Origin of the sequence: Geothermobacter hydrogeniphilus, assembly GCF_002093115.1 — a bacterium.
Classification (GTDB): Bacteria; Desulfobacterota; Desulfuromonadia; order Desulfuromonadales; family Geothermobacteraceae; genus Geothermobacter_A; species Geothermobacter_A hydrogeniphilus.
On the sequence record NZ_NAAD01000014.1, the window covers coordinates 1 to 115,343 of the forward strand.

Annotated in this window: 106 protein-coding genes and 1 tRNA gene (1 of these 107 running past the window's edge); 65 read left to right on the plus strand and 42 right to left on the minus strand. The window is 60.4% G+C overall.

What is annotated here, in order from left to right:
* Positions 1-59: 59 nt before the first annotated feature.
* From B5V00_RS11285 to B5V00_RS11295, 3 genes are all read right to left on the minus strand, one after another.
* Positions 60-359, minus strand: coding sequence for a type II toxin-antitoxin system RelE/ParE family toxin (locus B5V00_RS11285; RefSeq protein WP_085010906.1), 300 nt, complete (start codon positions 357-359; stop codon positions 60-62).
* A complete protein-coding gene (locus tag B5V00_RS11290; RefSeq protein WP_085010907.1) occupies positions 356-628 on the minus strand; it encodes a YlcI/YnfO family protein in 273 nt (90 codons plus the stop codon). Before B5V00_RS11290 ends, B5V00_RS11285 begins: the two co-directional genes overlap by 4 nt.
* Positions 629-715: 87 nt before the next feature.
* Positions 716-1,063, minus strand: coding sequence for a hypothetical protein (locus B5V00_RS11295; protein ID WP_085010908.1), 348 nt, complete (start codon positions 1,061-1,063; stop codon positions 716-718).
* An 83-nt stretch (positions 1,064-1,146) separates the two neighbouring features.
* Here B5V00_RS11295 and B5V00_RS16970 point away from each other — a divergent pair, with 83 nt between their 5' ends.
* Complete coding sequence (locus tag B5V00_RS16970) at positions 1,147-1,293, plus strand: hypothetical protein (RefSeq protein WP_139800754.1); 147 nt, start codon at positions 1,147-1,149, stop codon at positions 1,291-1,293.
* Between the two features lie 21 nt (positions 1,294-1,314).
* Positions 1,315-1,449 (plus strand): hypothetical protein, encoded by a 135-nt coding sequence (locus tag B5V00_RS17540; RefSeq protein ID WP_281249696.1) that lies wholly within the window; start codon positions 1,315-1,317, stop codon positions 1,447-1,449.
* Positions 1,450-1,498: 49 nt separating this feature from the next.
* Here B5V00_RS17540 and B5V00_RS11300 read toward each other — a convergent pair whose 3' ends face one another.
* Both B5V00_RS11300 and B5V00_RS11305 read right to left on the minus strand, forming a co-directional pair.
* On the minus strand, positions 1,499-1,897 hold the full coding sequence (locus B5V00_RS11300) for a hypothetical protein (RefSeq protein ID WP_085010909.1): 399 nt from the start codon (positions 1,895-1,897) through the stop codon (positions 1,499-1,501).
* A 277-nt stretch (positions 1,898-2,174) separates the two neighbouring features.
* Positions 2,175-2,888: a hypothetical protein gene (locus B5V00_RS11305; RefSeq protein WP_085010910.1), complete on the minus strand. Its 714-nt coding sequence runs from the start codon at positions 2,886-2,888 to the stop codon at positions 2,175-2,177.
* Positions 2,889-3,587: 699 nt separating this feature from the next.
* On the opposite strand from B5V00_RS11305, the gene B5V00_RS11310 reads away from it, so the two are divergent.
* The 5 genes from B5V00_RS11310 (at position 3,588) to B5V00_RS11330 (ending at position 10,981) form a co-directional block, all read left to right on the plus strand.
* Entirely contained in the window at positions 3,588-5,393 is a 1,806-nt protein-coding gene (locus B5V00_RS11310; RefSeq protein ID WP_085010911.1) for a chloride channel protein, read from the plus strand.
* 190 nt (positions 5,394-5,583) lie between these two features.
* On the plus strand, positions 5,584-6,162 hold the full coding sequence (locus tag B5V00_RS11315) for a YceI family protein (RefSeq protein ID WP_085010912.1): 579 nt from the start codon (positions 5,584-5,586) through the stop codon (positions 6,160-6,162).
* A gap of 23 nt (positions 6,163-6,185) precedes the next feature.
* Positions 6,186-7,280 carry a type III polyketide synthase gene (locus B5V00_RS11320; protein ID WP_085010913.1) on the plus strand — a complete coding sequence of 365 codons (1,095 nt, stop codon included), beginning with the start codon at positions 6,186-6,188 and terminating at the stop codon, positions 7,278-7,280.
* Between the two features lie 102 nt (positions 7,281-7,382).
* Positions 7,383-10,247, plus strand: coding sequence for an efflux RND transporter permease subunit (locus tag B5V00_RS11325; RefSeq protein ID WP_085010914.1), 2,865 nt, complete (start codon positions 7,383-7,385; stop codon positions 10,245-10,247).
* Positions 10,244-10,981 (plus strand): ubiquinone/menaquinone biosynthesis methyltransferase, encoded by a 738-nt coding sequence (locus B5V00_RS11330; RefSeq protein ID WP_085010915.1) that lies wholly within the window; start codon positions 10,244-10,246, stop codon positions 10,979-10,981. Before B5V00_RS11325 ends, B5V00_RS11330 begins: the two co-directional genes overlap by 4 nt.
* A gap of 56 nt (positions 10,982-11,037) precedes the next feature.
* Here the strand turns inward: B5V00_RS11330 and B5V00_RS11335 are convergent, their stop codons facing one another.
* Complete coding sequence (locus B5V00_RS11335; protein WP_172399726.1) at positions 11,038-12,069, minus strand: 6-bladed beta-propeller; 1,032 nt, start codon at positions 12,067-12,069, stop codon at positions 11,038-11,040.
* A complete protein-coding gene (locus B5V00_RS11340) occupies positions 12,069-12,806 on the minus strand; it encodes a cytochrome c3 family protein (protein WP_172399727.1) in 738 nt (245 codons plus the stop codon). Before B5V00_RS11340 ends, B5V00_RS11335 begins: the two co-directional genes overlap by 1 nt.
* 257 nt (positions 12,807-13,063) lie before the next feature.
* On the opposite strand from B5V00_RS11340, the gene B5V00_RS11345 reads away from it, so the two are divergent.
* Positions 13,064-13,519, plus strand: a complete 456-nt coding sequence (locus tag B5V00_RS11345) for an NUDIX hydrolase (RefSeq protein ID WP_085010918.1) — start codon at positions 13,064-13,066, stop codon at positions 13,517-13,519.
* A gap of 16 nt (positions 13,520-13,535) precedes the next feature.
* On the opposite strand, the gene B5V00_RS11350 is transcribed toward B5V00_RS11345, so the two are convergent.
* The 7 genes from B5V00_RS11350 to B5V00_RS17205 all read right to left on the minus strand — a co-directional run bounded on the left by B5V00_RS11350 (position 13,536) and on the right by B5V00_RS17205 (position 24,347).
* Positions 13,536-14,870 (minus strand): HD-GYP domain-containing protein, encoded by a 1,335-nt coding sequence (locus B5V00_RS11350; RefSeq protein ID WP_085010919.1) that lies wholly within the window; start codon positions 14,868-14,870, stop codon positions 13,536-13,538.
* An 874-nt stretch (positions 14,871-15,744) separates the two neighbouring features.
* Positions 15,745-18,057: an FAD-dependent oxidoreductase gene (locus B5V00_RS11355; protein WP_085010920.1), complete on the minus strand. Its 2,313-nt coding sequence runs from the start codon at positions 18,055-18,057 to the stop codon at positions 15,745-15,747.
* Between the two features lie 82 nt (positions 18,058-18,139).
* On the minus strand, positions 18,140-19,783 hold the full coding sequence (locus B5V00_RS11360) for a glutamate synthase-related protein (protein WP_085010921.1): 1,644 nt from the start codon (positions 19,781-19,783) through the stop codon (positions 18,140-18,142).
* The gene (locus B5V00_RS11365) at positions 19,771-20,877 is read right to left on the minus strand and encodes a class II glutamine amidotransferase (protein WP_085010922.1); all 1,107 of its coding nucleotides are present in this window, start codon (positions 20,875-20,877) and stop codon (positions 19,771-19,773) included. The genes B5V00_RS11360 and B5V00_RS11365 overlap by 13 nt, the downstream gene beginning before the upstream one ends.
* A 611-nt stretch (positions 20,878-21,488) precedes the next feature.
* Positions 21,489-22,754, minus strand: coding sequence for an ammonium transporter (locus tag B5V00_RS11370; protein WP_139800758.1), 1,266 nt, complete (start codon positions 22,752-22,754; stop codon positions 21,489-21,491).
* A gap of 229 nt (positions 22,755-22,983) precedes the next feature.
* Entirely contained in the window at positions 22,984-24,051 is a 1,068-nt protein-coding gene (locus B5V00_RS11375) for a branched-chain amino acid aminotransferase (protein WP_085010924.1), read from the minus strand.
* 128 nt (positions 24,052-24,179) lie between these two features.
* A complete protein-coding gene (locus tag B5V00_RS17205; protein WP_172399728.1) occupies positions 24,180-24,347 on the minus strand; it encodes a hypothetical protein in 168 nt (55 codons plus the stop codon).
* Positions 24,348-24,556: 209 nt separating this feature from the next.
* On the opposite strand from B5V00_RS17205, the gene B5V00_RS11380 reads away from it, so the two are divergent.
* Positions 24,557-24,862 (plus strand): J domain-containing protein, encoded by a 306-nt coding sequence (locus tag B5V00_RS11380; RefSeq protein ID WP_085010925.1) that lies wholly within the window; start codon positions 24,557-24,559, stop codon positions 24,860-24,862.
* Positions 24,863-24,870: 8 nt separating this feature from the next.
* On the opposite strand, the gene B5V00_RS11385 is transcribed toward B5V00_RS11380, so the two are convergent.
* Positions 24,871-26,361 (minus strand): sigma-54-dependent transcriptional regulator, encoded by a 1,491-nt coding sequence (locus tag B5V00_RS11385; RefSeq protein WP_085010926.1) that lies wholly within the window; start codon positions 26,359-26,361, stop codon positions 24,871-24,873.
* 176 nt (positions 26,362-26,537) lie between these two features.
* Here B5V00_RS11385 and B5V00_RS11390 point away from each other — a divergent pair, with 176 nt between their 5' ends.
* The 3 genes from B5V00_RS11390 (at position 26,538) to B5V00_RS11400 (ending at position 32,748) form a co-directional block, all read left to right on the plus strand.
* The gene (locus B5V00_RS11390; RefSeq protein ID WP_085010927.1) at positions 26,538-28,571 is read left to right on the plus strand and encodes a VIT domain-containing protein; all 2,034 of its coding nucleotides are present in this window, start codon (positions 26,538-26,540) and stop codon (positions 28,569-28,571) included.
* Positions 28,572-28,638: 67 nt separating this feature from the next.
* On the plus strand, positions 28,639-29,316 hold the full coding sequence (gene rrtA, locus B5V00_RS11395; protein ID WP_172399729.1) for a rhombosortase: 678 nt from the start codon (positions 28,639-28,641) through the stop codon (positions 29,314-29,316).
* A gap of 54 nt (positions 29,317-29,370) precedes the next feature.
* Positions 29,371-32,748 carry an acyl-[ACP]--phospholipid O-acyltransferase gene (locus tag B5V00_RS11400; RefSeq protein ID WP_085010929.1) on the plus strand — a complete coding sequence of 1,126 codons (3,378 nt, stop codon included), beginning with the start codon at positions 29,371-29,373 and terminating at the stop codon, positions 32,746-32,748.
* A gap of 14 nt (positions 32,749-32,762) precedes the next feature.
* On the opposite strand, the gene B5V00_RS11405 is transcribed toward B5V00_RS11400, so the two are convergent.
* Positions 32,763-33,401, minus strand: a complete 639-nt coding sequence (locus tag B5V00_RS11405) for a carbonic anhydrase (RefSeq protein WP_085010930.1) — start codon at positions 33,399-33,401, stop codon at positions 32,763-32,765.
* 286 nt (positions 33,402-33,687) lie between these two features.
* Between B5V00_RS11405 and B5V00_RS11410 the strand changes: the two genes are divergently transcribed.
* From B5V00_RS11410 to B5V00_RS11480, 15 genes are all read left to right on the plus strand, one after another.
* Positions 33,688-36,207 (plus strand): TIGR03960 family B12-binding radical SAM protein, encoded by a 2,520-nt coding sequence (locus B5V00_RS11410; RefSeq protein WP_085010931.1) that lies wholly within the window; start codon positions 33,688-33,690, stop codon positions 36,205-36,207.
* 53 nt (positions 36,208-36,260) lie between these two features.
* Positions 36,261-37,772: an Rne/Rng family ribonuclease gene (locus B5V00_RS11415; protein WP_085010932.1), complete on the plus strand. Its 1,512-nt coding sequence runs from the start codon at positions 36,261-36,263 to the stop codon at positions 37,770-37,772.
* Positions 37,773-37,866: 94 nt separating this feature from the next.
* The gene (rplU, locus tag B5V00_RS11420) at positions 37,867-38,175 is read left to right on the plus strand and encodes a 50S ribosomal protein L21 (RefSeq protein ID WP_085010933.1); all 309 of its coding nucleotides are present in this window, start codon (positions 37,867-37,869) and stop codon (positions 38,173-38,175) included.
* An 11-nt stretch (positions 38,176-38,186) separates the two neighbouring features.
* Complete coding sequence (rpmA, locus tag B5V00_RS11425; RefSeq protein WP_085010934.1) at positions 38,187-38,441, plus strand: 50S ribosomal protein L27; 255 nt, start codon at positions 38,187-38,189, stop codon at positions 38,439-38,441.
* Positions 38,442-38,588: 147 nt separating this feature from the next.
* Complete coding sequence (obgE, locus tag B5V00_RS11430; protein ID WP_085011011.1) at positions 38,589-39,617, plus strand: GTPase ObgE; 1,029 nt, start codon at positions 38,589-38,591, stop codon at positions 39,615-39,617.
* A gap of 62 nt (positions 39,618-39,679) precedes the next feature.
* Positions 39,680-40,855, plus strand: a complete 1,176-nt coding sequence (gene proB, locus B5V00_RS11435; RefSeq protein WP_085010935.1) for a glutamate 5-kinase — start codon at positions 39,680-39,682, stop codon at positions 40,853-40,855.
* Positions 40,855-42,111: a glutamate-5-semialdehyde dehydrogenase gene (locus B5V00_RS11440; RefSeq protein ID WP_085010936.1), complete on the plus strand. Its 1,257-nt coding sequence runs from the start codon at positions 40,855-40,857 to the stop codon at positions 42,109-42,111. The genes proB and B5V00_RS11440 overlap by 1 nt, the downstream gene beginning before the upstream one ends.
* 3 nt (positions 42,112-42,114) lie before the next feature.
* A complete protein-coding gene (gene nadD / locus B5V00_RS11445; RefSeq protein ID WP_085010937.1) occupies positions 42,115-42,759 on the plus strand; it encodes a nicotinate-nucleotide adenylyltransferase in 645 nt (214 codons plus the stop codon).
* A gap of 14 nt (positions 42,760-42,773) precedes the next feature.
* Positions 42,774-43,133 carry a ribosome silencing factor gene (rsfS, locus tag B5V00_RS11450; protein ID WP_085010938.1) on the plus strand — a complete coding sequence of 120 codons (360 nt, stop codon included), beginning with the start codon at positions 42,774-42,776 and terminating at the stop codon, positions 43,131-43,133.
* Positions 43,130-43,606, plus strand: coding sequence for a 23S rRNA (pseudouridine(1915)-N(3))-methyltransferase RlmH (gene rlmH, locus B5V00_RS11455; RefSeq protein WP_085010939.1), 477 nt, complete (start codon positions 43,130-43,132; stop codon positions 43,604-43,606). Before rsfS ends, rlmH begins: the two co-directional genes overlap by 4 nt.
* A 17-nt stretch (positions 43,607-43,623) precedes the next feature.
* Positions 43,624-43,977 (plus strand): TraR/DksA family transcriptional regulator, encoded by a 354-nt coding sequence (locus B5V00_RS11460; RefSeq protein WP_085010940.1) that lies wholly within the window; start codon positions 43,624-43,626, stop codon positions 43,975-43,977.
* 126 nt (positions 43,978-44,103) lie between these two features.
* Positions 44,104-45,462: a tetratricopeptide repeat protein gene (locus tag B5V00_RS11465; protein WP_085010941.1), complete on the plus strand. Its 1,359-nt coding sequence runs from the start codon at positions 44,104-44,106 to the stop codon at positions 45,460-45,462.
* Positions 45,463-45,464: 2 nt separating this feature from the next.
* Complete coding sequence (gpmI, locus tag B5V00_RS11470) at positions 45,465-47,015, plus strand: 2,3-bisphosphoglycerate-independent phosphoglycerate mutase (RefSeq protein WP_085010942.1); 1,551 nt, start codon at positions 45,465-45,467, stop codon at positions 47,013-47,015.
* 104 nt (positions 47,016-47,119) lie between these two features.
* Positions 47,120-47,863: a ComFC family protein gene (locus tag B5V00_RS11475; protein ID WP_085010943.1), complete on the plus strand. Its 744-nt coding sequence runs from the start codon at positions 47,120-47,122 to the stop codon at positions 47,861-47,863.
* Positions 47,864-47,873: 10 nt separating this feature from the next.
* Positions 47,874-49,400 (plus strand): PAS domain-containing sensor histidine kinase, encoded by a 1,527-nt coding sequence (locus tag B5V00_RS11480; RefSeq protein WP_085010944.1) that lies wholly within the window; start codon positions 47,874-47,876, stop codon positions 49,398-49,400.
* A gap of 13 nt (positions 49,401-49,413) precedes the next feature.
* Here B5V00_RS11480 and B5V00_RS11485 read toward each other — a convergent pair whose 3' ends face one another.
* The 5 genes from B5V00_RS11485 to B5V00_RS11505 form a co-directional block, all read right to left on the minus strand.
* Positions 49,414-49,875 (minus strand): hydrogenase maturation protease, encoded by a 462-nt coding sequence (locus B5V00_RS11485; RefSeq protein WP_085010945.1) that lies wholly within the window; start codon positions 49,873-49,875, stop codon positions 49,414-49,416.
* Complete coding sequence (locus B5V00_RS11490; RefSeq protein ID WP_085010946.1) at positions 49,862-51,139, minus strand: Ni/Fe hydrogenase subunit alpha; 1,278 nt, start codon at positions 51,137-51,139, stop codon at positions 49,862-49,864. The genes B5V00_RS11485 and B5V00_RS11490 overlap by 14 nt, the downstream gene beginning before the upstream one ends.
* On the minus strand, positions 51,136-51,873 hold the full coding sequence (locus tag B5V00_RS11495; RefSeq protein WP_085010947.1) for an NADH-quinone oxidoreductase subunit B family protein: 738 nt from the start codon (positions 51,871-51,873) through the stop codon (positions 51,136-51,138). Before B5V00_RS11495 ends, B5V00_RS11490 begins: the two co-directional genes overlap by 4 nt.
* Entirely contained in the window at positions 51,870-53,783 is a 1,914-nt protein-coding gene (locus B5V00_RS11500) for a 4Fe-4S dicluster domain-containing protein (protein WP_085010948.1), read from the minus strand. The genes B5V00_RS11495 and B5V00_RS11500 overlap by 4 nt, the downstream gene beginning before the upstream one ends.
* A gap of 788 nt (positions 53,784-54,571) precedes the next feature.
* Complete coding sequence (locus B5V00_RS11505; RefSeq protein WP_085011012.1) at positions 54,572-55,936, minus strand: sigma-54-dependent transcriptional regulator; 1,365 nt, start codon at positions 55,934-55,936, stop codon at positions 54,572-54,574.
* A 282-nt stretch (positions 55,937-56,218) separates the two neighbouring features.
* On the opposite strand from B5V00_RS11505, the gene B5V00_RS11510 reads away from it, so the two are divergent.
* Positions 56,219-56,686, plus strand: coding sequence for a hypothetical protein (locus tag B5V00_RS11510; protein ID WP_085010949.1), 468 nt, complete (start codon positions 56,219-56,221; stop codon positions 56,684-56,686).
* Positions 56,687-56,921: 235 nt separating this feature from the next.
* On the opposite strand, the gene B5V00_RS11515 is transcribed toward B5V00_RS11510, so the two are convergent.
* The 7 genes from B5V00_RS11515 to B5V00_RS11545 all read right to left on the minus strand — a co-directional run bounded on the left by B5V00_RS11515 (position 56,922) and on the right by B5V00_RS11545 (position 62,242).
* Complete coding sequence (locus B5V00_RS11515; protein ID WP_085010950.1) at positions 56,922-57,104, minus strand: hypothetical protein; 183 nt, start codon at positions 57,102-57,104, stop codon at positions 56,922-56,924.
* Positions 57,105-57,180: 76 nt separating this feature from the next.
* Positions 57,181-57,567 (minus strand): c(7)-type cytochrome triheme domain-containing protein, encoded by a 387-nt coding sequence (locus B5V00_RS11520; RefSeq protein WP_085010951.1) that lies wholly within the window; start codon positions 57,565-57,567, stop codon positions 57,181-57,183.
* Positions 57,568-57,600: 33 nt separating this feature from the next.
* The gene (locus B5V00_RS11525; RefSeq protein WP_085010952.1) at positions 57,601-58,350 is read right to left on the minus strand and encodes a 4Fe-4S dicluster domain-containing protein; all 750 of its coding nucleotides are present in this window, start codon (positions 58,348-58,350) and stop codon (positions 57,601-57,603) included.
* A 31-nt stretch (positions 58,351-58,381) separates the two neighbouring features.
* Positions 58,382-59,602, minus strand: a complete 1,221-nt coding sequence (gene nrfD / locus B5V00_RS11530) for an NrfD/PsrC family molybdoenzyme membrane anchor subunit (protein WP_245803956.1) — start codon at positions 59,600-59,602, stop codon at positions 58,382-58,384.
* A 60-nt stretch (positions 59,603-59,662) separates the two neighbouring features.
* Positions 59,663-60,106, minus strand: coding sequence for a NifB/NifX family molybdenum-iron cluster-binding protein (locus tag B5V00_RS11535; protein ID WP_085010953.1), 444 nt, complete (start codon positions 60,104-60,106; stop codon positions 59,663-59,665).
* 31 nt (positions 60,107-60,137) lie between these two features.
* Positions 60,138-60,473 carry a hypothetical protein gene (locus B5V00_RS11540; RefSeq protein ID WP_085010954.1) on the minus strand — a complete coding sequence of 112 codons (336 nt, stop codon included), beginning with the start codon at positions 60,471-60,473 and terminating at the stop codon, positions 60,138-60,140.
* 437 nt (positions 60,474-60,910) lie between these two features.
* Complete coding sequence (locus B5V00_RS11545) at positions 60,911-62,242, minus strand: sigma-54 interaction domain-containing protein (protein ID WP_085010955.1); 1,332 nt, start codon at positions 62,240-62,242, stop codon at positions 60,911-60,913.
* A gap of 307 nt (positions 62,243-62,549) precedes the next feature.
* On the opposite strand from B5V00_RS11545, the gene B5V00_RS11550 reads away from it, so the two are divergent.
* From B5V00_RS11550 to B5V00_RS11590, 9 genes are all read left to right on the plus strand, one after another.
* A complete protein-coding gene (locus tag B5V00_RS11550; RefSeq protein WP_085010956.1) occupies positions 62,550-62,891 on the plus strand; it encodes a hydrogenase maturation nickel metallochaperone HypA/HybF in 342 nt (113 codons plus the stop codon).
* A gap of 2 nt (positions 62,892-62,893) precedes the next feature.
* Positions 62,894-63,616 carry a hydrogenase nickel incorporation protein HypB gene (gene hypB / locus B5V00_RS11555; RefSeq protein ID WP_085010957.1) on the plus strand — a complete coding sequence of 241 codons (723 nt, stop codon included), beginning with the start codon at positions 62,894-62,896 and terminating at the stop codon, positions 63,614-63,616.
* Between the two features lie 72 nt (positions 63,617-63,688).
* The gene (locus B5V00_RS11560) at positions 63,689-63,919 is read left to right on the plus strand and encodes a HypC/HybG/HupF family hydrogenase formation chaperone (protein ID WP_085010958.1); all 231 of its coding nucleotides are present in this window, start codon (positions 63,689-63,691) and stop codon (positions 63,917-63,919) included.
* A complete protein-coding gene (gene hypD, locus B5V00_RS11565; RefSeq protein ID WP_085010959.1) occupies positions 63,916-65,016 on the plus strand; it encodes a hydrogenase formation protein HypD in 1,101 nt (366 codons plus the stop codon). Before B5V00_RS11560 ends, hypD begins: the two co-directional genes overlap by 4 nt.
* Positions 65,017-65,256: 240 nt before the next feature.
* On the plus strand, positions 65,257-66,270 hold the full coding sequence (hypE, locus tag B5V00_RS11570; RefSeq protein WP_085010960.1) for a hydrogenase expression/formation protein HypE: 1,014 nt from the start codon (positions 65,257-65,259) through the stop codon (positions 66,268-66,270).
* Positions 66,271-66,416: 146 nt separating this feature from the next.
* Complete coding sequence (locus tag B5V00_RS11575; protein WP_085010961.1) at positions 66,417-68,954, plus strand: PAS domain S-box protein; 2,538 nt, start codon at positions 66,417-66,419, stop codon at positions 68,952-68,954.
* Complete coding sequence (locus tag B5V00_RS11580) at positions 68,951-69,343, plus strand: response regulator (protein ID WP_085010962.1); 393 nt, start codon at positions 68,951-68,953, stop codon at positions 69,341-69,343. The genes B5V00_RS11575 and B5V00_RS11580 overlap by 4 nt, the downstream gene beginning before the upstream one ends.
* Before the next feature lie 1,022 nt (positions 69,344-70,365).
* Positions 70,366-70,899 (plus strand): hypothetical protein, encoded by a 534-nt coding sequence (locus B5V00_RS11585; protein ID WP_216355480.1) that lies wholly within the window; start codon positions 70,366-70,368, stop codon positions 70,897-70,899.
* 80 nt (positions 70,900-70,979) lie between these two features.
* Entirely contained in the window at positions 70,980-71,966 is a 987-nt protein-coding gene (locus B5V00_RS11590) for a diguanylate cyclase (protein ID WP_085010963.1), read from the plus strand.
* 20 nt (positions 71,967-71,986) lie between these two features.
* Here the strand turns inward: B5V00_RS11590 and B5V00_RS11595 are convergent, their stop codons facing one another.
* A complete protein-coding gene (locus B5V00_RS11595) occupies positions 71,987-73,060 on the minus strand; it encodes a GspE/PulE/PilB domain-containing protein (RefSeq protein WP_085010964.1) in 1,074 nt (357 codons plus the stop codon).
* A 621-nt stretch (positions 73,061-73,681) separates the two neighbouring features.
* On the opposite strand from B5V00_RS11595, the gene B5V00_RS11600 reads away from it, so the two are divergent.
* From B5V00_RS11600 to B5V00_RS11660, 13 genes are all read left to right on the plus strand, one after another.
* The gene (locus B5V00_RS11600; RefSeq protein WP_085011014.1) at positions 73,682-74,527 is read left to right on the plus strand and encodes a class I SAM-dependent methyltransferase; all 846 of its coding nucleotides are present in this window, start codon (positions 73,682-73,684) and stop codon (positions 74,525-74,527) included.
* 164 nt (positions 74,528-74,691) lie between these two features.
* Positions 74,692-75,756, plus strand: coding sequence for a threonine aldolase family protein (locus tag B5V00_RS11605; protein WP_085010965.1), 1,065 nt, complete (start codon positions 74,692-74,694; stop codon positions 75,754-75,756).
* A gap of 13 nt (positions 75,757-75,769) precedes the next feature.
* On the plus strand, positions 75,770-76,606 hold the full coding sequence (locus B5V00_RS11610) for an FAD/NAD(P)-binding protein (RefSeq protein WP_085010966.1): 837 nt from the start codon (positions 75,770-75,772) through the stop codon (positions 76,604-76,606).
* Positions 76,513-78,633 carry a formate dehydrogenase subunit alpha gene (fdhF, locus tag B5V00_RS11615; RefSeq protein WP_425432586.1) on the plus strand — a complete coding sequence of 707 codons (2,121 nt, stop codon included), beginning with the start codon at positions 76,513-76,515 and terminating at the stop codon, positions 78,631-78,633. The genes B5V00_RS11610 and fdhF overlap by 94 nt, the downstream gene beginning before the upstream one ends.
* A complete protein-coding gene (locus B5V00_RS11620; protein ID WP_085010968.1) occupies positions 78,627-79,640 on the plus strand; it encodes a 4Fe-4S dicluster domain-containing protein in 1,014 nt (337 codons plus the stop codon). Before fdhF ends, B5V00_RS11620 begins: the two co-directional genes overlap by 7 nt.
* Positions 79,641-79,829: 189 nt before the next feature.
* The gene (locus tag B5V00_RS11625) at positions 79,830-80,393 is read left to right on the plus strand and encodes an ANTAR domain-containing response regulator (protein ID WP_085010969.1); all 564 of its coding nucleotides are present in this window, start codon (positions 79,830-79,832) and stop codon (positions 80,391-80,393) included.
* Positions 80,394-80,412: 19 nt separating this feature from the next.
* Positions 80,413-82,029 (plus strand): ATP-binding protein, encoded by a 1,617-nt coding sequence (locus tag B5V00_RS11630; RefSeq protein ID WP_085010970.1) that lies wholly within the window; start codon positions 80,413-80,415, stop codon positions 82,027-82,029.
* A 215-nt stretch (positions 82,030-82,244) separates the two neighbouring features.
* Complete coding sequence (locus tag B5V00_RS11635; RefSeq protein ID WP_085010971.1) at positions 82,245-82,583, plus strand: P-II family nitrogen regulator; 339 nt, start codon at positions 82,245-82,247, stop codon at positions 82,581-82,583.
* A gap of 280 nt (positions 82,584-82,863) precedes the next feature.
* Positions 82,864-83,658, plus strand: a complete 795-nt coding sequence (locus B5V00_RS11640; RefSeq protein WP_085010972.1) for an NAD(+)--dinitrogen-reductase ADP-D-ribosyltransferase — start codon at positions 82,864-82,866, stop codon at positions 83,656-83,658.
* Positions 83,651-84,586 carry an ADP-ribosyl-[dinitrogen reductase] hydrolase gene (gene draG, locus B5V00_RS11645; protein ID WP_085010973.1) on the plus strand — a complete coding sequence of 312 codons (936 nt, stop codon included), beginning with the start codon at positions 83,651-83,653 and terminating at the stop codon, positions 84,584-84,586. Before B5V00_RS11640 ends, draG begins: the two co-directional genes overlap by 8 nt.
* Positions 84,587-84,706: 120 nt before the next feature.
* Positions 84,707-84,925 carry a dodecin gene (locus B5V00_RS11650; protein ID WP_085010974.1) on the plus strand — a complete coding sequence of 73 codons (219 nt, stop codon included), beginning with the start codon at positions 84,707-84,709 and terminating at the stop codon, positions 84,923-84,925.
* A 135-nt stretch (positions 84,926-85,060) separates the two neighbouring features.
* Positions 85,061-85,201 carry a GxxExxY protein gene (locus B5V00_RS17595; protein WP_085010975.1) on the plus strand — a complete coding sequence of 47 codons (141 nt, stop codon included), beginning with the start codon at positions 85,061-85,063 and terminating at the stop codon, positions 85,199-85,201.
* 247 nt (positions 85,202-85,448) lie between these two features.
* Positions 85,449-86,429: a hypothetical protein gene (locus B5V00_RS11660; protein WP_139800755.1), complete on the plus strand. Its 981-nt coding sequence runs from the start codon at positions 85,449-85,451 to the stop codon at positions 86,427-86,429.
* Between the two features lie 84 nt (positions 86,430-86,513).
* Here B5V00_RS11660 and B5V00_RS11665 read toward each other — a convergent pair whose 3' ends face one another.
* Positions 86,514-86,885, minus strand: a complete 372-nt coding sequence (locus B5V00_RS11665) for a hypothetical protein (protein WP_085010977.1) — start codon at positions 86,883-86,885, stop codon at positions 86,514-86,516.
* 309 nt (positions 86,886-87,194) lie between these two features.
* On the opposite strand from B5V00_RS11665, the gene B5V00_RS16975 reads away from it, so the two are divergent.
* From B5V00_RS16975 to B5V00_RS11705, 9 genes are all read left to right on the plus strand, one after another.
* A complete protein-coding gene (locus B5V00_RS16975) occupies positions 87,195-87,449 on the plus strand; it encodes a hypothetical protein (protein WP_139800756.1) in 255 nt (84 codons plus the stop codon).
* Between the two features lie 357 nt (positions 87,450-87,806).
* The gene (gene nifH, locus B5V00_RS11670; RefSeq protein ID WP_085011015.1) at positions 87,807-88,670 is read left to right on the plus strand and encodes a nitrogenase iron protein; all 864 of its coding nucleotides are present in this window, start codon (positions 87,807-87,809) and stop codon (positions 88,668-88,670) included.
* 188 nt (positions 88,671-88,858) lie between these two features.
* A complete protein-coding gene (gene nifD, locus B5V00_RS11675; protein WP_085010978.1) occupies positions 88,859-90,301 on the plus strand; it encodes a nitrogenase molybdenum-iron protein alpha chain in 1,443 nt (480 codons plus the stop codon).
* Positions 90,302-90,440: 139 nt separating this feature from the next.
* Positions 90,441-91,907, plus strand: coding sequence for a nitrogenase molybdenum-iron protein subunit beta (gene nifK / locus B5V00_RS11680; RefSeq protein ID WP_085010979.1), 1,467 nt, complete (start codon positions 90,441-90,443; stop codon positions 91,905-91,907).
* Between the two features lie 84 nt (positions 91,908-91,991).
* Complete coding sequence (gene nifX, locus B5V00_RS11685) at positions 91,992-92,372, plus strand: nitrogen fixation protein NifX (RefSeq protein ID WP_085010980.1); 381 nt, start codon at positions 91,992-91,994, stop codon at positions 92,370-92,372.
* A 92-nt stretch (positions 92,373-92,464) separates the two neighbouring features.
* On the plus strand, positions 92,465-92,734 hold the full coding sequence (gene fdxB / locus B5V00_RS11690) for a ferredoxin III, nif-specific (RefSeq protein WP_085010981.1): 270 nt from the start codon (positions 92,465-92,467) through the stop codon (positions 92,732-92,734).
* A gap of 21 nt (positions 92,735-92,755) precedes the next feature.
* A complete protein-coding gene (locus B5V00_RS11695; RefSeq protein WP_085010982.1) occupies positions 92,756-93,112 on the plus strand; it encodes a NifB/NifX family molybdenum-iron cluster-binding protein in 357 nt (118 codons plus the stop codon).
* 169 nt (positions 93,113-93,281) lie between these two features.
* The gene (locus B5V00_RS11700; protein WP_085010983.1) at positions 93,282-94,157 is read left to right on the plus strand and encodes a radical SAM protein; all 876 of its coding nucleotides are present in this window, start codon (positions 93,282-93,284) and stop codon (positions 94,155-94,157) included.
* Between the two features lie 40 nt (positions 94,158-94,197).
* Complete coding sequence (locus B5V00_RS11705) at positions 94,198-94,935, plus strand: sulfite exporter TauE/SafE family protein (protein WP_085010984.1); 738 nt, start codon at positions 94,198-94,200, stop codon at positions 94,933-94,935.
* Between the two features lie 69 nt (positions 94,936-95,004).
* Here B5V00_RS11705 and B5V00_RS11710 read toward each other — a convergent pair whose 3' ends face one another.
* From B5V00_RS11710 to nifE, 3 genes are read right to left on the minus strand one after another with little or no spacing between them, the layout of a single operon-like run.
* On the minus strand, positions 95,005-95,991 hold the full coding sequence (locus B5V00_RS11710; RefSeq protein WP_085010985.1) for a nitrogen fixation protein NifQ: 987 nt from the start codon (positions 95,989-95,991) through the stop codon (positions 95,005-95,007).
* A gap of 45 nt (positions 95,992-96,036) precedes the next feature.
* On the minus strand, positions 96,037-97,326 hold the full coding sequence (gene nifN, locus B5V00_RS11715) for a nitrogenase iron-molybdenum cofactor biosynthesis protein NifN (RefSeq protein WP_085010986.1): 1,290 nt from the start codon (positions 97,324-97,326) through the stop codon (positions 96,037-96,039).
* On the minus strand, positions 97,314-98,666 hold the full coding sequence (gene nifE / locus B5V00_RS11720) for a nitrogenase iron-molybdenum cofactor biosynthesis protein NifE (RefSeq protein ID WP_085010987.1): 1,353 nt from the start codon (positions 98,664-98,666) through the stop codon (positions 97,314-97,316). The genes nifN and nifE overlap by 13 nt, the downstream gene beginning before the upstream one ends.
* A gap of 670 nt (positions 98,667-99,336) precedes the next feature.
* Between nifE and nifV the strand changes: the two genes are divergently transcribed.
* The gene (gene nifV / locus B5V00_RS11725) at positions 99,337-100,482 is read left to right on the plus strand and encodes a homocitrate synthase (protein ID WP_085010988.1); all 1,146 of its coding nucleotides are present in this window, start codon (positions 99,337-99,339) and stop codon (positions 100,480-100,482) included.
* Between the two features lie 210 nt (positions 100,483-100,692).
* Here nifV and B5V00_RS11730 read toward each other — a convergent pair.
* The 5 genes from B5V00_RS11730 to radA form a co-directional block, all read right to left on the minus strand.
* Positions 100,693-100,768, minus strand: a tRNA-Ala gene (locus B5V00_RS11730).
* 92 nt (positions 100,769-100,860) lie between these two features.
* A complete protein-coding gene (dksA, locus tag B5V00_RS11735; protein WP_085010989.1) occupies positions 100,861-101,217 on the minus strand; it encodes an RNA polymerase-binding protein DksA in 357 nt (118 codons plus the stop codon).
* A 71-nt stretch (positions 101,218-101,288) separates the two neighbouring features.
* A complete protein-coding gene (locus tag B5V00_RS11740) occupies positions 101,289-101,810 on the minus strand; it encodes a PH domain-containing protein (protein ID WP_085010990.1) in 522 nt (173 codons plus the stop codon).
* Positions 101,810-102,295: a cyclic pyranopterin monophosphate synthase MoaC gene (moaC, locus tag B5V00_RS11745; protein ID WP_085010991.1), complete on the minus strand. Its 486-nt coding sequence runs from the start codon at positions 102,293-102,295 to the stop codon at positions 101,810-101,812. Before moaC ends, B5V00_RS11740 begins: the two co-directional genes overlap by 1 nt.
* Before the next feature lie 411 nt (positions 102,296-102,706).
* Positions 102,707-104,074: a DNA repair protein RadA gene (gene radA / locus B5V00_RS11750; RefSeq protein ID WP_085010992.1), complete on the minus strand. Its 1,368-nt coding sequence runs from the start codon at positions 104,072-104,074 to the stop codon at positions 102,707-102,709.
* Positions 104,075-104,417: 343 nt separating this feature from the next.
* Here radA and B5V00_RS11755 point away from each other — a divergent pair, with 343 nt between their 5' ends.
* From B5V00_RS11755 to B5V00_RS11765, 3 genes are all read left to right on the plus strand, one after another.
* A complete protein-coding gene (locus B5V00_RS11755) occupies positions 104,418-105,689 on the plus strand; it encodes a nickel-dependent lactate racemase family protein (RefSeq protein WP_245803958.1) in 1,272 nt (423 codons plus the stop codon).
* Positions 105,690-105,907: 218 nt separating this feature from the next.
* Positions 105,908-107,287 (plus strand): FAD-binding oxidoreductase, encoded by a 1,380-nt coding sequence (locus B5V00_RS11760; RefSeq protein ID WP_085010993.1) that lies wholly within the window; start codon positions 105,908-105,910, stop codon positions 107,285-107,287.
* Between the two features lie 197 nt (positions 107,288-107,484).
* Positions 107,485-108,750, plus strand: coding sequence for a (Fe-S)-binding protein (locus tag B5V00_RS11765; protein ID WP_085010994.1), 1,266 nt, complete (start codon positions 107,485-107,487; stop codon positions 108,748-108,750).
* A 388-nt stretch (positions 108,751-109,138) separates the two neighbouring features.
* Here the strand turns inward: B5V00_RS11765 and moaA are convergent, their stop codons facing one another.
* Entirely contained in the window at positions 109,139-110,131 is a 993-nt protein-coding gene (moaA, locus tag B5V00_RS11770) for a GTP 3',8-cyclase MoaA (RefSeq protein ID WP_085010995.1), read from the minus strand.
* A gap of 200 nt (positions 110,132-110,331) precedes the next feature.
* On the opposite strand from moaA, the gene B5V00_RS11775 reads away from it, so the two are divergent.
* Entirely contained in the window at positions 110,332-110,766 is a 435-nt protein-coding gene (locus B5V00_RS11775) for a hypothetical protein (RefSeq protein ID WP_085010996.1), read from the plus strand.
* Positions 110,767-110,780: 14 nt separating this feature from the next.
* Positions 110,781-112,706 (plus strand): S8 family serine peptidase, encoded by a 1,926-nt coding sequence (locus B5V00_RS11780; protein WP_085010997.1) that lies wholly within the window; start codon positions 110,781-110,783, stop codon positions 112,704-112,706.
* A 200-nt stretch (positions 112,707-112,906) separates the two neighbouring features.
* On the opposite strand, the gene B5V00_RS11785 is transcribed toward B5V00_RS11780, so the two are convergent.
* The 3 genes in view from B5V00_RS11785 to B5V00_RS11795 are tightly spaced (each overlapping or abutting the next) and all read right to left on the minus strand, a layout consistent with a single transcriptional unit that may run on beyond the window.
* Positions 112,907-113,755 (minus strand): polysaccharide deacetylase family protein, encoded by an 849-nt coding sequence (locus tag B5V00_RS11785; protein WP_085010998.1) that lies wholly within the window; start codon positions 113,753-113,755, stop codon positions 112,907-112,909.
* On the minus strand, positions 113,755-114,519 hold the full coding sequence (locus tag B5V00_RS11790; protein WP_085010999.1) for a methionyl-tRNA formyltransferase: 765 nt from the start codon (positions 114,517-114,519) through the stop codon (positions 113,755-113,757). The genes B5V00_RS11785 and B5V00_RS11790 overlap by 1 nt, the downstream gene beginning before the upstream one ends.
* Positions 114,491-115,343 carry the 3' portion of a DUF1972 domain-containing protein gene (locus tag B5V00_RS11795; RefSeq protein ID WP_085011017.1) on the minus strand. The gene runs 287 nt beyond the window's last position, so only the last 853 of its 1,140 coding nucleotides appear in the window; the start codon falls outside the window, past its right edge; it ends in the stop codon at positions 114,491-114,493. Before B5V00_RS11795 ends, B5V00_RS11790 begins: the two co-directional genes overlap by 29 nt.

Below are 115,343 nucleotides of genomic sequence, written 5' to 3' on the forward strand. Positions count from 1 at the left end.
ATCATGGCGCCTTGACGCCGATTTAGGTAGTGGGGGGAGACCATTTCATCAACAGCCTCCTAGTGGTAGTCTTCTTCCCGTTGGTGCCGCACAGCTAAAATAGTGACAGTTTCATGGTCCTCGATCTCGAACAGGACAACATACCCCCTGGCTCCAAACGAAATGATCATCTCACGAAGCAGCGGATCTTCGGGGGTCGCCTTCCGACAAGTGAAGGGGAAATCCTGCAGAAACTCAACCCCCTTTTCAATCGCGTCGAGAGCTTTCCGAGCCGCCGGGAGATCCTGCTCAACCAGAAATCCGTAGAGACGAACAATGTCGTCTTTGGCCGCCCTGGTATACCGAACCCGATAGCTCACTTTCGGCCATTCTCTTCCGCACGAGAGAGCATTGAACGCAACTCATCATGAACAGTCTCTGCTGAATAGTATTCCCCGGTTTGCAGAGCCTCATCTTTAGCGGCCAACCCCCGAGCGATAAATTCCTGCTGTTCTATGCGGTGCCGGATACCAGCCCGCAATGATGCTTCCATAAAGCCGGAGAGCGTTTCCCCTTCACGTAAGACATTTTCAGCGGCCTTGCGCAGTTCAGGCTCAACTCTCAAGGATGGGATTGTGGCTGATTTCATGTCACACCTCCTTGCGATGCAATTGCAACTCATTTTAACAAGGAGGCCGACTGGAGGCAATGTGTAAATCGGGCATCCTGCCAGGGTTCATAACTCGATTTTTTCGGTTAGTTCTTTAGATATTTTCCTCATCATTTTTGCTGCTATTGGTTCGAGAATATCACCTGAGAAACTCTGCGGTTTTATGTAACCAGCCTCTTTGAATTTTTCAGTGGTGTAAAGATATTCTAGATATGCCTCTATTCGCTCAGGTTTTGTAGATTTTCTTCTGAGTTGTTTTTTGAAACTTTCTTGGAATCTCTTAATTTCTTTATCAGTCACATATTCATATGTCTCTTCAAGGAAGAGAGCTGCAAATTCATTTTGACTAAGACCAATTTTTTTTAGCCAGGATTTTAGCTCGGATTGTTTTTCAGAAATTTTATTTTTATTCATGTTCTGTCCCCGTTTGTCCCTAATGCCCTTTATAGACTCACCTCAAGCTGGGAGGCGAAGACACCCGAGAAAGGAGAGTTAAAATGGCAAAAGGAAGCAAAACACCGATGACCCCAAAGGCTGCTGCAAGAATCCAAGGAGCCAATGCTAAAGCAAATGGAGGGAAAGTTTCAAAAGGATCTTTCCCTGCAAGGGCTCAAGCCGCGGCAGCAAAAAACGGCAAAAAATAAACCTGAGACTGGGAGGTCATTATGCCAGACACATCAAACATGAGTCAGGAAGAACTGAATGTTTGGTCAGATATTAACAACCCAAATAATGATGCTGATATGGATGATTGGGCTGATGCTCACAATCCAAATAACGATGACTATTTAGGCGATTAGCAAGGGGCCTCCCAGCCCTTGGGGGCAGGCCAAAGGCCTGCCCTCTTTTTCAATTGATGTTGGCAACCGCATGCTGTCTAAACTTTGCCATGAATTTTCTTTGGTTCTCTTTAAAATCAGAATATGAAAAATCATCTTGAGTTTCTTCCAGGGCACTGATGCATGCGTCCCTCTTTTTTTTCATAGCATTCCATTTCATTATGCCGTTGTAGGAATTTATGCATTGATCGATTAGTGCATATTCAATTTTGGCTGGATATCTGTTCTCGTCAGTAAAGTGCACATAAGTACGAGCCCCACCTATGGTTAAGAGGACCAGCATGAAGGCAGGAATTAGTGGTTTGATGAAAGTGTAGCCATCAAGGGGCTTGTCGCAATACTGGCACTTGGTTTCATCATTGATAATAAATTCGTTGTCTTTTTGACATTCCGGGCAAGTAATTTTCATAATTGGTTCTTGAATTATAATGAGGACGTAGAAAAAATTTACCGTCTATTGTGATTGAAAAAAATGGCTTCTCAATTTGCTCTCAGATCGATTTTCTTTGTTCTTCGAATGGTTTTGTAGTCCTAAGTATTCAGCAATTATTCTATCTTCGAGGTTTTTCTACAGTCTCAACGGTTCTTGACAAGCGGCGGCGACAAGAAGGTTCGGCCTACCAGCGCAATTTAGATTTTGCTTTTCGGGAAGCACACAGTCATTTTCCGCCCGTTTGATTTTGTGATTAGCCATTATTTTCTTCAAAAGGGGATTCAATTAAACTTAACAACGCACCACCGATACCAGATGTACGCTGTTGGGTTAGCCCTGTGCCTGACATTGTTGTGTGCATATGATCAGTGTTCACCAGGCCTCTCGTATAAAGATCTTTCCAGATTTGGTCGTAAAAATCTCTGCGACCTTTTAATTCAGGACAAGCCGCTTCGAGAATGCTCGATAAGCCGCCTATGGACATATTTGGCCATGGACGATTGTTTGCTTCAAACCACGCAAGTGGGTTATGGAAAATTTTCAAAATTCGAATATGCCAGTCCGTGAATGTCTCGATGAGATCGAGACAAATTTGCCTGATTGCCTCTTCAGGCGGGTTCGGCAGAGCTGTGTTAAGGATTGCGTTTTTGAGGGCTTGTCTTTTTTCAGTTTGGCTATTTCTTACAGCAATTTGGCTCGCGTGCATGACTGTATCAATGAAGTCAGGGTTGTTCTGAAGTGCTTCAAGTGAAACTTCAAATTGCTCTTCTAGCATTTGAAGTGCCTCCCCAACTTCCTCCATCCAGACAATGCGGCGTTTTTCGAGAGGTGGATTTATCAGAGCAGAAAACAGTTCAGCAGCGGGGCCACCAACATAAGGAACGGCGGACAGGCCTGCCCGAGCAATCGCATGGGCCGCATCACCAACAGTTTTTGACGGTGGGGAATACTTTTTGCCGTCTGTCATGAATTTTCCTTTGAATGGCTAACAGGGGTTAGACAGTGACTGCCTTTTGTATAAGGCCGCCACTGTGTTATTAAATATGGCAGTGGAAAGAGTTTCTTTGGTATTCTATATTTCTCCAAAAACGCAAAAAGCCGCCCCAACTGCGATTGCAGCGGGTGCGGCTTTTTGATTCTGGTGCGGATGCCTTCCGCTCATGGCCCCCTCCATTACCAGCAGATCAATAAAACACCTATCTTTCTAGCATGTTTCGCCGCCATGAACAAGAAACAACTGCCGCCGGCGATCGGGACGGCCCGCATTCTGACCCCGGTGGGAACCTCCGAACCGAGCTGCCGCCGGTGACCGAACCGGGAGAGCGGCACGCCGCTGTCGTTCCTCTAGACATGTTGTCGCAATGGGGCCCAAATCCACCGGCAATTTCGGGATTCGGCTGTCGTTACGGCTGAATCTGCTTCGTTGCCTGCACCGCTTCGGTGCTCAACGCAGCTCGGCTGCGTCTGCGCCCGAATCGGCGCGGCGCCTCGCAGCTCCACCCGTTCCGCCACCCTCGGTCCACAAAACCGCCGGTGGATTTGAGCAGGGCCTTTTCACTTGCTTTTTATGGTGTGAAATGGTTGATTACTCGATGATCCCTGAATCGGTGAACAGATTGCCGGCGAACAGCGCAAACCACTGATTCAGGTAATCTTTTGTATTTCCATGACTATGAACCCCTACCTGCTGCTGAAAAACTTCCTGCAAGAAATGGATGTCCGCTCCATGGGGCGGCCGCTGCTGTTGTCGTCGCTGGTCGGCATCGTCGCCGGACTCGGCGCGCTGTTCTTCTACGCCGGGGTCCACTGGGCCAACGAGCTGTTCCTCAGCGGCTGGGCCGGCTATCATCCGCCGCCGATCTCCACGGATCTCTCCGACGCCTCGCCGATCATCTCGCTGGCGATGGAGTACCGCTGGTTCCTGTTCCTGATTCCGGCCCTCGGCGGGCTGGTCTCCGGCTACCTGGTCTTCAAATACGCTCCGGAGGCCGAGGGGCACGGCACCGACGGCGCCATCGACGCCTTTCACAACAAGGGCGGGCAGATCCGCGGCCGGGTGCCGATCATCAAGTCGATCGCCTCGATCGTCACCATCGGCACCGGCGGCAGCGCCGGCAAGGAGGGTCCGATCGCCCAGATCGGTGCCGGGTTCGGTTCCTTTCTTGCCGCGAAACTGAAACTGGATGCCGCCGACCGCCGCATCCTGCTGCTGGCCGGGATGGCCGGCGGCATCGGCGCCACTTTCCGCGCCCCGCTGGGCGGCGCCCTGTTCGCCGTCGAAGTCCTCTACCAGGACCCGGAATTTGAACATGAAGGTCTGATCCCGAGCATCATCGCCTCGATCGTCGCCTACTCGCTGTTCGGCAGTCTGACCGGCTGGCAGCCGCTGCTGGTCACCCCGCACTTCGTCTTCGAACATCCCCGCGAGCTGGTGCTGTTCTTCGTGCTCGGCATCCTCTGCGCCAGCGTCGGCAAGTTCTACGTCAAGTTTTTCTACGGCGTGCAGAAACTGTTTCACGCCATCCGCATCGACCCGATCTTCAAACCGGCCATCGGCGGCCTGCTGCTCGGCCTGCTGGCCCTGGCGGTACCGCAGGTACTCGGCTCCGGCTACGGCATGGTGCAGGCCGCCCTCTACGGCAAGGTCGCCATCTGGGTGATGCTGGTGGTCGCCTTCGCCAAGATCGTCGCCACCAGCCTAACCATCTCGTCGGGCGGCTCCGGCGGCGTTTTCGCCCCCTCGCTGGTGATCGGCGCGATGCTCGGCGGCGCCTTCGGACTGGCCGCCGAGGCCCTGTTTCCGGCGATGGTTCTGGACCCCCGCGCCTACGTGCTGATCGGCATGGCCGGCTTCTTCGCCGGGGTCTCCAACACTCCCATCGCCACCCTGATCATGGTCTCCGAACTGACCGGCAACTACGCCCTGCTGGCGCCGCTGATGCTGGTCTGCGTGGTGGCGATGATCGCCTTCCGCAAGAACACCATCTACTGCAAACAGGTCGCCAGCCGGATCGACTCCCCCGCCCACCTCGGCGATTTCGTCATCGACGTGCTGGAAGGACTGAAGGTCGCGGACCTGGCGGAATACGGCCGGAAACCCCACCAGGTGGCCGAACACAAGACTCTCTCCGACATCCTCGAAGAGATCGCCGACGCCGAGGGCGCCTACTACCCGATCGTCGACAGCAACGGCAATATGACCGGCATTTTCTCGGTCAACGACATCCGCCGCATCCTCGCCGAGGATCTGCCGCCGACCCTGGTGCTGGCGCGCGACATCGCCAACGCCAACGTCATCACCGCCCGCCCCGACGAGACCCTCACCGACGTGCTGCGCAAGCTGACCAGCCGTGGGCTGGAAGAGATCCCGGTGATGAACATCAGCGACCCGCGCAAGGTACACTTCATGCTCTCCCGCCGCGCCGTACTGGCCCGCTACGCCAGCGAACTGGAAAAACGCAAGGGCCGGTAGAATCCTCCCGGTCATTCCCCGAAGAAAAAGATGGTAAAATGAGAGGCGTCAGCGCCGCCCGACTGACAACAGCGGGAAAAAACCGGCAATTGTCACCCCGCTGACAGCCGGTGTATTTTTTTGATGCAAAATCGGACCCGAGGAGTATAATTCTGACCATTGTTGTCAACTTTCGTCGGAGATTCATCCCATGCGCGTCCTGATCATCCTGGCGACACTGCTTCTGCTGAGTGTCCCGGCCATCGCCACGCCCCTGTCGGGGAAATGTGAAATCCTCTTTTTCGGTTCTTCAACCCTGCACGACTTTGAGGGCAAAGGCAGCTGCGCCCCCTTCACCCTCGAAATAGAGCCGGACGGCAACCTCGACGACACCGGCATCGCCGTTCCGGTCGCCTCCATGGACACCGACAACGACAGTCGCGACGAAAATATGCGCGAGATGTTCGAAGCGGACAAATATCCGCGCATCATCGGCCACCTGCAATCGACGGCTGTCAAAGACCTGCGCACCCAGCTGCACCATGCTTTCGACAACGGCGGCACCTTCCCGCTGTCGCTGCGCATCCGTGACACCGAACAGCAGCTGAACGCCAGGGTGCTGCAACTGGTCGATACCCCCAAGGCCTTCAGCGTCGATTTTGAATTCCCGCTGTCGCTGGACAGCTATCACCTGGATCCCCCGTCGATCCTGTTCATCTCCGTTGACGACGAGATCAGGGTTCAGGTCAAACTGCATCTCGCCCCCCTGCCGACCCGCTGGCAGCCCTGACCCGAAAACAAGGAAAAACCTTCATGCTCCCCTCGATCCACGCCATTGCAACCGCCACTCCTGATATCGCCTACGACCAGAAAGAGGTCGGCAGCTGGATGCAGGAACTGGCCGGCGACAACCAGCAGCGCCGCATTCTCAAGGCCCTCTACCGTTCCAGCGGCATTGCCACCCGCCACAGCGTAATTCCCGGTTTCGGCCGGGATTTCTTTATCCAGGGCAGCAACGGACAACTGGCGGAACCCGGCACCGGCGCCCGCAATGACATCTACACCCGCGAAGCCCGGAAGCTCGGTCTCAAAGCCGGGCATGCTCTGCTGGAAAAAGCGGCAGGGTTTACACCGACTGAAATCACCCACGTGGTGACCGCCTCCTGCACCGGCTTCTTCAATCCCGGCCTGGATTATTACCTGGTCCGGGAACTCGGATTGCCCACTTCGACAGAACGCTACCATCTCGGCTTCATGGGCTGTTACGCCGCTTTCCCGGCGCTGCGCATGGCGGACCAGTTCTGCCGGGCGAATCCGGAGGCGGTGGTGCTGGTCCTCTGCCTGGAACTCTGCTCGCTGCATATCCAGCTCGGCGGCCGCGAAGATCAGCTGCTGGCCAACGCGCTGTTCGCCGACGGCGCGGCGGCCGCCCTGGTCAGCGCCCGGCCGCCGCGCACCGGGCAGACGGTCCTCGAACTGGAACGCTTCCAGTCGGCACTGGTGCCATCCGGTGAAACGGACATGGCCTGGACCGTCGGCGACAAGGGCTTCGACATCGCCCTGTCGAGCTACGTACCGAAGATCCTCGGCGCCAACATCGGCGGCGTGGTCGACGAACTGCTGGACGCGGGCGGCAGCCGCCGCGACCGGATCGGCGACTGGGCGGTCCACCCGGGAGGAAAATCGATCATCGACCAGGTCGGCAAGGCCCTGCAGTTGCGTCCGGAGCAGTTGGAAGCCCCCCGCGCGGTGTTGCGCGACTTCGGCAACATGAGCAGCGCCACGATCCTCTTCGTACTGCAGCGGCTGCTGGCCGAAAGCCACAGCGCCGAAGAGCAGATCTGCGCCATGGCCTTCGGCCCCGGGCTGACGGTAGAACTGGGGCTGTTGCGGCGGCGCCGGGGCTAGGCGGATGAAAACCATCCACCTGACGCGGCCCTGCCCGCCCCCCGCCTCCACTATGGCGACCTTTCCCGGAGCTTTGACCACCCCGGGCGTCCGGACCGGGACATGAACAGCGGCAGACTGGTCCGCTGCTACTACCTGCTGCTCGGCCGGGCGCGCCTGCCGCTGCTGGCGTTACTGGTGCTGCTGACGGGGCTGCTGGCACTGCCGGCCTCACGGGTCGGCATCGAGCAGGACAACGCGTCGATGGTGGCGGCGGAACCCGTGCAGCAAGCCGGCTATCGCCATTTCAAAGAGCTCTTCGGTCGGGATGACCTGCTGCTGCTCGGCCTGCAGAGCGACGACCTGCTCAGTCCGACCGGCCTGGCACGCCTCGACCGTCTGACCCGCGACATCGAACAGCTGCCCGGTATCGAACGGGTTTTCAGTCTCAGCAATGCCAGGACGGCCATCCCCGGCCCCTTCGGCGCCCAACCGGCGACACTGCTTCCCGATCTCGCGGCGGAGGATTTCAGCACCCGACTGGATGAACGGCTGCGGCAGAACCGGGAACTGGGCAGCCGTCTCCTGTCCCCTGACCGCACCACGGCCGCGATCCTGGCGGTGCCGAAGCAGACGGACGGCAACAGACTGCAGGATCTGGTCAGCGCCCTGCGGCGCATCGGAGATGAACTGCCGCCCGGCAACCGGCTTTACCTGACCGGAATACCGGTACAGAAAGCGGACGTCGCCCGCGCCATCCAACGCGACCAGCGGGTGATGATTCCGCTCTCGGTCCTGGTCCTGGGGCTGTTGTTGCTGCTGCTCTTCCGGCGGCCGCTCGGCGTACTGCTGCCGCTGGCGGTGATGGGCATCAGCCTGACCTGGACCATCGGCCTCTACAGCCTCGCCGGGCTGCAGCTCAATACCGTAACCGCCCTGCTGCCCCCGGTGATCATGGTGCTGGCAGTGGCGACCTGCATCCACCTGCTGCACGGCTGGCTGGAACTGGCCGGAGAACGGGGCGAGGTCCGCACCCTGCTCGCCCACCGCATGGCCACTCTCTTCACCCCCTGCCTGCTGACCGCCCTGACCACGGCCATCGGTCTCTTCTCCCTCACCGTCTGCGACGTCCCCGCGGTACGGAATTTCGGTCTCTACGCCGGGCTCGGCACCCTGCTGTCCTTTATCCTGGCCACCACCCTGGTGCCGATCATTCTCAGCTGGCGGCCGTTGCCGCCGCGCCATGCCGCCCGCCCGCCGCGGCTGCTGCGGCGGGGGCTGCGCCGCGCCACCCGGCTGGTACTGTGGCAACCGGCCGGCGTGCTGCTGGCCGCCGGACTGCTCAGCGCCCTGGCCCTGCCGGGGCTCTGGCAGATCCGCAACAACACCGACCTGGTGCGGTTCTTTCGCCCCACGGCACCGTTGTACACTGACACCCTGGCGCTTGACCGCAGCCTCGGCGGCGTGGAAACCATCGAAATGATGCTGACCCGAAAGGACGGCAAAGCCTTCGATGCCGACCAGTTGCAGCGCCTGGCCGCCTGGCAGCGGGAACTCCAACGCCACCCGGAAATCACCGGCAGCTTCGGCCTGCCCGACCTGCTCGGCGTTCTCTGGCGGGCCGAACATCCCGAGAGTGCCGCCTCCCTGCCGACCGACAACGCGCAACTGCTCGACCTGTTTGATCTGCTGTCCGGCATCGGCGACCGGCAGCTGGTCCGCCGCCTGGTCAGCGCCGATCTGCGCCACACCCGCCTGAGCATCCAGCTGCACCTGCTCGGCAGCGCCGCGGCGAGCCGCCTGGCAGAGGAACTGCTTGCCGAAGGACGATCATGGCTCGGCGAGGGGATTTCCCTGGAGGCCACCGGCAGCTTCCTGCTGATGAGCGGCGACTCCAACCGCCTGGTACGCAGCCTGCTGATGAGCTTCGGCCTTTCCCTGGTGCTGATCCTGGCCGCGCTCTATGCCGCCTTCCACAGCTGGCGACTGCTGCTGGTCGCCCTGGCGCCGAACCTGATCCCGCTGCTCTGGACCGGCGGACTGATGGGCTGGTTCGACATCGATCTGAACACCGGCACCGCCATGATCGCCGCCGTCACCATCGGCCTGGTGGTCGACGACACCATTCACTTCCTGCATCGCTACCGACGCGAACAGCACGGCTACGCGAAGCCCGCCCTGGTGCGCACCACCCTCGGCGTCGGCCCGGCGCTGGTGATCTCGACCCTGGTGCTGGCCCTCGGCTTCTGGGTCGGTATCTTCGGCAGCTTTCTGCCGACCAGCTGGTTTTCGCTGCTGACCGGAGCCACCCTGGTCGGCGCCCTGCTCTGCGACCTGCTGGTGCTGCCGGCCGGGCTGCTGTTGCTGGAGCGGCTGCGTCGCCGGAAACACGCCGCGGTCATGCTGCTGTGCCTGCTGTTGCTCTGCGCCCTCCCGGCATGGGCGGCCGACGCCCTGCCGCAGCAGCTGCAGCAAAATGACGCCGATCTGCCGGTACGCAGTGTCCTGCTGCCGGCCGCCCCGCCCCATGTCGGCAGCCTCAAACTGCTCAAGCGCGGAACAGCGGTGGTACTGCAGACCGACCTGGAAACCACCCTGCTGCGCCGGGTGCTGGCCGCCATCAGCCGCAGTGAACAACAGCGCTGGCCCGCCGGCAAACCGGGACATGACGCCATGCTCGCCTATCTCGACATGCTGAGCGCCGCCGCTGCCGCCGCCGAACAACGGGTTGTCGACATTCCCGCCGGAGAAGACCGTCGACGCCGCCTGCAGATCGAATTCATCGCCGCGCCGCCCGACTACCGGCTGGCTTTTTTCCTGCCCGACGGCCGGGGGCAGAGAACGCTGCAGGCCAGCCGCACCATCGGCGCGGAGTTCTGCCTGGCCGAAATGCGGGCCATTCTCGGCGAGCAGCTGAAACTGGACAGCGAGGGGGTCGACAGAATCCTGGGGCCCCTGTTGCAACAGCACACCAAGGAGCAACCATGAGCCGCTTCGATCTCGACAGCCGCGACTGGCTCGACACCCCGGAACGCAAACGGGACTACAACCGCAGACATTTCGCCGCCGCCGCCGCCAGCTATGACCGCGCCACCGTCGCCATGAGCCTCGGCCGCGACCGGGCCTGGAAGCGGTTGCTGATCGACAGCCTGCCCGACCACCCGGCACCGCGCTGTCTCGATCTGGCCTGCGGCACCGGCGACATCTGCGACCTGCTAGCCCGCCGCTACCCGCAGGGCGAGATTGTCGGGCTCGACCTGACCCCGGAAATGCTCGACCTGGCACGACAGCGGCCGCATGCCGGCAACATCAGCTTTATCGAAGGGGACATGGCGGCAACCGGCTTCGAAGATGCGAGTTTCGACCTGATTACCGGCAGCTACGCCCTGCGCAACGCGCCGCGCCTCGATCAGGCGCTGACGGAAATCAGGCGCCTGTTGAAACCGGGCGGCAGTGCCTGCTTCCTTGACTTCGCCCGTGCCGAATCGGCCCTCGGCCGCCGGCTGCAGTACCTGCTGCTGCGCTCCTGGTGCGGGCTCTGGGGTCGCATCCTGTCCGGCAGCTGGCAGGTGCACGGCTACATCGCCGAAAGCCTGGCCCGCTACCCGGAACCGGACCGCCTGCAGACGATGCTCGACGAGGCGGGGCTGCAGCCGGTCAGCCGACAGAGCCTGTTCGGGGGGATGATGAACCTGTTGCGCCTGCAGAAACCCTCAGAATGAAAGGGCAGGAGGCTGTTGGACTATCCTCCGCTTCAGCCCGTATCGTCCGACAGCTCCTAGAGAGGATTGCGGGCGAGATAGGCGGGATTGAGATACTGCCAGATCGAAACCCTGCTGTTATAGCGTTCGCTGATGAAAAAGCGGTCGTTGCCGTCGATCCAGATCGCCGTCGGCAGGCCGAAGCCGAGCGGATGGACCGTCGGGCCGCCGCCGATGACCAGCAACAGCCTGCCTTCGCGGTTGAAACTCATCAGCGCGTGCTTGCGGCTGTCGAGGACATGCAGGTGTCCCTCGCTGTCGAAAGCGAGGTCCCTCGGCCCGGAAAAATTCCAGGGTTCCCCTCCACGCCGGCCAATCTGACGGAGATATTGCCCATCGCCGTCGAAAATCGCGATCCGGGCGTTGAAGAAATCCGCCACGTAGATACGCCCCTGCTCATCGAGTGCCAGCCCCTGGGGGGAAAACAGCTCGCCCGGCCCGGTGCCCCTGCTTCCGAAGGACTGGACAAGGGTTCCATCCGGGGCGAAAACCAGGATCCGGCAGGCAAGGCTGTCGCTCACGTAGAGCAGCTTGCGCTGCCGGCTGTAGGCAAGGTAGCTGGGGTGCTTCAACACGCCACGGCCGAGAGTTCCGAGGATGCGCCCCACCTGGTCGAGCTTCAGGATTCGTTTTCCGTCGGCAACATAGATGGTCCCCTCCGGGCCGACGGCCAGGTCCAGCGGCTGTTTCAGCACCTTGGCGCCGACCAGGGGGCTGACCTTGCCCCGCTCTAAATCGTAGCGGTAGATGGTGCGCGCCTGCTGGTCGACAACCAGCAGGTTGCCGTCGGGCAACTCGGAAATCCCGAACGGCGCCAGCAGGTGCCCCGAAGCATCCCCTTCCGAGATCCTTTTCAGCAGGCTGTTTTTCCTCGGCTGCAAATCGAGAGGTGAGGAGAAGCACCCTATGTACTCGAACCTGGGCGACTCCGGGGGAGGCGGCCAGACCACGCGGGACCGCTCCACCGAACGGGCGCAGCCGCCGGCAAAGAGAAGCAGCAGCGCCAGCAGCCAAACGCTCCCCGGCCGAATGCCGGCGGCCGGGGCCACTACTTCTTGTGGCAGCGCAGGCACAACTGGCTGCCGCTGTTGTCAATGTTCAGGAAGGGCTGGTACTGCGGATCATGGACATCGTGGCAGGTCGAACATTCGATCTTGCCGGCAAAGAGCGGGATGTCGCTCCAACCTGCCTGGCCGGGGGGAAGATTGAAGGCATCATCCTTGGAACTGTCCGGAAAGCCGATGCCGATCGGGTGGTCGTCGCTGAGATCGGTTAAAAGGTAACTTCTCGAGGCATCATGGACGCTGCCGCCATAAAAGCCTGCCGGGGTATGACAGAGCCCGCATTCCCCGAAGCTCTGGCCGGGGGTCATGGTCGAGTGCCCGACCAGGCCCACCGTATCGCTCCAACCCGAATTGGGCGGGTTGCGCACCGCCGAAACCCCCGTCGCGCCGTCATGGCAATTCAGACACAACAGGGAGATCTGCCCGGGAGGAGAAGGGGTCCCGGCGTCCAGGGTACTGCTGCTGTAAACGGTGTAGGACGTTGCCGCGGTGCTGAAGGTCTTGTTCCAGAGCGGTGTGTTATTCTGGGAGTTGGCGCCGTGCGGGGTATGACAGTAAACGCAGATCTCGTTGTAGTCCTCGAGCCCTCCGAGTCCGTGTTCTCCCTGCTTGGCGGCCCAGGAGAGATCATGTTTGGAGCCGACGATGGAGGCGGAGCGGACAGTCCCGGGCAGACCCCCCAGGAGAACAACACCCAGCAAGACAAGGATCCGGTTCTTCATACCCCCTCCCCGAGGAAATAAATTGCCGTGGGTTAAATGATGGATGACCAGCAGGAAAAGCAAGTGTCGTTCCGACCCGCAGGCCGTCTCCCCCGAAAACCGGAAAGATGAGGGCAGAACGGTCATTCCCAGGCATACCAGGCCGTTTGCGGCCAGACGTGCAGACAGCCTGTAGAGCCATCACCGTCAATCGACCTGATTCAACTCAGTGAAATCACTGCAATACAAAAACTTGAGAGAATGAAAGGAGTCACCAGATGAGTCGTCCGCTGCATACCGTCATCGTCAGCTGCCTGGTGCGCAACACATCCGGCGAGATCCTGCTGATCCGTCACCCGCGGCGCGGCTGGGAATTGCCGCAGGGACACGTCGAGGCGGGGGAGGAGCTGCCGACGGCGGCAGTCCGGGAGGTTCGGGAAGAGACCGGTATCGAGATCAGGATCGAACGCCTGGCGGCCATCTTCTCCAAGCTCGAGCCACAACCGTCGGCGGTGATTTTCGGTTTTCTGGGAATGGCCACCGGTGGACAACCGACCACCAGCGAAGAGAGTCTTGAAGTCGGCTGGTTCGACGAACAGACAGCGCGAAAGCTGCCGGAGCACCCGGTCAATCGCACCCGCCTGGCCGAACTGCTCGACCAGTCCGGCAGCATCCGCTACCGGGCCTACAGCATGGGCCCCTACCGGCCGAAGCCCGGCCGGGATCTCGGCTGATCCGCGGAAGAAAACGTCAGGGCAGGTAGTCGGCGACCTGGATGCCCCGCGACAGGGGGCTCACCTCACCGACGATCCGCCGCATATCCGCGCCGACCAGGTCCATCAGCTCCGGCGGGACAAGCTCCCGACCGTCGGCATCGAGCAGAATTTTCAATCGCACCGACTCGTCCTCGGCAAACCCGACCCGGCTCACCAACCCGATCTGGTTGCTGTTGAGCCGCACCAAGCTGCCGACCGGGTAGGACCCGAGATCGGCGGCAAAATTTTCCAGCAGTTGTGGATGATAGAGGCTGCCCGCGGACTCGCGCAGTCGCGCCATCGCCCCGCGCGGCGTCATCGCCTGCTGGTAGGGGCGCAGGGTGGTCATGGCGTCATAGGCATCGGCAATGGCGACCATGTGGACATAATCGGGCATCTCCAGCCGACGGGCAGCGGCCGGATAACCACTGCGGTCGTACCCGAGATGGTGTCCGAGAGCAATCGCCACCGCCGCCTCGGGAACCTCTGTCATCTGTCGCAGAATGGCCGCCCCCTCCCCGGGGTGGTCCTTGATCCGTTTGAATTCGCTGCTGGTCAGACGCCCCGGCTTGTTGATGATGGTGATATCGATGCGCAGTTTGCCGAGATCGTGCAGCAGAGCGCCGAGACCGAGAACCCGCAGGCGCGCTTCATCGAGACCGCTGGCACGACCGACGGCGAGAGCGATCACCGCCACGTTGACCGAATGACGAAAAGTGTAATCGTCATAGTCCTTGATCAGCGAGAGCGCGAGCAGGGCGTGCGGCTCGGCGAGGGTCGTCTCAACCATCGACCGCACGGTCGCGATCGCCGCTCCCGACTGCGGAATCTTCCCCATCCGCACGTCGTTGAAAATCGACTCGGTGACATGAATCGCCTGCTGGTAAACCTTGTCCGCACGTTGCGCGGGCTCCCGGTCCTCTTCATCCTCGACGAGCTGCGCCTGGATATGTCGCAGACCGGCCCGACGGCAGCTCTCCAGCAACTGCTCCGGGCCACCGGGCCCGGTCAGCAGCACCAGGAAATCGGCCAGTTCGCGGGCGGTGACTCCTCGGGTGAAGACAATCGTTGCGATCGCCCGGCCGGTGAGAACCGCCAGCAGGTTTTCGGCCGCGGCCAGCGGCTCGGTGAACAGACGGTCATTGCAGAACAGGGTCTGCTGATGCACCCCGAGCACCACCCGCGGCTGTTCGCGCAGCAGCCGCTCAAGACACAGCAGCCAGTCATTCACCTGCCGCTGCAGGTTGGGATGCTGCGCCGGGTAGAGCTTCAGCCCCTGAACCGCGCGCAACATCGCCTGGATCATTTCAACCGGTCTGGACCCATCCATAGCACCCTCCTGTCGGTCAATCTAGCCCAACCAATGCAGTTGACCCAAGACAAAAAAGCCGCCCCGACCCCGTAGCAGGGTTCGAAGCGGCTTGAAATGCTGTCAGATGAGCAAGCAGCAGGGGGTGTCTTTCACTACCCCCAACACTACCGCTGAAGGCGGTCGAGACGTGCCTGGATGCAAGGCGCGTGAAGACTGAAAACGCAGGTGTAGCGACAGCTACATCGAGGATTGAAGGCTGAGTGCAACACCGCAGACGGGTGCGTATCGGCCGCCCCCAGCACCACCGTTGAAGGCGGACGAGACGTGCGTAGCTGCAAGGCGTCTCACAGCCGAGGGAGTGAGGCGTAGCGGCAGCTACGTCGGAATGACGAGGCGCGGGAGCAACGCAGCAGATGCGTGCGTCTCGACCGCCCTCGCAGAACACCGCGGGGTCGCGGCCCCGCCCGCCGCCCTACTCTTTTGTACACACAAAAGAGTAGGCAGAAAAAGCGCCCCGAATGTCTTGCCCGCTAGCGCGGGTTCCCTCCGTTCGGCAGACGTTTCGGGGCCGGGACGAAAACTCGGCTACGCCTCAAACATTCGGCCGGCTCTTTCCCGAAACGTCCACCTCTCTCCGGCGGCGACAACACGGGGAGGACAAGTCAAAAAAATCAGAAAAAAGAACCGCCTCGATCCAGAAACCGGTCCGAGGCGGTCGAGATGTGTGCGGATATCGGCCGCCCCCAACACCACCGTTGAAGGCGGTCGAGACGTGCGTAGCTGCAAGGCGTCTCGCAACTGAAGGAGTGAGGTGTAGTGGCAGCTACTCCGCAGCGACTGATGGTGCGAGCAACGCAGCAGATGCGTGCGTATCGACCGCCCTCACACTCACTCACACCACCTGTTCCATGGCCCATACTCCGCACGGACATATCCCCGCGCAAACGCTGCAACCGATACAGACTTCATCATCCGAAACATACTCGAAGGATCCGTCTTCCTTCTCGACCCGTCGGATAGCCCCTTCCGGGCAGGCCTCAAGACACATGGAACAGTCGCGACAGGTGCCGCAGGAGATGCAGCGCAGGGTCTCCTCCTTGCCGTCGATGATGCAGAACTTGCCGCGGTTGCGCGGTTTGAACAGCTCCTTGGAAAGGCAGCTCTGGTTGATCATCTCCGGCTTGACGATCGGCGTCAGCTCACGGCCGGCGAACAGGTCATTGACATAGGCGATCGCCTCCTGTCCCTGGCCGATGGCGTGGGTCAGCAGCCCCGGCTGGATGGTGTCGCCGATGGCGAACACCCCCGGCGCCTTGACCACCTGGCCGCAGGCGTCGACATCCATCATGCCGCGCTCGGTCAGCCATTCGCGCGGCACGTAGGAAAGGTCGGGACGCTCGCCGATGGAGATGATGACGTCGTCGGCCTCGATCAGTTCGCCCTCTTTGGTCACCAGTCCCTGCTCGGTGATCTTCTCGGTGAAGACCGGCCAGCGCACCTCTCCGCCGAGGGCCTTAACGTGGTCGATTTCCTTCTGGAAAGCCGAGGGCCGCTGCACGTCGATGGCGATCACCTTCTCCGCCCCCATGGCGTAGGCGCCGAGGCAGACATCCATGCCGGCGTTGCCGGCGCCGATGACCACCACCTTTTTGCCGATTTTCGGCTTTTTCCCGGCGTTGACGGCCTTGAGAAAGTCGAGCCCCTTGAGCAGCCGTTCATGGCCGGGGAAGGGAATGACCACCGGATTGTGGGCACCGGAGGAGATCACCACCGCGTCGTAGTCGGCGCGGATGCGGGCGAACAGCTCGGCGTCGACCGGGGTGTTGGCACGGACCTCGATCCCCAGATCCTTGATCCGCCGGATCTCGCTGTTGAGGGAATCCTCGGGCAGCCGTTCCGGCGGAATGACCTGGCGCAGCTTGCCGCCGATCTCCTCGTCGGCCTCGAAAACCGTCACCTGGTGGCCTGAGAGCCGCGCCTGCCAGGCCGCCGAAAGGCCGCCGGGGCCACCGCCGATCACCGCCACCCGTTTGCCGCTGTCGGGCTGCGGCTCGGGAGCCGGGATGTCCCGCGACAGCCGGCCGAGGGCGGCCATGCTGACCGACTTGTCGACATACTGGCGGCTGCAGGCGTCCATGCAGGGGTTGGGACAGACCTCGCCGCAGACCGACGCCGGGAAGGGCGAATACCTGAGCACCAGCTGCAGCGCCTCCTCGTGCTTCCCCTGACGCAACAGGTTGATGCGGTCCTGGGTGGGGATATTGGAGGGACAGGCGACCTGGCAGGGAGCGCCGAAACGCTTGTCCTGCCAGTGGGGAATCTTCAGCCGGTCGGCGCCGACGTTGACCAGGCCGCCGACATGCTGGTAATCGTCCTGGACCACATCGCCGAAGATGCCCCCTTCGATCCATTTCCGGGTGAGGAACTCGCGCATGCTGATACGGCTGTGAACGTGGCGCTCCTCGTAGGACTTGGCGACGATCTTCTTCCAGCGGGAGAAATCGGTCAGCTCCGCCAGCAGCGGGCCGCGACCAATCTTTTCCAGGAACACCGGCATCCCGGCAGAGAGAAACTCCCGGTCGGCCTCATCAAGATCGAGCAGCCAGACGTCACCGGAAAGGCCTTCGACCGGTCCACGGACATAGATGGTGCCGCCGACCATGCCCATGCAGGCGCGGTCGCCGAGGACCGAGGTCTCATCTTCGCAGCCGTGGCCGCAGATCACGGCGATGCCGCCGCCCATGAATTCAAAGCAGAAGGAGCCGGTGCGCTTGAGAACCCAGAATTCCGGCGGCTGGTAGGCCGGATCGTGCTTCATCAGCGAACCGGAGCGGGTGCCGACCCGGCCGGCGACATAGATTTTCCCCGCCGCGGCACAGTGGGCGGTGGTGTCACCGCCGTCACCGAGGATGGTCAGCTCGGCGCCGGCGTTGAGCCAGCCGGCATCGGCCGGGGCCGAACCCTCGACGACGATTTCGGTCCCTTCGAGGCCGAAGGAACCGACCCGCTGGCCGGGGTTTTTCACCCGGAATTTCAGCGGCGCGCCGTCTTCGGTCCAGAGCGGTCCGCCGATATCGTGGTGTCCCGAGGAGAGCACTTCGAACTCGGTCTCACCGGCATCGAGCGCCGCGTAGATTTTCTGCAGCAGCTGCTGGGTGGAAATGCGCTTGTTCTGGTCATCAAAACCGATAATTTTCGCGGACATAAAAACCTCAGGAGAATCGGCAAAAGGCCAAGGGCCAAGGGCTAAGGGGTAAATCCTTTCGCCTTTGGCCCTTCGCCGGGTCTTAACATACGTACTGAATCTGCAGTTTGTCGGCCACGGCGCGATCAGTCGCCACCAGGGCGTCAGAACGGCCGACCGGCAGGGAGCTGTTGCCGATCGGGGCCATCAGTTTCTTCAACTCAGTGTCCATCGCCAGGAAATAGTTGACGATGTTCTGCGCCACCCGCTCCGGGTCGAGCCGGTGTACCAGCGGCGGCTCCTGGGTGGTGATGCCAACCGGGCAGAGACCGGTGTTGCAGGCGTTGCAGCGCCCCTGGTCGTTGCCGACGCAGCCGGCCATCTGCAGAATCAGCTTACCGGAGAAAACGCCGTTGGCGCCGAGGGCGATCATCTTGAAGGCGTCGGCGGCGAGGTCGCCGGTCTTGCCGAGGCCGCCGGCCGCCCAGAGCGGGATCTGCCCCTGGCGCCCCTGGGCCACGGCGGCCAGGTAGCAGTCGCGCAGCTTGGAGACGATCGGATGACCGGTGTGATCGAGGGAGACCTCGTGGGCGGCGCCGGTGCCGCCGTCGATGCCGTCGAGGAAGAAACCGCCGACGATGTTGTAGGGATCGCGCACCAGGTTGTTGAAGACCGAGACCGAGGTCGACGAGGCGGCTACCTTGATCGCCACCGGCACCCGAAACTTGAAGGCGGCGTTGAAGGAGAGGAACATCTTCTGCACGCTCTCTTCGATCGAATAGAGCCCCTGGTGGTTGGGCGGGGAGAGCAGGTCGGCCTTGGGCACGCCGCGAATCGCCTGGATATGCTCGGCGACCTTCTGCGCCATCAGCAGGCCGCCGTCGCCCGGCTTGGCCCCCTGGCCGATCTTGATCAGCACCCCGGCCGGATCCTCGATCATGTGCGGCATCGCCTTGGCGATCCGGTTCCAGCCGAAATGCCCGGAAGCGATCTGCAAAATCATGTATTTCAGGTAGCGGGACTTGAGCAGACGCACCGGCACACCGCCCTCGCCGGAGCACATCCGCACCGGCAGCCCGCACTCCTCGTTGAGATAGGCGGTCGCCATCGCCACCGCTTCCCACATCCGCCAGGAGAGGGCACCGATCGACATGTCGCCGATCACCACCGGGTAGATCCAGCGCACCGGCGGCGTACTGCCTTCGGTCCGCAGCAGACCCTCGGGACCGACCCCCAGGGGCAGTTTCTGCGGCGGCAGGATGCGGCCGAAGGGTGCCAGCAGGTCGAAGGTATGCCGCTGGGCGTCAAGGCTCGGGTCGGTCATCTGCGAAATCCGCCCGACGCGGATCTTGTCCAGGGTGCGTACCGTCGATTCCAGATTCTTGCGTCCGCCGCGTTTGATCGAATCGCCACCGAGACAGCGGGTGACGATCGGGTGGCGGGTGTCCGGGTTGCGCTCCGGGCGGATGGCGTCGTTGGGGCAGACCTTTTCGCAGATCCCGCAGCCGCGGCAGTAATTCTTCACCGACTTCACCTGGCGGATGACCGGCACCGCGGAAAAGCGCGCCTTCGGCTCCGGCAGCTCGCTCTCGGAAAAGACCATCCGCCGCCGTTCCACCTTGGCCTCGATGGCCCGGAACGAACAGGCCGAGACACAGGACCCGCAGAGGGTGCAGCGGCTGGCGTCGTAACGGATTTTCCACGGCAGGTCGTTGGGGGTAACGTCCTGAACTCTCATTGTTTCCATCGCTGCACCTCCAGATCATTGCCGATGGCGACAATTTCCCGCTCGTTGGGATAGATGTCGGTCTCCCAGTCGCGCTCCGGAAGAACTTCGTTGATGCCGCAGACCTCGGAGGAGATGACCACCGTCTTCTCATCGCGGCCGATCACCACGGGACGCAGCTTCTTGGCGTCGCAGCAGGTGAACATGCTGTGATCCGGCAGCACCCCGATAATGGTGTTGGGACCGTTGATTTCCAGGTGGGCGAGGGACTGGCGGATCGCCTTGAGTTGCTCCCTGTCCTCGCGCTGCTCGATCTCCTCGAAAGGCAGCGGAGTGACGACATGCTTGTAGTAGCGCAGCGGCCAGCCCAGTTCGTGATGCACGTAATGCAGGGTGTAGAGAAAACACTGCGAATCGGACTCGAAACCGATGTAGCCGCGGTGCAGTTTACGCTGGAATTCGACGTTTTTCAGGTAGAAGGTGTTCTCGCCGTTGGCCAGCGCCGTGTAACCCTGCAGGTGGAAGGGATGGGCGGCGTAGCGGACGATATCGTAGTTGGTGTTCTGCCGGCACTGGGCGGTGATGACCCGGGCGGTGAACTTGTCATCGGGCTGCCAGAGATTGAAATAGGTGCCGATATCACGCGGATCGCCGATCTCCTTGAGGGTCACCACATCGGGCCAGAAGGAGTAGACGAACCCTTCTTCGTTCGGCTCCAGGGCCTCGCGCAGCTTGAGACGCATATCGAGCAGCAGGTCTTCTTGTTCCTTCTTGTCACCGTTGCGCAGATGCTTCGGATAGTCGAAGGTTTCAAAGACGTAGTTGGGCATGGCGTTGATATCCAGACCGGGCTGCGGATTGGTCTCGGGGACCCACTGCAGCACCCGCTGAAAACCCGCCTCGTGGAGGATATCCTCAGCCAGCCGCACCCCCTCGTCGGTGGCCGCCATCGACAGGGTCGGCAGTTTCTTGTAGTTTTCGAATATGCCGCCGAGGTCGTGCATGACCATGGCGAACCCGGAATTATCGTGCCCCTTCTGCTGCGACTGCATCAGCTGCAGCGCCATGCTCGGATGCACGAAATCGAGACTCTTGATTGCGCCGATTCGACACATTGGGCATCACCTCCATAGGTTAATCCTGATGCTTTCGCAAGAAAGCCAAAATGGTGATGGCTGAGCCATCAATCCTGACCGGCCACGCCGGCAGGGCTGTCCTACCTGAATCCGTGAGTTCCTGTTGGATGGAGAGTGCAAGTGTCTGATCTGAATGAGATGTCCAAAAATCTGAAACGCACCCACAGGTTCGCTGGTGATTTTTGGGAAGATCAGACAGATCAATGACTTGTGCTATCCGCCGACAAGGGGCTCACCGATTCAGGTAAAACACAGCCCGAATTGAATTAGCAATTTTCAAACCAATTGCCTGCAAAAATTTTAAAACCATCTCCACGAAACGGGGAACGGACTATAACATAACGACATAACAAAAATTTTTAAAAAGGATAATATTTTTCAGCTTCTCATTGAGGCGACAAAATACCCCTTCTGGTCTGAATATCTGAACTTACCCCTACTCAGAGTAAGTAACATTGATACTCTATTCTAACAGTGGTCCCGACTCGCGGGCAGATATAAAAACCGGGACAATCCTCAGATCATCCCGGTCCGTAAATCATCCAAAAGCGCGACGCCCCGGCCGGGACGCCACGAGCCGTAACGGCAAGTCAGCTGTAGGCGGTCTCCGAATGCGCCACCTGATCAAGCCCCATGCGCTCGTCATCCTTTTCGACCCGCAGCCCCATAGTGGCCTTGAGCACCAGCACCAGCAGCGTGGTCACCACCACCGCGTAACCGCCGGCGGCAACCACGCCGATCAACTGCACCCAGAACTGGTGAAAATTGCCCGAGACCAGCCCGGTGGCCCCGACCGTCGCGAAGATGCCGGTGGCGACTGCTCCCCAGGCCCCACCGAGGCCGTGAACACCGAAAGCATCGAGGGAATCGTCGTAACCCAGCCGGTGCTTCAGCATCACGCCGCCATAGCAGACCGGCCCGGCGGTCAGCCCCATCAGCATGGCCCATCCCGGGGTAACGAAACCGGCCGCCGGGGTGATCACCACCAGCCCGGCAACGATCCCCGAGGCCGCCCCCAGGGCACTCGGCTTGCCGGCGTGCAGCCACTCCAGCAGCATCCAGGAGAGCGCTCCGGCCGCCGCCGCGGTCTGGGTGGTGGCGAAAGCCAGCGCCGCGCTGCCACCCGCCGACAGGGCGCTGCCGGCGTTGAAACCGAACCAGCCGAACCAGAGCAGACCGGCACCGAGCAGAGTCATCGGCAGGTTGTGCGGCACCAGCCGCTCCTGCGGATAACCGATCCGGCGTCCCAGCGCCAGCGCCAGCACCAGGGCCGAGATTCCGGAGGAGAGATGAACCACGGTCCCCCCGGCAAAATCGAGCGCCCCCAGCTCCAGCAGCCAGCCCCCATCCCCCCACACCCAGTGACAGAGGGGATCATAGACCAGCGTCCCCCAGAGCAGGATAAAGACGCAGTAGGTGGAAAACTTCATCCGCTCGGCGATCGCTCCGGAGATCAGGGCCGGGGTGATCACCGCGAACATCCCCTGGAACATGATGAAGACGTAGGTGGGAATCGAACCCGTCAGGCTCTCGGGAGTGATGCCGCAGAGAAAAGCATTGGCCAGGCCGCCGATGAAACGCCCCTCGCCGCCGAAAGCCAGGGAGTAGCCGATGGCGACCCACTGCACCCCCATGATCGCCATCGCCGCCACGGTGTGCATGGTGGTCGAGAGAACATTCTTGGACCGGACCATGCCACCGTAGAAAAGCGCCAGGCCGGGCAGCATGGCCAGCACCAGGGCCGAAGAGACCAGCATCCAGGCGGTATCGCCGCTGTCGAGCCGGTCGGCAGCCAGCACCGGCGTTGCGGAAAGAAGCAGCAGCAGAGAAAAGAGAGTGGAAACAAGACGGGCCATCATGAACCTCCGAGAAAACCTCATTGTTGGTGCGGCGACAATGCCTTCCCGTAGAAATAGCAACCTGCGTGCCACTGAACAGAGTTGTTGTTTTTCAGCTACTTACAACAACAACACCTGTCTGTTGCCTAAAATTAAAGCAACTCGTTCCCCGCCAAGGCCAAAAAAAAGGCTCCCGCCGCGGCGGGAGCCTTTTGTATCCGGATACCCCGGCGAGGTCCGGACTTTCTCAGATTTCGACCACCCAACCCTGGGTATCGGGCAGACGACCGTACTGAATGCCGGTCAGGGTATCGTAGAGTTTGCGGGTGATTTCCCCGGTGGTTTTACCGTCACCGAGCAGGGCCGTCTTCCCCTGGTAGGTGAACTGGCCGACCGGGGACACGACCACGGCCGTTCCGGTGCCGAAGGCCTCGGTCAGGCGGCCGCTTTCGATCCCGGCAAAGATCTCATCAACCGCCAGCGCCCGCTCCTCGACCTCCAGCCCCATCTGCTGCGCCAGGGAGAGAATCGAGCGGCGGGTGATACCGTCGAGAATGGTCCCGTGCAACGGCGACGTCACCAGCCTGCCGTCGTAGATAAAGCACATGTTCATACTGCCGACTTCCTCGACATGCTGCCGGTTCTTCGCGTCCAGCCACAGCACCTGGTCATAACCCTGGCCGGCAGCCTCGCGGGCGGCGTAGAGGCTGGCGGCGTAATTGCCGCCGGTCTTGACCTCACCGGTGCCGCCATGGGCGGCACGCACGTAATGATCGGAAATCCAGATCTTCACCGGGGCCAGCCCACCCTTGTAGTAGGCGCCGACCGGCGAAAGGATCACGTAGCAGGAGTACTGGTCGGCCGGGCGCACGCCGAGCATCGGCTCGGTGGCGATCATCGTCGGTCGGATATAGAGACTGGTGCCGGGGCTGCGCGGCACCCAATCCGCCTCCAGGGCGACCAGCTGCCTGATGGCATCGAGAAAAAACGCCTCGTCGACTTCCGGCATGCACATCCGGCGGGCGCTGCGATTGAAGCGGGCGACATTGTCGGCCGGACGGAACAGCGCCACCGAACCGTCGTCGCGACGAAAGGCCTTGAGCCCCTCGAAGATCTCCTGGGCGTAGTGCAGCACCATCGCCGCCGGGTCCATGCTGAAAGGCCCGTAGGGCTGAATCCGGGCCGAATGCCACCCCTGCCCGGTGGTGTATTCCATCAGGAACATGCGGTCGGTGAACTGCTTGCCGAAGACGAGTTGCGATTCATCCTCGATACGTGGTTTGGGATCTGGAATGGGAAGGACATCGATCTTCATCTTGGCGGCCTCCGGAAAATGAAAAAATTGGGAATGGGATTTTTTAGCATATTGCCCGAAGCAGCGGCAAGCAATTCCGAGTTCCCGGATCCCTCAATGATTCCGGACAGCGAGAGCCGCCCGAAACTTCAGTCCTTTTCGCTCCGGGGCAGCGTGGCACCGCCATACATCAGCCGCCGGCTGTTTTCGCGGCATTCATCTTCATGGAAACGACGTACCAACTTCTCATACTCCGCCCGCTCGGCCCATTCTCCCAGGCGGTAGCCCAGATCACTGACTTTCCACAGATCTTCCATTGATTCCTCCCAACGATTTTTTCCGGATCGACAAACCCGGCCAGCGACCCGGAGATGTCAGCAAGGAATTAAACAACTTGTCGCTACCTGTCAAGGTATTTTTTACTAAATATATTATAACGCCGTTATGACATGCCCCGCGTATGCAAACAACGGCAGAAACATTACACTGTCACCTGAAACAACAAAGAGATTTACGGGAGAAAACCATGATCTATCGGGAACTGGAGGCGGCCCTCTCGATCCTCGGACTCGGACAGCGGGCATCCCTGGCCGAGATCAGGAACCGCTATCATCAACTGGCCCGCGAACATCATCCCGACGGCGGCACGGCGCGGGAATCGGACCAGATGCAGCGAATCAACGCCGCCTACCGCCTGCTGCGTGACTATTGCGCTGGTTATTGTTACGATTTCAGTGAAGCGGAGTTCTACGAACAGGACCCCGAAGCGCGCCTGCGGCGCCAGTTTGCCGAGGATCCGGTATGGGGCGGCCACGACGATCAGGCAGGCTGACTGACGTTTCAGAAACCTGCCGAACCCTGCCCGTCCTGGTCGGCCAGCACATACTTCTTGACCGTGCGCCGGTCAAGGCCGGTGATGCGGGCGACCTCTTCGTAGGTGCCGTGCCGCCGGTAGAGCAGCCCGCAATAGCCGGCCAGCAGCTCGGCAACCGCCATCCGCCCCTGCTCGACCCTCCTGCCGAACCCCTCCGCGGCCGCCGGGCGGACCGCCTCGCCGGCGTAGCTGCCGTTGAGCAGCAGCCGCCGCACCGCCTGTTCCAGTTCCCGCACATTGCCGGGCCAGGCATAATCACCCGGCAACTGCCTTCGCAGTTCCGCACCCAGCCAGGCGACCAACTCCGGCGCGTCCTCCCCGACACTGCGCTTCACCACCACCCCGAGCAGCAGCTGCAATTCCCGCCCGTCCTCACTCAACCGCTGCCGCAGAGACGGCACCTGAATGACATCGGAACAGAGCCGATAATAAAAATCATCGCGGAACGCCCCGCTGTCGCGCAACTCCTCCAGCGACCGGTTGGTGGCGGCGATCACCCGCCCGGAAAACCGCTGGCGCTGGTGTGATCCGACCGGGCAGAATTCGCGCTCCTGCAGGACCTGCAGCAGCTTGATCTGGACCGGGATCTCCACATCGCCGATCTCATCGAGAAAAATGGCGCCGTGCGGCGAACAGCGGGAAAAGACCCCCTGGTACTGGTCGACCGCCCCGGTGAAGGCGCCGCGACGATGGCCGAACAACTCCGACTCGATCAGGGTTGACGGATACTGGGAGAGGTTGATACCGAGAAAGGTGCGGGTAAAGCTCTCCCTGAAACAGCCCCGCCGCTCGTCAAAGGGGATATGCCCGGAGCGTCCGATGGCGGCCGCGGCCGCTCCCTTGCCGCAACCGGTCTCTCCCAGCAACAGGGTGGAGAAATCCTCCATCCGGTCCCAGAGGAAGGATTCGAAGCGGGTGATATCGGCGGTAAACACATTGTGCCAGAGGCGACGCCGCAACTCGACCATGCACGGACTGCAGCCGACCAGCCCCTCGGCAATGAAGTAAAAGGCGCGCCGCAGCTGGTAGAAAAAGGCCAGGTAGCGCAAAGACTCGTTGCCGCCGCAGCCCCAGCTCCGCATGGTACCGAGCAGGTCGGCGGCGAAGGGCACCGGGATCGGCTCCTCCCCCGAATCCAGCTGCCGACGAATGTGGCGATCGAGATCGTCGGCCGCACGATGAAAGAGATCGAACAGCAGTGCCGTCCGCAGCAGACGGGCATCCTCGGCGCCGAAGTCAGTCGGTCGCAGCCGGTCGCGGGGCCCCAGGGCATCGAGCTGCTGCCGCACCCGGCCGGTCACCCGCGACAGCAGCTGCCGGTCGGGAAAGGAGTCGCCGACCCCGGCAATCTGCCGGTCCAGCCGGTCCCGGTCGGGACTGAAGGGACAACTGAAGGCCGCCTCGGCCACCAGCCCGAGAAGGTCGCGACGCTCCGAAGGGAGAGTTTTGAGTTTCATACATTGAATGTATAGACATGTTCACTCAATGTCAATACACCACAAAGACATCCACAACAGCAAAAGACCTAGCAAATTGATATAAGTCAATTATATCAATCTGTTGCATATACTTTACAAGCATGGCACGCCTCCTGCGATAGAAGACGGTCACAACCCGAACCCAGGAGAAGACCATGCGCAACCATCCCGTCAACCCGTTCCGCTCCCTGCTGACCCGTCTCGCTGTCAGCCTGCTGTTTATTCTTTCCCTGGCCGCTCCCGGCCTGGCGGCCGGGCTACTCAAGCCGCTCAACGGCGGCAGCCCCCTCGCCATCACCTCTCACCAGGTCGAAGTGGTCATCAACAACGGCTTCGCCCGCACCGAGATCGACCAGACCTTCAGCAACCCCGCCGACGCCCCGCTCGAAGCCCTTTACACCTTCCCGCTGCCGAAACAGGCCAGCCTGTCCGAGTTGTCGATGTGGGTCGCCGGGCAGGAACTGGTCGGCGAGGTGGTGGAAAAGGAGAAGGCCCGTCAGGTCTACGAAGCGGAAAAGGCGGCCGGGAAACAGGCCGCGATAACTGAAAAAAACGACTTCAAGACCTTCGAGACCCGGGTCGGCAACATCCCGCCGGGCGGCGAAGTCCGCATCCGCCTGGTCTACTATCAGTCGCTGGAGATCGACCTCAACGTCGGCCGCTATCTCTACCCGCTGGCGGAAGGAAATGTCGACGAGGAGCAGTTGCAGTTCTGGTCGGTCGACGACCGGGTCAACGGCCCCTTCCGCTTTCACCTACAACTCAAATCGGCCTTCCCGGTCAAGGATGTCCGGCTGCCGGGGCTGCAGAACGAAGCGGTCATCAACCAGGCCGGCGGTACCGGCGAGCAGGGCAACGGCAATGACTACGAGGTCACCATCGACCGTCCCGCCGGCAGCCGTCTCGGCCGCGACATCGTCTTCTACTACCGTCTCGACGACAGCATTCCGGGCCGCGTCGAACTGATCCCCTACCGCCCGGATGATCGTCACGACGGCACCTTCATGCTGGTGGTCACCCCCGCCGCCGACCTGAAACCCCTCACCGCAGGGACCGACTGGACCTTCATCCTCGATGTCTCCGGCAGCATGGGTGGAAACAAGATCGCCACCCTGGCCGACGGCGTCAGCCGGGTGCTCGGCCAGCTGCGCGGCAACGACCGCTTCCGCCTGATCACTTTCAACACCAAAGCGCGCGACCTGACCGGCGGTTTTGTCCCGGCCGACCCCGGGCGGGTGCAGAACTGGATCAGGCGGGTCAAAACCATCCAGACCGGCGGCGGCACCAACCTCTTCGCCGGGCTCAAGGCCGGCTACCGGGGGCTCGACGCCGATCGCACCAGTGCCACCATCCTGGTGACCGACGGTGTCGCCAATGTCGGCGAAACCGAACACCGGGCCTTTCTCAAGCTGCTGAAAAAATATGACATCCGGCTCTTCACCTTCGTCATCGGCAACAGCGCCAACCAGCCCCTGCTCGACCGGCTGGCCGAAGACTCGGGCGGCTTCGCCATGAACATCTCCGACAGCGACGACATCAGCGGCCGGCTGCTGCAGGCCAAGGCCAAGGTTCTTCACCAGTGCCTGCGCGACGTCAAGCTGGAAATCCGCGGTGAGCAGGTGCAGCTGGACGCGCCGCAGACCCTCGGCAATCTTTACGCCGGTCAGCAGCTGATCCTCTTCGGCCGCTACAGCACTCCCGGCGAGATCGGTATCACCCTGAAAGCCAAAATTTCCGGCCGGGAACAATCCTGGCGGACGACGGCGATGCTGCCGAAGGTGGATACCGACAATCCGGAACTGGAACGGCTCCGGGCGCTGGAGAAGATCGAACAGACCATGCAGCAGATTCGTGAACAGGGCGAGACCGATGCGCTGCGCTCCAAAGTTGTCGATCTCGGCCTGAACTTCTCCCTGGTAACCGACTACACCTCGATGCTGGTGGTCACCGACGATGTCCTGGAAAGCAACGGCATCGAGAAACGCAACGCCGACCGCGTCCAGCGCGAACGCCGGGCCCAGCAGCAGAAAGCGACCCGGCCGGCAAAGAGCTACCGGGTCGACAACCAGGGCCAGGGCGCTTTCGGCGGCCGCAGCGCGCCGGGTCTCGGCCTCGGCTCCGGCCCGGTCGGACCGCTCGGCGTGGCCCTGCTGGCCTGGCTGCGGCGGCGCAGAAAACAGCTGAAATAGACCCGCATCATTCGCAACCATGCGGCGGCGGCGACCCCGCCGCCGCACAGGGCACAAGGAGACCATCATGACCACCCTGCCGATCACCGCCACCACACAACCCGAACTTCACGACAACGGACTGCGTCGCCTCGAACTGGGCGGCTGGCTGCTACTGCTTTGCCTCTGCAACCTCGGCCTGCTCGCCAACCGGCCGACTACGCAACTGATGTTCGACCCCGCCGCGGTCGCTGCCGGTCAATGGTGGCGGCTGCTGAGCTGGCCGCTGGTTCACGTCAGCCGCTACCACCTGCTACTCGACGGCAGCGCCTTCCTGTTGCTGCTGAACGGGCTGCGGGAGGAATCTTTTTTCCGGCGCTGCGGCTACGTCCTGCTGTCCGCCGCCGGCAGCCTGGTCGTGCCGCTGCTGCTGGTCCCGGAACTGTCCCGCACCGGGCTCTGCGGCCTTTCCGGCATCGCTCACGGGCTGGCGGCGGTCAGCGCCCTGGAACTGATCCAGTCCACAGAACAGGACCCGGCGGCCGGCAGACTGGGATGGCTGCTGCTGGCCGGACTGTTGTTCAAGACCGGCTGGGAACTGGGACAGGGACGGGTGATCTTTGCCGACTGGCACCTCGGCAGCGTCGGCCACCCGATCGTCAGCACCCACGCCGGCGGCTTCCTCGGCGGCATCCTCGGCTTCCTGTTGCGGCAGTTGAGCGGCAGAAGGAAAACTTGCCGGAATGCCAAACAGACCTTAAACTAAATTTTTCTCATCTTCATTCCAACCTGAGACCATCGACCGACAGGACAAACCGTCATGAATCAATGCTCCCATGGCTTCCGCTGGTTGAACATCACCCAATTTCTCGGCGCCCTGAACGACAACCTGTTCAAACTGCTGCTGGTCTTCCTGATCATCGACCTGCAGGGGGTCGAGGCGGCCGGCCGGGTCGCCGCCATCGCCGGACTGGTCTTCGTGCTGCCGTTCCTGCTCTTTTCGGCCGCGGCCGGACGGCTGGTCGACCGCTTCAGCAAAACCCGCCTGATCCGCTACACCAAGTTGCTCGAACTGGCGGTCATGCTGCTCGGGGTGGCCGCCTTTGCCGCCGCCAGCGTCCCCGGGCTCTACGGCTGCCTGCTGCTGATGGCGCTGCAGTCCACCCTGTTCAGCCCGGCGAAATACGGCATTGTCCCGGAGCTGGTCGACCAGGAGCAGCTCTCCTCCGCCAACGGCAGCCTGGAGGCCCTGACCTACCTGGCGATCATCGGCGGAACCGCACTGGCACCGCTGCTGCCGACCCTGACCGGCAACCGCTACGGTCTCGCCGCCCTGGTCTGCGTGCTGGCGGCCGTTGCCGGGCTGCTCGCCAGCTACCGGATTCCACCGACCCCGGCGACCGGCACCCGCCGCCAGGGTTCTCTGCTGGTGATTCCCGACCTGGTCAAGGCGCTGCGCTTCGCCCGTGAAGACGGGTTCCTGCTGCTGGCGGTGCTCGGCAGCGCCTGGTTCATGCTGCTCGGCGCCTTTTTCCAGCTCAACCTGATTCCCTACGGCATCGAAACCCTGGGGCTGAACCAGCAGCAGAGCGGCGCCCTGTTCCTGGTCGCCGCCCTCGGCATCGGCCTCGGATCGCTGACCGCCGGCAGGCTCTCCGGCCGCAACATCGAATTCGGCATCGTCCCGCTCGGAACCCTCGGCCTGACCATCGCCACCTGGCTGCTGGCCCTGACGCCGGGCCGGCTGCCGCTGGTGATTCTCATCGTGCTGCTGCTCGGCGTCTCCTCGGGCCTGATCATCGTCCCCCTCAACGCCTTCATCCAGCAGCGCACCCCGCCTGAGCGGCGTGGCGAAATCCTCGCCGCGGCCGGCATGCTCGGCTGGTTCGGAGTCCTGCTCGCCTCCCTGCTGCTGCTCGGTCTGGGCGAGATCCTGGGGCTCTCCAGCCGGGAGTGCTTCGCCGCCCTTGGCCTGGTCTCCATCGGCCTGACCCTGTGGGCGTTCCGCACCCTGCCCGACTTTTTCCTGCGTTTCATCACCCTGCTGGTGATGCGTTTCGCCTACCGCATCCGGGTTGCGGGCCGGGACCATGTTCCGGCCAGTGGCGGCGCGCTGCTGGTCGCCAACCACGTCTCCTGGATCGACGCCCTGCTGCTGGTCGCCTGCGAACAGCGCCGTATCCGCTTCCTGATGGAGCGCGGCATCTACAACCGGCCCGGGATACGGCAACTGTTCCGCCTGATGGGGGTGATTCCGATCTCCAGCCGCGACCGGCGCAAGGACCTGGTCGCCTCCCTGCGCGAGGCGCGGCAGGCCCTTGACGACGGCTACCTGGTCTGCATCTTCGCGGAGGGACAGATCACCCGCAACGCCAGCCTCGGCGAGTTCAAGAGCGGCTTCGAATCGATCGTCAAAGGCAGCGGCCACCCGGTGATCCCGGTCTACCTCGGCGGCCTCTGGGGCAGCATTTTCAGCTATTCCCGCGGCCGGCTGCTGGCCGGGCTGCCGCGCATCCCCTATCCGGTCGACATCCTCTTCGGCGCCCCGCTGCCCGACAGCAGCGATGCCGGGCAGGTCCGGCAGGCGGTGATGGAGATGTCGAGCGACTGGCACCGGGACCGGCAGCAGCAGAGTCCGTCCCTCGGCCGACAGTTCGCCCTCGTCGCCAGGCGCAACTGGCGGGCCCCGGCGATATCCGATACCGCGGGGAAAAGACTGCGCTACGGCCAGACTTTGACCGCCGCCCTGGCGCTCGGCAGGCAACTGGAACAGGAGTGCTGGGGGGAACGGATGGTCGGCGTGCTGCTGCCCCCGTCGGTGGGTGGGGCGCTGGTCAACCTGGCCCTGACCCTGGTCGGCAAAATTCCCGTCAACCTCAATTACACCGCCTCGGCGGAAGCCTTTGACTCGGCCTGTCGGCAATGCGGCCTGCGCACCATCATCTCCGCGGAAGCGTTTCTCGAACGATTCGAACAGTTTCAGGACCGTACGGACATCAAGCGGCTCGAAGAGCTGCTGCCGGCCATCCCGACCGGCCGCAAACTGGCCGCCTGGCTGCAGGCCCGGCTGCTGCCGCTCTGCCTGTGGACGCGACTGGGAACCCTCGACGGCGGGGAGACGGCCACGGTTCTCTTCTCCTCCGGCAGCACCGGGGAGCCGAAGGGGATCATGCTCAGTCACCGGAACATCCAGGCCAACATCGCCTCGCTGCAGATGCTGATCCGCACCGACAGCAGCGACAACGTCTGCGCGGCGCTGCCCTTCTTTCACTCCCTCGGTCTCACCGGCACTCTCTGGCTGCCGCTGATCTCGGGATTCTCCGCCAGCTACCACCCCAACCCCCTCGACGGCGCCAGGATCGCCGAACTGGTCCGTGAAAACAGATCGACGCTGCTGCTGGCCACCCCGACCTTCCTGCTGGCCTACCTGCGACGGGCGAAAAAGGAGGATTTCGCCAGCCTCCGGCTGGTGATCGCCGGAGCGGAGAAACTGAAACCGGCGCTGGCGGACAAGTTCGAGGAAAAATTCGGCATCCGGCCGCTGGAGGGTTACGGTGCCACCGAACTGGCGCCGGTGGCGGCGATCAGCGTCCCCGACGTGGAGATCGACGGCGTCAGGCAGCAGGGGGCGCAGGCGGGCGCGGTCGGCAAACCGCTGCCCGGCATCGCCGTCCGCGTCATCGACCCCGAAAGCGGAGAACAGAAACCGGCCGGCGACGAAGGGCTGATCCTGATCAAGGGCGCCAACGTCATGCAGGGCTACCTGAACCGCCCCGACAAGACCGCCGAAGCGGTCCGGGACGGCTGGTACAACACCGGCGATATCGGTTTTCTGGACAAAAAGGGTTTTCTGCACATCACCGACCGGCTGGCCCGCTTTTCCAAGATCGGCGGCGAAATGGTCCCCCACATCGCCATCGAGGAGGTGCTGCAGCAGGGACGGGCAGGAGCGACTCAGGCGATCGCGGTCACTGCAATCCCCGACGAACGCCGGGGTGAACGACTGGTGGTACTCTACACCGGGGAGGCGGGGGAGCTGGACGAACTGCAGGAACGGCTGGCGGACAGCGACCTGCCGAATCTCTGGCGGCCCGGCAGGGACGCCTGGTTCCGGGTCACCGAGCTGCCGCTGCTCGGCACCGGAAAACTCGACCTGGGCGGCATCCGGCGGCTGGCCCTGGCCGCCGCGGCGGGCTGATCCCCGGCAGCCTGTCAGTCGGATTCAGCCTGGTCGATCAGTTCGAAAACGCCGAGCTGGTCGTTGAAGTTGTAGATTTCACCGGTTTCGATGATATAGTGCCAGCCGAGAATCTCCAGGGTGCCCTGCCGCACCCGCTCGGCAATGAAAGGATAGCTCAGCAGGTTTTTCATCTGCACCAGCACATTGACCCGTTCGGTCAGCCATTCCCGTTCGGCCGGGGTCTTTTCCACCGCCAGGCGTGCCACCCGGGCGGGAACCTCCCTGGAGACTTCCAGCCATTTCCTGACATGCGGCAGATCGGCCAGTTCCTCCCCGTTCTTGTGCAGGGCGGCACAACCGCCGCAGTTGGAATGCCCGCAGACGACGATCGATTCGACCTCAAGGACCTTGACCGCATACTCGATCGCCGAGGTGGTGGCGACGAACTCTTCGGTCTGACGGTAGGGCGGCACGATGTTGGCCACGTTGCGCACCATGAACAGTTCACCGGGACGGGTGCGGGTGATCAGGTTCGGCACCACCCGCGAGTCGGAACAGCCGATGAAGAGGGTGTGGGGGTTCTGTTCCCGGCCGAGGGTGCAGAAGAGTTCCCGATGGGAGACAAATTCATCCCGACGGAATTTCATGATGCCCTTGAAGAGTTTCTCCATGCCGGGAAATTAACATAGAGACTTCACGAAAACCAGAGCCTGTCGTTTTTTGCCGCTGGCCAACACTCTCATCATCTGTTATTTTGTCGAGCTTTGCTTACTACAATCAGTGAGCCCCTTGTCGACAGACAGCACAAGTCACTGATCTGCCTGAGCTTCCCCAAAATCACCAGTAAACCTGTGGGTGCGCTTCAGATTTTTGGAAATCTTTGGCTTTTTCCCGGTTTCGGCCCAGAATAGAAAGATGGAGGCGCCGCCGGCCCCAGCCCGGCGAGCCCGACAACCCATGAACGATAAAATTCTCAACCGCGTCCAGAAATCCTCTCGCTACCTCGGCGCCGAACTCGGCAGCCGCCCCAAGGATCCGCGGACAGTCGATCTCAGCCTGGCCCTGGCCTTTCCCGATGTCTACGAGGTCGGCATGAGCCACATCGGCTTCGCCATCCTCTACAGCCTGCTCAACGATCACGACTGGATCGCGGCCGAACGGGTCTACGCCCCCTGGCCCGACCTCGAAGCGGAACTGCGCACCGCCGGCGAGCCGCTGCGGGCGCTGGAGAGCCAACGCCCGCTGGGCGATTTCGACCTGATCGGCTTCACCCTGCAGTACGAGCTGAGCTACAGCAACCTGCTCAACATGCTCGACCTGGCCGGCATCCCGCGCCGCCGCGAGCAGCGCGACGCAAGCCACCCGCTGATCATGGTCGGCGGTCCCTGCGCCTTCAATCCCGAACCGCTGGCCGACTTTTACGATTTCGCCGTCATCGGCGACGGCGAAGAGGCGGTGGTCGAAGTCTGCGAGCAGGTGCGACAGGGTCGGCAGGAGGGCTGGAACCGGGAGACGCTGCTGCGGCGGCTGGCCGACATCGAAGGCGTCTACGTCCCCTCCCTCTACCGGGTCAGCTACCATGAGGACGGCCGCATTGCGGCGCTGTCCCCCGCGCCGGGCGTCCCGCAGCGGGTCCGGCGCCGGTTCCTGGCCAACCTCGAAGACGCCCCCTACCCGACCGCGCCGATCGTCCCCTTCATGAACACCGTTCACAACCGGGTGGCGGTCGAGGTGGCGCGCGGCTGCACCCGCGGCTGCCGCTTCTGCCAGGCCGGCTACATCTACCGCCCGGTGCGCGAACGGTCGCCGCAGCGAATCGCCGACATCGTCGATGAGTCGCTGCGGCATTCCGGCTACAGCGAAGTCTCGCTGCTCTCCCTCTCGACCGGTGACTACTCCCGCCTGGAACCGCTGCTGAAGGGCCTGATGGGCTGCCACGAAGCCGGCCAGGTGGCGATCTCGCTGCCGAGCCTGCGGGTCGGCTCCCTCTCCGCGGAGATGATGGAAGAGATCAAGAAGGTCCGCAAGACCGGCTTCACCCTGGCCCCGGAGGCCGGCAGCGAGCGGCTGCGCGAAGTGATCAACAAGGGCATCAGCGAAGCCGACCTGCTGGCCGCCACCGAAGCCGCCTACGCTCTCGGCTGGCGGGTCATCAAGCTCTACTTCATGATCGGCCTGCCGACCGAGACCGACGAGGACCGCCGGGGCATCATCGAACTGGCGGCGCGGGTCAAGCGGACCGGCCGCGGCACCGAAGGCGGCGCCGACGCCAACGTCTCGGTCTCGACCTTCGTCCCCAAGCCGCACACCCCCTTCCAGTGGGAGGCGCAGATCGGTGTCGAGGAAACCCTCGCCCGCCAGAACCAGCTGCGGGATGGACTGAAAAAACGCAAGCTGCGACTCAAGTACCACGAGGCGCGGATGTCGCTGCTGGAAGGGGTCTTCGCCCGCGGCGACCGGCGGCTCGGGCGGCTGCTTGAAGCCGCTGTCGATGCCGGCTGCCGCTTCGACGGCTGGGGCGAGCATTTCGATTTCTCCCGCTGGCAGCAGGCCTTCGCCGCGACCGGCATCGACCCACACTGGTACCTGCGGCAGCGGGACGAGGAGGAGATTCTCCCCTGGGATCACATCGACTGCGGCATCCCGAAAAGCTTCTTTCTCGCCGAACGCCGCCGCAGCATCCAGGGCGACTACACTGCCGACTGCCGCCACGGCGACTGCCACGGCTGCGGCCTGTGCGACTTTGACAGCCTGCGGGTACGACTCAGCGAACGTGATGAACTGACCCCGCCGCGGCTCCCCGCCGCGCCCTCCCCAGTCGCCGACGGCCGGTTCAAGATCCGCCTGCGACTGCGCAAGGAGGGCCGCGCGCGGTTCGTCAGTCATCTCGAGTTCATGACCGCCTTCCATCGCGCGGTGCGGCGCGCGCAACTGCCGATCCGCTACTCGGAAGGTTTTCATCCGACGCCGAAGATCTCCCTGCCCGATGCCCTGCCGACTGGTTTCTGTTCCGACGCGGAAATCATCGACCTGGAACTGTTCCGGCCGCTGCCGGCCGACCGGATCGCCGCCGAGCTCAACCACCAGCTGCCGCCCGGCTTCGAAATCCTCGCCGCGGCCGCCGTCGCCTGGAAAACTCCAAGTCCATCTGCTAGCATTGAGAGCAGTCGCTACCGGGTCGGTCTGCCGGCAGACGCGCCGGCAGACCTGGCCGGACGCTGCGCTGATTTTCTGGCCGCCGACGAGGTCATCGGCCGGCGACAGAAAAAAGGCGGCACCATCGAGGTCGACCTGCGGCCGCCGGTCCTGGAACTCGCCCTGCGCGAGCAGGCCCTGTGGATCACCCTGCGCAAGGGCAGCCCGCTGCCGGTTGCCGCCCACCTGCTGGGATTGACGCCGGAAGCGGCCCGCGATCTGGAGATCCGCAAGGTCGAGGTGCGGATGCGCGACGGGCTGGACTGCTTTGCCAACGCCTGATTCAGGAAACTGAAATTTTCGGAATTTCACACATATATCCACAGGGAGGAACCATGACCAAGGAGCTGGTCATCAACATGACCTCCCACGAAACCCGGGTGGCATTGCTGGAAAGCGGCCACATCGCCGAACTCTACATCGAACGGCGGCGTGAACGGGGCATCGTGGGCAACATCTACAAGGGCAAGGTGATCCGCGTGCTGCCGGGCATGCAGGCGGCCTTTGTCGACATCGGCCTGGAAAAGGCCGCCTTTCTCTATGTCGCCGATGTGCTGGCCGAGATGGAAGCGGTGGAACAGTTTGTCGAGGGACGCAGCCAGCACGCCGAACCGGAGGATGGACACGAGGACGAGCAGCCGCCGCTGCCGCCGATCGAGGACCTGCTGCAGGAAGGCCAGGAACTGCTGGTGCAGGTCGCCAAGGAACCGATCGGCACCAAGGGCGCCCGCATCACCTCCCACATCTCCCTGCCCGGCCGCCACCTGGTCTACATGCCGACCGTCGATCATATCGGCATCTCGCGGCGGATCGAGGACGAAGAGGAAAAGGACCGGCTGCGCGGCCTGGTCGAGGAGATCCGTCCCGCCGGCACCGGCTTCATCGTCCGCACCGCCGCCGAGGGCAAGAGCAGCGAGGAACTGCGCTCCGACATGGAATTCCTGGTCGGCCTGTGGGAGGATATCGACAAGCGGCGCGAGCATCATGGCGCCCCCTGCCTGATCCATTCCGATCTCGATCTGACCAGCAAGGTGCTGCGCGACACCCTCACCGAGGATGTCAACCGCATCGTCGTCGACAACCGCGAAGAGCATGACAAGATCGTCCGTTTCCTGGCGACCTTCATGCCCAACCTGCGCTACGCCATCGATTTCTACGAGGGGGATGAGCCGATCTTCGACGCCTTCGGTCTCGAAGTCGAAATCAGCCGCGCCCTGGGACGCAAGGTCTGGCTGAAAAGCGGCGGCTACATCATCATCGAACAGACCGAGGCGCTGATCGCCATCGACGTCAACACCGGGCGCTTCGTCGGCAAGCACAACCTCGAAGACACAATCCTCAAGACCAACCTCGAGGCGGTCCGGGAGATCGCCTTTCAGCTGCGGCTGCGCAACCTCGGCGGCCTGGTGATCATCGATTTCATCGACATGGAGCGCGAGGCGCACCGGGAAAAGGTCCATGCCGCCCTTGAAGAGGTCCTCAGGCAGGACAAGGCCAAGACCAACATCCTCAAGATCTCCGAACTGGGGCTGGTCGAGATGACCCGCAAGCGGGTGCGCGAAAGCATCGGCCGCACCCTCTGCGAACCCTGTCCCTACTGCGAAGGCAAGGGCTACATCAAGAGCCGCATCACCACCGCCTATGAAATCTTCCGGGAACTGCAGCGCGAGATCAGGCAGCTGCCCGGCTACCGGGTCACCCTGCTGTGCCATCCCGACATCGCCGACCTGCTCAGCGACGAGGAACACGAGGGCATCGAGGAGATCGAACGACGCTTCCAGAAACAGATCGCCATCCACTCGCGACCGAATTTTCATCTTGAGCAATATGAAATTCTGGTCGGATAATAGTCCTTGACAGCTTTTGACGACAGGCTCTATACTGCGTCGTTCCGGGGTCATACCCGGAGAAATTATCTTCAGAGAGTGAGGTGAAGTGGTTATGTACGCGGTGATCAAGACCGGAGGAAAACAATATAAAGTTTCCGAAGGCGACCTGCTCAAGGTCGAAAAGCTCGCCGGGTCGGTGGGAGATTCCATCGAACTGGGCGAAGTCCTCATGGTCGGCGGAGAAGAGGTTAAAGTCGGAACACCTCTATTGCCCAATGCGAAAGTCACTGCCCGGATCGTCGAACAAGGCAAGGATAAGAAAATTCTCGTCTTCAAGTCGAAAAAACGGAAGGGCTATCGCAAGAAGAACGGGCACCGTCAACCCATTACCCGACTCAAAATTACCGGTATCGAGGCCTGAGGGAGGAAACCATGGCACACAAAAAAGCTGGTGGCAGCTCCAAGAACGGTCGCGATAGCGTTGGTAAGCGCCTCGGCGTGAAACGCTTCGGCGGCCAGAATGTCAGTGCGGGATCGATCCTGGTGCGGCAGCGCGGCACCACCATCCATCCCGGCAACAACGTCGGTTGCGGCAAGGACTACACCCTGTTCGCCCTGATCGACGGCGTGGTTAAATTCGAGCGGCTCGACAAGACCCGCAAAAAGGTCAGCGTCTACGCCGACTGAGTTTCGCCACCGAGAGAACAACCACCCGAAGCCCGAGGTTCACTGAACTTCGGGCTTTTGGCTTTCAAAGGCGGCTAAAGACACAAGGCCAAGGGCAAAAGGATCTCCTTTGCCTTTCGCCCTTGGCCTTTGGCCGATTTCCAACTTATGAACTTCGTCGATGAAGTAAAAATCAATGTCAAGGCCGGCGACGGCGGTCGCGGCGGGCTCTCTTTCCGGCGGGAAAAATTCATTCCCCGCGGCGGGCCGGACGGCGGTGACGGCGGTGACGGCGGCAATGTCATCCTGCGTGTCGACCCCGGTCTCGGCACCCTGCTCGACCTGCGCTACAAGATCCACTACAAGGCCAAAAACGGCGCCCCCGGCCTGAGCAGGAACATGCACGGCAAGAACGGTGAGGACTGCGTCATCAGCGTCCCCCCCGGAACCCTGGTCTATGACGACGACAGCGGTGAACTGCTGGCCGACCTGACCGGCCGCGACGACCGGATCGTCCTGCTCAAGGGCGGCATGGGCGGCCGCGGCAACGCCCGCTTCGCCACCAGCACCAACCGCGCGCCGCGCCATTTTCAACCCGGCACCGAAGGCGAGGCCAGGCGCCTGCGGCTGGAACTTAAGCTGCTCGCCGACGTCGGTCTGGTCGGGTTGCCGAACGCCGGCAAAAGCACCCTGATCAGCGCCATCTCGGCGGCCCGGCCGAAAATCGCCGACTACCCCTTTACCACCCTGGTGCCGAACCTCGGCGTGGTCGGTTTCGGCGGCTATCGCTCCTTCGTGGTGGCCGACATTCCCGGCCTGATCGAAGGTGCCAGCGATGGCCAGGGGCTCGGCAGCCGTTTTCTGCGTCACATCGAACGAACCGACCTGTTTCTGCACCTGGTCGACCTCTCGCCGCTGCAGGAGGCCGACCCACTGGAAAGCTTCGCCATCCTCAACCGCGAACTCGGCCGCCACAACCCCGAACTGGCCGACAAACCACAGCTGATCGCGCTCACCAAGCAGGATCTCACCGAGGTCCGCGACCGCACCCCGGAGGTACGGGCCCATTTCGAGCAGCTCGGCTACCAGGTTTTCTGCATCTCGGCGGCCACCGGCGAGGGACTGGAGCCGCTGGTCCACGCCCTCGGCCGAAAGCTGGACGAACAGCGCCGATCGACCCCGGAAACGGAAAGTTGACAGCAATCCCGGACAGAGGGTAATCTTGACCTCTTTTTTCAACAAAAATCGCTAGTTATACTATGAAAAAACAGCTTCCGGCAGACATAAGACGGGTCGTCATCAAAATCGGCAGCACCGTCATCTCCGATGAGACCGGTCTCGACAACAAGATGCTGGATGCCATCTGCGAGGATGTCCACCAGCTGTTGCTGCGCGGTCACGAGGTGATCCTGGTCTCCTCGGCCGCCGTCGCCGCCGGCAAGGCCGACCTCGGCATCAGCGGCCGGCCGCAGACCATCCCCCTGCGCCAGGCCGCCGCCGCCATCGGCCAGAGCCGCCTGATGCGCGCCTACAAGGAACGTCTTCGCCCCCACGGTCACAAGGTCGCCCAGGTGCTGCTGACCCGTGACGACCTTGCCAACCGGCGCCGTTACCTCAACGCCCGCAACACCCTGATGACCCTGATAGAGCACCAGGTGGTGCCGATCATCAACGAAAACGACACCGTGGTGGTCGACGAGCTGCGCTTCGGCGACAACGACAACCTCTCGGCCATGACCGCCAACCTCGCCGAAGCCGGGCTGCTGGTCATTCTTTCCGACGTCAACGGGCTTTACGACCGGGACCCCGGTCGGCACCACGACGCCCGCCTGATCCCGACGGTCGAGCAGATCGACGCCCGGATCGAAGCGATGGCCGGGGAAAGCGGCTCCAGCCTCGGCACCGGCGGCATGGCGACCAAACTCAAGGCCGCCAAACAGGCCGCCCTGTGCGGAACAGCGACGGTGATTCTCAACGGCCGGGTTCCCGGCAACCTGCTGCGCCTCTTCAACGGCGAACCGGTCGGCACCTCGATTCTGCCGGCGCAGGACAAGCTTGCCGCCCGCAAGCACTGGATCGCCTTCACCAAGGAACCACGCGGCAGACTGCTGCTCGACGCCGGCGCTCTTAAAGCCGTCTGCGATGGAAACAAGAGCCTGCTGCCCTCCGGCATCAGCGCCATCGAGGGCCGCTTCGAACGGGGCGATGCGGTCCGTCTCTGCGACCTGCAGGGACTTGAGGTTGCCCGCGGCATCGTCAATTACGCCGAGGCAGAGCTGCAGCAGATCCTCGGTCGGAAATCATCGGAGATCGCCGCCATTCTCGGCTACAAGTACGGAGATGAAGTGGTTCACCGCGACAACCTGGTGCTGCAGCCCGAGTTGCCGGACGAAGGATCAGACCCTGAAATGAGCGAACCTGGGGAGAAGAACTGATGACCATCGCCGAACAGATGAAGCAGATCGCCATCGATGCCCGTCGCGCTTCGCGACGCATGGCTGACTTATCCAGCAGCGTCAAGAATCAACTGCTGATCAACATGGCCGCAGCCCTGGAAAATGAAGCCGCCACCCTCCAGCGGGAGAATGCCAGGGACCTTGAGGCCGGCCGCGCCAAGGGACTCTCGGCCGCCATGCTTGATCGGCTCGAACTGGACGACAAGCGCATCCGCGGCATGGCCGACGGTCTGCGCGAGGTCGCCGCCCTGCCCGACCCGGTCGGCGAAATCACCGGCATGTGGCGCCGCCCCAACAACCTGCAGGTCGGACGGATGCGGATTCCGCTCGGGGTGATCGGCATCATCTTCGAGAGTCGTCCCAACGTCACCGCCGACGCCGCCGCGCTGTGTCTGAAAAGCGGCAACGCGGTCATCCTCCGCGGCGGCAGCGAAGCCCTGCACTCCAACAGCGCCATCGGCGCCATCCTGCAGCGGCAGCTGACCGAGCTCGGCCTGCCCGCGGCGGCGGTGCAGGTGGTGACCACCAGCGACCGGGCAGCGGTGACCGAGCTGCTCAAACTCGAAGAACAGATCGACCTGATCATCCCCCGCGGTGGTGAAGGCCTGATCCGCTTTGTCTCCGAACATTCGCGCATCCCGGTCATCAAGCACTACAAGGGCGTCTGCCACGTCTTCGTCGATGCCGGCGCCGACATGGAGATGGCGGAAAAGATCGCCGTCAACGCCAAGGCTCAACGCCCCGGCGTCTGCAATGCCATGGAGACCCTGCTGGTCCACCGGGAGATTGCCGCCGAGTTCGTCCCGCGGGTGGTCGCAGCACTGGCCGCGGCCGGGGTCGAAGTGCGCGGCTGTCCACAGGTACGGGACCTCGCTCCCGAGGTCAAGGCGGCGACGGAAGAGGACTGGGACGCCGAATATCTCGATCTGATCCTGGCGATGCGGGTGGTCGACGACCTCGAAGCCGCCGTCGACCACATCAACACGCACGGCTCGCTGCATACCGAGGCGATCGTCACCCGCGACTACGCCAACGCTCAACGTTTCCTGCGGCTGGTCAATTCAAGTACGGTGGTGGTCAACGCCTCGACTCGCTTCGCCGACGGCGGCGAACTCGGACTCGGCGCCGAGATCGGCATTTCCACCACCAAGCTCCACTCCTTCGGCCCGATGGGGCTTGAAGATCTGACCACGCGCAAATTCATCGTTCTCGGCGAAGGGCAGATCAGGAGCTGAGGAATGAAACTGGGCATTCTCGGCGGCACCTTCAACCCGATCCACCTGGCGCACCTGCGCATCGCCGAAGAGGTCCGCGAAGCCTGCCGCCTCGACAAGGTGCTGTTTCTTCCGGCCGCCACCCCCCCGCACAAACAGGTTGCCGACGCGGTACCGTTCGCCGTCCGCTTCGAAATGGTGCGGGCGGCGATTGCCGACCACGACAAATTCAGCGTCAGCGACATCGAACAGCAGCACCCGGGGAAAAATTATTCCGTTCAGACCCTGCAGCTGCTGCGGCAGGAATTCCCCCGCGCCGAGTTCTATTTCATCATCGGTCTCGACTCGTTCCGTGACCTGCCGAGCTGGAAAGATTATCAAAAACTGTTCGAATTGACCCACCTGGTGGTCGTCACCAGGCCCGGCATCAATGACGGGAACCCCTTTGAACTGCTTCCCGTTGCAGTTCAAAATCAGTTCTGCTATAGTTGCTCACCCGAAAAATGGCAGCACCAGAAGGGCAAAACCCTGCTGTTCCTGAATGATACTCCTCTCGGGATTTCCTCCACCGGAATCCGGGAACTGGTCGCCGCGGGTCGATCAATACGTTACCTGGTCCCTCCGGCGGTCGCGGCGTTGATCGCGCGACACGACCTCTACCGGAGCTAGAAAGGATACTTGGCTTGCAGTCGAAAGACCGGGCTCTGCTCTGCACCCACCTGGCGCTGGAAAAAAAGGCGCTGGATCTGAAAATTCTCGAAGTCAACGGACTCTCCTCCCTGACCGATTACCTGGTCATCGCCAGCGGCACCTCCGACCGCCATGTGCAGGCCGTCGCCGAAGAAATCCGCGTCGGGCTGAAACGGGACCACGGCATCCACCCTCTGGCCGTCGAGGGCATGGATGACGGCCGCTGGGTTCTGCTCGACTACGGCGATGTGATGGTTCATGTCTTTCAGCCGGAGGTCCGCAGCTTCTATGACCTGGAAGGGCTCTGGAGTGAGGCCCCGGAAGTTGTTCCGGAGGCGGAAGAGCCGACGTGAAACTGAGGCTGGTCTGTGTCGGCAAGCTCTCCCGGGACTGGCTGCGGGAAGCGGCCGCCGACTACCGGCAGCGACTGCAGCGCTATCTTCCTTTTGAACTGCTCGAACTGAAGGAGGAAAAGGGCGGCGGCAAAAAACCGAACACGGCCCTGCTGCGGGAACGGGAAGGCGAACGGATACTCGCCCAGCTTGCCGCACCGGGCACAACCCTGGTGCTGGACGAACAGGGGAAACAACTCAGCTCGGTCGAACTGGCCCGGTTGCTCGACGAGCAGATGACCGCCGGCCCGCAGAATCTGAACCTGGTCATCGGTGGCGCCTGGGGCCTGAGTCCGGCCGTCAAACAGCGGGCCGACAGGATCCTCTCTCTGTCGCGGTTGACGTTCACCCACCAGATGGCACGCGTCATCGCCCTGGAACAACTCTACCGGGCGATGACCATTATCCGCAATGAACCATACCACAATGCCTGAAGGAGGCTGGAGGGGCAATGAATCAGGAAGAACTCGAAGCAGCTAAACAACTCCTTCTGGAGATGCGCCGGCAGGTTCTCCAGGAGGTGCAGGGATCGATGCACACCTACCGTGAACTCGGAGAAGAAAGCCTGCCGGACATCAGCGACGTCTCGGCCAATGCCGCCAATCGCGACGTACTGCTCAATCTCGGCGCGACCCAGCAGCAGAAGATCCGCGATATCGATGCCGCCCTGGAGCGCATCCGCTCCGGCGAATACGGTGTCTGCGTCCGCTGCGAGGAGGAAATCAGCCAGGCCCGGATGAAGGTCCGCCCCTTCTCGCGCTTCTGCATCGACTGCAAAACTGACATTGAAAAGTTCGGCGAATAGACGCCGGCCCGCCTCCCGCGGCGCGGCGCTCTGCCGGCAACAGGATAATCCGCCGGTCGGACAAGACAAACGCCTGTTTTCAGGTACAATGTTATTCCAGTGGGCAACCTGCCCCGGGAGCATGCCATGACAATTCTCGGTTTCTTACTGCTGATCATTCTTTTCCTGTCGTTCTTCATCTACTGCAGCTGGCTTAATCCGGAAGACATCACCCTGATCTACTGGACCGGCAAAAGCATTACCTTTTCGCCGGCCCTGCTGATTCTCGGCTTCGTCCTGGTCGGCCTGTGCATCGGCTACGGCGCTCATATCTACAGCGTCCTGGTCCACGGGGTCAAACACTGGCGCCGTGAACGCAGCGAGAAGAAAACCAGGGAAATCAGTGCCATCTACCGCGAAGGCGTCGGCAGACTGCTTTCCGGGGATCTGAAAAAAGCCCGGGTTCTGCTGCAGAAAACTCTCGAACGTGATCCGAAGAGCATCGATTCGCTGATCGCCCTGGCCAGCGTGCAACTGCAGGACGGTGAAGGCAGCGAAGCGGTCAAGCTGCTGCTCAAGGCACGGGACATCGACGGCAAAAACCTGGAAGTGCTGTTCAAACTCGCCACCACCTACCAGAAACTCGACCAGACCGACGAAGCGATCGAGGCCTACCAGGCGATCCTCGCCCTTGAGTCTGACAACCGCAAGGCGTTACGCTCGCTGCGTGACCTGCATATCGCCGCCGGCAACTGGCAGGAAGCCTATGACCTGCAGAAACGGGTGATCAAGGTGGCCCAGAAGAGCAAACGCCTCGCGGATGAAAAGAAACTGCTGGCCAACCTGCGCTACGAAGTCGCCCGCCTGCTGCTTGAAAACGGCGAAGCCGACAAGGCTCTGGGCGAATTCCAGGACCTTGTCAAGAACGCCCCGGAACTGGTTCCCGCCCGCGTCTCTCTGGGCGACGCGCAGAAAGCCGTCGGCCGGGGAGACGATGCGGTCCGTACCTGGCAGGAAGGCTACCAGAAGCTGGGCCGCAGCATCTTCCTCTCCCGCCTTGAAGATTATTACATGGAGACCGAGGATCCGGCCGGCCTGCTGACCTTTTACCGCGACGCGACCAGCCGAAAACCTGACGACATGCTGCTGCGGCTCTTTTTCGGCAAATTCTGCCTGCGCCTGGAAATGGTTGAAGAGGCGATTGACCAGCTGTACATGGTCGAAAGTTCCGGCATCGAATCAACCCAGCTCAACTTCCTGCTCGGTGAAGCCTATCGACGACGCGACCGGATCGAGGACGCGGTCGAGGAATACAAGCGGGCGCTCGGAACCAACAAACACCTGCGTCTCGGCTTTGTCTGCGATCACTGCGGCAAATCCTACCAGGAATGGCAGAGCCGCTGCGATGAATGCGGCAACTGGGGCGGGTTGAGCCTCATCAACCGCCAGCTGTTCCACGAAGCCCGGCCGATTGAGGTCAGGGAAATCCACCACGGTGAGAGATAAAAATGAAACACAACGCGAAAGCCCCCCTGGCCCTGGTCATCCTCGATGGCTGGGGCCAGGCTGATTGTACCCCCGACAACGCCGTCTGCCAGGCCCGGACTCCGGTTCTTGATCGATTATTCAAGGAATTTCCCCACACCACCCTCGGTGCCTCCGGACTTGATGTCGGTCTGCCTGACGGCCAGATGGGCAACTCCGAAGTCGGGCATCTCAACATCGGTGCCGGGCGGGTCGTCTACCAGGACCTGACCCGGATCAGCAAAAGTATCGAAGACGGCGACTTCTTCACCAACCCGGTGATGCTGGAGGGGATGCGCAAAATCCGCGAGAACGGCGGCAAGCTGCACCTCTGCGGCCTGCTCTCCGACGGCGGCGTCCACTCGCACAATACCCATCTCTACGCACTGGTCGAGATGGCGAAGCAGCAGGGCATCGGGGAAATCTGCATCCATGCCTTCATGGACGGACGCGACACGCCGCCGAAAAGCGGTGCCGGCTACCTGCGGGAGCTGGAGAATCAGCTCCAGAAGATCGGCGCCGGAGTCCTCGCCACGGTCAGCGGCCGCTTTTACGCCATGGACCGCGACAACCGCTGGGAACGCATCGAACGCGCCTGGCAGGCCCTGGTCCACGGCCGGGGGATAACCGCCGCCGACAGCGCCGGGGCCATCGCAGACGCCTACGCCGCCGGGCAGAGCGACGAATTCGTCGAGCCGCGCGTCATCCTGCGTGACGGCAGGCCGCTCGCGACAGTCGACGATGGCGACGGCATCCTCTTCTTCAACTTCCGCGCCGACCGGGCCCGCGAACTGACCCGAGCCTTCACCTTCGACGATTTCGACGGTTTCGACCGGGGGAAACATCCCGAACTGGCCTGCTATCTCTGTCTCACCGAATATGACGAAACCTTCGGTCTGCCGGTTATTTTCCCCCCGGAAAGCTACCCGGACCTCTTCGGCGAGGTTCTCGCCAAGGCGGGTAAAACCCAGCTGCGGATCGCCGAAACCGAAAAGTACGCTCATGTCACTTTCTTCTTCAACGGCGGCGTCGAGGAACCCTTCGCCGGGGAGGACCGGGCGCTGATCCCGTCACCGCAAGATGTCGCCACCTACGACCAGAAACCGGAAATGAGCGCCGCCGAGGTGACTGACGAAGTCGTGACGCGGATCGAATCAGGCCAGTATGACGTCATCATCCTCAACTTCGCCAACCCCGACATGGTCGGGCACACCGGAGTTTTTCCGGCGGCGGTCAAGGCGATGGAAACCGTCGATGCCTGTCTCGGCCGCGTGGTTGAAGCGGTTCAGGCAGCCGGGGGCGGCCTGCTGATCACCGCCGACCATGGCAACTGTGAAAAGATGAGCGATCACGGCCAGCCGCACACCGCCCATACCAGCGACCCGGTTGCCCTGCTGCTGGTTGATGACCGCTACCGTCGGGCCGGTCTGCAACCCGGGGTTCTCGCCGACCTGGCCCCGACCATGCTGCAGCTGCTCGGGCTGCCGCAACCGGCCGCCATGACCGGCCGCAGCCTGCTGCAGACATCCGCCTGAACCAGCAAGTCCACGGATTCAGGAGCCTGCCGACAGGGCCGTCACAGCGGGCCTGTCGGGAACCGGAGCAGGGGCTCGAAAAAACGTGACATTCGGAGGGGGATGTGCACTGGAAACAAGCACTGCTTGATGAGTTTGCGGCGGCCGGCCGCTGGCTGCTGCCGGCCGTCTGCCCGCTCTGCGATGACCGTCGCGACGTCCATCTGCCCCTGTGCGGGAGCTGTCTTGACACTCTGCCGCCATTGCCCGAAGCGCGTTGTCCACGTTGCGACCTGCCCTACCCGGCCATCGAAGGGTCACCCCATCTCTGTGGCGACTGCATCACCTCTCCCCCTCCTTTTGCAGCTGTCTGTGCGCTCGGCCCCTACAGCGGACTGCTAAAACAGGCCATCGGCCGACTCAAGTATCACCGCCTGCCGCTGCTCGATCAACCGCTGGGACAGCTGCTGGCCACGACTGTCCGCCGGCGCTGGCCGCAGTACGTTCCGGACCTGATCATTCCGGTCCCCCTGCACCCACGACGTTTGCGCGAACGCACCTTCAACCAGTCGCTGCTGCTGGCCCGGGTGCTGGCAAAGACACTGTCGGCCCCGGTGGCCTCCCGGGTGCTGCATCGGGTGCGGCATACACCGGCGCAACAGGGGCTGAGCGCCGCGGATAGAAAGAAAAACCTGCAACAGGCCCTGAGGATCGATGATAAACTTAACGGCAGATCGATCCTGCTGGTCGATGACGTCATGACTACCGGCGCCACCGCCCGGGCCTGCAGCAGGCAGTTGCGGCTGGCCGGTGCGGCCGAAGTGCGGGTGGCGTTGCTGGCGCGTGCCCCACGCCATCTGCAGCCATGAGGCACATTTTTTGCTGCCGACAAGGGTCAAGGACATTCCGTTGCAACCGGACAAAGAGACCATGAAACAGGCGCCATTAACAGATTTTCTCAAACTGCTGCCGGTTGAACTGCTGTTGCGCACTATGCCCAGCGGCCTGTTCCTGGTCGATACGGACCAGCGGGTGGTCTACTGGAACAGCGAAGCGGAACGGATCACCGGCTACAGCGCCGAGGAAGCACTCGGCCGTCACTGCTCCTTCCTTGAGGGAGTGGAATGCGGCCGCGGCTGCGGGCTCTACAGCCCGACCGTTGAAAAACCGGTTATCGGCGCCATCTGTACCATTTACACCAAGGCGGGCGATTCCCTCATCATCAGTAAAAATATCGACTATCTGCGCAAGGATGGTGAGATCGTCGGCGGCATCGAGTCCTTCATTGATGTCACCGAACAGAAAAAACTCGAAGCCGCCCTGCGCCGCCAGAGCGAACAGCTGGAAAGCACTGTCGCCCAGCGCACCGCCGAGCTGGAGAAGGAACGCAGCCGCCTGAACAGCCTGCTTGAGGCGATGACCGACTTCGCCTACATCGTCACCGATGATTACCAGCTTTCCTACATGAACCGGGCGATGATCGAACAGCTCGGCGACCATGTCGGCGAGTGCTGTTTCAACTCCCTCCATGACCTGAACCATCCCTGCCCCGACTGTCCCATCGAGCGGGTCGGTGCCGGTGAAATCGTCCGCGAAGAACGTTTTATCCCGAAACTGAAACAGACCCACGAACTGCTGCACACCCCCCTGGCAAGCAGTGACGGGAAGACGTTGAAACTGGCGGTCTGCCGCGATATCACCGAACGCAAGGCGGTGGAGCAGGCGTTGCGTGATGCCAATACGGAGCTTGACGCCTTCGCCCACACCGTCTCCCACGATCTGCGTTCGCCGCTGACCCCGATTATCGGCTTCGCCGAGTACCTGCGCGAACAGTACCGGGACAAGCTGGATGAACAGGCCCTCGGCCTGCTGCGGGACATCGAAACCCAGGGGCACAAAATGCTGCAGCAGATGGAAGACCTGCTGGTCCTGGCCCAGATCGGCAAACTGCCGCAACCGGCCGAGCCGCTGTCGACCAATGCCGTGGTTGCGGATGTGATGGAGAACCTGCGGGATGAGATCGCCGACAAACAGGCCGAGATCAGCGTCGGGCTGCTGCCCGCGGCCCGGCTGCCGGAAACCCTGCTGATCCAGATGTTCAGCAATCTGCTCGGCAACGCCCTGCGCTATGGGTGTGAACCGGGGGGAAAGGTCGAAATCAGCGGCGAGCGGGAAGGCCGACGGTTGCGCTACCAGGTCCGCGACCACGGCCGGGGACTGGAAGAAAAGGAACGGGAACGGATTTTCGAACCCTTCACCCGTGGCCGATCCAGCACCGGCGAGGGCACCGGCATCGGCCTGGCGATCGTGGCGAAACTGGCCCGCATCTACAATGGCCGCGCCCGGGTCGAGGAAACCCCGGGAGGCGGCTGCACCTTCGTCGTTGACATGCTCGAACCGGAATAATTCCTGACCCGGGTTATTCGCCACACTCCAACCGCCGCCGCAACTCCGCCAGGGCGGCAGCGACACCGCGACAACCCGCCATCGACAGCCCCATCCTCCGCTCAACCGAACCCGGCTCGACCGCAAGCAGACCGAACCCCGGCGGCAATGCGCCAAGAGCCATGGCCAGCTGCAGGGCCCCGGCGAGTCCGGCATGGGCGTCAAAACCACCCGGCTTCAGGCGGAGCAGATCGGCGGCATCCAGCCAACACCAGCTTCCGGGACTCCGCCCCATGCGCACGGCATCAACCAGCCAGACCCGTTCATACCCCCGCCAGAGATCGAGCAGTCCGAGGCCGACCGTACCGGCCTCGACCACGGCCACCCCGGGCGAAAGACGCTCCCCGGCAAGACGTTCGGCAACCGCCACGCCGATACCGTCGTCCCCCATCAGCGGGTTGCCGACACCGAGAATGAGCAGCTCAGGTGAAGTCAACGGTCAACAGGTGGGTTGAGCAACTGACACACGGGTCATAGGCACGGATCAGTTTTTCGCACTGACGAGTCAGTTCCTCGCGCCCGGAAGACAGCAGTTGCGGCACCCGGGCACGGAGGTCGGCTTCAATATTGGCCAGGTTCTGGGCCGTCGGAATCACGCAGTCGGCCTGCTCGATACGTCCATCGGCGGCATAGCGATAAGCGTGGAAAAGCAGGCCGCGGGGAGCCTCGATAGCCGCCGCGCCCCAGCCCGGACCCTGCGGTGTCGGCAGCTCTTCCGGCGCCAGGCCGGCAAGCAGCAGATCGTCGATCAGGTGAATGGCCCGCTCGACGCCATGGACCACCTCCACCAGGCGCGCCGCCAGAATCCGGTAGGGATTGCAGGTGGCCGGTCCGACCTCCAGGGCCGCAGCGACCTGGGTCGCCATCGGCGAGAGATGGTCGAAATTGTTCCGCAACCGCGCCAGCGCACCGACCATGAAACTCTCTCCCGACAGGCGGGCAAACTTGGCGTTCGAATGCGGCACCAGGTATTCCTCGATCACCTGCTGGTAATCCGCCACCGCACAGTCAACCCCGGCACTGGAAACCAGTTGCCGGCCGAAAATGGGATAATCCCCGTCCCCGCGCAGGGAAAAGTATTCCGTTTCCCGCTCAAAGTCGGGGTAATCGAGGGCGGCGAAAATATCAACGCTCGCTTCCAGGTCGGGCAATGCCGCGACCAGGTCGCGACGCAGTTCCTGCAATTCGGCCGCCTCCGGCAACCGCAGAAATCCGCCGACCGTCGGCGTCACCGGGTGCACCGGGCGGCCGCCGACAATCCGGCAGATATCATTGGCCAGTTTTTTCAGCTGCAGGGCATGGCCGACCAGGGCGCGTTCACTGCGCACCAGCGGCAGAATGCTCGAGACCCCATAGTAATCGGGGATCGCCAGGAAAAAGAGCTGCAGCAGATGACTCTGCAGAATCTCCCCATGGGCCAGCAGCAGGCGCAGGATACGGGTCTGTTCGCTGACCTCGATGCCGAGCGCCTGCTCGGTGGCACAAAGCGAAACCAGGGTATGAGAATTGGAACAGATTCCGCAGATGCGCGCGGCAATGGGGGCCACTTCGGTGAAATGTCTGCCTTTCAGCATCGCCTCGAAAAAGCGGGGCGACTCGACGATTTCAAGCCGCAGCTCGCGCAATGTGCCGCGCGCGCTGTCGATCACCAGGTTGGCATGCCCCTCGATACGGGCCAGGTGCTGGACGGCAATTTTCATCCCCGCTTCTCCCCGCTCAGGTTGAAAATGCGCAACTCATTGAGGATATCCTCCTCACTCAGGCCATGTTCTTCGAGAATCCGGTAATAGGGGCCGGAGCGGGGCGCGTCGACCTGGCCACGACAGCCGCGGCAGCGGTCCCCCTCGGCGATGCAATGAGCGTCGCAGCCGGCACGGGTCAACGGCCCGAGACAGACCACCCCGCGTTCGAAGGTACAGGGCAGCTCCAGCAGCTTGCATTCGGCGCAGACAGCATAGGTCGGCAGCTCAGGCATCCGATCGATCAACAGGGACTGAAGGATGGCAAGAAATTCCCGGCCGTCGATCGGACAGCCGGGAACCCGGCCGTCGACCTTGACGAAAGCCTCCAGCGGCCGGGGATGCCGGTATCGCAGATCGCCGACCGCCGTCCCGTAGACTTCCCCCACCAGCTGCTCCGGTGTCCTGTCCGTGCAAAGAGCGTTGATGCCGGTGGTGTCGGCACAGGCACCCAGGGCGAACAGCTGCCGGCTGCGGGCGCGAATCGCCTTGAGGCGGCGGATCTCCGCGGAACTGCAGATACTTCCTTCGACAAAGGCGATGTCGAGCGCCTCGCCCTGGTCCGAACTGATCTCACGAAATTCGACGATCTCCATCAACTCGACCAGGTCGAGAAGCTCCCGCTCAAGGTTGAGGACCGTCAACTGGCAACCTTCGCAACCGGTGAAATCAAAAAAACCGACTTTCGGCTTCATCGCTCAATCGCCTCGCGCAGATGCTGCACCTGGCTGTAGGGGAAGATCGGCCCGCACTGGCAGACCGTGATATCGTTGATCTGGCAACGCCCGCACTTGCCGAGTCCGCACTTCATGTGCCGCTCCAGGTTCAGGTAGATGGTCTCGGTGGTGAAGCCGAGACCGAACAGCAGCGGATTGACGTTGCGATACATCACCGCCGGTCCGGAGACCGCCGCCACCGCCCGCGCCGGTACGATATCAAGATCCCGGAACAGATGGGTGATATCCCCGCCGGTCACTCCCCACTGGGAACCGAAATGCTGCACCGCGAAACGGCAGTCGAGCTGATCGCCGAGATGCCAGCGCTTCAGGTCATCCCGAAACAGTGCCTGATCGATGCTGTGAGAGCCGTAAAGCAGCATCACCCGGCCGAACTCTTCGCGGCGGGCAAGGATGGTCAGCAGCAGCGAACGCAGGGTCACCAGGCCGATGCCGCCGGCCACCAGCAGCACATCCCGGCCGACGAACTCCTCGACCGGAAAACCGTTACCGAAGGGACCGCGCACGCCGATGGCGTCACCGGCCTTGAGCCGATGCAGCGCCTTCGTCAGGCTCCCCTTGGAACGGACCACCAGCTCGATTTCGTGGCCGTCGGCATCGGGCGCTGAAGCGATGGTCAACGGCGCTTCACCGACGCCGAACACCGAAACCTGCATGAAGGCGCCGGGACGGAAAGAGACCGGTTCGGGAAGCCGCAGCCGGAACAGCTTCTCCCGCCCGGTCAAAGAATCAACCGACAGCAGCTCGGCCATCTGCGGCTGGTATTCAAGACCGGGAGAGGGACTCTGCACGGCCGCGACCTGTTCGGCGAAGAGGCTGTTGAGAACTTCGGTGTTGTCGATTCCGGCCAGGCATTCTCGGGCACAGCGGCCGCAGCCGACGCAGGCGGTGCGCTGGTGCTTCTCCCACAGGTACTTGTATTTGCGAAAGAAGCGATGACGCTGGCGGTCGGTCTGATCGGGACGGAAATCACTGCCGCCGGAGACCTTGGTGAACTGATCGAACTGGCAGGAATCCCAGGTTCGCACCCGCTCACCGCCCTGCAGATTGATATCCAGTCGATCCTGGACGTTGAAGCAGTAGCAGGTCGGACAGAGCAGGTTGCAGGAACCACAGCCGAGACAGCGCTCGCCGATCTCCTGCCAGATGGCGTGGTCATAGACTTCACCCAGCACCGGAGCAAGCGATTCCATCGGAAAACGGAGGCTGCGCTGACAGCTTTTGCCGGCCGGAGGCAGTTGCGGGTTGTCGACCTCGCGGATTTCCGGCAGATACCGACGCAACAGACGCAGGCCACGGGCCGAACCGACCCGGGCCAGGTACCCATCATTGCTGCGATGGAGAAAAAGATCGAATCCACTGTCGATCTTGTCAGTCCCGAGGCTGGTGCAGAAACAGAACTCGTCAGGCTCACAGTCGACACCGATCAGTACCGTCGCCTGGCGCTTGGCCTGGTAGGTACTGTCGGCCTCCCCTTCAAACAGGCAGTCGTCGAGAACCTGCACCGCGTGCAGGTCGCAGGGATGCATACCGAAGATCACCCGCGGCACAGCAGCCTTTTCAGCTTCCAGCATCACCTTGCCGCCGAGCCGGAAACGAAACAATTTTTCCCAGTTGGGAAAGAGAAATTTTTTCGGCGAATGGACCCGCGGCGGGAATTCAAGCTTCAGTTCGGCCGGATCGCTGATGCGGTCGAGCGTGTAGCGGCCGTCCTTCATCCGGGCACCAACCACCTCGTAGGCGACACTCAGGGAACGCACCAACTGATCGATATCACCGCGGGAGAGAAGATACCAGGCAGAGGGTCCAGCCTGTTGTTCAGGCTGACCGGGCCGGGGCGGGATCTGGAGAGCTTCGTTTTTGTCCAAGAGGAACCATTTCTTTCGCAAACAGGAGGCTTCAGTCTACGCAAGAGGGCTTTGCCGGGTCAAGCGGGAGGGATGAAAAGAAACCGCTCACCAATTCACCACATACGGCACAAAGCGGCTCAAATGTCGTCAGAGGCAAGACACACGAAGACTGAACACAGGCGTAGCGGCAGCTACTTCGAGAATTGAAGGCTGAACGCAACGCCGCAGGAGGGTGCGTTTCAGCCGCCCCCCCCACCACCACCGTTGAAGGCGGTCGAGATTCGTGCAGATGCAAGGCGTCTCGTAACTGAAGGAGTGAGGTGTAGCGGCAGCTACTCCGCAGCGACTGAAGGCGCGAGCAACGCAGCAGATGTGCGGATATCGGCCGCCCTCGCAGAAAAACCGCAGGGTCGCGGCCCCGCTCGCCGCCTTCGCCTTACTCTTGCCTGCTCGCAAGAGTAAGCAGAAAGAGCTTTCGCCTGCGGCGGGCATGGACACTGCCCCTTGCCAACCCTGCAGATAACGAAACCCACGGTGCTCCCGTAGCCACGCCCGGCAGTGGTGGTACGTGAAGCTGTCTACGCAGGGAGGCAGACAAGCGAGCTGCTCAAAGGAAGCATTAAAACCAAAAGACGCAATCCGTAACCGTTTTTCTTCAACACCACCGTTCCAAGGCGGTCGAGACGTGCGTAGATGCAAGGCGTCTCACAGCCGAGGGAGTGAGGCGTAGCGGCAGCTACGTCGCAGCGAGCGAGGATGGGAGCAACGCAGCAGATGCGTGCGTCTCGGCCGCCCTCGCAGCAATTTCAGCCGCCCTGCTCCTTAGTGATGTTGTATTGCTTGATCTTTCTGTCCAGCGTCTTCCGGGCGATACCGAGAATACCGCTGGTCCTGAGCTTGTGATAACCGGTCTGACGATAGACCTGCTCGATGTAGAGCCGCTCGACATCTTCGAGAGACAACTGCTCCCCGGGCAGGGAAAATTCGACCGGACCGCCCTCGGAGATCTTGACCGGCAGATGGGCGACATCGATGACATCTCCCTCGGCGAGGATGGTGGCCATCTCGATGACATTTTCCAGTTCCCGGACATTGCCGGGCCAGTGGTAGCTGACCAGCAGGGAAAGCGCCTCGGAAGAGATTCCCTGATCACCACGCGGCGAATATTTCTTGATGAAAAACTGCGCCAGCGGCGGAACATCATCTTTCCGCTCACGCAGCGGCGGCACCTTGATGGTCACGACATTGAGACGGTAGAAGAGATCCTCACGGAAATTGCCGAGCCGGACTTCGGCCTCCAAGTCCTTGTTGGTAGCGGCGATGAAACGGACATCGGCCTTGCGGACCTTAGTCGAACCGACCGGGATGAACTCCTTTTCCTGCAGTACCCGCAGCAGTTTGGCCTGCAGGGCGGCGCTGATATCACCGATCTCATCAAGAAACAGGGTCCCGCCGTCGGCCTCCTCGACCAGCCCGCGATGGTTGGCCGCCGCGCCGGTGAAAGCGCCCTTGATGTAACCGAAGAGCTGACTTTCCAGCAGTGTATCGGTCAGCGCCGCACAGTTGATGGTCAGAAACCGCTCTTCGTTGCGTCGGCTGCTGTAGTGGATGGTTGAGGCAATCAGTTCCTTGCCGACTCCGCTCTCCCCCTGGATGAGAACGCTCGCTTCGCTCGGCGCAACCTTCCTGGCCAGGTCAACGGCCTTGCGAAAAGCACTGCTGCGAAAAATGACCTGATCCGGATCAAAACGCCGGCGGATCTCGGCCTTGAGCGAACGGTTCTCGGTCACCAGCCGGTTGCGCTCAATAATCTTGTCAACCAGAGCAAACAGTTCATCGGCGAAGAAGGGCTTGATCAGATAGTCATGGGCCCCCTGTTTCATGCAGTCGACGGCGCCGCGCACAGTGGCAAAAGCGCTCATCATCACCACCGGCAACTGCGGCTGCATCACCCGCAGGCGGCGCAGCACCTCCATACCGTCCGTCCCCGGCATCTTGACGTCGAGCAGCACCAGGTCGGGCTGGGCGTCACGCTGCTCCTGCAGCATCTTCAGCAGCGGCGCCCCGCCGGCAAAGGTGTCGACCTGGAACCCGCGCGATTCGAGCATGGCGCGCAGAAAATCCAGAATCTCCTGTTCGTCGTCACAAACCAGAATCCAGCCCTGTTGCATGAGTTCATCCTCAATGACGAAACCGATCGTCGCAGCAATTGATTTACCGGTCCGCACCATAGCAGATTCCGCAGTCCTGCGGCAACGCCGCGCATCCCGAATAAAGATAGCCGGCATGCCGGCCGATTAGTTAGATTGAGGATTCCGAAACCATCCCCTGAATTTGCGAATCACTGATTCGGGGATGGTCAAAGAGATGAATCTGCGATATATTAAAAGAATTGAATGGTAAGAACCAATATCTGGCTACCGGGACTTCATTAGAACAAATGAGGCATCGGCATGTGGCAAAAAGCCCTGACCGTCATTTCAGGTGAACGTTACACCGTCCTGTTCGCATTGCACATGGGGGGGCTCTATCTGCTTCCCGGACTGTTCGGCGGATACCCCTGGCGACCGACTCCCGCCTGGTTCTTCATCTTTCTGACTCTCTCCTACCTGATGGCGGTTCTGTTTCGCAGCTGCTACCGCACCCGGACCGAACATCTCGCGGGACTTCCGGACCGAATGGAGCCGCCCTGGCTGTTCAAATTGATCGTTTTCTGTATTGAATGGGTGAAAGCGATTGCCGGTGCCGTGCTGGTGATCTGGTGGATCGGCGGTCTGCTCTTCATCCACGATTTTTTCAGCCAATATTCCCTCATCATTCCATGGCTGGTCAGTCTTCTGCATTCCATCCTGATCTACCTGCTGGCCCAACTCAACCAGAGCCTGTTCGACCTTATTTCTTTCGGCGCCACCCAGGATTGATGCTTTCGCAAAAAAGCATCAAGAGTGTTGGCTAGGCAAAAAGCGCCGGCAGCAAGGCGCGCGATTGTCGAGCAATGAGGCGTACTTACGTACGTCGAAGCAGCGAGGCAAGCGCAGCAACGCAGCTGCTGGTGAGTTTTTGCGACGCCATCAGGATTGATCCAGGCAGCGCCTTTTCCACTTCCGGAGTCGGGAGCCGCGAAGCGACTCCGGACTCCGGTTCCCACAACATGGCTCAACCGTTGAAATTCGCACCGATCCAGGCCAGGATGGGCCAGGCGACCAGAACCAGGGTACAGGTCGCAAAAAGCGCCAGAACGATGGTCAGCGCAGCGAGCCAGAGGTTGGCGACCGGGTTGCGTTCAACCTTACTGATACCGGCTTCATGGGTCATGGTTTCGGATTTGAGAGCTGTCATGACAAGCCTCCTTGTTGTCGTTGGCCACCGGTTTAATGGTGACCGTGGTTTAAAGTATCCTTCCGGTGAACAGTTCCTACTTCCGACCAGGCTCCGGGGCATTGACCAGGCCGAGGGCCCGTTTGTACCCCTTGACCCCTTCATGGCAGTCGGCGCAGCGGGTCTCTGACGAAAAGACGGTGCTGCCGTCGTGACAGGCTCCGCAGTAGTTCCCTTCCGCCAGACCCTTCATGGTGAAATCATCCTTCGCTTCCGCAGCGCCGGCCTCGTATTCAAACAGCCCGCCGTGACAGGAGTCACACTCCAGCCCCAACTCTTCAACATGCAGGGTATGACTGAACAGAACCCCGACCACCGGTTGCTTGAAATGGATATCACCCCCATGGTCGACATCCTCGGCAAAACCGGGGCCGGCAATCAGCAGAACCAGGCCGCATATCAGACAGATGAAAAACAAGCGCATGACGTGAACCTCCTCAGGGTCGACCCGCCGGCTTCAGCCACGGGTGTAGAAAACATTGGGTTTGGTTCCGGCTTCCGGCCGCAGGACCCAGACGGTCTGGCCGATCTGGTGAACCCGCCGATGAACCGGATCGTCGTCCCGGGACAGATCACCGAAAATCCGCGCCTGTGCCGGACAGGCGGCGGCACAGGCGGTTAGCTTCTCGCCCCGGCTGAGCCGCGCCTCCCAACAGAAATCGCACTTGTCGACCGCCATCTTCTCCTCGTTGAAATAGCGGGCGTTGTAGGGGCAGGCCATCTGGCAGGTCAGACAGCCGATACACTTCTTCGAGGTCATCATCACGATGCCGTTGCGCGGATCCTTGTAGGTCGCTCTGGTCGGACAGACCCGAACACATTGCGGCAGATTGCAGTGATTGCAGAGCACCGGGATGAACTCGCGCTGCTGCCCTTCAGCACCGGACATTTCCCGCTCGAGGATGTCGGTGCGATAGCCGTAGGCCGGCACGTGGTTTGTTTTGGCACAGGCCTGCTTGCAGCGTTCACAGTCGATACAGCGATCCTGGCGGATCAGCATCCCGTAGTGCGGCTTGTAGGGATACTGAGCAAGGAAATCACCGCTTGAGGCGAAACTCCGGCGAACACTGCTGGTCACCGCAAGGATGGTTCCCCCGGCGAACACTCCGGTGATGGCAAAACCGAGCTTGAGAAAATTGCGCCGTTCCCGGTCGGGCAGGTTCTCGATCCCTTCGTTTTTCAGATTGTCGAACTTCAAAGCTGTCATGACGATATCTCCAGTGTCGAATCACAGGGGTTCAGTGATGATGAGGGTCAACCTTGTGACCGTCGAAAATCTTTTCTCCGAGCAGAAACAGGCAACCGGTCAGACCGAACCCGCCCAGAGTGACCAGGATTTCTAGATAGGACGGAAAATACTCGATCATCCCTCTGGCTTCGTTGACCCCGAGGGAGTAGTAAACCGGAACGGCCTGTCCAACAATGACCATGTTGTAACGCATGAAAAACAGGCCGACGATCATCAGCGCCGACCCCACAAACATGAGGCGCAGATTGGTTCCCCTGGAGCAGATGAAGAGAATCAACGGCAGCAGAAGGGCCAGGCCTATTTCAAAAACCCAGAAATTGACGGCATAAGGACCACGGATCAGCGCCATGGCTCCCAAATAGGCACCGCCGGGCTCCCCGGCGAGCAGAGCGACCATCCGCCAGACGGTAAAGAACGACACGATGCAAATGCCGAGAATAGCCACCTTGCAGCAGGCGTTCATGGCCTTCACCATGGTTTCGTTCATCGGCTCGCCCCGGAGACGATAGGCCAGGACGTGGAAGAAGATCAGTACGGCGGCACCGGTCATGACCGCCGAAGCGATGAAAAAGATCGGCAGGTAGGCGCCGTGCCAGAAATCACGCCCATTGAGCAGACCGAACACGCCTGCCAGGTTGCTGTTGGCCGCGATCTCGCCGATCACCGCAATGAAGCCACAGACAACCGCCAACCGGTATTTCCGGAGATAGAGAAAAGCGAACTCCAGGATCATAACTATCAGGGCGACCCCGTAGAGGGTTCCCATCCACCAGATATTCGAGGTCAGATTGGGAGAGATGATGTTGTAGAGCATCATCCGGATCGGAACCTTGATCTCCGCGCTGATCACGAAAAACCCGGCGCACAGGGTTACGATCGCCAGAAACACCGCACGCTTGGCGAGCGGCACGAATGATTCGACCCCGAAAATGTGACCGATACTCGAAACCAGACAGAGACCCGTCGACGTCACAACAAAATAAATGTACGTCGAGATGAGAACCCCCCAGGTCAATTCCCGACTGACGTTGTAATAGATGTGATGCCCCCCCACCGTAGCCATAAGCCCGGCGGCTGAACCGGCCAGCATGATCAGGGCGCAGATCAACAGTGCCAGATAGTAGGAGTTGCTGCACGATTTGATGCGGTCGACGAGCAGGCTTTCAAGCTCATTGAGTGTCATGCCGTTGACGATGGTTCGCTGAGTCATGGTACGTCCTTTCCTTCCCTGAATGATGTGATTCCAAGCCCGCGGGGCCACTCCAAAGGGCTATCTCTGCTCACCAAACGGAAGAGCTTCGATCTTCGCGGAAACCGTTTCCGACAGGTTGCGGCGCGCCTTGCCCATCAGGCAGTAGGGGCTGCCGCTCTGGTTCGGTTCCGTCGCCGGCCGAAAATCCCCGCGCTGCCAGGCCAGCAGGGCACCGGCCGCCGAACCACTGACCCCGAGGTAGATCCGGATCCCGTGCCCGGTGAGCAGACGAAACGCCTTGGGGCCGACCCCCCCGGTCAGCACATGGGTCACCTGCAACTGGATCAGGACTTCCGCCGTCCGCTGCCCGGCCCCCTGCAGCACCGCCCGGTTCTCGCTGTTGTCCAGCACCAGCCAACTGTCCTCGTCGAGGTTGTAGACCAGCAACCAGTAGGCGCGCCCCAGCCGCTCATCGATGGTGCAATCGGGGGTGGGTCCGCAGCTGCTGACAGCGATTTTCATGATCGGCTCCTCTGCCCCCCCCCGGGGCGGCTCACAAAACCAGCGCCTGATTTCCGGAGTCTTCCAGGCTGCGCGTCGCCCGCCAGCGGGCCATCAGTTCCGCCGGCTCGGCGGGAGGAGTCTGCCAGTGCCAAACCCACTGCCGCTCCAGACCGGCCAGCAACCAGGTCGGGCGGTCACTGGAAACAATTCCGGAAACCAGCTGTTCGGCCAGCCACTGGCCGAAAGAAGCTGTCTCCGGATCGTAGGTATGCAACTGCCAGGAAGGATTCTGCTGCTCACCGGAAATGCTGACGATGAAGAAGAGGCGGGCCAGACCCTTGTGGGGGGAAACCAGGCGATGGTAATAGGGAATGGCGACTTTCATAAACCGAGCCCTCCGAAACGCTGCAACACAAACCACGCCCGACAAGACTCCAAGAGCTGTGCCGAAAATACAATGAAGTAAATTTAATTTTAAAGCATCAATAAAATCAGGCACTTTTACCTTGAACCGGCAACCTGGACCGACCCGACAGAAACCCGGCAGGTGTTGCAGGTGCAACGCTTATTTATTAAAACATTTTATGGCAACCGTTGCGATCAACGTGCTTTTCGGCGATTTATGGTAGGCGGAAAACAATGAAACTGACAGGAAAATCCGGGAATCAACATCCGTTCTAAAAATTGGATAAATATAATTGTTGCAGACAAATGAAATGTTGCAGAATGAAATGCAACATCCCAGCCGCCGCGTCACAGCCTGTAGCCACAGGGCACGGCAGGCATAACGCCGGTTGCTGAATCCAGGAGGGGGGATGATGGTTACAGGAGCTGGTAGCGCTTCATCCAGCGCCACAGGGTGGTCCGGTCGACACCGAGCTCGGCGGCGGTCTGCTGGCGATTGCCGTGGTGCCGATCAAGCATTTCAATAAGGGCCTCCCGCTGCGGCATCCGGGCAGGGCGGGGCGGAGAAGCCTGGGCGGACAGGTGCTCGACAAATCCCCTGGGGAGATGCTCCGGTCCGAGCTCGCCATTGCGTCCCAGGATCACCATCTGTTCTAGCAAATTGAGCAGTTCGCGGACGTTGCCCGGATAGTCGTAGTCGAGCAGCTGCTGCAGAACGGCGGGCGCCAGTCCCCGGATCTGCTTGCCGTACTGGAGATTCAGGCGTTCGAGAAAGCAGTCCACCAGCAGGGGGATATCCTCGGGACGCTCCCGCAGCGGCGGGATGCAGAGCGAAACCACGTTGATCCGGAAATAAAGATCACGGCGGAAGGTCCCCTTGTCAACCATCTGCTCGATGTTGCGATGGGTGGCGGTGACGAACCGCACATCGGCCTGCTGCGGCTGCCGGGCTCCCAGCGGCTGGTACTCGCGGTTCTCCAGCACCCGAAGCAGCTTGACCTGCAGCGGCAGGGGCAGGTCGCCGATCTCGTCGAGGAACAGCGTCCCCCCCTCGGCCATTTCCAGGCGGCCGGGCCGGTTTTCTACCGCCCCGGTATAGGCACCGCGCCGCGCCCCGAAGATTTCCGCCTCCAGCAACTGCTCGGGCAGGGCGCCGCAGTTGACCACCACCAGCGGCCGGTCGCGACGCGGGCTCAAGTTGTGGACCGCCCGGGCGACCAGTTCCTTGCCGGTACCGCTCTCTCCCTGGATCAGGACCGTGGCATTGCTGGCGGCAATGTCCGGCAGCACATCAAACAGGCGGCGCATCTTCTCCGAGCGGCTGACCATCTCCTCAAAAGCATAGCGGGTGCGCAGCTCTCTTTTCAGGCTGCTCAGCGAGGACAGGTCGCGGATCGTCTCCACCGCACCGATGATCCGCCCGCCAGCGTCCCGCAGCACCGAGGCACTGATGGAAATGGGAACCTTACGACCGCTTTTGTGCAGGATGTCGAACTCCCGGTTGATCACCGGCTGCCCGGTCGCCAAGGCCTCGCGGACCGGGCAGTCCGTACCGCAGGCCACCGAGGCGAAAACCGCCTTGCAAGGCCTGCCGAGCACTTCGTCGCAACGATACCCGGTGATCTCTTCCGCTGCGCGGTTGAAAGAGGTGATGCACAGCTTCCGGTCGACGGTGAACACCCCGTCAGCCAGACTGTTGAGAACATCTTCAGACATCTCAGAATGGAGCTGAACAGTCTGATTCGGCATGTTGCGGACCTCGTTGCAGCACAGGGCGAACCTGATACAGAAACACGCACAAAAGAAAAGCGATGCCTAATTAGGGTAATCAAACATTGACTCTTCCGCAACAGAAATCGACTTCTGAATGGCTGGAATTTTCTCGGCAAATCCGCATCTTGCAAAATTTTCCGTTATCTTCAACAGGTTCCACACCGAAACGTATACGGCAAACCCACTTCCGGCCACTTGATTTTTCCGCGGATAGCCCCGTATAGTGACTTTTCATCCTCGTCCCTGAACCAGCGAACGCATTCCGGCAGACCGGACATCATCCATGCACGAACTCGGCATCACCCGCAGCATTGTCGACATCGCCGAACGTACCGCCCGGGAACACGGTGGCAACAGAGTCACCTCGGTCACGGTCGAGATCGGCGCCCTCTCCGGAGTCATCCCCGACGCCGTGGAGTTCTGCTTCGAGGCCTGCAGCAAGGGCACCCTGCTCGACGGCGCCCGGCTGATCGTCGAATCAATTCCCGGCCTCGGCCGCTGTCCCGACTGCGGCCGGGAACAGGAGATCGACAACCACAGTTTCGCCTGCGGAGACTGCGGAGCCCTCGGCCTGGAACGCCTGCGGGGGGAAGAATTACGCGTCAAGGAACTGGAGGTCGACTGACCATGTGCATCGATTGCGGTTGCGCCGAACGAACCGAACAGGCCCATCACCACGGGCATGACCATGACGGCAAGACGATTCAGGTCGGCGAAGACCTGCTGGCCAAGAATGACCGGCTGGCCGCCGTCAACCGACAGCGGTTCGCCGGCCACGGGCTGCTGACCCTGAACCTGGTCAGTTCTCCCGGCTCGGGCAAGACCACCCTGCTGGAAACCACCCTGCGTACGCTCAGGGCCGAACTGCGTTTTGCGGTTCTCGAAGGCGATCAGCAGACCGCCAACGACGCCGACCGCATCGCCGCCACCGGCGTTCCCGTTCACCAGATCAACACCGGCGCCGGCTGCCACCTCGACGCCCATATGGTCGGCCATGGCGTCGACCATTTCGACCTGGCGAATCTCGACGTGCTGCTGATCGAAAATGTCGGCAACCTGGTCTGTCCGGCCTCCTTCGATCTCGGCGAAGACTGCAAGGTCGCCGTCCTCTCCATCACCGAGGGGGAGGACAAACCGCTCAAGTACCCGCAGATGTTCCGCGCCGCCGAACTGGTGATCATCAACAAGCTCGATCTGCTGCCGCACCTCGACTTCGATCTTGAAACGTGCCGTGACTACCTCCGCCAGGTCAACCCGCAGGCCCGGGTGATCGAACTTTCCTGCAAATCGGGCGAGGGGATGGAAACCTGGTACAACTGGCTGCGCGAACAGCTGGCGAAGAAAAAATAACCTGAATTCTCCCTTTGGGCCTTTCCCAAAACCTCGAGCCTTGAGCCTCGAGCCTGATCACGGAGTGATCCCATGTGTTTAGGCGTTCCCATGCGGGTCACCCGCATCGAAAATGACACCGCCATTTGTGAAATCGACGGCGTCCGGCGCGAAGCCTCGCTGATGATGGTCGACGGGGTCGAGGTCGGCGATTTCGTTCTCATCCATGCCGGCTTCGCCATCGAAAAGATCGATCCGGAAGAAGCGGAGCTGACTCTGAAAGCGCTGCGCGAAGCCCTCGATATGGGACTGGTGCCGGAATGAATGAACTCAACTTGACCACCGCCTGGCGCGATCCCGAGGTGGCCCGCGGCCTGCTGGCGCGAATCGAACGGGCTGTCGCCGGCTACCGGGGAGAAATGACCCTGATGGAGGTCTGCGGCACCCACACCATGGCGATCTATCAGCACGGCATCCGCGCCCTGCTGCCGGAAGCGATCCGGTTGATTTCCGGTCCCGGGTGCCCGGTCTGCGTCACCCCGGTCGACTACGTCGATCATGCCGTGGCCCTGGCCCGCCGGCCCGATACCATCATCGCCACCTTCGGTGACATGGTACGGGTCCCGGGTTCGTCGAGCAGCCTGTTGCACGAGCAGGCTCGGGGGGCGCAGATCAGGGTCGTCTATTCCCCCCTTGATGCCGTCGCCCTGGCCGCCCGCAACCCGGACAAGCAGGTGGTCTTTCTCGGCGTCGGCTTCGAAACCACCACCCCGACGGTCGCGGGAGCAATTCTGGCGGCTGAAAAACAGGGGCTGACCAACTTCAGCGTGCTCGGCTCCCACAAGACCATGCCGGCGCCGATGGCGGCCCTGACCAACGATCCCGAACTGCAGGTCGACGGTTACCTCTGCCCGGCCCATGTCTCAACGATCATCGGCGTCAACGCCTATCGGCCGCTGGTCGAACAGTGCCGGGTGCCCTGCGTGGTCACCGGCTTCGAACCGCTTGACATGCTCCGGGGGATCGAAATGCTCGCCCGCCAGGTGATCGAGGGACGCGCCGAGGTTGAAAACGAATATTCGCGGGTCGTCAAACCGGACGGCAACCCGAAAGCGCGACGCATTCTCGAAACCGTCTTCGAGCCCTGCGACGCGACCTGGCGGGGAATCGGCATCATCCCCGACAGCGGTCTGAAAATCCGCGCGGAGTATGCCGACTACGACGCCATCCGCAAGCTGCCGGTCAACGTCGAAAAACCGGTCGAGCACACGGGCTGCCAGTGCGGCGAAATCCTCAAGGGCAAGGTCCGCCCCGGCGACTGCCCCTTGTTCCGCACCGCCTGCACCCCGGAGAACCCGGTCGGCGCCTGCATGGTGTCGAGCGAAGGAACCTGCGCGGCGGAGTACAAATACGGTTGTTGAAAATCTTTTTGCCACCAAGGCACCAAGTCCACCAAGTCCACCAAGAAAGTTTAAAACTCATTTAACGGAGAGGCGGAGAGGAGCAGAGACGGAGAGAAAATCTTTTGGGTTTAAAACCGGAAATTGCTTTTGGTTTTCTCTGTGTCCTCTCCCTCTCTGCGACTCTCCGTTAAAAAAGGTTTTCTTGGCGCTCTTGGTGTCTTGGTGGCCGCATTTCATCAGTTGAAAGAAGGGCCTTCCATGAAACCCGACATCATCCTTCTCGGCCACGGCAGCGGCGGCAAACTGAGCCACCAGCTGCTCGACGACATCATCATTCCCGCCCTCTCGGGGGTCGCTCCCGAACAGCAGAACGACGCCGCGGTGCTGCCGGCCGTCGACGGCGAACTGGCCTTCACCACCGACTCCTACGTGGTCGACCCGATCTTCTTCCCCGGCGGCAATATCGGCGACCTGGCCGTCAACGGCACGGTCAATGATCTGGCCATGGCCGGGGCGGTGCCGGTGGCAATCAGTGTCGGGCTGATTCTCGAAGAAGGGCTGGCGATCACCGAGCTGAGGAAGGTGCTGGAATCGATGCGGCAGGCGGCCGACGCCGCCGGAGCGAAGATCGTCACCGGCGACACCAAGGTGGTGCCGCGCGGCAAGGGAGACAAGATTTTCATCAACACCGCCGGTATCGGCCGGATACCAAAAGGTCGCAACCTCAGCGGCAACGCCGCAAAACCGGGCGACAAGGTCCTGATCAACGGCGCCATCGGTGACCACGGCATGGCGGTACTCGCCAGCCGCGAGGGGCTGGAACTGAGCAGTGATATCGAAACCGACAGCGCCGCCCTCAACGATCTGGTCGAAACCCTGTTTGCCGCCTGCGGTTCCCATATCCATGTCCTGCGCGACCCGACCCGCGGCGGCGTCGCCACCACACTGCGGGAGATCGCCGGGCAGTCCCGGGTCGACATCACCCTCGACGAAACCGCTCTTCCAATCCACGAAAGCGTCCGCGGCGCCTGTGCCATTCTCGGCCTCGATCCGCTGTTCGTCGCCAACGAAGGGAAACTGCTGGCGATCGTCGCCGCCGACCGGGCCGAGACCGCCCTGCAGGCGATGCGCCGCCATCCCGCCGGCGGGGAAGCCGCCATCATCGGCGAGGTCAGCGCCGCATCGAGCGGCCGGGTGCTGATGCGCACCACCATCGGTGGCCTGCGCGCCATCGAAATGCTCGCCGGAGAACAGCTGCCGCGGATCTGCTGACAACATCTGCAAGAACCATAACTGTCCCCCCGACCCTGACAACATCCCTGCGGATGATATACTGACTGCTGAATCGGTCTGTCCGGCACTGCAACAGCGACTCTGCCCGAATCGTGAAACTCTGCCTCCCATCCGCTAGAGGTGGCATGTCCGCATCAGCCGTCCGACATCCCTTTCCCGGGTCTCCGGCAACAGTCATCTGCCTGTTATTCTGCCTGCTGTTGCTCGGTCCGGTCGCGCACAGCGCAACGGCTCCGCTGCAACTGACCCACGCCGAACAATCCTGGCTCAAACGCCATGCCCGGACCATCCGGGTCGGCATGCTGCCCAACTATCCCCCCATTGAATTTACCGAACAGGGGCGCCACCAGGGCCTCACCGCCGACTACCTGCGACTGCTTGAAAAACGCCTCGACATCCATTTCCTCCGCATCCCGGCACGGAACTGGGGCGAACTGCTGCAGATGGCCCTTGACCATCGCATCGATCTTATCGGTTCCATCCAGCAAACCCCGCGACGTTCCAGAAAGCTGCTCTTCACCAGTGTCTATGTGCGCCTGCCCAATGTCATCATCACCCGCAAGGGCGGACCGAAGAAATTGACCGAACAACAGCTGGCCGGGAAAAAGGTCGCTGTTGTTCGCGGCTACGCCAGCGAAAGCTACCTGCAGAAAAAAGTTCCCAAAGCCCTGCTGGTGGCTGTAAACAGCGATCTCGACGGATTGCAGCAACTGGCCTTCGGCAAGGTTGACGCCCTGGTATCAGATCTTTCGGTAGCCAGCTGGAACATCGACCAACTGGGGCTGAGCAATCTGCAGGCCAGCGGTTTCATTGATTTCCGCTGGGATCTGCGCTTCGGCATCCGCAACGACTGGCCGGAGCTGCAGAAAATTCTCAACAAGGCACTCGATGCTATCCCGCAACAGGACAAAGACGAGTTGTTCCGACACTGGGTCGGACTCTCCCCTGAAAAACCGTTCAACCGCAGAGAGATCGTCATTGTCGCCCTGGTACTCGGCCTCTGCCTGTTGCTGATGCTGGCCATTGGGCTCTGGAACCGTATGCTGGGACGGGAAGTCAGACGACAGACCCTGGCATTGCAGCAGGCCCTGGAACGAGAACGCAACGCCCGCACCGAAGCAGACAGCAAAGAGGCCCAGTTGCGGGAGTTGACCGACAACCTGCCGCAGACGGTTTTCGAAACCGACTGTGATGGGCGAATCACCTATGTCAACAACCAGGCTCTGGAATGGAGCGGGTACAGTCGGGAGCAGATTCTCAGCAGCCGGATCCAGGACTTTCAGCATCCCGACGATCAACCACGCATCGAAGAGCGCATCAAGGTTCTGTTAAACGGCGATGACGCTACGGGCCGACTCTACCGAATCTGCCTTGCCGACGGCCGGTTCCGCAACGCCCTCATCTATGCCCGCGCGATTCACTCGGGCAACAAACCGGTCGGTCTGCGCGGCATTCTGGTTGACATCACTGAACGGCAGCAGGCCGAACAGGAACTGCGCGAAAGCGAAGAACGCTTCCGGGAAATTTTCAACGCGACCACCGAAGCCCTGTTCATTCACAATGCTGAAGACGGTCGGATTCTGGACCTCAATCATACCGCCGAAATCATGTACCGGGGCAACCGGCAACAACTGCTGGCCAGCGATGTCGACACGCTCAGTTCGGGCATCGCTCCCTATACCCGGAAGGATGCCAGGCACCATCTGGAAACCGCCTACCGGGAAGGGCCGCAAGTTTTCGAGTGGCATTCCCGCCGACTCGACGGAGAACTCTTCTGGACCGAAGTCAGCCTGCGCGCAACCACCATTGCCGGCAGACAGGTGATGATCGCCGGGGTCCGCGACATCAGCCAGCGCAAGCAGATGGAAGAGTTTATGCTGCAGTCGGAAAAAATGTTGACCATCGGCAAACTGGCCGCCGGCATCGCTCACGAAATCAACAATCCGCTGGCAGGCGTCCTGCAGAACCTGCAGATCCTCTCCCTGCGCCTCGACCCCGAGGGAGCGGCCAACCAGGATACCGCTGCAGAAACCGGGCTCCCGCCAGAAACCCTGGCCGCTTACCTGAAACAGAGACAGATACCGCACATCATCGACAGCGCCACCGAAGCCGCCCTGCATGCCCGAACCATCGTCGAAGACCTGCTGACATTCAGCCGCCGACCGAACCGGAAGCGGCCGGTAGATCTGGCAACCGTCATAAAGACCGCCCTTAAACTAGCCTCCACGGAATTCGACCCGGGACAAAATTTCGATTTTCGCCACATCCGCATAGAGAAACGAATGGCGTCCTCTCTGCCGATGATTCAGGGAACCTCCGACCAGTTGCAGCAGGTGGTCCTCAATCTGCTGCGCAATGCGGCTCAGGCGATGATCGAAGCGGGCACTGAGAAGCCAACCATCTCCATCACCCTTGAACAGCATGGCCAACACATTCTGCTGCAAATCAAAGACAACGGTCCCGGCATGGATGAACAGACCCGGCTGAGAATCTTCGAACCCTTTTTCAGCACCCGGCTTGGGCGCGGCGGAACAGGGCTCGGCCTGGCCCTGGTCTCCTACATTGTTCACCAGAACCACGGCGGCAGCATTTCCGTTGAGTCGAGCCCCGGACGGGGCTGCTGCTTCAGCATTCGGCTGCCAATTCCCAGGGAGGATTCATGACTTCAGCAGCAACACCGAAAGCCATTCTGATTGTCGACGATGAGCCCTCCATTCGTGACAGTCTGCAGATGTTCCTGGAAGATTGCGGTCATCAGGTCAAAACCGCGGCATCGATGGCAGAAGCCCTCAAGCTGCTGGAGCGGGAACCGTTCGGCCTGGCACTTGTCGACGTCCGCCTCAGCGACGGTAACGGCAACCAGCTGGCCCTTGAAGCTCATGCCCTGCAACCGCACCTGCGACTCCTGATGCACACCGGATCCATCGAATACCAGCTGCCGCCGGAACTGGCAGAATTGGGACTCGGCGAAGACCAGATCCTGCGCAAACCACAACCCGACCTGATGACGGTGCTGCGTCGCATTGAAACGGAACTGGGCTGTCAGGAGTAAATGCCCGCTCGCTCCATACTCCTCTACCGCCGAAGGACGAGGAATTTTCCGGATCAAGGCGCAGCCCGAGGAGCGCGGAGGCGTAGCGGCAGCCGGCGTCCTGAACCCCACGGAGGTTCGTCAAATTGCGCAGGGCTTTGGTGTGCCCGCAAGGCACACTTGCCCCTGCATAGTTCTCTATGCAGGGGCAAGTACAACGCAGCAGGCGCGCTAAATCACAAGCAAGTTACGAAGATGCGTGGGGTTCAGGACGCTCAGCACAAGCGAGGAGGCCTGCAACGCCGAACTGGGGCAAAAGACCCGCCCACAACGAAGAACGAAGCTCGATCGCTCCGTGCCCCCCCGCCGTCAAAGGGCGAGGGATTTTGTGCCGAATCAAGGCGTGTCCCGATGAGCGCGGAGGCGTAGCGGCAGCTACGTCGCACAAGCGAAGAGGGAGACAACGCAGAGTCGGTGCAAAAGACCCGCCCCAGCACCAAAAAAAACGCGTCCGGCCCTTGCAGGCCCGACGCATCAAATAACAGTTAAAAGCGCGGTGTCAGGATCGGAGATTCTCATCCCCAAAACGATGTTTGATCATTGTTTTAGCAGAACAACTTATCGGCAGTCAAGGATTTTTTTTAATTTTATTTCCGCTTCGAGATAAAATAAATTCATTACCAGAACAGGTTTTTATTCACCCGCCACGACACCTCGACCGCCCTCGGCGATCTGCCGGAATGATCTCGGCGCCGGCCGGCAGGAACTGTCCGTAACCACAGTCTCTCCCTGTCTCGCTCCCAACCGAAGTCTGCACCAATCCCCGTTGCCACCGGACTGGAATCCCGATAGCTTGGCCCCCTACAAGACCTGAATCCGGGAGCCCCTTGTTGGCGAACAGCACAAATCATTGACCTGTCTGAGCTTTCCAAAAATCACCAGCGAACCTATGGGTGAGCTTCAGATTTTTGAAAACCACATCCAGGCCAAGCACCTGCACTCTTCAACCAACAGGAACTCACGAATTCAGGAAGGAGGTCACCATGACACAACTCTGGAAAATATGGCTCGGACGGACTTTTGCCGCTGTCTTTCTGGGCCTCGCCCTGTTACTGATCGGACTGGCCGGGTTTCAGTTCTGGAACGGCATCCTGGCCGGACACGAACTGATCTCGATTCTGGTCCGGGCACTGAATACAGCCATTATTGCCCTGGCCATTTTTGAACTTGGCATCGGCATCAGCCACGAATATGCCGTACCGCACAACAGCCGCCACACCTTCTCAATCATCCGCCGGCAACTGACCCGTTTTGTCGGCACCGTCTGTGTCGCCCTGGTTCTCGAAGGGCTGATCATGGTCATCAAGTACAGCCAGCTCGATCTGGCCGGCAACCTCTACTACCCGGTGGCGATCCTGGTCGGCGCCAGCGTGCTGCTTTCCTCGCTGGGTCTGTTTCTCCACCTGTCACGCGACGATGTCGAACGCCAGCAGAACAACAATCAGGGAAACGCGCATCCAACCTTGCGAAGCGCACAGCACCGGAACCGCGGACTGAAACAACTGCAGAAAAAATAACCCCGGGAGATTCTCCCTAGACCTTTCGACTTCCGTGGCCGATATGGTTGCTAAGCCCATTTACGGTGACGGAGCCGACCATGCCCCAGACGTCAATGATCATAAGTTCACTGTCCAGTTCCCGGGATTACCTGCTGCGCCTGGTCGACTGCACCCGGATTTTCTCCCGCATCCTCTGCGTCCGCAACAATCAGGAAGCTGTCGAGCTGTTGCAGACCGAGGAGATCGACACCATTTTTCTTGACTGGCAGCCGCCCGAAGTGGAGCAATTGAACAGCCTGGCCGAGGTTCTTGGCGACCGCGAAGAGTGGTGCGACATCCCGTTGCTCCTGTTCACTCCGGACCCGCAGCGGGATGCGGAAATTCTTGCCCTGCAGAAAGGGGCCGGCGACTGTTTCGACTACGGAATCACCGCCCGCGAACTGGGCGCACGGCTGCACCATCACCTGGCGCACAAGCGACGCACCGATGAGCTGCGGGCGGAGAACTGTCAACTGGCCAAACTCGCCATCAGCGACCGGCTGACCGGACTGTACAACCGTTCCTATTTTGATGTCGTGCTGGAATTCGAGGCGGCACGCTGCCAGCGACATGGCTCGGTGCTGTCACTGCTGATCATTACCATCGACAGTTTCAACTGGCTGGAAAACAATTTCGGCCATCGCGTCAGCGACAGCCTGTTGCGTCTGACCGGGGATGTCATCCAGGTCACGGCGCGAAAAAGCGACATCCCCTGCCGCTTCAACCACCAGGACTTTGCCATTATTCTGCCGGACACTCCGACCCCTGACGCCTTCCTGCTGGCCGAACGCATCCGCCGGGAGATCATGATCAACGGGCCGAAAAAACCGTTGAGCCACTTCACCCTTTCCCTGAGCATGGGCATCAGCGGTCATGCCGGCAACGGGATCATCGACCCGCGCAACCTGGTCGATGAAGCCTATTGCGCCGTGGAAACCGGCCGCCGGCACGGTGCCGGACGGACCGAAATTTTCCATCATGATCCGCAGATCCTGGCCCGCAACGGCCACAGACTCGACATCGAGCATCCGCAGGGACATGCGTAGAGCAAGCGGAACGTAAGACGTCAAGTCATGAGGATCTTTTCGCGACGGATCAGGATCTCGAACGCCAGGCTCATCTTGCGCACCAGGCGATTGAGATCGGCCATCCGTTCACCGAGGCTGCCCTCCCCACCGGCGACGTAAAGAACATTGACGGTCCGCCGCGCCAGTTTGACCGGCAGCAGCAGCACCGAGGTCGGCTTCTCACCGCCCAGCGCCTTGATTAAACGACCGTTCTGCCCCCGATTGGGAAGTCCGCCGAGATAGGGGCTGCCTTCCTCGATCACGGTCCTGACCACCGAAGCCTTGGTCAGGTCGATACTGAACTGGGGAAAATCATCGAGGTTTTTCTGCCCGGCAACCGCTTTCCAACCGTCAGCCTTGTCTTCACGCAGGACGAACAGCGCGGCGTGACTGAATTCCTGGCCGAGATAACGGATCATCACCTCGCCGATCTCTTCGCGGGAGGTTGCCGAAGCGAGCCCTTCGGCAACCGACTCCATAGTTTCGGGAACAGCCTCGACCGGCGGTTCCTCTTCAACAACGACGGCCTCTTCGAGCTTTTCCTCGTCGATGTCCTCATGAGCCTGCTGAACCGCCTCGGCCTCGGCCGCGGTTCCTTTCCATTCACCGATACGAGCGATGATATTCTGGTACCGTTCCTCGATTTCGTAATCGTAATAGCGTCCGAGAGCCTGCAGCAGCCGGACCTCGGGGGCGATCAGCGGTTTGACAATGAAATCGGTGATGAAGGCGATCTCGTCAATGGCGCGCAGGTCGGCCGGGTCGGCCATCGCCAGACTGAGACGTTTTTTTTCAAACTTGATCGGCACAACCTTGTACTTCAGCGCCAGCCCCCGCGGCACCTTTTGGATCACGTCAGCCGGGACATTCTGCAACTGATCCGGATGGACGTAGGGCACCGCGAGCTTTCTGCTCAAAAAACGGGCCAGGGTTTCTTCTTCGATCAGCCCCAGTTCGATCAGGCTGGTGCCGATCTTGCCGCCGTAGACGACCCGGTTGAGCAATGCCTCGTCAAACTGCTCACGGGTGATCAGTTCCGCTTCCCTGAGCATTTCCAGCAGTGTCACAGCCATCTTTTCCCTCCCTGAGAAAATACAATTGTTTCAGCTTAACCTGCTTTTCCCTCTCTGCCAATAAAAAACGTTGCAATAATCACAGGTTATCGTAGAGTACAGAGAAGACAAAAAGAGCAGGCGCCGACAAGGAACGGGGCAGGTGGCACATCAAGGCGCTGCCCAATGAGCGCGGCAGCTACGTCGCACAAGCGAAGCGGGACAGCAACACAGAGTTGAGAAAAAACCGGCGTCCTCATACACACCTGAATCAGTGGGTCCCTTGTTGGCGGACAGCACCAGTCATTGATCTGCCTGAGCTTCCCAAAAATCACCAGCGAACCTATGGGTGCGCTTCAGATTTTTGCAAAGCTCATTCAGACCAAGCACTTGCACTCTCCATCCAACAGGAACTCACTGATTCAGGACACAAAAAAGACGCGCCAATCAGGAGGAATCGACGCGTCAAGAGGTTGTTGCAGTGAGCAAGACTGGTACTCACGTTGGTTGTTTAAACTTTATCAAGGCGGTCTTTTTTTTCAACTGCCAACCCGAATTTATTCTGTGTCAAACGAATTTGCACTTCTCATTTCCAATCTGCAATCCCGTCCGGCGGATGACGCAACGGCGGCAAAGCGCCTCATGCACGGCCGGGGCGGGACGTTTCCCGGCCTGGAGCATCTGGTTCTCGACTGGTATCCACCGTTGCTGCACCTGATCTGCTACCGCCCGCCGGCAGAGGGTCTCCCCGACCAGCTGGCGACCTGGCTGGCGGAGCGGCTCGATCCGCAACCACGCGGTCTGGTCCTGCAGCGCCGCGACCTGCCCGGCGCCCCGCAGAACCTGGTCTGGGGCAGGATGTCGGAGCATTCTTTTGCCATCGAGGACGGACTCCGCTACCAGCTGCACTTCGACCGCGGGCAGAACATCGGCTTCTTCCCCGACATGGCGGTCGGTCGCAGGCTGGTCCGCAAACGGGCCGCCGGCCGACGGATCCTGAACCTGTTCGCATATACCTGCTCCTTCTCGGTCGCCGCCCTGGCCGGCGGCGCCGCACAGGTCATCAACCTGGACATGAGCCGAAACGCCCTCGACTGGGGGCGCCGCAACCACCAGCTGAACAATCTCGACCCGCGCCGGGCCGGTTTTCTCGCCCATGACCTGTTCAAATCCTTCGGCAAGCTGCGCCGGCTCGGCCCCTTCGATCTGGTCATCGCCGACCCGCCCGACACCCAGGGCAACAGCTTTGTACCGGAACGGGACTGGCCGCGACTGCTGAGGCGGCTGCCGGAGTTGCTTGCCCCCGGCGGGGAACTGCTCGCCTGCATGGCCGTGCCCCGCCTCGGCCGCAGCTTCCTCGCCGCCACCATCGCCGAACACGCTCCTTTTCTGGCGCTGATTGAAACTCTGCGGGCCGGAGAGGACTTCCCGGAGGCCGACCCCGACAAGGGTCTGCACCTGCTGCGCTGCCGCCTTCCCGGTCCCTGATCTCAGCAGAGAGACAAAAGTCGAGGGACGGGTGATGGGTGTCGCAGCCTCCAGCCCTTCGCCTTTAGCCCTTCGCCCCGCCTCCTTGCTGTTTCCCTTGCCTTTTCCCGCCGGGAGACTACAATCGGTTCCTGCACAATCTTTTTATTCCAGAAGGAGTCACCATGAAACTCGTCCATCCCGACCCCGAGCTGAAAAACCAGTTTGCCAGTGACAACTACGCGCCGATCTGCCCGGAAGCCATGGCGGCGATGCAGGCGGTCAACCAGGGACATGTCAACTCCTACGGCAATGACCCCTGGACCTCCCGTGCCTGCAACCTGCTGCGAGAGTTTTTTGAAACCGACTGCCAGGTCTTCTTCGTCTTCAACGGCACCGCGGCCAACTCCCTGGCTCTGGCCTCTCTCTGCCAGAGCTATCACAGCATTGTCTGCCACGAACTGGCGCACATTGAAACCGACGAGTGCGGAGCGCCGGAATTCTTCTCCAACGGCACCAAAATCCTGCTCGCCACCGGCAACGGCGGCAAGGTCGACCCGGACCAGGTCGAGTACCTGGTCACCCGGCGCAGCGATATCCATTATCCGAAGCCGAAAGTACTCAGCCTCACCCAGTCGACCGAACTCGGCACTGTCTACACCCCGGATGAGCTGCAGGCCCTGCGCGACTGCGCCGAAAAGCACAACCTGCGGCTGCACATGGACGGCGCCCGCTTCGCCAACGCCCTGGCCGGACGTGATCTGCATCCCGCCGAACTGACCTGGAAGGCCGGTATCGACGTGCTGACCTTCGGCGGCACCAAGGTGGGGATGGCGGTCGGCGAAGCGGTGATCTTTTTCAACCGGGAACTGGCGGCGGAATTCGACTACCGCTGCAAGCAGGCCGGCCAGCTGGCCTCGAAAATGCGCTACCTCTCCGCCCCCTGGATCAGCCTGCTGCAGGATGGGGTCCTGGTGCGCCACGCCCGCCATGCCAACGCCATGGCGACCCGGCTGGGCGACGAACTGCAGGCCCTGCCCGGGGTCGAGGTGGTCCATCCGGTCGAGGCCAACGCGGTTTTCGTCCGCTTCCCGCAGGGAGTGATCGAAACCCTGCAGGCCGACGGCTGGTATTTCTATACCTTCATCGGCAGCGGTGAAGCGCGGCTGATGTGTTCCTGGAATACCCGGGAAGAGGATGTCAGCCAGCTGATCTCCGCGGTGCGGGCCGCCCTGCCGGAAACGGGATGACAACCGCAGATCGATGACCGCCCCCGCCTCGCTCTATGCCCCCCGGCCCTGCCGGCTGCTGGAAACCAGCGATCTGACTCCGCAGGAGAAGCTGTTCCGACTGCAGCTCGCGGATGGGACTTCCCCGGGGCACCAGCCCGGTCAGTTCATCCAGCTGTCGCTGCCCGGACTGACCGAGGCGCCGATCTCCATCGCCAGTTCACCGACCCGCGGCCCCGTCTTCGAACTCGGTGTGCGCCGCGCCGGGCGGCTCACCTCAGCCCTGCACCAGCTTGCTCCCGGCACCACGATCGGCATCCGCGGCCCCTTCGGCCGCCCCTTCCAGCTCGACGCTCTGCGTGGCGGGCCATTGCTGCTGATCGCCGGCGGCTGCGGCCTGGCGCCGCTGCGCTCGCTGATCCAGTACTGCCAGGACCGACCGGAAGAATTCGGCGCGGTCCATATTCTCTACGGTGCCCGCTCTCCCGACGATCTGATGTTCAAGGACGACCTGGCCGCCTGGCAACACAGTGACCGGTTCGACTGCCGCACCACCGTCGACCGGACCCCGGCCGCGTCCTGTTACGACGGCGACACCGGACTGCTTCCCGAACTGCTGTCACGACTCGATTTCGACCCGACCGACTGCCGGGCGGTGCTGGTCGGCCCGCCGCCAATGTACCGTCCGGTCATTGCCGAACTGCGCCGACTCGGCCTCGACGGCGACCGGCGGATCATGCTCTCCCTCGAACGGCAGATGCGCTGCGGAGTCGGCAAATGCGGCCACTGCAGCATCGAGCACCTCTATTGCTGCAGCGACGGGCCGGTCTTCTGGCTGGAAGAGGTGGAAAATTTGCGGGGCGCCCTGTGAAAACCACCCTGACCACCTGCCCCTGGTGCGGCACCGGCTGCAATTTTCATCTGTTCACTGACGAACGGGGACGGCTGAGCGGTGTCGAACCGGCCGCCGGCCATCCGGTCAGCCGGGGACAGCTCTGCCTCAAGGGCTGGAACGCCCACGCCTTCGTCAACCACCCGGAGCGACTGACCGTGCCGCTGTACCGCCGACAGGGGAAGCTGGTCCCCTGCGACTGGAACAGCGCCCTCGACCTGCTGCACGAAAGGCTGAGCGCCATCGCCGAACGGCACGGTTCCGACAGCCTGATGTTCCTCGCCTCGGCCAAGGCCTCCAACGAGGAAAACTTTCTGCTGATGAAGCTGGCCCGGGCCGGCTTCGGCACCAACAACATCGATCACTGCGCCCGACTCTGCCATTCCTCGACCGTCTTCGGCCTGGCGGAGACCCTCGGCTCGGGGGCGATGACCAACAGCCTCGACTGCTTCGAGCAGACCGATCTGATGCTGGTGATCGGCTCCAACACCACCGAACAGCACCCGCTGATCGGCAGCCGAATCCTGCAGGCGAAACAGTGCGGCGCGGATCTGATCGTCATCGACAGCCGGACCATCCGCCTGGCCCGGCACGCCGACCTGCACCTGCGGCCGCGAAACGGTACCGATGTCGCCCTGCTTTGCGGCATCATGCGGCAGATCCTCGCCGACGGCCTGGAAGACCGCGACTTCATTGCCGCCCGTTGTGAAAACTTCGCCGCCTTCGAAACCTCGCTGCGGGACTGCACTCCGGAGCGGGTGGCGGCCATCACCGGGGTGCCGAAAGAACAGCTGGTCGCGGCCGCGCGCCGTTTCGCCCGCGCGGACAAAGCAATGATCGTCTTCGCCATGGGCATCACCCAGCACAGCCACGGAGTCGACAACGTCCGGGCTCTCTCCAACCTCGCCCTGCTGACCGGCAACCTCGGCCGCCCCGGTACCGGCATCAATCCCCTGCGTGGCCAGAACAATGTCCAGGGGGCCTGCGACATGGGCGCCCTGCCCGATGTCTACAGCGGCTACCAGAAAGTGAGCGACCCGGCGGCGCGGAAGAAATTCGCGATCGCCTGGGGCGTGGATCTGCCGGAACAACCCGGACTGATGGCCACCCACGCCATGGAGGCCGCCGCGGAGGGCCGGATTCGCGGCATGCTGATCATGGGAGAGAACCCACTGCTTTCCGAGGCGAACCAGGGCCTGGTCCGTCAGGCGCTGCAGAAACTGGAGTTTCTCGCCGTGATCGATATCTTCCCCACCGAAACCGCGCAACTGGCCGACCTGGTGCTGCCGGCAGCCTGCTACGCCGAGCGGGACGGCAGCTACACCTCCACTGAGCGCCGGGTGCAGCGCGGCCGCAAGGCGGTCGAACCGCCGGGCGAAGCCAGGGCCGACTGGCAGATCCTCCGCGCCCTGCTGGGGCGCTGCGGCCTGCCGGCCGACGACAGCGGACCGGAGCAGATCATGAATGAGATCAGCGCGCTGACCCCGAGCTACGCCGGCATCAGCTATCCCCGACTGGAGGGATCCGGGCTGCAATGGCCCTGCCCGGAGGCAGAGCATCCCGGCACCCCGATCCTGCATGTCGAGAGCTGCAGCCGCGGCAAGGCCCGCTTCAGCCCGGTGACCTACCGGCCTTCAGCCGAGGTGCCGGACACCGACTACCCTTTCCTGCTCAACACCGGCCGCACCGGAGTCCACTGGCACACCGGCAGCATGACCCGCCGCAGCCACCTGCTCGACCGCGAGGAGCGCGAGCCCTATGTTGAGATCCATCCGCAGGATGCCGCCCGCCATCAGCTGAAAGAGCGTCAACCCCTGCAGATAAGCAGTCGCCGAGGCAGCATCGAGGCGCTGGCCAGAATCACCGACCGGGTTCCGGCGGGTCAGCTGTTCATCCCCTTCCACTTCGTCGAGGGTGCCGCCAACGCCCTGACCAACAACGCTCTCGATCCGGAATCGGGCATCCCCGAGTTCAAGGTCTGCGCCGTGAGGCTGCAGCCATGCTGAAACAACTGGCAGAAAAGGACTTGCTCCGTCTGCTGGAACGGATCGCCGCCCGCAGGCGGTTGCTGACACCGCAGCGGCAGAGTGACGGCAGCCAGCTGCTGCTCCCCTGGCCGGGCGGACTGCCGGAGCTGGCCGGGACCCCGCTGCAGCGCAAACCGACCGAGGTCTTCTTTCCCCAGCTCGAGCTGCTGATGGAGCTGGATAACAGCGGCGATGTCAGGCTGCCGGTGCCGGCGGACAAACCGGTCGCCCTGCTCGGCCTCGACCACTTCGACCTGGCCGGGATCGCCTTTCTCGACCGCTTCTTCCTCAGCCGCCCGATCGACGACGCCTACCTGCGTCGCCGCCATGACGCCCTGCTGATCGGTCTGAGCGGACTGACCGGTCCCCAGGGGGCAACCCTCCCCCCGGCGGAGACCTGCGATCTGGAACTGATCATCGTCCCGGACAAACTGCTCGCCCGCCCCCACGCGAAGCCGGGCGAGGCACTGCTGGAAGGCTTCACCGCTGCCGATCCGGCGGCCCTGCGCACCATCGACCGAAGCCCCGCCGAACGACCCGCGACCCTGCTTGCGGCCGCCCGGCTGCTGCAGGAGGATCAGGTTCCCGAAGCGTTCTGGGAAGAAATCGCCGCCCGCTGCATCGCCTGCGGCGGCTGCAACTTCGCCTGTCCAACCTGCAGCTGCTTCGGCGTCCAGGACCGGACCTTCGGCAACCGGACCGAGCGCAGCCGGCTCTGGGATTCCTGCCAGCTCGACGCCTTCATGCGCGAGGCCGGCGGCCACAACCCCCTGGGAACCGAAACCCTGCGCACCCGCCGCCGCGTCTATCACAAGCTGGTCGCCGACCCGCTGCGCTGGGGTGAACTCGGCTGTGTCGCCTGCGGCCGCTGCGACCGCGCCTGCCCGACCGGCATCGGCATACTCGCCCTGTGCGAGGAACTGGTACAGCGGTACGGACCCTCCTCAGTCCCCCCTGCTCCGCAGGAGGGATGCAAATCGACCTGATTCCCTCCTGAATCAGTGAGCCCCTTGTCGGCGGACAGCACAAATCAGCCGAGGTTCCCGGCAACACTCCAGAGCACAGCTCTGATTCTCCGCCACCGACTCCTCTTGCGACACGCCACCTCCCGCCTGTGCTGTAGCAGACAGGGCTTGGCATCCTGTATGCACAACTGTTGTCGACAGGAGGTCACCATGAAAATTGCACTGATTGCCGATGACGAACCCTTGATAAGACGTCAAGTCGCTGAAACCATAGAATGTTTTGGCTTTGACAGGATCATTGAAGCCGCAGACGGAAGCCAGGCGGTCAGCCTGGCATGCAGTGAGACCCCCCTCTTAATCATCATGGATGTTTCGATGCCGGGCATGGATGGAGTCACGGCTGCCGAAAAAATAAGCAACAGCGTCGCGGCACCGATCATTCTGCTCACCGGGACCAGCGATTCCGACACCATTGCCCGAGCGCGCGACGCCGGCGTACTCGGCTATCAGCTCAAGCCCTTTCAACCCGCCCAGTTGCAGGCCACCGTTGAACTGGCGATCCATCAGTTTGTCGAACTGAACAACCTGCGCGACGAAAACGCCCGTCTCAAGGACACTCTGGCAACGCGCAAACTGGTTGATCAGGCCAAGGGGATCCTGATCGCAAACGGCCTCAGTGAACCCGAGGCTCACCGCAAGATGCAGAAGCTGGCAATGGACAAGCGCAAATCACTGAAACAGGTTGCCGAAGCGATTCTGCTTACTGCCGACTGAAGGCGCAAATGGACTGACGATGCATTCAGCAGAGGAGCAACAAAATAAACTGCTTCAGGCGCAGATCGATATTGGCCGCAAGCTGGCGTCGAGCACCGAACAGGATGAACTGCTGACGCAGATCCTGCGTCTGTCGAGAAATATTTTCGGATTTGAAAACGCGATCATCAGGCTGCTTGAAAAAGAGACTGGCGAACTCGTAACCGCAGCATCTTTCGGTTATCCGGAAGATGCAGAAAAGGTGCGTATTGTCCCTGGAGAAGGGATTATGGGACAGGTCGCGCTGACTGGAAAACCGCTCCTGGTGGCCGATGTCGAAACCGAACCCGGGTACATCGGCGGCATCCGCGGCGCCCGCAGCGAACTGGCCGTGCCGCTGATCGCCAATGGACAGGTGATCGGTGTTTACAACGTCGAAAGCTGCCGGCCTCACGCCTTTGCCCGGTCTGATATCGCCCCGCTCCTTTCTCTTGCCGGGCTCGCCGCCATCGCCATCGAAAATTCGCACCTTTATCGAGAGCTTCACGCCGCGAGCAGCAGGAATCGCGAACTCGACCAGCTCAACCGACAGATCCTGCAGAGCGCCAGCCTGGGAATCTACAGCCTCGACATGAAGCTGCGGATCACCTCCTGGAACCCGCGCATGGAAGAATTCAGCGGGGTCAAAGCCGCGGAAGCGCTCGGCTGCAAACTGCTCATACTCTTCCCCCATCTGAGAAAAGAAGGTTTCGAGGAGGCGTTGCGGCAGGTGCTTGACGGTGGTCAACCCGGAAGGTTGAAGCTGGCTCACCGCAACCTGCGGGGTGAGCTGCGATTTCAGAAGCGTCGGCTTGCTCCGTTGCGGGATGGACGGATGATAACCGGCATCCTGGTGATGGTCGAAGACATCACTGATTTTCAGCGCCTGCTCGATCAGACCATCCAGACTGAGAAGCTGGCCGAAGTCGGCCGCCTGTCGGCGGGCATCGCTCACGAGGTCAACAATCCCCTGGCCGTCATCAGCTACGCGACCCAGCTGCTGCAGAGGGAGCAGGGCCAGAATAGTGAGCAACTGGAGCTGCTGAAAAGAATCGGCGACGAGGTCGAGCGCCTCAAGACCCTGACCGGGGGGCTGCTCTCCTTCTCCCGCAGCGGTGAGACCGTGCTTCGGCCCCTCGATCTGCACCAGGTCCTGCAGGACGTTCTGCTGCTGGTGTGCTACGAACTCGGCCGCAAGACGATCGAACTGCGCGAAAATCATGACGACATGCCGCTCGTGATGGGTGATTCAAACAAACTCAAGCAGGTCTTCATCAACCTCGTCATGAACGCCACCCAGGCCATGGGGCGGGGGGGACGCCTGACAATAACCACCGGAACGACAACGGACGGAGATGCCAGGGTTGTCATCGCCGACAATGGACCGGGGATTCCCGATGAACTCAAGGCGAAGATCTTTGAGCCCTTCTTCACGACCAAGCAGGAGGGGGAGGGAACCGGCCTCGGCCTCTACCTGTGCAGCAACATCCTCGCCGAGCATAACGCCGGGCTGGCGCTCGATACAGCCGCCGAAGGAGGGGCTGAATTTTCTATTATTTTCCCCGGAATGAGCGGCGGCAGGAGTTATCACAAACACTCGGCAGGGATCTGTAAATGATTAAAACAGGCAAAAGGTTTCGCTTTTGTAAAGTGTCCATGCCTGGCATACCTGGCGCTGGACCCCGCCTTCAGGACCAACCAAAAAAATGAGGTTACTGCCGAACAACCTTGTTTCGGCTCCAGCCGGAAGAAAGGGGCAACGGCGCCCGTCCTCCACACCAACTGCGACCGGAGCGGGGTCTGGCAAATGCAACTCTGGAAAGGAGACGACCCATGAAAAGGATTGAATGCATCATCAAACCGTTCAAGCTGGACGACGTCAAGGGGGCGCTGACAAATCTGGGGATTTCCGGCATGACCGTCAGTGAGGTCAGGGGCTTCGGCCGCCAGAAAGGCCACACTGAACTCTACCGCGGAGCCGAGTACCAGATCGACTTCATCCCCAAGGTGAAGATAGACCTGGTGATACCAGCCGACCAGGTTGACGAGATCATCGAAGCCGTGCGGAGGGAAGCCTGCACCGGCCGTATCGGCGACGGCAAAATTTTTGTCTCCGACATCGACCAGGCCATCCGCATTCGTACCGGTGAGACGGGTCTTGACTCTCTCTAGGAGGCTGTCGGACTATCCATGAACTGGCTGCAAATCCGCGCGTTCGGCCCATATCCCAGCTCCATTTTGCCCCATAGCCACTGCTATGAGGCTGCAATTGAGCCGAAATCTGGGCTCAAACGCTCGAATTTTCGCTTCAGCCTGTATAGTCCGACAGCCTCCTAGACATCACGTATTGACCTGTCCTCCTCACGTCTTAAGAATCCAGGAACAATATCGATAGACCTTGCCTCATACAGACTCTGCCGAATCCCCGGAAGGAAGCGTCATCATTTTTTTCATGAACGATCACCTGATCAATCGCTGCAACCTGCCTCCCCGGACGATCGCCTCGTGTCACTTCAACACCTACCCGCAGGCGCTCAAGATTCAGGGCGTGTACGCAGCCAACCGGCTGCTCTTTGAGCTTCTACGCAAACAGCAAACGGCCGAGGAGCGCGGAATTCAGTTCCACGACTACATGGATGTCAAGTTCCAACTCCACCAGTGGCAACGGGAGGACTCGAAAAACAGCCGCAAGAGTCTCAAGAACAGCTATCTGCGCTTTCTGCGCGGTTGGCTGTTTGACAGCAACTCCATCGAGGGCGCGGTACTCAAGGGCTGGGTCGAATCGCGCTTCGGGCTGGTTCCGACTTTCCACCACCGGCCGATCCGCAACTTCGAGGACGTGGCCTACCAGCGCTTCACCTTTGACCGCATGAAGGGCGCGGAACGAACCAGCGCCATCTTCTCCCAGCTGGATCTGCTCTATGAATTCGTTCAGCAGGAACTGCCGCATCACTACCCGGGGCGAACCCACCTGCGCCTTTACCGGGGCATAAACGACCTCGAAGAGCACCTGATTCTTGAACAGTACGACCGAAAACACTGCCTGCTGCGCCTCAACAACCTCAACTCCTTCACCGATGATTTCGAACACGCCTGGGAGTTCGGATCCAGGGTGCTGCAGACCGAAGTCCCCCTGGTGAAGATCGTCTTCGCCGGCGGGTTGCTGCCGCGCTCACTGTTCAGGGGAGAGGGCGAACTGCTGGTGATCGGCGGGGAGTACGAGGTTGAGGTCCTGACAGGTGGCTGAGAGACTGATCGAACGCGCCCGCGCCTGCTTTCTCGGGCTTGCCCTCGGCGACGCCCTGGGGGCAACGACCGAGTTCATGACCCCGGTCGAAATCCGGATGAAGTTCAAGGTCCACCACAAGATCCGCGGCGGGGGCTGGCTTGGCCTGAAACCGGGGCAGGTGACTGACGACACCGAGATGTCGCTGGCACTGGCGCGCGCCCTGCTCGAACGGGGGGACTGGAACCTGCAGGCCGTCGCCGAGCAATTTCTCGCCTGGATGCGCGCCAAGCCGGTGGATATCGGCGCAACCGTGCGCAGGGGAATCAACCGCTATCGACGCAGCGGAGAACTGCAGACTCCCTACAATGACTGGGACGCCGGAAACGGCGCGGTGATGCGCATGGCCCCGGTCGCGATCATCACCCTGGGAGATGACGAGGCACTGGTCCGCTGCGCCCTGGAGCAGGCCCGGTTGACCCATAACCATCCCCTCTCGGATGCCGGCTGTCTGTACGTCGGACGCATGGTGCAGGCCTCACTCCTCGGGGCTGACCGCTTCCGTCTCCACCAGCTGACCCGGGGGCTGGTTGCGAAACATCCCATTTTCCGCTTCAACAATTACCATGGCCACGCCTCCGGCTATGTGGTCGAAACCCTGCAGACCGTTTTTCATTACCTCTTTACCACCGGCAGTTTCGAGGAGTGCCTCATCGGCGTGGTCAACCAGGGGGGCGACACCGACACCACCGGGGCCATCGCGGGGATGATTGCCGGGGCCTTTTACGGTCTCGGGGCCCTGCCGGCAGCCTGGTTGAGGCGGCTGGACCGGAAGGTGCGGGAGGAGGTCGAGGACGCTGCGGAGCGCCTGGTACGACTTTCGCCGGCCGGAAAAAGGCTTGGCATCAAACCTGAAAGTCATACGACCGCGACGAGCTCTACGAGATGATCCCGATGTTCGAGGCGGTTGCCGCCCGGATGGTCATGTTGCCGGGATAGATTTACAAGGGGCGCGCGAGTGTTAACCTTGAACACAACACATTCGTTTGCCTTGTGAAAGGAGCACGCCATGACTTACGGAACGGGACGGACCTACAAAAAGGTCGAAATAATCGGCACCTCCAGCGCCGGACTCGAAGCCGCTGTTCAGCAGGCGGTTGATCGCGCCCAGCAATCGTTGGACAAGCTCTCCTGGTTTGAGGTTCTCGACATCCGCGGCCACATCGGCAACGATGGCAAGATTGACGAATATCAGGCTGTCATCAAGGTCGCTTTCGAACTGAAATAGTCTCCTGAATCAGTGAGTTACTACTGGATGGAGAGTGCAAGCGCTTGGCCTGAATGAGATTTTCACCTAGCGAGCTTGTCGGACTTTGCGTGAAAAAAGATTTTTACACCCCAACCACCATGGACGGTGAGAAGCATGAAAGGGAATGAAATCGGCAAAATTGTCATCAATGCAGCCTGCAAAGTACACACGGCGCCAGGTCCCGGGTTGTTTGAGTCGGTCTATGAATCTGTTCTGGCTTATGAATTGAAAGGAAGAGTATCAGAACAGTCCTGAATCCCCCGGACACATAAAGGAAGGGGGGGAAGGCCAACCTGGCCGAACGTTACAAAATTTATAGTTCCTTGAGTTTGTAACTGCGCGACTCGTATCCATATGCCATCAGGGCATGACTTAGTAGTGTATTTTTCATTGGTTACTGGACACGAAACAATTCAGTTGTATACTCCTCAAGGTAATCTTTCGTATATATGGGCACTTTCACAGGCGTCTCAATACCAGCGTCTCATTCCTGGAGCCACGGATGTCAGAAGCTATGGTCCCAAAAACCATTCTGCTATTGTGCCGTTCCAGGAACCAGGATCTTCTGGTTGCCGCCTACAACCAGCTGGTACGCCGCAACCTGCTTCCTTTCGGGATCAATGTGGAGGTCAACCCGAGTTCCGAACGGATTGAAACTCTTCGGACCACCACCCAGTGCCTGATTTTCTTTGAACTGCGGCCAGAAAGACCTGACGAAAGCACACTGCAACTCGCCTCAATTCGCAAAAAATTTTCCAATGCAGGGCATCAAATTGTTCTTCTGGCCAGCAGTCAATTCGACTACCTGAGTCTGGCCCTGCAGTTCGACATAGGCAACATTCTTCTCGACAATCTATTTGATATCCACGTTATCGCAGCGCTGACCAAGAAACTGTTGACGGATGATTTTTTTGGATTTTCAGCGTTTTTCCCCAATGGGTACCCTGTTTTTGATCGAAAATATGAAATTAAAGGTGACGTAAAAATTTCTCGCCTCGAAGAAACCTTCTTTCAGGACTTCATCGACACGCTTGAGGAAGAACAAAGGCACAATTTTTCTTTCTACATTACAGAGCTTGCAGTCAATGCACTGGCCTACGGGGTTTACGGCATCACTGCTGAAGAGCGGGACCAGGAAGGGACAGCCCTGCCACCGGTCATTCAGGTTCCCGACCGGGAGGCCATCCATGTCCATATTGTCAGGGATTTCGAGAAATACGGGATTTCCGTCATTGACCAGAAAGGCACCCTTCGCTCCTCACGGATTTTAAAGAAAATCCGGAGACACTCATCCTTCATTCCAGGGGAACTCCCCCCCGGGATTGAAGACACCTCCGGTCGCGGGTTGTTTTTATTGTCTCAGCAGACGCGTCTCGTCGTGAACATTCTGCTCAACCAAAAGACGGAAGTGATCTTGATGCATTTTTTTGACGAAAAGAAAAACAAATATCAGAATCTGATTATCAACGAAAAACATCCTTGACGGGTGGAAATAGATCCCCTTACCCGCAGCAATTCAGTACCGTATGTCACTTCTCCAAAAGATGAACTTGTTAGCTAAATTCAGTTATCCGACCTCCATCAACCATTGTTCTGCTTCTTCTATCGTTCTAAACACCATATTTTGTGATGTTCTATTTGTATACGATTGGAACATACGAGACAGTCCATAATCCAAATCGTCTTTAACAACAATGGCCACATTAACTTCACTCACCGTTGATGATAATTTGCAGGATTTGGTCGCAATACTCATTATATCCTCCGACTTTAATTCAGAAAAATCTGCGTTTCTCAGATCCCACAACCTGCACATTCCATTTTTGTATTTATCACAATTTATTGTCGACTCTAATGCCTCTAAAACAATATCTTTATTCAACGTACCAGTAAGGACAATGTAAGCTATGTTATTTTTTTCATCAAACCACAAATCCATATTTTGCCCTCTTTTGGTCATGGTTCAACTATTATCAAGCTCACAAACTAGAAATACGTACATTTATAAAAATGTTACAAAGATATTTTTATCTTTATTTTTCACAGGCGACAATGATGCTTTTGGATATAGCCAGATATTAAATACCAATACTACCTTTAACAATTTCAATCATCTCTCTCCGCATACCTCCCCCATCCTTATTCTTGCCACCAACATCCTCCCAATGATTTTCCCTTTATTTCGGTCAACCAGGGGCGATTTTTTAGTAAAATCGTTCGCAACACCGTCGAGAAGACCCCGAATGAGATGCTCGACGCCGAAGCCGATCGCCTGGCAACACCGAGAAATACCAGCGTCATGAAGCCCGAACCGGACACTATCAGCCCTGCATTTACCGCACCCTCTGCCACTCATTTGCCCACCCAGTGCTCAATTGCTGAGCAGATTGACGAACCCAAAATCCGCGCAACCCTGTCGGCATTGTGCCGGCAAACCGATAAACAGGCTCTTTGCACGATTTTTTTCGACGTTGGCACGGCTCGTGGATGTGTCGACCAGTGAATAACGACTCCTTCAGGAATGAAGGTGCCAACCATGGCGCTACAGAGTTGTTGCGCCCCAAAAACCAAATAAGTGATTTGGTTAAACAGGCAATGAAGCCCGTTTTGATCTCTTGAGATCTGGACGGGCTTTTCTCTTTTTGGCGCACCGCATCGCGCCCCAGGCATTGAAGCCCGTCATCCGCTGACCTTCTTCAGCAGAGACGGGCTTTTTTGTACGCAAGAAAAGGCTTGAATCGCAGCAGGCAGACCACATCAACGGAGATGCCGCCGTGATCTGCTGTGCAGAAGGCCTTAACCAAGGTGGCGGATGAGCCGCTGAAATCCACAAGGAGACAGAACCATGACTGAGAAGAAAATGCGTCAGATCGCGATCTACGGCAAAGGCGGCATCGGTAAATCAACCACCACCCAGAACACCGTGGCGGGCCTGGCGGCGCTGGGCAGGAAGGTCATGATCATCGGCTGCGACCCCAAGGCTGACTCGACCCGCCTGATCCTGCATGCCAAGGCACAGAATACGGTCATGGACAAGGTTCGTGAGCTCGGCACCGTTGAAGACCTGGAGTTGAATGATGTGCTTAAGAAGGGCTACGGCGATGTTATGTGTGTTGAATCTGGCGGCCCGGAACCGGGCGTTGGTTGCGCGGGGCGCGGCGTTATTACCGCCATCAACTTTTTAGAGGAAGAAGGCGCTTACACCCCTGACCTCGACTATGTCTTTTACGACGTTCTCGGCGACGTAGTCTGTGGCGGGTTCGCCATGCCTATTCGCGAGAACAAGGCACAGGAAATTTACATCGTCGTCTCCGGCGAGATGATGGCCATGTACGCCGCCAACAATATTTGCAAAGGGATCGTCAAGTATGCCGCCAACGGCAGCGTACGCCTGGCCGGTCTGATCTGCAACAGCCGTAACACCGACCGTGAAGCCGATCTTATCGAGGCCCTGGCCAAGCGACTCGGCACCCAGATGATCCACTTCGTGCCGCGCGACAACCAGGTGCAGCGTGCCGAACTGCGCCGTATGACCGTCATCGAATACTCCCCCGAGCACACGCAGGCCGATGAGTACCGCCAGCTGGCACAGAAGATCGCCGACAACAAAATGTTCGTCATCCCCACCCCGCTGGAAATGGACGAACTCGAAGATCTGCTGATGGAGTTCGGCATCATGGAAGCCGAGGACGAGTCGATTATCGGCAAGGCGGAAAACGCTTAGGCGGCGGACGATTTCTTCTCGACTCGGCGTGCTTCGGGGGAATCGCACACGCGACGCAGCGTCCCCGGCGCGCCTTGATTCGGAAAGAACTTGTCCGCCTGGGCATGTGCCAAGTTCGATAAAAGATCCGGGTTTTGTCCAGTGCCCAGTGCCTGATGCCCAGAGCCCGATGCGACAAAGGAGCATCCATGTCAGAACGTAAGCCCATCAAGGGCATGAGCAAAGCAAGAACCGAGAAGCTGATCAAGAAAACCCTGGCCGAAATGCCGGAGAAGGCGGCCAAGAAGCGTGCCCCGCACTTTGTTGCCAATGAACCGAGTGCTTCGACCTGCGCCGTCAGGTCGAACAAGAAGGTCGTTCCCGGGGTCATGAGTCAGCGTGGCTGCGCCTATGCCGGTGCCAAGGGGGTGGTCTGGGGACCGATCCGCGACGTGGTGCATGTCAGTCACGGCCCGGTCGGCTGCGGCATGTACAGCTGGGGGACGCGGCGCAACCTGATGCAGGGCAAGCCGGGAGTCACCTCCTTCCCCTACAACTTCACTTCCGATTTCCAGGAGCGCGATATTGTCTACGGCGGCGACAAAAAACTGATGAAGCTGCTGCGCGAGGCCAACGAGCTCTTCCCGCTCAACAAGGGGTTGTCGGTGCTCTCCGAATGTCCGGTCGGCCTGATCGGTGACGACATCAATGCCGTTGCCAGGGAGATGGAGAAGGAGTTCGGAAAACTGGTCATCCCCTGCAACTGTGAGGGCTTCCGCGGGGTTTCCCAGTCGCTGGGGCACCACATTTCCAATGACTCGATTCGTGACTTCGTCATCGGCAAACACAAGTACGACGAGGAGCCCGGCCCTTATGACGTGGCACTGATCGGCGACTACAACATCGGCGGCGACGTCTGGGCGGCCAAGCCGATCCTTGAAGAGATAGGCCTCAATATCAAGAGCGTCTGGACCGGCGACGGCGAGATCGAGAAGATCGCCGCTACCAACAGCGTCAAACTCAACCTGATCCACTGCTACCGCTCGATGAACTACATGTGCAAGGTGATGGAGGAGAAATGGAACATCCCCTGGCTGGAGTACAACTTCTTCGGCCCGACCAAGATCGAGTCCAGCCTGCGCGCCATTGGCGAGCTGTTTGACGACAAGATCAAAAAAAACGTCGAGAAAGTGATCAGGAAATACCGCAAAGAGATGGACGAGGTGATCGCCAGGTACAAACCACGCCTCGAAGGCAAAACCGCGATGCTCTTCGTCGGCGGGCTGCGCCCGCGCCACACCATCGGCGCCTACGAGGATCTCGGCATCCAGATCACGGGTGCCGGCTACGAATTCGCTCACCAGGACGACTATGACCGCACCGGCCCGGAAATGGCCAGGGACACGATCATTTACGATGATGTCTCTGAGTTCGAGCTGGAGAAGTTCGTCGACGAGTTCAAGCCCGACCTGATCGGCAGCGGAATCAAGGAGAAGTATGTCTTCCAGAAAGCCGGCATCCCTTTCCGCCAGATGCATAGCTGGGACTACTCGGGCCCCTATCACGGCTACGAAGGATTCAAGATCTTTGCCCGCGATATCGACATGGCGATCAACTCGCCGACCTGGGACCTGGTGAAAAGTCCGTTTTAAGCAAAAGCATTCTCACGCGGAGTTCGCAGAGTCCGCAAAGTCTTAAACCAGGGCAAATCATTCAGGTTTTCTTGAGCACTTGACGGACTTATGTGAGCAAAGCGAACGGGCACGAGACCGATTTTAAAGGAGATACCCCATGAATGCAGAAGCAGCAGTTGCAAAACCGATGACCACCCACAGCCCCGAGGAGATCGAGCGGGTCGCGGAGTGGATCAATACCGAAGAATACAAGGAGAAGAATTTCGCCCGTGAAGCGCTGGTGGTCAACCCGGCGCACATGTGCCAGCCGCTCGGCGCGCAGATGGTCGCCCATGGCTTTGAGAAGACCATGCCTTTTATTCATGGTTCCCAGGGCTGCGTCTCCTACTTCCGTTCCACCTTCACCCGCCACTTCCGCGAGCCGGCGTCGGCCGCGGCCGACGCCATGACCGAGGACGGCGCGGTGTTCGGCGGCCAGGCCAACTTCTTCGAGGGGGTCGAGAACACCATTGCCCTTTACAAGCCGAAAATGCTGGCGATCTACACCACCTGCATGCCCGAAGTCATCGGCGATGACCTTAACGCCTACGTCAAGAACGCCCGCGCCAGGGATTTGATCCCCGAGGGATTGCCGACCCCGTACGCCAACACACCCAGTTTCAACGGCAGTCATATCCATGGCTACGATGCCATGCTCAAAAACATCCTGCAGTACCTGACCGAGGGCAAAAAAGTCGCGGGCAAATGCACCGGAAAGCTGAACCTCATCCCCGGCTTCGACGGCAACACCGCCAACCTGCGCGAGTACAAACGCTACTGCGAGCTGATGGAGATTCCCTGCACCATGCTGGCCGACATCAGCGAGACCTTCGACTCGGTCTGTGACGGCACCTATCGTCCCTACCCAGGGGGGACGAAACTGGAAGACACCGCCGAATCGATCAACGGCAAGGCAACGATCTCGCTGCAGAAGTATTCGACCAGCACGACGATGAAGTTCATCAGCGCCGAGTTCGCGGGCGAGAGTCTGACGATGCCGATGCCCTTCGGCATCAAGGCGACCGACGCCTTCCTGCTGAAACTTTCCGAACTGTTCGACAAGCCGGTTCCGGAGGCACTCAAGGCCGAGCGCGGCCGCGCCGTCGATGCCATCACCGATGGGCACCAGTACATCCACGGCAAGAAGTTCGCCGTCGTCGGAGATCCCGATTACCTGCTCGGCATCGTCACCTTCCTGCTCGAAACGGGTGCGATTCCGAAACACATTGTCTGCTCGCGAGCGACCAAGAAATTTCAGCAGGAGATACAGGCGCTGCTTGACTCTTCCCCCTTCGGCGAGGGCTGCGGCATCTACATCAACAAGGACCTCTGGCACCTGCGCAGCCTGCTGATGACCGATCCCTGCGACGCGATCATCGGCGACACTCACGCCAAGTGGGCGGCACGGGACGCCAAGATTCCGCTGTTCCGCGTCGGCATGCCGATCCTCGATCGCATCAACCTGCACCGCACCCCGATCATCGGCTACAACGGCGCGATCAACCTGCTGACGCAAATTGCCAACAAGTTCCTCGATATCAAGGATGAGACATGTGAGGACCCGTGGTTCGAAATGATGCGCTGAGGCCCAAGGCCTCAGCCAGGAGTCTACATGGCCAGGAACCGCAGACTGAACCTGGTCCGTAGCAAGACAAGGCCAGGAGAATTTATGAAAGTCGCATTCGCCAGTACCGACAAAGTCCATATCAACGAACACTTCGGCAAGGCAAAGGAATTCTATCTCTGGGAGATCGGGCCCGACGCCGCCGAGTTTACCGGCATCCTGCAGGTCGACGAGGGGGACGGGGATGCAGATGACCGCATCGAAGCACGCAGCGCGGCTCTGGCCGATTGCGCCCTGGTCTACGTCGGCCAGATCGGCGGCCCGGCAGCGGCGCGGCTGGTGGCAAAGAAGATTCATCCCCTGAAGAGCAAGACCGCCGAGCCGATTACGGAAGTGGTGACCAGGCTGCAGGAAGTGCTACGGGGGAGTCCGCCGCCATGGCTGCGCAAGGCGATGATGAAAAATGCAGGGGCGGCCAAGGGCTAAGGGCTCAATGGTCAAAGGAAAACAAACCCGGCAAGGAGTTGATCGGTTTTTACCCTTAGCCCTAAGCCCTTAGCCGATTTAAGGAGTTAACCATGGCATTTCTGACCGCAACGACCAAGGGGGGAGCCTCCTGGACCCCGGCTTTCATCGAAGAGATCGACCACGAGAAGTGCATCGGCTGCGGCCGCTGCTTCAAGGCCTGCGCGCGCAAGGTACTCGGACCGGAAGACCTGGTCGACGAAGAGAGTGATTCGATCCGCATGGTGATGAGCGTGGTCAACGGGGACAACTGCAGCGGCTGCGCCGCCTGCGCCTCGACCTGCCCCAAGGGCTGCTTCACCCTCAAACCGCTGGAAGCATAAAAATTTCAAAGGAGTTTTGTCATGCTCATCGCAGTTGCATCGAAAAGCGGTACCGTGGTCGACCAGCACTTCGGCCATGCAGAACGTTTCCTGATCTACGATTACGGTGGCGGCAACCCCGCGCCGGTAAAAGAGGTTCAAGTTGATAAATACTGCTCCCATGATCCGAATCACCCGTTTCGCCATCCGCAGTTCAACACCATCGTCAGCGCGTTGCAAGGCTGCGAGGCAGTGGTGACAGCGATGATCGGCGAGTTGCCGAAACAGGAGCTGCAGAAGCTCGGGCTCACGCCGATTGTCACATCGGAACCCATTTCAGTCGCCTTGAAGGGGGCGCATGATGCGGTCTCTGGGTCGTTGTTGAAGACAGATGAATGATGCCATGGCCTATGGCTGGGTGGTGCAGCCCTCATGGAGTTGAAGCTCCCGATTTTTTAAGATCTTACGCAATACGGCACAAAGTGGTGCCGATGCTGAATTTGGCAATGACGCCCTGAAGAGAAATCTCTTCGGGGCTTATTTTTAACCCAGAAAAGGAGCAGGGCTCATGGCTAGCGGTTGCCCGATGATGCAAGCAAAAACCGAACACCCCTGTTTTGGCGGCGACCACGGCAAGGCGGGACGCATTCACCTGCCGGTCGCACCGGGCTGTAACATCAAGTGCGGTTTCTGTGAACGCAGGTTCGACTGCGCCAACGAGAGCCGCCCCGGCGTCACCAGCAGGATCCTCACTCCCGAGCAGGCCGTCGCGCGGGTGCGCCTGATCAGGCGTCACATGGCCATGCAGGGTGGCGTCCATCTCAAGGTGGTCGGCATCGCTGGCCCAGGCGATCCGCTGGCCAACCAGAAGACCTTTGAGACGTTCAGACTGGTGCGCGAGGCCTTCCCCGAGATGACCTTGTGCCTATCAACCAATGGGCTGCTCCTTGAAGAGAAGATGCCGCAGATTGTCGAGGCCGACATCCACAGCCTGACCATCACCATCAATGCCCTGACTCCGGCCACCGGCGCCAGGATCTACGAGTGGATCCGCCACGGCGGCCGGCACTATGGCGGCGAGACCGGCGCGGCGATCCTGCTCGAACGGCAGCTCTGCGGACTGGAGGCGGCAGCCGGAGCGGGACTGAGGATCAAGATCAACCACGTCTACATCCCCGGCATCAATGACCACGAGACCCTTGACCTGGCGGTGGAAGTGCGCAACCTCGGCGCGCAAGTGATGAATATCATGCCGGTGATCCCGGTTGGGCTGTTCAGGGATGTCGAGCCCCCCTCCGATGCGACCATGGAGATGGTACGCAACCAGGCCGAGCTGATCCTCTCGCAGGCGCGCCACTGCAAGCAGTGCCGGGCTGATGCTGCCGGTCTGGTCGGACAGGATATCGACGTGGAGAGGCTGGAAAAAAAACGGCTGGCCTACTGAAATCTCTGAATTATCCTTTTACTGAAAAGAGGAGAAGAGAATGACACCCGAACTGATTCCGTTTCTGGCCGTTTCAATCTTTGTCGTCGCGAGCCTGTACGCCGGTGTCGGTCATGGAGGAGCCTCAGGTTACCTGGCGATCATGGCGCTGTTCAGCCTGCAGCCTGAAACCCTGAAACCGACCGCGTTGATCCTCAACATCGTTGTCGCCGGTGTCGGAACCTACCTGTATTGCAGCGCCGGACAATTCTCCTGGCGGGCGTTCTGGCCGTTTGTCGTGACCTCGATTCCGGCCAGTTTCATGGGCGGCTATTTCAGCCTGCCGCCGGAATTCTACCGCCCGGCGCTCGGCATGGTGCTGTTTTTCGCCGCCTGGCGGTTGTTCGTGCGCAAGGATCGCAAGGACGACCTGGCAGCGCCGCCTGCCGTTTTTGTCGCAATGACGGTCGGTGCGGTCCTCGGTTTCGCGTCCGGGCTGATCGGGGTCGGCGGCGGAATTTTCCTCAGCCCGCTGATGATCCTGCTTGGATGGGCGCGGGTTCGCGAAGTGTCGGGCATCGCCGCCCTGTTCATCCTGGTGAACTCGGTATCGGGCCTGCTCGGACACCTGAGCAGTCTGCAGCACGTGCCGGACTACGCCCCCCTGCTGGCGGGTGTGGCGCTGCTGGGCGGAACCATCGGCGCGCTCTGCGGAAGCCGCCATCTGCCTGTAAGAACGATCCTCAAGGCGATGTCATTGATGCTGGTGATGGCAGGAGGGAAGATGTTCCTGATTTAAGCAGGCGGAGGAAAAAGAGGAAGAGGGAAAAGGATTGGCAGACCAAACGGCCAAGCCCCTGAATCCTTTTTATTCGTCGAAACAGAGGGAATAGTCACTGCAGTCGCCACAGACCGGCGACTTGCACATTACCCCGCCGTTCAGATCACAGACCTGCTTGAACAGGTAGCGTTTCCAACGCATGCCCTTGTCGTTGGCCGCCAGCAGAGACGGCAGGTGACGGCCGATGGCCGCGCTCAGCTGCGGACGCTCAAACAACCCCATGGCGATCCAGAGGTGCCCTGGATGCACAGCGCGGGCGACAAGAATATCGGCCAACCAGGCCGCAACCTCGGGGTCGGGGCTCATCGTAACGTGTTCCTGCAGTAGCTCACGAATCTCAGGGTTGATCTCCGGCAGCCGGGGGGCGCCGGCACTCCATGACTTCGCCTGCCACCCGCATGCGGGGAAGAAACGCCGCACCAGAAAATCGAATTCTTGTGCCGGGAGCCCCAAAGCCGCATGGATCGCGGCCGCTTCGCTGTCTGCAACCGCCAGCAGGCAGGCGAAGAGGTGCCTGTCCTCCACAGCACAGCCATTCGGGTTTGCACTGGCCATCAGGGTGCGATAGGTCGGGTTGTTCACATTGATTTTCGGACCATGCTCTTCTGTCGGATCATGCACTATCGCAACCCTCCTCCTGGCATGGACACTGCTGGCGGCCGCGCGCAAGGCCTTGACGGCCAGGTCGGCACAATAATCACGCTCCCTGGGCATGCCGCCGAGTTGTTGATCAATCACACGGGCCGACCAGCTTTCCAGTTCAGCGAGTGACAGTCCTTCACCCAGCTCCGCCGCGGCCGCGCAAGCCGCCATGGTATAGCCGCAGCCGAAGACCTGGTAACGGATCGTATCAACCCGCTCCCCAGCGCACTTCAACATGAAGCGCACCGCCAGCTTGCGCCCGGCCTCCCCTGCCCCCAGCCCGACCTCGCCAATCCCGTCCGGCTGCTCCAGCACCCCGGCATGGCTGTCATCAATCGCATATTTGAGAATGGTTTCGCTGTATCCGTACATTTCCAATTCCCTTTTCACCCCTGCGGCTCTGGGTGAGGCTTCCTCTCAGACGGTTTTTCCGCGCATTTCCTCTGCGACGTTGGCCGTCTCATAAAGAAAATACGCTCCCCCTTCATAGAGCAGATCGTTCTTCAGCGGGTTGCCGACCTCCTCCCAGTTGGGGAAGCCACGCAGCACCAGGCCCTTGCGCAGCCGGTGTGCCAGGGCCTTGCAATGGCAATTACCGACGATCAGGTCATACTCGTCAGCCGCCGCCTCGGCATCTTCCAGGTCACCGACGAGAACCCTTTTGGCCCATATTTTTTCCAGTTGCGGCGAATCGACACTCGAAACAGCCAGAGTCACCCGCCCGCCCGCATCATGAAGAATTCTACAGGTACCGGCCAGTTGGTCCGGCTCACCGACCACCAGAATACGGGTCTGGCCGAGGGAGAAATGGCTGTCGAGCATCGCATCCTGCAGGCGCTGACGCCAGCGTTCAACCTTGGGCGTGACACCATTGAAACCTGTTTCGGCCAGCAGCAGTTCGACCAGGCTGTCGCTCGCTTCCAGTCCCTGCAGGTGCGAAAAGTGGTGATGCCGCATACCCGCATTCTTCTGCAGCAGAACCTTGGCGCTTTCCCGCATAGATTCACCGACGCTGATCACCAGCCCGGCATTCCCCAGGGCCTTGATCTCCTCAACCGAAATACCGCCGCTCGAAAGCGCGGTCTGTTTTTCACCCAGGTGGCCGTCGAGGGAGGTCGACAGGTCGGGCAGGGCCAATACGTTGAAGCCGAAGCTCTCAATCAGCTCCTTGATTCTCTCGACCTCGATCGGCGTCAGGCTGACATGGGGCAACAACACCAGCTTGTTATCATTGACCGTCGCGGCCGGAGCGACCAGTTGTTCGATCAGGGCCTTGCAGGTCAATGCCCAGCCCGACTCGAAGCCGCCCTCGTAGTCGGGCGTATTGACATAGACCAGCGGGAAATCGGCTTTTGATGCGACCCCTCTGAGGTCATCCCCCCTGGTTTCGGGCAGGCCGGTGGTATGCAGGCCGATTAAACTCGGACTGGTCTTTTTACAGATATTTTTGACCGACTCGACAATGCTGTAGCCACCGCCATCAAGGACCGCCAGTGCGTCGGTCACCGCCGTGGTCTGAATCGCGATCGGTTCACAGAAGTGGCGGGTAAAGAAGACCTTGGTGAAGCTGGTGCAGCCCTGGGCCCCGTGCATCAGCGGCATACAGCGATCGACACCGGAAAACGCCAGGGTCGCACCCATCGGCTGACTCAGCTTGACAGGATTCACCTGCAGCGGCTTGTCTCTTTTGCGGGTTACTTCTGCCATGGTGCCCTCCGCGCGACCAGCTTGAAGACCGGGTTTTCGAGTGCGTTCTTCAGATCTTCGGCCAGGTTGAGCAGCCCGTCGTAGCCGCCGTAACTCTTCTTTTTCTCCTGGTTGACATCGGCGAAGGCAATCCCCTTCTTGATCGCGGTGTAGAGCGAGCGGCCTCCGGCCAACAGCAGGTGAGCACCCTTCTCATCGATCAGCCGGGCCTGCTCTACGCCGGGGTTCATCATCAACACCCCCTTCTCACCCAGGTATTCGCGAGCTCTGGCTCGATCATCCCCGGTCGCCTTCTTGACCGCCGTCGCCACCACCTCGAGCCCCAGGTCCTGCAGTGCCGCGGCGATCGACCAGGTCTTGTTGCCGCCGGTGTTGAGAACCGCTTTCTTGTCGGCGAAGACATCACGGTAGGGTTTGAGCCTCTCTTCGAGCCTGGCCTCCTCATAAGCAACCAGCTTTTTGGTGCGCGCGACCAGCCCTGGATCACCCAGCGCCCTAGCGATGGCCAACAGTCCCTTGCTCGTATCGCGCTTGCCGTAAAAGGAGAGGGAGATCGACGGGATGCCGTACTGCTCGTGCATCTTGCGCGTCAGCGATACCAGCGACTTGGCGCAGACGATGACGTTCAGCTTCGCGCGGTGGGCACAGCGGATATCCTTGATCCTCCCGTCACCGGAAAGGGTCGCAAGCACCCGGATGCCGAGTTTGTCGAGCAGGTGCCTGTACTGCCACATGTCGCCGGTAACGTTGTATTCGCCGATCAGGTTGATATCAAAAGGTGTGGTGGTCTCAGGCTCCAGGGTGCCGACAAGGTGCTGCAGCGCCGCTTCACCGCCGAGACGACTGCCGAGGTTCTTGCTGCCAACGAAGCCGGGCGCATGCACCGGCACCATCGGTATGCCATGCTTCTCTGCACCCTGCCTGCAGATGAAGTCGATGTCGTCGCCGATCATCGCGGTGACGCAGGTCGAATACACGAAGACCGCTGTGGGAGCATAATGCGCCATGATGTAGTCGATCGCTTTGACCAGTTTCTCTTCACCACTGAAAATCACGTCATTGAGGCTGACATCGGTGGTAAAACCCATCCGGGTCAGGTCGCGGCCCGGCCAGGTCGTTTTCGTTGCGCGGGTCTCCCAGGATGAACCGAGGCAGGTGATCGGCCCGTGGACCAGGTGCGCTGCGTCGGCGTAGGGAAAGAGGGATATCTGTGCCCCCTCGAAGGCACAGCCGCCGGTGGTCGCACCGGGCCTGGGCGCGTTGCAGGCCTGCTTCTTCGTTTTATTGTACTCGCAGGCGCTCTCATCGAGCAGGTCTTTGATTTTGGGTTTGGATGACACGATAAAGTCTCCACTGAGAAGTAGATTTCCATCGCGTCTTTGGGAAGGGTCTTGGGTGGCCACGCCACTGTGGCTATGCTTGTCTAGGAGTCTGTCGGACTATCCATAGACTGGCTGCAAATCCGTGCGTTCGGCCCATATCCCAGCTCCATTTTGCCCCATAGCCACTGCTATGAGGCTGCAATTGAGCCGAAATCTGTGCTCAAACGCCCGAATTTTCGCTTCAGCCTGTATAGTCCGACAGTCTCCTAGAGCATCAGCTATGCCAGGTCGGCAGGATGGTGTTTTCAACCTGTTGCGGCATGTTCCCGACGGATTCAGGTTATTGTGCAGGCAGTGGTCCGGTCGTCTGCATTATTTTTAGGCAATATCAACGCAGCAATTCACTCAAAAGCCACCGGGCCCGCAAGACATGAAGAAGGCACGCCTTTTGCGTACTGGAGGTAGAATCCATCCCGGCAGCGTCGCCGGAAATGTGGCAAAGTCGCCCCGCTCACCTGACCAAGGTGTGCGGGGCTTTTGCGTCTTAGCGGTAAATTTGTCCCTGAATCAGTGAGCTTATCACCGGCGAACCTATGGGTGCGCCTCAGATTTTTGAAAAGTCAGGCCAAGCACTGGCACTCTTCATCCGGCATAAACCCGCTGATTCAGGTTATCGAACGGGGTCGACATGAAAGCCGAATTCCATCCGGATATCATCATAGATGACACCACCCTGCGAGACGGGGAGCAGACTGCCGGGGTGGTCTTCTCGCGTGCGGAAAAACTGCAAATCGCGCGCACGCTGGATGAGATCGGTGTCGGTGAGCTTGAGTGCGGCATCCCGGCGATGGGCAAGGAAGAACAGGCTGATGTACGCGCCCTGGTTGATCTGGGATTGAACGCGCGGGTGATCACCTGGAACCGGGCGCTTAAGTCCGATATTCAGGCCTCGTTGGACACCGGCGTCAGCGCCGTCGATATCTCCCTGTCTGTCTCCGATATTCATATCGCCTTGAAACTGCGCAAGAATCGTGACTGGGTGGTGGAACAACTGAAAACAGCCATCGGCTTCGCCAAGGCGCATGATCTTTATGTCTCGGTCGGCGCCGAAGACGCCAGCCGTGCCGATCCGCAGTTCCTGGTCAAACTGCTGAAGATCGCCAAGGCAGAAGGGGCCGATCGCCTGCGTTACTGCGACACCTTGGGCGTACTTGATCCATTCACCACCTATGAACGAATTCGGTTCCTGCGCCAACGGGTCAATTTGCCGCTCGAGATCCATACCCACAATGACCTCGGCATGGCGACCGCCAACGCGATCGCCGGGTTGCGCGCTGGAGCCCGGATTGTCAATGTCACGGTCAACGGACTGGGAGAACGCGCCGGCAATGCGGCACTTGAAGAGGTGGTGATGGGACTTAAGCACATCTGTGGCATCGACTCCGGTATCGATGCCAGTCGTTTGGTCGAATTGTCAAAATTGGTCGGTGTTGCCAGCAACAGACCCGTGCCGGGCTGCAAGGCGGTGGTTGGGGAAAGGGTTTTTTTTCACGAGTCAGGTCTGCACACCGATGGAGTCCTCAAAAACCCGTGCAACTACGAAGGGTTCGACCCAGCCGAAGTTGGGCTCAAGCGGCGTCTTGTGTTGGGCAAACATAGTGGCCGAAAGGGTTTGGCGCACAATCTTGAAGAACTGGGCCTTGACCCTCGACGGTTTGACCTTGACCTGCTTCTTCAGCAAATCCGCCATCAGGTTCAGGTGCGTCAACATCCACTGGAGAATATTGAGCTGAAAAAGCTTTGTCTCGAGCAAGGTCAAGCGATAGAGGGATGAAGCAACTTTTGCGCGGAACAGGGAATAGATAAAGATTGGGGTGGGACAACGCGTTGTGAGGGGAGCAAATCAAAAAGCATCCCTCAAAGAGCAGTAAAAGACACGCACAAAATTTATTACCTGGCACCCATCTTGGCACCCGCAGAAAGAAATCTGCAGAAGTTACAAGAAAAAGGGTCAGCCAAAATCGGCTAACCCTTTGTTTTTTCTTGGTGGAGCTGAGCGGGCTCGAACCGCCGACCTACGCGTTGCGAACGCGTCGCTCTCCCAGCTGAGCTACAGCCCCGTAAAAGCGGTGCTACCTTAACCAAAGGCGGCGTCTTTGTCAACAGAGCCGGGACCGCCTCCGAGGCGGGGGAAAACGAAGAGAGCCGGCGGTCAACCGATCTTTTCCTGGCGTTCCTGTTCGGTCTTGCATTCAATACACAGGGTCGCCACCGGACGGGCTTTCAGACGTCCCTCGCCGATCTCCTCTCCGCAACTTTCGCAGAGCCCGAACTCACCATCCTCGATCCGCTCCAGGGCCTCGCGAATCTTGTTCGCCAGCTTGCGTTCACGATCGCGAATCCGCAGCTCGAAGTTGCGATCCGATTCCAGTGCAGCCCGGTCGGTCGGATCGGGGAAGTTTTCCTTTTCATCGGTCATTTCGGCCACGGTCCCGCCGGCGGCACGCTGGATATCGTCCAGCTGCCCCTGCAGGATCTGGCGGAATTCGTCCAGTTTCGCCTTCTCCATAAGACCTCCTCGGTGGACCCGGAACAAAACCTGAGTCAGAGAGACAAAAGTAAATGAAATCGCGGCTCAAGTCAATTGCCGGCTGCAAACTGGTGCCAGAGGATGTAGATCAGCGCCAGCACCCCAAACCAGAGCGGCAGCACCCCGGCCAGAGCCGAGGTCGGATGTTCAATCAGGCGGTTCGCCTCCGGACTGACCGCCTTTTCGGGCAGGTGCTCGGCAATCGCCTCGACCAGGTCGGCGAACTTTTCGTAGCTGTTGGAGATAATGACGAAGTCCTCGCCGGCACAGAGCGTGACAAAGGCCCGGCCGCGCACCGAAACCGCCTCAAAGGAGGTCAACTCATCCCAGCGAAAATACTTTTCACCCAACGGGCGGACCACCCGCACCCCTTCATCAGACAGATCAACCCGGCGTTTGAGGTTGGTCAGCAGCAGCAGAACGACCGGGATCAGGACCGCCACCAGGATGATCAGCTTGAGCAGCACCTCGCCGTTGACCAGGCTGACGCCGAGCAGAACCAGCAGCAGGAGGGCAACCAGCACCAGCGGCAGCAGCACCCCCTTGCTGATACGATAAGTTTGTTGTGCCATCAATCCTCCTCGCGGACCCAGGAACCGCTCTTGCCGCCGTGTTTTTCGATCAGCCGCACCCGGCCGATGACCATTCCCCTGTCGATGGCCTTGGACATGTCGTAGATGGTCAATCCGGCCACCGAAACCGCCGTCAGTGCCTCCATCTCGACCCCGGTCTGGCCACCGACCTTGACCGTGGCGCGGATCTCCACCCGACCCTCATCCGGATGGGAGTCAAACTCAAGGCCGACCGACGTCAGCAGCAACGGGTGGCAGAGGGGAATCAGGCCGCTGGTCTGCTTGGCAGCCATGATCCCGGCGGTGCGGGCGATGCCGAAGACATCCCCCTTCTCAATGCTCCGATCGAGGATCCGTCGCAGGGTCGCCGGCTGCATCCGCACCTCACCGGCGGCAATCGCCACCCGTTCGCTGACCGGCTTGCCGCCGACATCGACCATGATCGCCCGGCCTTCGTTGTCGAAATGGGTCAGTTTGTCGTTCATGGTGTTCTCCATTATCCAAGTCAGTAGTTTTCAAACCCAACCCGGCGGGGGCGCCCGCCAGCGCCTTCATTTTCTTTGCTCGCGCGAAAGAAAACGAAGCAAAAGAAACGCGCCCGACGAAGCCACCCTGCGGGTTCCTTCACTCCGGGGCCGTCCGGCGGGAGCCATGAAAACTCGGCTACGCCTCAGACATTCATGGCTCTGTTTCCGCCGCCCGTCCCCTCCGTTCAGTGGCTTCCACGGGAAGGGAACGGCAAAACCCCAAAACCACTCTTGCACAAACGGCTCAAGGCGGTCGAGACGTGCCCGGATGCAAGGCTTGCGAACGATGAGCCCGCAGGTGTAGCCAGAGGCTACATCGAGGAGCGAAGAACGAGCGTGACGCAGCAGACGGGTGCGTATCGGCCGCCATCACTCAAACAACTCATCCAGCATCTGCGCCACGCCTTTCACCCCCACCAGGCGCATTCCTTCCGGCCCTTCCAGATTCTTCAGATTCCCCGCCGGCAGAAAACAACGGTCGAAACCGAGCCGGGTCGCTTCCTTGACCCGCAGTTCGGGGCGGGAGACCGCCCGCACCTCCCCGGCCAGGCCGATCTCGCCGAAAACGATGGTGCGCGGCGGAATCGGCTTGTTGAGATGGCTCGACGCCAGGGCCGCGACCACGCCGAGATCAACCGCCGGCTCGTCCAGCCGCACCCCGCCGGCGACGTTGAGAAAAATGTCCTGGGCGAGCAGCGACAGGCCGACCTTCTTCTCCAGCACCGCACCGAGCAGGGCCACCCGGTTGTGATCGAAGCCGATGGTGGTCCGTCGCGGGGTGCCGTAGGTGCAGCTGGAAACCAGCGCCTGCAGTTCAACCAGGATCGGTCGGCTGCCCTCCACCGACGGCACCACGGCGCTGCCGGCCGCCCCCTCGGGGCGCTCGGCGAGGAACAGTTCGGAAGGATTGGTCACTTCGGCCAGGCCGGTTTCGCGCATCTCGAAGACGCCGATCTCGTTGGTTGAGCCGAAGCGATTCTTCACCGCCCGAAGAATCCGGTAGGGATGACCGGCGTCCCCCTCGAAGTAGAGTACCGTGTCGACCATGTGTTCAAGCATCCGCGGTCCGGCGATGGCGCCGTCCTTGGTGACATGGCCGACGATGAAGGTCGGAATGCCGTCTCCCTTGGCAACCTGCATCAGCCGCCCGGCGCATTCGCGCACCTGGCTGACGCTGCCGGGGGCCGACTCGAGGGCGGCAGTGAAGATGGTCTGGATCGAGTCGATGACCAGAAAGGCGGGACGGAGCTGCCGGGCCTGTTCGAGAATCGCCTCCAGCGAGGTTTCGGCCAGCAGCAGCAACTGCCCGGCGACCACCCCCAGCCGGCCGGCACGCAGCTTCACCTGGCGGGTCGACTCCTCGGCGGTGACGTAGAGGGCCGGGCCGAGATCCGCAAGTTTCCCCAGTGCCTGCAGCAACAGGGTTGATTTGCCGATGCCGGGATCGCCGCCGATCAGGGTCAGCGAGCCGGGCACCACCCCGCCGCCCAGTACCCGGTCAAACTCACCGATGCCGACCTGCAGGCGATCCTCCTCGCAGGCGCTGACCTCGCAGAGCCGTTGCGGCACACTCGCCGCCCCGGCGGCCGTTCCGCCGCGTCCACCGCGGGCCGGCTGCACGGTCTCTTCGACCAGACTGTTCCACTGCCCGCAGTCGGGGCAGCGGCCGAGCCATTTCGGACTCTGGTAACCGCACTGCTGGCAGGAAAAGATGGTTTTGACTTTCTTGACGGCCAAAAAAATTGCCTCTCGTCGGGATGGAGAGAACCCGGAAATGGGACATTGTAGGAACCGGGGCGGAGGGTGTCAACAAAACCCGCCGGTAGACACCCTAATCCACCGGCTGTTTTGTGGACCGAGGGTGGCGGGACGGGTGGTGATGCAAGGCGCCGTGCCGATTCGGGCGGAAACGTAGCCGAGCTACGTTGAGCACCGAATCGGTGAAGGCAACGAAGCAGATTCATCCGTAACGACAGCTGAATCCCGAAATTGCCGGTGGATTTGGGTGATAGTGGATTCCGGTTGAAGAAACAACTCTTCTTCCCTTATGATAGAAAAGTTAACTTGAATGGTTTTGTATATGCCCGCACTGCAGCTTAAATACGGTTCCGAAACCCTGTCCCTGGATCTGCCCGATGCGTCCCTGCTGCGCGCCGCCGACCCCGGCCCACCGGCGCCGCCGGAACAGCTGATCTCCCGGGCCCTCGATGCCCCGATCGATACCCTGCCGCTGGAGCGGATCGTCCGTCCCGGCGAATCGGTCACCATCGTCACCTCGGACATCACCCGCGCCACCGGCAGTGAACGCTACCTGCCGCTGCTGGTCGAACGCCTTAACCGAGCCGGGGTGATGGATGCCGATATCCGCATCGTCATCGCCCTGGGGATTCACCGCCGGCAGACCGAGGCCGAGCATCGGAAAATTCTCGGCCCGCTCTACGGCCGGATCGCGGTCGTCGACCACGACTGCGACGACCCACGGCAGCTGGTCGAGCTGGGTACGGTCGACGGCATCCCGGTCGCCGTCAACCGCACGGTGGCCGAGGCCGACCGGGTGATCGTCACCGGCACCATCGGCGTCCACTACTTCGCCGGCTTCGGCGGCGGGCGCAAGGGCCTGGTGCCGGGAGTGGCGGCACGCGCCACCTGCATGGCCACCCACTTCAAGGTCTTCAACCCGCCCGAAGTCGGCGGCAAGCATCCGCTGGCGGCCCCGGCGGTCCTCGACGGCAACCCGGTACACGCGGCAATCCTCAAAGCGGCCCGGCTGGTCGCACCCGATTTCCTGCTCAACACCGTCCTCACCCCGGACAAGCGCATCGCCGGGGTCTTCTGCGGCGAACTGGAGCAGGCCCATCTCGCCGGCTGCGATCTGGCCCGGCGGCTCTACACCGTACCGCTCGCCACAGCCGCCGACCTGGCGGTCATCTCCTGCGGCGGGGCGCCCAAGGACATCAACTTCATCCAGGCCCACAAGGCCCTCGATTACGGCGTGCGGGCGCTGCGTCCCGGCGGCACGGCGATCCTGCTGGCCGAATGCCCGGACGGCTTCGGTCATCCGACCTTTTTCGACTGGTTCCGCCATCAGGACCTGGACGCCTTCGAAACCGCCCTGCGCGCCGACTACCAGATCAACGGCCAGACCGCCCACGCCACCCTGGTCAAGGCCCGCCGCTACCGGGTCATCCTGGTCAGCCGTTTTTCTGCCGAACAGACCGCGGCCATGGGCATGGAGAAGGCCGAAACCCTTGACGCCGCGCTGCAAATGGCCTATCAAGGACTGCCTGAAAACCCGCGCACCCTGGTCATCCCCGACGGGGGGACGGTGCTGCCGGTTGTGCGGGAAAGCTGATTTTTTGAGCCACCAAGACACCAAGTTCACCAAGAAACCTTTTTAACGGAGAGACGCAGAGCAGGAGAGGACACAGAGCTCAATCTATCCATGATTTTAACCCTGAAAGATTTTCTCTCCATCTCTCCGCCTCTGCGTTAATACTAGGTTTTGACTTTCTTGGTGTCCTTGGTGTCCTTGGTGTCTTGGTGGCCCCAATAGAAAAAGGATCCCCATCCATGCTCGAGCAACGCATCATCCGCAATCTCCAGCAGACCCTCGGCAAAGAGCATGTCAGCACCGACAAGGCCGACCTGATCTGCTATTCCTACGACGCCACCCAGCAGCAGTTCCTGCCTGACGTGGTGATCTACCCGGCCACCGCCGAAGAGGTGGCGCTGGTGATGAAGCTGGCCAATGCCGAAAATATTCCGGTCTTCCCACGCGGCGCCGGCAGCGGCTTCACTGGTGGCTCGCTGCCGACCAGAGGCGGCATCGTCCTCTCCACCGAACGGATGAACCGGATTCTCGAGATTGACAGCGAGAACCTGGTGGCGACAGTGGAGCCGGGGGTGGTCACCGAGCAGTTCCAGAAGGCGGTGGAGAAGCTCGGCCTGTTCTATCCGCCCGACCCGGCCTCGCTGAAGTTCTCGACCCTCGGCGGCAATGTCGCCGAATGTGCCGGCGGGCCGCGCTGCGTCAAGTACGGCGTCACCAAGGACTTCATCATCGGCCTGGAGGTGGTCACCCCGACCGGGGACATCATCACCACCGGCGGGCCGACCATGAAGGGCGTGGTCGGTTACGATCTGACCAAGCTGATCTGCGGTTCGGAAGGAACCCTGGGCATCATCACCCGTATCGTTATCAAGCTGCTGCCGCTGCCCGAGGCGAAGAAGACCATGCTGGTGCTGTTCGACTCCATCGACGGTGCCGCCCGGGCGGTGTCGACCATCATCGGTCACAAGATCATCCCCACCACCCTCGAATTCATGGACGGCCGGACCCTCGACTGCGTCCGCCAGGCGACCGATCTCGAGGTACCGGAAGGCGCCCGCGCGGTGCTGATCATCGAGGTCGACGGCGACCGGGAATTTCTCGCCAAGCAGGTACAGAAGATCCAGCAGCTGATCCAGCCCCTCGGAGTGGTCGAGACCCGCACCGCCGAAACCCCGGAGGAGAGCGAGGCGCTGTGGCAGATCCGCCGCTCGGTGTCGGCCTCGCTGCGCAAGGTCAACCCGGACAAGTTCAACGAGGATATCTGCGTGCCGCGCTCGAAGGTGCCGGAGATGATCCGCAAGGTCGACGCCATCGCCGAGAAATACCAGATCCCGATCGTCAACTTCGGCCACGCCGGCGACGGCAACATCCACGTCAACGTGATGATCGACAAGAAGGTGCCGGGCGAGCTGGAACGGGCCCACAAGGCGATCGAGGAGGTCTTCAGGGGCGCCCTGGAACTGGGCGGCACCATGAGCGGCGAACACGGCGTCGGCATCGCCAAGGCCCCCTACATCCCCCTGGAGATCAGCGAAAAGGCCGCCGACTACATGAAGACCATCAAGAAGGCACTTGATCCGAACAACATTCTCAACCCGGGGAAAATCTTTCTGGACTGAAAACCTCTTTGGGCCACCAAGACACCAAGGACACCAAGAAAGTCAAAACCTGTATTTAACGCAGAGGCGGAGAGAGGGAGAGAAAACCTTTCAGGGTTAGAATCATTGAATTTAGCTCTGTGTCCTCTCCTGCTCTGCGTCTCTCCGTTAAAAAGGTTTCTTGGTGAACTTGGTGTCTTGGTGGCAGAATTGATCTCATGGCCAAACTGAAAAACCTCGAAGACTACCGCGAAGAAATCGAGCAGTGCGTCAAGTGCGGCGCCTGCCGGGCCCATTGCCCGGTGTTCGGCGCCGAGCGCCGTGAAGGGCGGGTGGCGCGCGGCAAGGTGGCGCTGTCGAAAGCAGTCCTTGACGGCGAGATCGGCCTGGAAGAGAAGGTCCTCGAAGATCTCTCCCAGTGCCTGCTGTGCGGCTCCTGCTGCGCGGGCTGCCCGAACAAGGTACCGACCGAGGAGATCGTCGCCGCCGCCCGGCGCAAGATCGCCGAACAGCGCGGACTCTCCAGCTTCGGCAAGGGGGTCGCGGCCATTCTCGGCAGGCCGAAGCTGATGAACACCCTGGCCAAAACCGGCGGTCGCTTCTCGGCGCTGCTGTTCAGGAAACTGCCGGAGAACAGCGGCCTGCGACTGCGTTTTCCCGCCCCCTACCTGGAGAGCGGCCGCACCCTGCCGCCGCTCACCGCCCGGCCGTTCCGCGAACGTTGCCCGGAACGGATTGAGGGCAAAGAAGGGATGCCGACCGTCGCCTTCTTCACCGGCTGCGGCATCAACTATATGTACCCCGAGATCGGCGAGGCCTTTCTGCGCGCGCTGAAGTTTCTCGGCGTCACCGTCATCATCCCGAAGGATCAGGCCTGCTGCGGCCTGCCGGCGGTTTCAGCCGGAGCCGGGACTGTCGTGGAACAACTGGCGGAACAGAACCTCGCCGCACTGACCCACGAGCCGGTCGACTATGTGCTGACCGCCTGCGCCTCCTGCAATGCCGGCATCGGCAAGATATACGCCGATCTCGGCGGCGACTACCAGCAACTGGCGGCGAAAACCCGCGATATCTTCGTCTTCCTGGTCGAGATGGGCCTACCGGAGAGACTCGCCGAACTGCCGAAAAAAGGCGGCGTCAGAACCCGGGTCACCTACCACGACCCCTGTCACCTGCGCACCCGCGGCATCACCAAAGAACCGCGGGCGATCCTGAAGAGCCTGCCGCAGGTCGAGTTCGTCGAGATGGAGGATGCCGCCACCTGCTGCGGCCTCGGCGGCACCTACTCGGTCTACCACTATGAAAACAGCAAGAGGATCGGCGCGAAAAAAGCCGGACACATCGAAGAGAGCGGCGCCGAACTGGTCGCCACCGACTGCCCGGGCTGCATCATGCAGCTGCAGGATTCGATCAACCACGCCGGCGGCAGCCAACGGGCGGTGCATATCCTGGAGTTGCTGAACGAGGCGCTGCCAAAGGAGTAGGCCACCAAGACACCAAGGACACCAAAAAGGTCAAAAGCTGATTTAACGCAGAGGCGGAGAGGGGCAAAGATGGAGAGGAAAAGCCTTGGAGTTTAAAAATCTCAAGCCGAGCTTGACTTAACCCTGCATTCTCTCCTGCTCTGCGTCTCTTTCCTGAATCAGTGAGTTTCTGTTGGATGGAGAGTGCAAGTGCTTGGCCTGGATACGATTTTCAAAAATCTAAGGCGCACCCTCAGGTTCGCCGGTGATTTTTGGGAAGCGTAGGCAGGTCAATGACTTGTGCTATCCGCCGACGTGAAGCTCACTGATTCAGGTCTTTGTTAAATGGGGTTTCTTGGCGCTCTTGGCGCCCTGGCGGCCTCAACAAGTTTTTCATCAGCCCTGACGGCTAACCGCCGATCTGCCCCATGCGCCGTGTCCCGGTGCCGTCATGGGGATCTTCAAGGTGGTGGCGGTCCGGTTTGACATTGGCCGCTTTCCGGAAGATGGCGGCCAGTTCCTCATCGCCGGCACCGTCACGCATGGCGGCACGCAGGTCGATCTCCTGGTCGGAAAAGAGACAGGGACGGATCTTGCCGTCGGCGGTCACCCGCAGACGGTTGCACTGGTCGCAGAAGTGGCTGGAGACCGCCGGAATCACGCCCAGGCCACCGGGCGCGCCTTCATAACGATAGAGCCGCGCCGGTCCGGACGGTCCCCGACGGGGTTCCTCCACCAGCGGCGCAACCCGCCGCAGGGCGGCCATGATGCCCTCCACCGGAATCCGCTGTTCCGGCGTATAGTCGAGATCATCGCTGACCGGCATGAATTCAATGAAGCGGACAAACCAGGGATGTTCCAGGGTCAGCCGGGCAAAGGCCTCGATCTCATCGGCATTGACCCCGCCGATCGGCACCATGTTGATCTTCACCGGGCCCAGGCCCACCTTGTCCGCGGCCTCGATACCGGCCAGCACCCGCTCCAGCCCTTCGCGACGGGTGATCTGAAGGAACCGGCCGGCGTCCAGAGTGTCGAGGCTGACATTGACCCGGCTGAGACCGGCGTCCCTGAGGTCAGACGCCATCTCCGCCAGTTGCAGACCGTTGGTGGTCACGACCACCTCCGGCCGCTGCGGCAGGGACGCCAGCGTGCCGATAAAATCAACCACTCCCCTGCGCACCAGCGGCTCGCCGCCCGTTACCCGGATCTTGCGCACCCCCAGGTCACAGGCCACTTTGGCGATACGCAGCAGTTCCTCATAACGCAGCACCGCACCGTGACCGAGGGACGCGACCCCCTCTTCCGGCATGCAATAGCGACAACGCAGATTGCAGCGATCCGTAATGGACAACCTCAGGTAATTCAGCTGGCGACCGAAACGGTCGGAGAGACCGGACTTCATCTTGAATCGTCACTTTCTGTGAAGAATTGTCCCGCTCCGGCGGGGGAATACCTGCCGGCATTGTACTCCGATCCGGAGGGTCGTTGCCAACAAAACCACTGGAGATACATGGCAGGACCGCTTCCGATAAGTTATAATGTGGCACTCGGGCCCACCCCCGGGCAAGAAAAATCCTTCATTCCCCCTGCTGCGAGGTCCGCATGATGCGTCTGTTACTCCTGGTTCTCTCCCTCTCCCTGTTCATCCCCGCCCCGCCCGCCTGGAGCGGCGAACCGATCAACCTGAAACCCGGCCCTGACGGCGAACTGAGCGAACTCGGCGTGGCAATCACCGCCCTGCGTCTCACCGCGGAAGGCCACATGATCGATTTCCGCTTCCGGGTTCTCGACGCAGAAAAAGCAAAACCTCTTTTCACCAAGAAGAACAAGTTCTACCTGGTCGATGACAAGACCGGAAAAGCCCTGAAAGTGCCGGTCCCGGCCAAACTCGGCCCCATGCGCCCAAGCACCAAGAACCCGCCGCAGGTCGGAGTCGTCTACTGGATCTTTTTCGGCAATACCGGGCTGATCAGGTCGGGCAGCAAAGTCACCGTGGCTCTCGGTGACTACCGCGTTCAGGGTCTGACGATCGAATAGAGGAGGGGTACCCGGTGACCAGATTGTTTCTCCTCTGCGGCCTTGCCACCCTGTTTCTCTGCGGAAACCCGGTCACGGCCGCCGAACTGGGATCTCACCTGCTCTCCGTCCTGTCACGGGGAACGACCGGCAGCATCCCGGTCATTATCACCCTGAAACCGGAACCGGGACTGGAACAGGTCGCCCCCCTGGCCGCCGATATCCGCACCCGCAAGGGAGAACGCCGACGCCTGGCACGGATGCATCACCTCAGACAACTCAAACAGCGTACCGCCAAACACCGGCAACAGCTGCGCGACCTTCTGGCGGTCAACCAAATCAACAAGGTCAAGTCGCTCTGGCTGATCGACAGTGTCGCCGCCGAACTGCCGCCCAACCTGATTGACGAGGTGGCGGCGCAACCGGAGGTGCTGTCGGTGCGCTACGACCGACTGATCGATCCACCGGCATCACCGGCCCCGGCGGCGGCAACGGCCACCAGCAACCTGAACCTGATCAAGGCTCCGGATCTCTGGAATCTGGGGTTGACGGGACAAGGGGTGACCATTGCCCTGATGGACACCGGAGTGGATGTCAACCATCCCGACTTGCAGCCCAGCTACCGTGGCGGAACCAATAGTTGGTACAACGCCATTGCCGCAACAGATTGCCCCACCAGTGGGGTCAACAACTGTGACCTCTGCGATGCCGACACCAGCCAACCCTGCGACAGCACCGGCCACGGCACGGCCGTTGCGGGTGTTCTGGTCGGTGGCAGCAACAGCGGTCAGACCATCGGGGTCACCTCGGGGGCCCAATGGATCGCCACCAAGATTTTCAAATCAGACGACGCACAAAGTATCCTCCCCCAAACCCAGGAAAGCGCTATTCACCTTGCATTCCAGTGGCTCCTCGATCCTGACAACAACCCGGCAACAGACGACGCCCCTGATGTCCTCAACGCCTCCTGGGGGTTCAGTGCCGTTGACGGCTGCCTGCTGACCTTCGAGGCCGATGTTCAGGCCCTGCGCAATGCCGGAATTGCGGTTGTCTTCTCCGCCGGCAATGACGGCCCCGCCCAGGGATCGGATGTCAGTCCGGCCAACAATGCCAACAGCTACGCCGTCGGTTCAGTTGGAGCGATCGGAGACCCGACTCTGATCAGCGATTTCAGCAGCCGCGGCCCGTCAAGCTGCAACAGTGCTATCTTCCCCGATATTGTCGCCCCGGGGTTCAGTATCCTGACCGCCGATATCAGCCTGGCGGGGTCTGCAACCTATCTCACCGCCAGCGGCACCTCCTTCTCCGCCCCCCACATCACCGGCGTCATGGCCCTGCTGCGCGGCCAGGGCGGCTTCCCCGGCGCCAGCGTGAAGGAACTGGAAGACGCCCTGCGCCTCTCGGCCGCTGACCTCGGACCAGCCGGCCCCGACAACGATTACGGTTACGGACTGGTCGACGCCAAAGCCGCTTACGACCTGCTGCTGCCCCCGGCACCGGCCCTGCTCTCCCCGGCCGACCAGAGCAGCGGCCTGGCAACCGACATCACCCTGACCTGGAAGCAGCCTCTCGATGCTCTCGGCGCCGCCGTCAGCAACACCGTGCTGCTCGATACCGACCCGAATTTCAGCAGCCCGCGCAGCTTCCAGGTTACCGCCGCCCTGACAACGACCACCCCGGCAAGCTACGCCATGTTCGGCCTCAGCGCCCTGCTGCTGCCCCTCGGCCTGCGCAAAAAATATCGTGCCGCCCTGCTGCTCGGCGTCGCCCTGATCCTGTTCACCCTCCTCAGCGCCTGCGGCGGAGGCGGTTCATCAACTCCCGCACCCGACCCAACCCTGCGCAGCCTCGATGTCACCGGGCTGACGGCAGGGACGACCTATTACTGGAAGGTTGAAGCTCAGACACCGAGGGGAGGGCCGGTCAGTGACAGTGGTGTGTGGAGTTTCGGGGTGAAGTAGCCGCCCCTGAAAAAATGTAGTCGTCCCTGAAAATTCAGTTTCTGCTCCTCAGTAATCGCAAACCTGACGAGACGTAAACCATGTGTTCACACAACTCGACACACCTATCGGTCCGGTGGACAACTCGAACGGTCACAACAGCTTTTTCAGCCGTTCCAACTCTTTGAAAAGAAGCCAAAAGATAACACACAGCAGTTTTGTCAATTCACCGATATTCTCGGAACAGAATCCCAGTCAATTGCTTCATCAGCCACCAGCATATCAATAAATTCATTTTCGGCTAACCAACGATCAAATTTAGTAAATGCCCTTTGCAAACCTACATATGATTTAAATCGCCTGAACAATGGTAAATCCAGCACAGGCTGCTCTGGGTCAAAATCACGTGGGTGAAAATAAGACATCAGATAGTCTGATTTCGTCGTCAACTTCTGCACCGTACGGTAAGGAAGAAGTCTGTAATAACCTCCGCCAGAAAAAACTATCTGTTTACCCCATAACCGACCCAAACTAATGGGAAACTCTTTCAAAGTTCCACCACCACACTCGATAATAGCTGGCCGAGCCGAGCCGAAAGTAGCAAAACCACCATGCCCACGTGCAAGCGGAAAAATAGAACTGTCACGCTCGATCCCCAACTCAACCAAAGTTTCAAACGCCCATGGCATGCCCGGAATAATTGAAAATCCTGGAGCACGAAAGCTTTTTACTTTTTTACCTGTAATATCTTCCAGAGTACAGATAGATCGCCTGATGTCCTGGCAAAACTGTTCGGGCTTCTGCTGATAAACAAGCTGATGCGTATGAGTATGTGTGGCAATCTCAAACCCAGAGGCATCGATTTTCCTAATGACCTCAGGATATTTCTCTGCGACCCACCCCAAGCAGAAAAAGGTCGCACTGTGCCCATGAAGTTGAATGATCTCCAGCAGGCGATCAACATTACCATGAATACGTGACGTGAAGTTATCCCAATTTTCAACGTTTGCTGTTGCTGGGATATCCAGCAAATGGAACCAGTCTTCAATGTCACAGGTAAGGATATTCATTAATAAAAGCGCTTTCCAGATTTCAAAAAAGCTCGCACGTCTTTCCGATTAGGAAACGAATAATATGTCATTTCATCATCATTATTTTCAATCAAAGAATAATCATCGCCATCAATCAATTTAACCGCTTTTATGATCGCATCCATCCCGATTTTTTTGGTGTGGCGAATTAAGTCTTGCTGTGATCGATTATCGACTTGAATACGATCTTGAACTAGTATTGGACCACTATCTATACCTTCATCAACAAAGAATACCGATACCCCTGTTTCTTTCTCATCGTTTTTAAGAACCCAAAATGTCGGCATCAAACCTCGATATTTTGGTAGTAATGCTGTGTGCAGGTTCAAGCAGCCCTTAGGGGCTAGCTCAATGACAGACTTCTTAAACAGCTGATTACCTGCGATAGATATCAGCAGGTCAGGGTCATATGATTTTAGGATTTCAATCGACTCTGGATGATTAATTGAATGCGTAAGCTTAATGATTGACACTCCATGAAGCAATAAAACATTCCTTAATTTTTTTTTCGCAAAAAAACGATTTGCCAAAAATCGCACTGAATAATGAAGAAAAAACCCTGGGCCGAATATATATAATGTTTTCACAACCTTCCTAACAAACGACTCTCGTCTACCAAACGGAGAAGCATCGAACAAACAACATCCAACAACATTAGACTGATCTGGCAAATGGCGAAGCAGGTAATCTATATTTTCTGCAAGAAAAAATGGCTCATCCTGAGTTATGATTAGTATCCTCATAGAACACCCTTTCAATCAGTTCGGAATATTGGCGAACTATTAAATCCCAACGATATACCTCACGGATATTGCGCAAATTACCGTCAACACATAACCTACTCCTAACAAACAACTCTTTCTGGTCAGTCAATATTTCAGCAACTTGACGTGCAGATTGAAAATAAATCGCATTATCAAACAGAACTGATCGATTAAATACATTGTCATGGGCAACAATCAATGATTGAGATGCCATAGCCTCTAATAACGAGGGGTTAGTCCCACCAACAGAGTGCCCATGGAAATAGGCTCGAGCATAGTACCGAAGATTATTCAATGAACAAATGTCATAGATTCCACCATAAAACCTAACATTAGACTTATTGTATTTTTGATATATTTTTTTCCCAAACTCATTTGAGTAGTTTCCAACCACCACAAAAGGCTCTTCAACCATAGCCATCACATATCCATCAAGTATCATCTCAATATTATTTTCAGGCTCCATACGTGCAATCAATATATAGTATCCATTTTCTGACAATTCATATTGTTCCAAAAAAGATTTATCAGGGGAATCAAAAACCTCCGCTCCATAAGGAATCATCGTCGATTCCTTGCCATATGTCTGTTTCAGATATTCTTGAATGCCTAGATTGTCTGACACTAAAGCATGCGACTTATAGGTACCAATCTTTTCCGCCCATCGTGTGAAACGTTGCACTATCGGTCCCCATTTTTGTCGCTTCCATTCCATGCCGTCCATGTTAGTGATAATTCGAGTTTTGCTAACTGGACTCATCAGCAGGGAGATAGCAGAGCTCTGATAACCGAGTTCCAAAACA

Bases quoted from the DNA above. Each gene is read 5' to 3' on its own strand.
- B5V00_RS11290 (WP_085010907.1), bottom strand. From the start codon at position 628: ATGAAATCAGCCACAATCCCATCCTTGAGAGTTGAGCCTGAACTGCGC.
- B5V00_RS11295 (WP_085010908.1), bottom strand. From the start codon at position 1,063: ATGAATAAAAATAAAATTTCTGAAAAACAATCCGAGCTAAAATCCTGG.
- B5V00_RS16970 (WP_139800754.1), top strand. From the start codon at position 1,147: ATGGCAAAAGGAAGCAAAACACCGATGACCCCAAAGGCTGCTGCAAGA.
- B5V00_RS17540 (WP_281249696.1), top strand. From the start codon at position 1,315: ATGCCAGACACATCAAACATGAGTCAGGAAGAACTGAATGTTTGGTCA.
- B5V00_RS11300 (WP_085010909.1), bottom strand. From the start codon at position 1,897: ATGAAAATTACTTGCCCGGAATGTCAAAAAGACAACGAATTTATTATC.
- B5V00_RS11305 (WP_085010910.1), bottom strand. From the start codon at position 2,888: ATGACAGACGGCAAAAAGTATTCCCCACCGTCAAAAACTGTTGGTGAT.
- B5V00_RS11310 (WP_085010911.1), top strand. From the start codon at position 3,588: ATGACTATGAACCCCTACCTGCTGCTGAAAAACTTCCTGCAAGAAATG.
- B5V00_RS11315 (WP_085010912.1), top strand. From the start codon at position 5,584: ATGCGCGTCCTGATCATCCTGGCGACACTGCTTCTGCTGAGTGTCCCG.
- B5V00_RS11320 (WP_085010913.1), top strand. From the start codon at position 6,186: ATGCTCCCCTCGATCCACGCCATTGCAACCGCCACTCCTGATATCGCC.
- B5V00_RS11325 (WP_085010914.1), top strand. From the start codon at position 7,383: ATGAACAGCGGCAGACTGGTCCGCTGCTACTACCTGCTGCTCGGCCGG.
- B5V00_RS11330 (WP_085010915.1), top strand. From the start codon at position 10,244: ATGAGCCGCTTCGATCTCGACAGCCGCGACTGGCTCGACACCCCGGAA.
- B5V00_RS11340 (WP_172399727.1), bottom strand. From the start codon at position 12,806: ATGAAGAACCGGATCCTTGTCTTGCTGGGTGTTGTTCTCCTGGGGGGT.
- B5V00_RS11345 (WP_085010918.1), top strand. From the start codon at position 13,064: ATGAGTCGTCCGCTGCATACCGTCATCGTCAGCTGCCTGGTGCGCAAC.
- B5V00_RS11350 (WP_085010919.1), bottom strand. From the start codon at position 14,870: ATGGATGGGTCCAGACCGGTTGAAATGATCCAGGCGATGTTGCGCGCG.
- B5V00_RS11355 (WP_085010920.1), bottom strand. From the start codon at position 18,057: ATGTCCGCGAAAATTATCGGTTTTGATGACCAGAACAAGCGCATTTCC.
- B5V00_RS11360 (WP_085010921.1), bottom strand. From the start codon at position 19,783: ATGGAAACAATGAGAGTTCAGGACGTTACCCCCAACGACCTGCCGTGG.
- B5V00_RS11365 (WP_085010922.1), bottom strand. From the start codon at position 20,877: ATGTGTCGAATCGGCGCAATCAAGAGTCTCGATTTCGTGCATCCGAGC.
- B5V00_RS11370 (WP_139800758.1), bottom strand. From the start codon at position 22,754: ATGGCCCGTCTTGTTTCCACTCTCTTTTCTCTGCTGCTGCTTCTTTCC.
- B5V00_RS11375 (WP_085010924.1), bottom strand. From the start codon at position 24,051: ATGAAGATCGATGTCCTTCCCATTCCAGATCCCAAACCACGTATCGAG.
- B5V00_RS17205 (WP_172399728.1), bottom strand. From the start codon at position 24,347: ATGGAAGATCTGTGGAAAGTCAGTGATCTGGGCTACCGCCTGGGAGAA.
- B5V00_RS11380 (WP_085010925.1), top strand. From the start codon at position 24,557: ATGATCTATCGGGAACTGGAGGCGGCCCTCTCGATCCTCGGACTCGGA.
- B5V00_RS11385 (WP_085010926.1), bottom strand. From the start codon at position 26,361: ATGAAACTCAAAACTCTCCCTTCGGAGCGTCGCGACCTTCTCGGGCTG.
- B5V00_RS11390 (WP_085010927.1), top strand. From the start codon at position 26,538: ATGCGCAACCATCCCGTCAACCCGTTCCGCTCCCTGCTGACCCGTCTC.
- rrtA (WP_172399729.1), top strand. From the start codon at position 28,639: ATGACCACCCTGCCGATCACCGCCACCACACAACCCGAACTTCACGAC.
- B5V00_RS11400 (WP_085010929.1), top strand. From the start codon at position 29,371: ATGAATCAATGCTCCCATGGCTTCCGCTGGTTGAACATCACCCAATTT.
- B5V00_RS11405 (WP_085010930.1), bottom strand. From the start codon at position 33,401: ATGGAGAAACTCTTCAAGGGCATCATGAAATTCCGTCGGGATGAATTT.
- B5V00_RS11410 (WP_085010931.1), top strand. From the start codon at position 33,688: ATGAACGATAAAATTCTCAACCGCGTCCAGAAATCCTCTCGCTACCTC.
- B5V00_RS11415 (WP_085010932.1), top strand. From the start codon at position 36,261: ATGACCAAGGAGCTGGTCATCAACATGACCTCCCACGAAACCCGGGTG.
- rplU (WP_085010933.1), top strand. From the start codon at position 37,867: ATGTACGCGGTGATCAAGACCGGAGGAAAACAATATAAAGTTTCCGAA.
- rpmA (WP_085010934.1), top strand. From the start codon at position 38,187: ATGGCACACAAAAAAGCTGGTGGCAGCTCCAAGAACGGTCGCGATAGC.
- obgE (WP_085011011.1), top strand. From the start codon at position 38,589: ATGAACTTCGTCGATGAAGTAAAAATCAATGTCAAGGCCGGCGACGGC.
- proB (WP_085010935.1), top strand. From the start codon at position 39,680: ATGAAAAAACAGCTTCCGGCAGACATAAGACGGGTCGTCATCAAAATC.
- B5V00_RS11440 (WP_085010936.1), top strand. From the start codon at position 40,855: ATGACCATCGCCGAACAGATGAAGCAGATCGCCATCGATGCCCGTCGC.
- nadD (WP_085010937.1), top strand. From the start codon at position 42,115: ATGAAACTGGGCATTCTCGGCGGCACCTTCAACCCGATCCACCTGGCG.
- B5V00_RS11460 (WP_085010940.1), top strand. From the start codon at position 43,624: ATGAATCAGGAAGAACTCGAAGCAGCTAAACAACTCCTTCTGGAGATG.
- B5V00_RS11465 (WP_085010941.1), top strand. From the start codon at position 44,104: ATGACAATTCTCGGTTTCTTACTGCTGATCATTCTTTTCCTGTCGTTC.
- gpmI (WP_085010942.1), top strand. From the start codon at position 45,465: ATGAAACACAACGCGAAAGCCCCCCTGGCCCTGGTCATCCTCGATGGC.
- B5V00_RS11490 (WP_085010946.1), bottom strand. From the start codon at position 51,139: ATGAAAATTGCCGTCCAGCACCTGGCCCGTATCGAGGGGCATGCCAAC.
- B5V00_RS11495 (WP_085010947.1), bottom strand. From the start codon at position 51,873: ATGAAGCCGAAAGTCGGTTTTTTTGATTTCACCGGTTGCGAAGGTTGC.
- B5V00_RS11505 (WP_085011012.1), bottom strand. From the start codon at position 55,936: ATGCAACAGGGCTGGATTCTGGTTTGTGACGACGAACAGGAGATTCTG.
- B5V00_RS11510 (WP_085010949.1), top strand. From the start codon at position 56,219: ATGTGGCAAAAAGCCCTGACCGTCATTTCAGGTGAACGTTACACCGTC.
- B5V00_RS11515 (WP_085010950.1), bottom strand. From the start codon at position 57,104: ATGACAGCTCTCAAATCCGAAACCATGACCCATGAAGCCGGTATCAGT.
- B5V00_RS11520 (WP_085010951.1), bottom strand. From the start codon at position 57,567: ATGCGCTTGTTTTTCATCTGTCTGATATGCGGCCTGGTTCTGCTGATT.
- B5V00_RS11525 (WP_085010952.1), bottom strand. From the start codon at position 58,350: ATGACAGCTTTGAAGTTCGACAATCTGAAAAACGAAGGGATCGAGAAC.
- nrfD (WP_245803956.1), bottom strand. From the start codon at position 59,602: ATGACTCAGCGAACCATCGTCAACGGCATGACACTCAATGAGCTTGAA.
- B5V00_RS11535 (WP_085010953.1), bottom strand. From the start codon at position 60,106: ATGAAAATCGCTGTCAGCAGCTGCGGACCCACCCCCGATTGCACCATC.
- B5V00_RS11540 (WP_085010954.1), bottom strand. From the start codon at position 60,473: ATGAAAGTCGCCATTCCCTATTACCATCGCCTGGTTTCCCCCCACAAG.
- B5V00_RS11545 (WP_085010955.1), bottom strand. From the start codon at position 62,242: ATGCCGAATCAGACTGTTCAGCTCCATTCTGAGATGTCTGAAGATGTT.
- B5V00_RS11550 (WP_085010956.1), top strand. From the start codon at position 62,550: ATGCACGAACTCGGCATCACCCGCAGCATTGTCGACATCGCCGAACGT.
- hypB (WP_085010957.1), top strand. From the start codon at position 62,894: ATGTGCATCGATTGCGGTTGCGCCGAACGAACCGAACAGGCCCATCAC.
- B5V00_RS11560 (WP_085010958.1), top strand. From the start codon at position 63,689: ATGTGTTTAGGCGTTCCCATGCGGGTCACCCGCATCGAAAATGACACC.
- hypD (WP_085010959.1), top strand. From the start codon at position 63,916: ATGAATGAACTCAACTTGACCACCGCCTGGCGCGATCCCGAGGTGGCC.
- hypE (WP_085010960.1), top strand. From the start codon at position 65,257: ATGAAACCCGACATCATCCTTCTCGGCCACGGCAGCGGCGGCAAACTG.
- B5V00_RS11575 (WP_085010961.1), top strand. From the start codon at position 66,417: ATGTCCGCATCAGCCGTCCGACATCCCTTTCCCGGGTCTCCGGCAACA.
- B5V00_RS11580 (WP_085010962.1), top strand. From the start codon at position 68,951: ATGACTTCAGCAGCAACACCGAAAGCCATTCTGATTGTCGACGATGAG.
- B5V00_RS11585 (WP_216355480.1), top strand. From the start codon at position 70,366: ATGACACAACTCTGGAAAATATGGCTCGGACGGACTTTTGCCGCTGTC.
- B5V00_RS11590 (WP_085010963.1), top strand. From the start codon at position 70,980: ATGCCCCAGACGTCAATGATCATAAGTTCACTGTCCAGTTCCCGGGAT.
- B5V00_RS11595 (WP_085010964.1), bottom strand. From the start codon at position 73,060: ATGGCTGTGACACTGCTGGAAATGCTCAGGGAAGCGGAACTGATCACC.
- B5V00_RS11600 (WP_085011014.1), top strand. From the start codon at position 73,682: ATGCACGGCCGGGGCGGGACGTTTCCCGGCCTGGAGCATCTGGTTCTC.
- B5V00_RS11605 (WP_085010965.1), top strand. From the start codon at position 74,692: ATGAAACTCGTCCATCCCGACCCCGAGCTGAAAAACCAGTTTGCCAGT.
- B5V00_RS11610 (WP_085010966.1), top strand. From the start codon at position 75,770: ATGACCGCCCCCGCCTCGCTCTATGCCCCCCGGCCCTGCCGGCTGCTG.
- fdhF (WP_425432586.1), top strand. From the start codon at position 76,513: ATGCGGCCACTGCAGCATCGAGCACCTCTATTGCTGCAGCGACGGGCC.
- B5V00_RS11620 (WP_085010968.1), top strand. From the start codon at position 78,627: ATGCTGAAACAACTGGCAGAAAAGGACTTGCTCCGTCTGCTGGAACGG.
- B5V00_RS11625 (WP_085010969.1), top strand. From the start codon at position 79,830: ATGAAAATTGCACTGATTGCCGATGACGAACCCTTGATAAGACGTCAA.
- B5V00_RS11630 (WP_085010970.1), top strand. From the start codon at position 80,413: ATGCATTCAGCAGAGGAGCAACAAAATAAACTGCTTCAGGCGCAGATC.
- B5V00_RS11635 (WP_085010971.1), top strand. From the start codon at position 82,245: ATGAAAAGGATTGAATGCATCATCAAACCGTTCAAGCTGGACGACGTC.
- B5V00_RS11640 (WP_085010972.1), top strand. From the start codon at position 82,864: ATGAACGATCACCTGATCAATCGCTGCAACCTGCCTCCCCGGACGATC.
- B5V00_RS11650 (WP_085010974.1), top strand. From the start codon at position 84,707: ATGACTTACGGAACGGGACGGACCTACAAAAAGGTCGAAATAATCGGC.
- B5V00_RS17595 (WP_085010975.1), top strand. From the start codon at position 85,061: ATGAAAGGGAATGAAATCGGCAAAATTGTCATCAATGCAGCCTGCAAA.
- B5V00_RS11660 (WP_139800755.1), top strand. From the start codon at position 85,449: ATGTCAGAAGCTATGGTCCCAAAAACCATTCTGCTATTGTGCCGTTCC.
- B5V00_RS11665 (WP_085010977.1), bottom strand. From the start codon at position 86,885: ATGGATTTGTGGTTTGATGAAAAAAATAACATAGCTTACATTGTCCTT.
- B5V00_RS16975 (WP_139800756.1), top strand. From the start codon at position 87,195: ATGCTCGACGCCGAAGCCGATCGCCTGGCAACACCGAGAAATACCAGC.
- nifH (WP_085011015.1), top strand. From the start codon at position 87,807: ATGCGTCAGATCGCGATCTACGGCAAAGGCGGCATCGGTAAATCAACC.
- nifD (WP_085010978.1), top strand. From the start codon at position 88,859: ATGTCAGAACGTAAGCCCATCAAGGGCATGAGCAAAGCAAGAACCGAG.
- nifK (WP_085010979.1), top strand. From the start codon at position 90,441: ATGAATGCAGAAGCAGCAGTTGCAAAACCGATGACCACCCACAGCCCC.
- nifX (WP_085010980.1), top strand. From the start codon at position 91,992: ATGAAAGTCGCATTCGCCAGTACCGACAAAGTCCATATCAACGAACAC.
- fdxB (WP_085010981.1), top strand. From the start codon at position 92,465: ATGGCATTTCTGACCGCAACGACCAAGGGGGGAGCCTCCTGGACCCCG.
- B5V00_RS11695 (WP_085010982.1), top strand. From the start codon at position 92,756: ATGCTCATCGCAGTTGCATCGAAAAGCGGTACCGTGGTCGACCAGCAC.
- B5V00_RS11700 (WP_085010983.1), top strand. From the start codon at position 93,282: ATGGCTAGCGGTTGCCCGATGATGCAAGCAAAAACCGAACACCCCTGT.
- B5V00_RS11705 (WP_085010984.1), top strand. From the start codon at position 94,198: ATGACACCCGAACTGATTCCGTTTCTGGCCGTTTCAATCTTTGTCGTC.
- B5V00_RS11710 (WP_085010985.1), bottom strand. From the start codon at position 95,991: ATGTACGGATACAGCGAAACCATTCTCAAATATGCGATTGATGACAGC.
- nifN (WP_085010986.1), bottom strand. From the start codon at position 97,326: ATGGCAGAAGTAACCCGCAAAAGAGACAAGCCGCTGCAGGTGAATCCT.
- nifV (WP_085010988.1), top strand. From the start codon at position 99,337: ATGAAAGCCGAATTCCATCCGGATATCATCATAGATGACACCACCCTG.
- dksA (WP_085010989.1), bottom strand. From the start codon at position 101,217: ATGGAGAAGGCGAAACTGGACGAATTCCGCCAGATCCTGCAGGGGCAG.
- B5V00_RS11740 (WP_085010990.1), bottom strand. From the start codon at position 101,810: ATGGCACAACAAACTTATCGTATCAGCAAGGGGGTGCTGCTGCCGCTG.
- moaC (WP_085010991.1), bottom strand. From the start codon at position 102,295: ATGAACGACAAACTGACCCATTTCGACAACGAAGGCCGGGCGATCATG.
- B5V00_RS11755 (WP_245803958.1), top strand. From the start codon at position 104,418: ATGCCCGCACTGCAGCTTAAATACGGTTCCGAAACCCTGTCCCTGGAT.
- B5V00_RS11760 (WP_085010993.1), top strand. From the start codon at position 105,908: ATGCTCGAGCAACGCATCATCCGCAATCTCCAGCAGACCCTCGGCAAA.
- B5V00_RS11765 (WP_085010994.1), top strand. From the start codon at position 107,485: ATGGCCAAACTGAAAAACCTCGAAGACTACCGCGAAGAAATCGAGCAG.
- moaA (WP_085010995.1), bottom strand. From the start codon at position 110,131: ATGAAGTCCGGTCTCTCCGACCGTTTCGGTCGCCAGCTGAATTACCTG.
- B5V00_RS11775 (WP_085010996.1), top strand. From the start codon at position 110,332: ATGATGCGTCTGTTACTCCTGGTTCTCTCCCTCTCCCTGTTCATCCCC.
- B5V00_RS11785 (WP_085010998.1), bottom strand. From the start codon at position 113,755: ATGAATATCCTTACCTGTGACATTGAAGACTGGTTCCATTTGCTGGAT.
- B5V00_RS11790 (WP_085010999.1), bottom strand. From the start codon at position 114,519: ATGAGGATACTAATCATAACTCAGGATGAGCCATTTTTTCTTGCAGAA.